97 protein-coding genes (2 of these 97 running past the window's edge) are annotated in these 115,343 nt (G+C 66.7%); 37 read left to right on the forward strand and 60 right to left on the reverse strand.

Annotated features, from left to right (window positions below; all coding sequences use genetic code 11):
• From DBY63_RS09495 to DBY63_RS09535, 9 genes are all read right to left on the reverse strand, one after another.
• Positions 1–28, reverse strand: partial view of an IucA/IucC family protein gene (locus DBY63_RS09495; RefSeq protein WP_108581759.1) — the beginning only. 1,814 nt of this gene lie to the left of the window's left edge; 28 of the gene's 1,842 nt are visible here — the first part of the coding sequence; it begins with the start codon at positions 26–28; its stop codon lies beyond the left edge, outside the window.
• Positions 25–1,431 carry a DHA2 family efflux MFS transporter permease subunit gene (locus DBY63_RS09500; protein WP_108581760.1) on the reverse strand — a complete coding sequence of 469 codons (1,407 nt, stop codon included), beginning with the start codon at positions 1,429–1,431 and terminating at the stop codon, positions 25–27. Before DBY63_RS09500 ends, DBY63_RS09495 begins: the two co-directional genes overlap by 4 nt.
• Positions 1,428–2,636: a type III PLP-dependent enzyme gene (locus DBY63_RS09505; RefSeq protein WP_108581761.1), complete on the reverse strand. Its 1,209-nt coding sequence runs from the start codon at positions 2,634–2,636 to the stop codon at positions 1,428–1,430. Before DBY63_RS09505 ends, DBY63_RS09500 begins: the two co-directional genes overlap by 4 nt.
• Positions 2,629–4,401, reverse strand: a complete 1,773-nt coding sequence (locus tag DBY63_RS09510) for an IucA/IucC family protein (protein ID WP_108581762.1) — start codon at positions 4,399–4,401, stop codon at positions 2,629–2,631. Before DBY63_RS09510 ends, DBY63_RS09505 begins: the two co-directional genes overlap by 8 nt.
• 70 nt (positions 4,402–4,471) lie before the next feature.
• The gene (locus DBY63_RS09515) at positions 4,472–5,845 is read right to left on the reverse strand and encodes a diaminobutyrate--2-oxoglutarate transaminase (protein WP_108581763.1); all 1,374 of its coding nucleotides are present in this window, start codon (positions 5,843–5,845) and stop codon (positions 4,472–4,474) included.
• A 329-nt stretch (positions 5,846–6,174) separates the two neighbouring features.
• Positions 6,175–8,571: a TonB-dependent receptor gene (locus DBY63_RS09520; RefSeq protein WP_108581764.1), complete on the reverse strand. Its 2,397-nt coding sequence runs from the start codon at positions 8,569–8,571 to the stop codon at positions 6,175–6,177.
• Between the two features lie 71 nt (positions 8,572–8,642).
• Positions 8,643–9,587, reverse strand: coding sequence for a FecR domain-containing protein (locus DBY63_RS09525; protein WP_042134220.1), 945 nt, complete (start codon positions 9,585–9,587; stop codon positions 8,643–8,645).
• A complete protein-coding gene (locus tag DBY63_RS09530) occupies positions 9,581–10,093 on the reverse strand; it encodes a sigma-70 family RNA polymerase sigma factor (RefSeq protein WP_074583662.1) in 513 nt (170 codons plus the stop codon). The genes DBY63_RS09525 and DBY63_RS09530 overlap by 7 nt, the downstream gene beginning before the upstream one ends.
• 130 nt (positions 10,094–10,223) lie before the next feature.
• Positions 10,224–11,153 (reverse strand): LysR family transcriptional regulator, encoded by a 930-nt coding sequence (locus tag DBY63_RS09535; protein ID WP_042134222.1) that lies wholly within the window; start codon positions 11,151–11,153, stop codon positions 10,224–10,226.
• A 394-nt stretch (positions 11,154–11,547) separates the two neighbouring features.
• On the opposite strand from DBY63_RS09535, the gene DBY63_RS09540 reads away from it, so the two are divergent.
• The 11 genes from DBY63_RS09540 to DBY63_RS09590 all read left to right on the forward strand — a co-directional run bounded on the left by DBY63_RS09540 (position 11,548) and on the right by DBY63_RS09590 (position 23,220).
• A complete protein-coding gene (locus DBY63_RS09540; protein WP_108581873.1) occupies positions 11,548–13,068 on the forward strand; it encodes an amino acid ABC transporter permease/ATP-binding protein in 1,521 nt (506 codons plus the stop codon).
• A gap of 29 nt (positions 13,069–13,097) precedes the next feature.
• On the forward strand, positions 13,098–13,970 hold the full coding sequence (locus DBY63_RS09545) for a phytanoyl-CoA dioxygenase family protein (RefSeq protein ID WP_108581765.1): 873 nt from the start codon (positions 13,098–13,100) through the stop codon (positions 13,968–13,970).
• Between the two features lie 28 nt (positions 13,971–13,998).
• The gene (locus tag DBY63_RS09550; protein ID WP_108581766.1) at positions 13,999–14,838 is read left to right on the forward strand and encodes an ABC transporter substrate-binding protein; all 840 of its coding nucleotides are present in this window, start codon (positions 13,999–14,001) and stop codon (positions 14,836–14,838) included.
• 19 nt (positions 14,839–14,857) lie between these two features.
• On the forward strand, positions 14,858–15,589 hold the full coding sequence (locus DBY63_RS09555; RefSeq protein WP_108581767.1) for a class II aldolase and adducin N-terminal domain-containing protein: 732 nt from the start codon (positions 14,858–14,860) through the stop codon (positions 15,587–15,589).
• 80 nt (positions 15,590–15,669) lie between these two features.
• Positions 15,670–16,962 carry an NAD(P)/FAD-dependent oxidoreductase gene (locus DBY63_RS09560; RefSeq protein ID WP_044341837.1) on the forward strand — a complete coding sequence of 431 codons (1,293 nt, stop codon included), beginning with the start codon at positions 15,670–15,672 and terminating at the stop codon, positions 16,960–16,962.
• Positions 16,963–16,992: 30 nt separating this feature from the next.
• Positions 16,993–17,409: a RidA family protein gene (locus DBY63_RS09565; protein ID WP_027599302.1), complete on the forward strand. Its 417-nt coding sequence runs from the start codon at positions 16,993–16,995 to the stop codon at positions 17,407–17,409.
• 9 nt (positions 17,410–17,418) lie between these two features.
• A complete protein-coding gene (locus DBY63_RS09570; RefSeq protein WP_077172851.1) occupies positions 17,419–18,096 on the forward strand; it encodes a DUF1028 domain-containing protein in 678 nt (225 codons plus the stop codon).
• Positions 18,093–19,244: an acetylornithine deacetylase gene (argE, locus tag DBY63_RS09575; protein ID WP_108581768.1), complete on the forward strand. Its 1,152-nt coding sequence runs from the start codon at positions 18,093–18,095 to the stop codon at positions 19,242–19,244. The genes DBY63_RS09570 and argE (DBY63_RS09575) overlap by 4 nt, the downstream gene beginning before the upstream one ends.
• 316 nt (positions 19,245–19,560) lie before the next feature.
• The gene (locus DBY63_RS09580) at positions 19,561–20,172 is read left to right on the forward strand and encodes a glutathione S-transferase (RefSeq protein WP_108581769.1); all 612 of its coding nucleotides are present in this window, start codon (positions 19,561–19,563) and stop codon (positions 20,170–20,172) included.
• A gap of 44 nt (positions 20,173–20,216) precedes the next feature.
• Entirely contained in the window at positions 20,217–22,268 is a 2,052-nt protein-coding gene (locus DBY63_RS09585; RefSeq protein WP_108581770.1) for a pyridoxamine 5'-phosphate oxidase family protein, read from the forward strand.
• Positions 22,269–22,329: 61 nt separating this feature from the next.
• Positions 22,330–23,220, forward strand: coding sequence for a LysR family transcriptional regulator (locus DBY63_RS09590; protein ID WP_027599297.1), 891 nt, complete (start codon positions 22,330–22,332; stop codon positions 23,218–23,220).
• Between the two features lie 5 nt (positions 23,221–23,225).
• Here DBY63_RS09590 and DBY63_RS09595 read toward each other — a convergent pair whose 3' ends face one another.
• The 3 genes from DBY63_RS09595 to DBY63_RS09605 form a co-directional block, all read right to left on the reverse strand.
• Positions 23,226–24,608 (reverse strand): aldehyde dehydrogenase family protein, encoded by a 1,383-nt coding sequence (locus tag DBY63_RS09595; protein WP_256594379.1) that lies wholly within the window; start codon positions 24,606–24,608, stop codon positions 23,226–23,228.
• Positions 24,609–24,712: 104 nt separating this feature from the next.
• Positions 24,713–25,102, reverse strand: a complete 390-nt coding sequence (locus DBY63_RS09600; protein WP_077172856.1) for a RidA family protein — start codon at positions 25,100–25,102, stop codon at positions 24,713–24,715.
• Positions 25,092–26,228: a DSD1 family PLP-dependent enzyme gene (locus tag DBY63_RS09605; RefSeq protein ID WP_108581772.1), complete on the reverse strand. Its 1,137-nt coding sequence runs from the start codon at positions 26,226–26,228 to the stop codon at positions 25,092–25,094. Before DBY63_RS09605 ends, DBY63_RS09600 begins: the two co-directional genes overlap by 11 nt.
• 95 nt (positions 26,229–26,323) lie before the next feature.
• Between DBY63_RS09605 and DBY63_RS09610 the strand changes: the two genes are divergently transcribed.
• The 5 genes from DBY63_RS09610 (at position 26,324) to DBY63_RS09630 (ending at position 31,538) form a co-directional block, all read left to right on the forward strand.
• A complete protein-coding gene (locus DBY63_RS09610) occupies positions 26,324–27,232 on the forward strand; it encodes a LysR family transcriptional regulator (protein ID WP_108581773.1) in 909 nt (302 codons plus the stop codon).
• Positions 27,233–27,375: 143 nt separating this feature from the next.
• Positions 27,376–28,839, forward strand: coding sequence for an NAD-dependent succinate-semialdehyde dehydrogenase (locus tag DBY63_RS09615; protein ID WP_108581774.1), 1,464 nt, complete (start codon positions 27,376–27,378; stop codon positions 28,837–28,839).
• A gap of 143 nt (positions 28,840–28,982) precedes the next feature.
• A complete protein-coding gene (gabT, locus tag DBY63_RS09620) occupies positions 28,983–30,272 on the forward strand; it encodes a 4-aminobutyrate--2-oxoglutarate transaminase (protein ID WP_108581775.1) in 1,290 nt (429 codons plus the stop codon).
• Positions 30,273–30,327: 55 nt separating this feature from the next.
• Positions 30,328–31,017, forward strand: coding sequence for a haloacid dehalogenase (locus tag DBY63_RS09625; protein WP_027599290.1), 690 nt, complete (start codon positions 30,328–30,330; stop codon positions 31,015–31,017).
• A 29-nt stretch (positions 31,018–31,046) separates the two neighbouring features.
• The gene (locus DBY63_RS09630) at positions 31,047–31,538 is read left to right on the forward strand and encodes a winged helix-turn-helix transcriptional regulator (RefSeq protein WP_007161776.1); all 492 of its coding nucleotides are present in this window, start codon (positions 31,047–31,049) and stop codon (positions 31,536–31,538) included.
• Between the two features lie 52 nt (positions 31,539–31,590).
• Here the strand turns inward: DBY63_RS09630 and DBY63_RS09635 are convergent, their stop codons facing one another.
• Positions 31,591–32,304 carry a cupin domain-containing protein gene (locus DBY63_RS09635; RefSeq protein ID WP_042134255.1) on the reverse strand — a complete coding sequence of 238 codons (714 nt, stop codon included), beginning with the start codon at positions 32,302–32,304 and terminating at the stop codon, positions 31,591–31,593.
• Between the two features lie 231 nt (positions 32,305–32,535).
• On the opposite strand from DBY63_RS09635, the gene DBY63_RS09640 reads away from it, so the two are divergent.
• A complete protein-coding gene (locus tag DBY63_RS09640) occupies positions 32,536–33,462 on the forward strand; it encodes a glyoxylate/hydroxypyruvate reductase A (protein WP_108581776.1) in 927 nt (308 codons plus the stop codon).
• Between the two features lie 15 nt (positions 33,463–33,477).
• On the opposite strand, the gene argE (DBY63_RS09645) is transcribed toward DBY63_RS09640, so the two are convergent.
• The 11 genes from argE (DBY63_RS09645) to DBY63_RS09695 all read right to left on the reverse strand — a co-directional run bounded on the left by argE (DBY63_RS09645) (position 33,478) and on the right by DBY63_RS09695 (position 47,106).
• Positions 33,478–34,629: an acetylornithine deacetylase gene (argE, locus tag DBY63_RS09645; protein WP_108581777.1), complete on the reverse strand. Its 1,152-nt coding sequence runs from the start codon at positions 34,627–34,629 to the stop codon at positions 33,478–33,480.
• Positions 34,626–35,783, reverse strand: a complete 1,158-nt coding sequence (locus DBY63_RS09650) for an FAD-binding oxidoreductase (protein ID WP_108581778.1) — start codon at positions 35,781–35,783, stop codon at positions 34,626–34,628. Before DBY63_RS09650 ends, argE (DBY63_RS09645) begins: the two co-directional genes overlap by 4 nt.
• Positions 35,780–37,195, reverse strand: coding sequence for an FAD/NAD(P)-binding oxidoreductase (locus tag DBY63_RS09655; RefSeq protein WP_108581779.1), 1,416 nt, complete (start codon positions 37,193–37,195; stop codon positions 35,780–35,782). Before DBY63_RS09655 ends, DBY63_RS09650 begins: the two co-directional genes overlap by 4 nt.
• Positions 37,180–37,485 (reverse strand): (2Fe-2S)-binding protein, encoded by a 306-nt coding sequence (locus tag DBY63_RS09660; RefSeq protein ID WP_027599284.1) that lies wholly within the window; start codon positions 37,483–37,485, stop codon positions 37,180–37,182. Before DBY63_RS09660 ends, DBY63_RS09655 begins: the two co-directional genes overlap by 16 nt.
• The gene (locus tag DBY63_RS09665) at positions 37,482–39,326 is read right to left on the reverse strand and encodes an ABC transporter ATP-binding protein (RefSeq protein ID WP_108581780.1); all 1,845 of its coding nucleotides are present in this window, start codon (positions 39,324–39,326) and stop codon (positions 37,482–37,484) included. The genes DBY63_RS09660 and DBY63_RS09665 overlap by 4 nt, the downstream gene beginning before the upstream one ends.
• A gap of 1 nt (position 39,327) precedes the next feature.
• Positions 39,328–40,230, reverse strand: a complete 903-nt coding sequence (locus tag DBY63_RS09670; protein WP_027602370.1) for an ABC transporter permease — start codon at positions 40,228–40,230, stop codon at positions 39,328–39,330.
• Positions 40,227–41,183, reverse strand: coding sequence for an ABC transporter permease (locus DBY63_RS09675; protein WP_027602371.1), 957 nt, complete (start codon positions 41,181–41,183; stop codon positions 40,227–40,229). Before DBY63_RS09675 ends, DBY63_RS09670 begins: the two co-directional genes overlap by 4 nt.
• A 71-nt stretch (positions 41,184–41,254) precedes the next feature.
• Complete coding sequence (locus tag DBY63_RS09680) at positions 41,255–42,892, reverse strand: ABC transporter substrate-binding protein (RefSeq protein WP_108581781.1); 1,638 nt, start codon at positions 42,890–42,892, stop codon at positions 41,255–41,257.
• A 438-nt stretch (positions 42,893–43,330) separates the two neighbouring features.
• Positions 43,331–44,623 (reverse strand): FAD-binding oxidoreductase, encoded by a 1,293-nt coding sequence (locus tag DBY63_RS09685; RefSeq protein ID WP_108581782.1) that lies wholly within the window; start codon positions 44,621–44,623, stop codon positions 43,331–43,333.
• Positions 44,624–44,650: 27 nt separating this feature from the next.
• Positions 44,651–45,322, reverse strand: a complete 672-nt coding sequence (locus DBY63_RS09690; protein ID WP_027599278.1) for a haloacid dehalogenase type II — start codon at positions 45,320–45,322, stop codon at positions 44,651–44,653.
• Positions 45,323–45,630: 308 nt separating this feature from the next.
• Positions 45,631–47,106, reverse strand: coding sequence for an aldehyde dehydrogenase family protein (locus DBY63_RS09695; RefSeq protein WP_027602373.1), 1,476 nt, complete (start codon positions 47,104–47,106; stop codon positions 45,631–45,633).
• Positions 47,107–47,289: 183 nt separating this feature from the next.
• Here DBY63_RS09695 and DBY63_RS09700 point away from each other — a divergent pair, with 183 nt between their 5' ends.
• Entirely contained in the window at positions 47,290–48,132 is an 843-nt protein-coding gene (locus tag DBY63_RS09700; protein ID WP_027602374.1) for a GNAT family N-acetyltransferase, read from the forward strand.
• A 201-nt stretch (positions 48,133–48,333) separates the two neighbouring features.
• Here DBY63_RS09700 and DBY63_RS09705 read toward each other — a convergent pair whose 3' ends face one another.
• The 7 genes from DBY63_RS09705 to DBY63_RS09735 all read right to left on the reverse strand — a co-directional run bounded on the left by DBY63_RS09705 (position 48,334) and on the right by DBY63_RS09735 (position 55,155).
• Complete coding sequence (locus DBY63_RS09705; protein ID WP_044341813.1) at positions 48,334–48,849, reverse strand: Lrp/AsnC family transcriptional regulator; 516 nt, start codon at positions 48,847–48,849, stop codon at positions 48,334–48,336.
• Between the two features lie 23 nt (positions 48,850–48,872).
• Complete coding sequence (locus DBY63_RS09710; protein WP_044341812.1) at positions 48,873–50,228, reverse strand: aspartate aminotransferase family protein; 1,356 nt, start codon at positions 50,226–50,228, stop codon at positions 48,873–48,875.
• Complete coding sequence (locus tag DBY63_RS09715; RefSeq protein ID WP_108581783.1) at positions 50,212–51,324, reverse strand: phosphotransferase; 1,113 nt, start codon at positions 51,322–51,324, stop codon at positions 50,212–50,214. Before DBY63_RS09715 ends, DBY63_RS09710 begins: the two co-directional genes overlap by 17 nt.
• Positions 51,321–52,022, reverse strand: coding sequence for a haloacid dehalogenase type II (locus DBY63_RS09720; RefSeq protein WP_108581784.1), 702 nt, complete (start codon positions 52,020–52,022; stop codon positions 51,321–51,323). Before DBY63_RS09720 ends, DBY63_RS09715 begins: the two co-directional genes overlap by 4 nt.
• A gap of 157 nt (positions 52,023–52,179) precedes the next feature.
• The gene (locus tag DBY63_RS09725) at positions 52,180–52,581 is read right to left on the reverse strand and encodes a hypothetical protein (protein WP_027599272.1); all 402 of its coding nucleotides are present in this window, start codon (positions 52,579–52,581) and stop codon (positions 52,180–52,182) included.
• A gap of 69 nt (positions 52,582–52,650) precedes the next feature.
• Positions 52,651–53,985, reverse strand: coding sequence for a dicarboxylate/amino acid:cation symporter (locus DBY63_RS09730; protein ID WP_027599271.1), 1,335 nt, complete (start codon positions 53,983–53,985; stop codon positions 52,651–52,653).
• 111 nt (positions 53,986–54,096) lie between these two features.
• Positions 54,097–55,155 (reverse strand): tartrate dehydrogenase, encoded by a 1,059-nt coding sequence (locus DBY63_RS09735; RefSeq protein ID WP_042134281.1) that lies wholly within the window; start codon positions 55,153–55,155, stop codon positions 54,097–54,099.
• A 124-nt stretch (positions 55,156–55,279) separates the two neighbouring features.
• Here DBY63_RS09735 and DBY63_RS09740 point away from each other — a divergent pair, with 124 nt between their 5' ends.
• The gene (locus DBY63_RS09740; protein ID WP_027599269.1) at positions 55,280–56,203 is read left to right on the forward strand and encodes a LysR family transcriptional regulator; all 924 of its coding nucleotides are present in this window, start codon (positions 55,280–55,282) and stop codon (positions 56,201–56,203) included.
• Between the two features lie 6 nt (positions 56,204–56,209).
• Here the strand turns inward: DBY63_RS09740 and DBY63_RS09745 are convergent, their stop codons facing one another.
• The 6 genes from DBY63_RS09745 to hmgA form a co-directional block, all read right to left on the reverse strand.
• On the reverse strand, positions 56,210–57,346 hold the full coding sequence (locus DBY63_RS09745; RefSeq protein ID WP_108581785.1) for a glycerate kinase: 1,137 nt from the start codon (positions 57,344–57,346) through the stop codon (positions 56,210–56,212).
• 82 nt (positions 57,347–57,428) lie between these two features.
• Complete coding sequence (locus DBY63_RS09750; RefSeq protein ID WP_074583637.1) at positions 57,429–58,523, reverse strand: sugar diacid recognition domain-containing protein; 1,095 nt, start codon at positions 58,521–58,523, stop codon at positions 57,429–57,431.
• 93 nt (positions 58,524–58,616) lie between these two features.
• Complete coding sequence (gene hppD, locus DBY63_RS09755; protein ID WP_108581786.1) at positions 58,617–59,696, reverse strand: 4-hydroxyphenylpyruvate dioxygenase; 1,080 nt, start codon at positions 59,694–59,696, stop codon at positions 58,617–58,619.
• Between the two features lie 137 nt (positions 59,697–59,833).
• A complete protein-coding gene (gene maiA / locus DBY63_RS09760; RefSeq protein ID WP_108581787.1) occupies positions 59,834–60,472 on the reverse strand; it encodes a maleylacetoacetate isomerase in 639 nt (212 codons plus the stop codon).
• Positions 60,473–60,593: 121 nt separating this feature from the next.
• Complete coding sequence (gene fahA / locus DBY63_RS09765) at positions 60,594–61,892, reverse strand: fumarylacetoacetase (protein WP_108581788.1); 1,299 nt, start codon at positions 61,890–61,892, stop codon at positions 60,594–60,596.
• Positions 61,889–63,181 carry a homogentisate 1,2-dioxygenase gene (gene hmgA / locus DBY63_RS09770; RefSeq protein WP_177411440.1) on the reverse strand — a complete coding sequence of 431 codons (1,293 nt, stop codon included), beginning with the start codon at positions 63,179–63,181 and terminating at the stop codon, positions 61,889–61,891. Before hmgA ends, fahA begins: the two co-directional genes overlap by 4 nt.
• A gap of 128 nt (positions 63,182–63,309) precedes the next feature.
• Between hmgA and DBY63_RS09775 the strand changes: the two genes are divergently transcribed.
• Entirely contained in the window at positions 63,310–64,089 is a 780-nt protein-coding gene (locus DBY63_RS09775; protein WP_108581790.1) for an IclR family transcriptional regulator, read from the forward strand.
• Between the two features lie 168 nt (positions 64,090–64,257).
• Positions 64,258–65,289, forward strand: a complete 1,032-nt coding sequence (locus DBY63_RS09780) for a GGDEF domain-containing protein (protein ID WP_108581791.1) — start codon at positions 64,258–64,260, stop codon at positions 65,287–65,289.
• Positions 65,290–65,302: 13 nt separating this feature from the next.
• On the opposite strand, the gene DBY63_RS09785 is transcribed toward DBY63_RS09780, so the two are convergent.
• On the reverse strand, positions 65,303–66,973 hold the full coding sequence (locus tag DBY63_RS09785; RefSeq protein WP_044341802.1) for a methyl-accepting chemotaxis protein: 1,671 nt from the start codon (positions 66,971–66,973) through the stop codon (positions 65,303–65,305).
• A gap of 161 nt (positions 66,974–67,134) precedes the next feature.
• Here DBY63_RS09785 and DBY63_RS09790 point away from each other — a divergent pair, with 161 nt between their 5' ends.
• On the forward strand, positions 67,135–68,325 hold the full coding sequence (locus DBY63_RS09790) for an MFS transporter (protein ID WP_074583633.1): 1,191 nt from the start codon (positions 67,135–67,137) through the stop codon (positions 68,323–68,325).
• On the opposite strand, the gene DBY63_RS09795 is transcribed toward DBY63_RS09790, so the two are convergent.
• Positions 68,322–68,585 (reverse strand): hypothetical protein, encoded by a 264-nt coding sequence (locus tag DBY63_RS09795; protein ID WP_027599258.1) that lies wholly within the window; start codon positions 68,583–68,585, stop codon positions 68,322–68,324. The two genes, DBY63_RS09790 and DBY63_RS09795, sit on opposite strands and share 4 nt — an antisense overlap.
• 50 nt (positions 68,586–68,635) lie before the next feature.
• Positions 68,636–69,088: a MarR family transcriptional regulator gene (locus DBY63_RS09800; RefSeq protein ID WP_007161805.1), complete on the reverse strand. Its 453-nt coding sequence runs from the start codon at positions 69,086–69,088 to the stop codon at positions 68,636–68,638.
• Between the two features lie 248 nt (positions 69,089–69,336).
• Between DBY63_RS09800 and DBY63_RS09805 the strand changes: the two genes are divergently transcribed.
• Positions 69,337–70,497: an MFS transporter gene (locus tag DBY63_RS09805; protein WP_177411443.1), complete on the forward strand. Its 1,161-nt coding sequence runs from the start codon at positions 69,337–69,339 to the stop codon at positions 70,495–70,497.
• Between the two features lie 89 nt (positions 70,498–70,586).
• The gene (locus tag DBY63_RS09810) at positions 70,587–71,243 is read left to right on the forward strand and encodes an ion channel (protein WP_027602391.1); all 657 of its coding nucleotides are present in this window, start codon (positions 70,587–70,589) and stop codon (positions 71,241–71,243) included.
• Here the strand turns inward: DBY63_RS09810 and solA are convergent.
• The 9 genes from solA to DBY63_RS09855 all read right to left on the reverse strand — a co-directional run bounded on the left by solA (position 71,240) and on the right by DBY63_RS09855 (position 81,232).
• On the reverse strand, positions 71,240–72,409 hold the full coding sequence (gene solA / locus DBY63_RS09815; protein WP_108581793.1) for an N-methyl-L-tryptophan oxidase: 1,170 nt from the start codon (positions 72,407–72,409) through the stop codon (positions 71,240–71,242). The genes DBY63_RS09810 and solA overlap by 4 nt on opposite strands.
• A 290-nt stretch (positions 72,410–72,699) precedes the next feature.
• Positions 72,700–73,983: a TRAP transporter large permease gene (locus DBY63_RS09820; protein WP_108581794.1), complete on the reverse strand. Its 1,284-nt coding sequence runs from the start codon at positions 73,981–73,983 to the stop codon at positions 72,700–72,702.
• Entirely contained in the window at positions 73,980–74,621 is a 642-nt protein-coding gene (locus DBY63_RS09825) for a TRAP transporter small permease (RefSeq protein ID WP_027599253.1), read from the reverse strand. Before DBY63_RS09825 ends, DBY63_RS09820 begins: the two co-directional genes overlap by 4 nt.
• A 55-nt stretch (positions 74,622–74,676) precedes the next feature.
• Positions 74,677–75,678, reverse strand: coding sequence for a TRAP transporter substrate-binding protein (locus DBY63_RS09830; protein WP_027602393.1), 1,002 nt, complete (start codon positions 75,676–75,678; stop codon positions 74,677–74,679).
• A 69-nt stretch (positions 75,679–75,747) separates the two neighbouring features.
• The gene (locus DBY63_RS09835) at positions 75,748–76,632 is read right to left on the reverse strand and encodes a CoA ester lyase (protein ID WP_108581795.1); all 885 of its coding nucleotides are present in this window, start codon (positions 76,630–76,632) and stop codon (positions 75,748–75,750) included.
• Positions 76,629–77,828, reverse strand: a complete 1,200-nt coding sequence (locus DBY63_RS09840) for a CaiB/BaiF CoA-transferase family protein (RefSeq protein WP_108581796.1) — start codon at positions 77,826–77,828, stop codon at positions 76,629–76,631. The genes DBY63_RS09835 and DBY63_RS09840 overlap by 4 nt, the downstream gene beginning before the upstream one ends.
• A 16-nt stretch (positions 77,829–77,844) precedes the next feature.
• Positions 77,845–79,194 carry an MmgE/PrpD family protein gene (locus DBY63_RS09845; RefSeq protein WP_108581797.1) on the reverse strand — a complete coding sequence of 450 codons (1,350 nt, stop codon included), beginning with the start codon at positions 79,192–79,194 and terminating at the stop codon, positions 77,845–77,847.
• A gap of 10 nt (positions 79,195–79,204) precedes the next feature.
• Positions 79,205–80,365 (reverse strand): acyl-CoA dehydrogenase family protein, encoded by a 1,161-nt coding sequence (locus DBY63_RS09850; RefSeq protein ID WP_177411444.1) that lies wholly within the window; start codon positions 80,363–80,365, stop codon positions 79,205–79,207.
• A 39-nt stretch (positions 80,366–80,404) separates the two neighbouring features.
• Positions 80,405–81,232: a MaoC family dehydratase N-terminal domain-containing protein gene (locus tag DBY63_RS09855; protein ID WP_108581799.1), complete on the reverse strand. Its 828-nt coding sequence runs from the start codon at positions 81,230–81,232 to the stop codon at positions 80,405–80,407.
• A gap of 124 nt (positions 81,233–81,356) precedes the next feature.
• Here DBY63_RS09855 and DBY63_RS09860 point away from each other — a divergent pair, with 124 nt between their 5' ends.
• Complete coding sequence (locus DBY63_RS09860; protein ID WP_027599247.1) at positions 81,357–82,271, forward strand: LysR substrate-binding domain-containing protein; 915 nt, start codon at positions 81,357–81,359, stop codon at positions 82,269–82,271.
• A gap of 183 nt (positions 82,272–82,454) precedes the next feature.
• Here the strand turns inward: DBY63_RS09860 and DBY63_RS09865 are convergent, their stop codons facing one another.
• Complete coding sequence (locus DBY63_RS09865) at positions 82,455–83,453, reverse strand: fatty acid desaturase (RefSeq protein WP_108581874.1); 999 nt, start codon at positions 83,451–83,453, stop codon at positions 82,455–82,457.
• A gap of 633 nt (positions 83,454–84,086) precedes the next feature.
• Here DBY63_RS09865 and DBY63_RS09870 point away from each other — a divergent pair.
• Both DBY63_RS09870 and DBY63_RS25190 read left to right on the forward strand, forming a co-directional pair.
• Positions 84,087–85,310, forward strand: a complete 1,224-nt coding sequence (locus DBY63_RS09870) for an acyl-CoA dehydrogenase family protein (RefSeq protein WP_108581800.1) — start codon at positions 84,087–84,089, stop codon at positions 85,308–85,310.
• Between the two features lie 104 nt (positions 85,311–85,414).
• A complete protein-coding gene (locus DBY63_RS25190) occupies positions 85,415–85,549 on the forward strand; it encodes a hypothetical protein (protein WP_256594372.1) in 135 nt (44 codons plus the stop codon).
• 43 nt (positions 85,550–85,592) lie between these two features.
• Here the strand turns inward: DBY63_RS25190 and tauD are convergent, their stop codons facing one another.
• From tauD to DBY63_RS09895, 5 genes are all read right to left on the reverse strand, one after another.
• The gene (gene tauD / locus DBY63_RS09875) at positions 85,593–86,444 is read right to left on the reverse strand and encodes a taurine dioxygenase (protein WP_108581801.1); all 852 of its coding nucleotides are present in this window, start codon (positions 86,442–86,444) and stop codon (positions 85,593–85,595) included.
• Positions 86,445–86,454: 10 nt separating this feature from the next.
• Positions 86,455–87,270: a taurine ABC transporter permease TauC gene (gene tauC, locus DBY63_RS09880; protein WP_108581802.1), complete on the reverse strand. Its 816-nt coding sequence runs from the start codon at positions 87,268–87,270 to the stop codon at positions 86,455–86,457.
• On the reverse strand, positions 87,260–88,048 hold the full coding sequence (locus DBY63_RS09885) for an ATP-binding cassette domain-containing protein (protein WP_108581803.1): 789 nt from the start codon (positions 88,046–88,048) through the stop codon (positions 87,260–87,262). Before DBY63_RS09885 ends, tauC begins: the two co-directional genes overlap by 11 nt.
• A gap of 68 nt (positions 88,049–88,116) precedes the next feature.
• The gene (tauA, locus tag DBY63_RS09890) at positions 88,117–89,103 is read right to left on the reverse strand and encodes a taurine ABC transporter substrate-binding protein (RefSeq protein ID WP_108581804.1); all 987 of its coding nucleotides are present in this window, start codon (positions 89,101–89,103) and stop codon (positions 88,117–88,119) included.
• A 205-nt stretch (positions 89,104–89,308) separates the two neighbouring features.
• Positions 89,309–89,680, reverse strand: coding sequence for a response regulator (locus tag DBY63_RS09895; RefSeq protein WP_108581805.1), 372 nt, complete (start codon positions 89,678–89,680; stop codon positions 89,309–89,311).
• A gap of 336 nt (positions 89,681–90,016) precedes the next feature.
• On the opposite strand from DBY63_RS09895, the gene DBY63_RS09900 reads away from it, so the two are divergent.
• The 10 genes from DBY63_RS09900 (at position 90,017) to DBY63_RS09945 (ending at position 105,890) form a co-directional block, all read left to right on the forward strand.
• Positions 90,017–91,138, forward strand: coding sequence for a mechanosensitive ion channel domain-containing protein (locus DBY63_RS09900; protein ID WP_108581806.1), 1,122 nt, complete (start codon positions 90,017–90,019; stop codon positions 91,136–91,138).
• 348 nt (positions 91,139–91,486) lie between these two features.
• Positions 91,487–93,070 carry a glycogen synthase GlgA gene (gene glgA, locus DBY63_RS09905; RefSeq protein ID WP_256594373.1) on the forward strand — a complete coding sequence of 528 codons (1,584 nt, stop codon included), beginning with the start codon at positions 91,487–91,489 and terminating at the stop codon, positions 93,068–93,070.
• 159 nt (positions 93,071–93,229) lie between these two features.
• Positions 93,230–95,035 (forward strand): malto-oligosyltrehalose trehalohydrolase, encoded by a 1,806-nt coding sequence (treZ, locus tag DBY63_RS09910; protein WP_108581807.1) that lies wholly within the window; start codon positions 93,230–93,232, stop codon positions 95,033–95,035.
• Positions 95,032–97,098: a 4-alpha-glucanotransferase gene (gene malQ, locus DBY63_RS09915; RefSeq protein ID WP_108581808.1), complete on the forward strand. Its 2,067-nt coding sequence runs from the start codon at positions 95,032–95,034 to the stop codon at positions 97,096–97,098. Before treZ ends, malQ begins: the two co-directional genes overlap by 4 nt.
• Positions 97,095–99,902: a malto-oligosyltrehalose synthase gene (gene treY, locus DBY63_RS09920; RefSeq protein WP_108581809.1), complete on the forward strand. Its 2,808-nt coding sequence runs from the start codon at positions 97,095–97,097 to the stop codon at positions 99,900–99,902. Before malQ ends, treY begins: the two co-directional genes overlap by 4 nt.
• Positions 99,899–100,405 carry a DUF2934 domain-containing protein gene (locus tag DBY63_RS25195; RefSeq protein ID WP_027599235.1) on the forward strand — a complete coding sequence of 169 codons (507 nt, stop codon included), beginning with the start codon at positions 99,899–99,901 and terminating at the stop codon, positions 100,403–100,405. Before treY ends, DBY63_RS25195 begins: the two co-directional genes overlap by 4 nt.
• Before the next feature lie 250 nt (positions 100,406–100,655).
• On the forward strand, positions 100,656–102,845 hold the full coding sequence (glgX, locus tag DBY63_RS09930) for a glycogen debranching protein GlgX (protein WP_244898821.1): 2,190 nt from the start codon (positions 100,656–100,658) through the stop codon (positions 102,843–102,845).
• On the forward strand, positions 102,842–103,603 hold the full coding sequence (locus tag DBY63_RS09935; protein WP_007161821.1) for an endonuclease/exonuclease/phosphatase family protein: 762 nt from the start codon (positions 102,842–102,844) through the stop codon (positions 103,601–103,603). Before glgX ends, DBY63_RS09935 begins: the two co-directional genes overlap by 4 nt.
• Positions 103,600–104,847 (forward strand): cardiolipin synthase ClsB, encoded by a 1,248-nt coding sequence (gene clsB / locus DBY63_RS09940; RefSeq protein WP_042134338.1) that lies wholly within the window; start codon positions 103,600–103,602, stop codon positions 104,845–104,847. The genes DBY63_RS09935 and clsB overlap by 4 nt, the downstream gene beginning before the upstream one ends.
• Positions 104,844–105,890: a YbhN family protein gene (locus DBY63_RS09945; RefSeq protein ID WP_037007058.1), complete on the forward strand. Its 1,047-nt coding sequence runs from the start codon at positions 104,844–104,846 to the stop codon at positions 105,888–105,890. The genes clsB and DBY63_RS09945 overlap by 4 nt, the downstream gene beginning before the upstream one ends.
• Positions 105,891–105,898: 8 nt before the next feature.
• On the opposite strand, the gene DBY63_RS09950 is transcribed toward DBY63_RS09945, so the two are convergent.
• From DBY63_RS09950 to nadE, 5 genes are all read right to left on the reverse strand, one after another.
• Entirely contained in the window at positions 105,899–106,624 is a 726-nt protein-coding gene (locus tag DBY63_RS09950; RefSeq protein ID WP_027599231.1) for a polysaccharide lyase family 7 protein, read from the reverse strand.
• A gap of 89 nt (positions 106,625–106,713) precedes the next feature.
• Positions 106,714–108,933 carry a 1,4-alpha-glucan branching protein GlgB gene (gene glgB / locus DBY63_RS09955; RefSeq protein WP_042134341.1) on the reverse strand — a complete coding sequence of 740 codons (2,220 nt, stop codon included), beginning with the start codon at positions 108,931–108,933 and terminating at the stop codon, positions 106,714–106,716.
• Positions 108,930–112,259 (reverse strand): maltose alpha-D-glucosyltransferase, encoded by a 3,330-nt coding sequence (treS, locus tag DBY63_RS09960; RefSeq protein ID WP_007161826.1) that lies wholly within the window; start codon positions 112,257–112,259, stop codon positions 108,930–108,932. Before treS ends, glgB begins: the two co-directional genes overlap by 4 nt.
• A gap of 133 nt (positions 112,260–112,392) precedes the next feature.
• The gene (locus tag DBY63_RS09965) at positions 112,393–114,396 is read right to left on the reverse strand and encodes an alpha-1,4-glucan--maltose-1-phosphate maltosyltransferase (protein ID WP_108581810.1); all 2,004 of its coding nucleotides are present in this window, start codon (positions 114,394–114,396) and stop codon (positions 112,393–112,395) included.
• 456 nt (positions 114,397–114,852) lie between these two features.
• Positions 114,853–115,343, reverse strand: the 3' portion of a protein-coding gene (nadE, locus tag DBY63_RS09970) for an ammonia-dependent NAD(+) synthetase (RefSeq protein ID WP_108581811.1). The gene runs 340 nt beyond the window's last position; 491 of the gene's 831 nt are visible here — the last part of the coding sequence; the start codon falls outside the window, past its right edge; it ends in the stop codon at positions 114,853–114,855.

Here is a 115,343-nt window from a genome sequence, read left to right on the forward strand (position 1 = left end):
GCGCGGCAAGTGAAAGCTGAGCGGTCATGAGTACCTCCGAACGGAAAGGGGTTGAGCGGCGGGAAAGCGCCAGGCCCAGGGCAGTGCCAGCAGGATGAACAGGCCGGTGGCGATGAAGGCGTCCTGGATGGCGACGCCGGTGGCGGCCTGGCGCGGGCCCCAGCCGGCCGCGCCGCCCAGGCGCAGTTCCAGCCACAGGGAGGCGGCCACCACGGCCACCGAGGACACCAGCCGCCGGGCGATGTTGTTCATGGCCGCGCCCTGGGTGACCTGGGCATCCGGCAGGCTGTTGAGGCCGGCGGTGGTGGCCGGCATGTAGGACAGCCCCAGGCCGACGCCGCGCAGGACCATGAGCGCGCAGATCCAGGCCAGCCCGGCATGGCTGCCGACCACACCGAGGGCCAGGGTGGCCAGGCCGCTGAGCGCCAGGCCGGTGGCGATCACCCCGCGGGGTCCGCGGCGGTCGAGCAGGCGACCGCCGATCTGGCCGAATAGCGCCGCCGCCAGGGCGGTGCAGAGCAGCGCCAGGCCGGTCCAGAGGGCGCTATGGCCCAGCACCAGCTGGACCAGCAGCGGCAGCAGCACCAGGCATTCGAACATGCCCACCGCCTGGACCACGGCGATGATGACGCTGGCCCGATAGCCGCGCAGGGCGAACAGGCGCAGCGGCAGCAGCGGCTGGCTGCGTCGCAGTTGCAACCGGACGAAGACCAGCAGGCACAGGACGCCGGCGGCCAGCGCGAGCAGATTGAGGGGGTCGGCCAGCGCCGCCAGCTCGCGCAGCCGGCCGAGGGTTACCAGCAGCAGCCCCAGGCCACTGGCGATCAGCAGGTAGCCGGCCAGGTCGAAGGGCTTGCGTTCGCGGGGGCCATCCGCGGGCAGCACCACCTGCCCCATGGCCAGGGCCAGCAGGCCCACCGGGACGTTGAGCAGGAACAGGGCGCGCCAGTCGAACACCTCCAGCAGCAGACTGCCGCACAGCGGCCCCACCGCCGGCGCCAGCATCACCGCCCCACCCCACCAGCCGGTCACCCGGCCACGCTCCTCCTTGGGATAGACGGAAAAGATGATGCCCAGTGCCAGGGGAATCATCAGGCCGCTGGCCACCCCCTGGACCATGCGCGCCAGCAGTACGCCGGCGATGGAATCGGCCAGGGCGCCCAGCGCCGAGCCGGCGATGAAGGCCAGCAGCCCGAGGCGATAGAGTCGCCGCCGCCCGATGCGCCCGGCGAGAAAGCCGGTCAGCGGCATGGTGATGCCCATGGCCACCATGAAGCCGGCGACGATCCAGCTGGCCAGCAGCGGCCCCAGGTCGAAGGCGGCGATGAAGGCCGGCAGCGCCGGATTGAGCGCGGTATTGGCCAGGCTGACGGTGACCGTGCCCAGCAGCACGTTCACCGCCACCCAGACCCGCGGGATCGCAACGCTCACGCCGGGACACTCCCGTTGCCGGCGAGGAACAGCTGCCGCGGGCGCGGATGGCAGAGGAAATCCGCGTGGGAGATGTTGTAGCCATAGGCGCCGGCCAGGGGCAGCACCAGCAGGTCGCCGACCCGTACCTCACCCAGCGGCTGGCCGCGGCTGAGGATGTCCTTGGGGGTACAGAGCTGACCCACCACTGTCCAGGCCTTGCCTCCAGTCGCGGTCGCCCGCCCCTCGCGGGGCAGGTGCAGCACCGGATGATCGTGCCCCTGGGCCACCGGCAGGCGGAACTGGTGGGTCCCGCCGCGACAGACCAGGAAGTGCAGGCCGTGGCTGGTCTTGGTATCCAGCACCTCCATGGCGTAGTAGCCGCAGAAGGCCGCGAGGAAACGTCCCGGTTCGAAGCGGATCAGCGGCGGCTGCGCCTGTTCGGCCAAGCGGGCGCGCAGGTGCCCGCACAGCCGCGCCCAGTCGAATCGCCGGCCTTCACGGTAATCCACGCCAATGCCGCCACCGACGTTGAGCCGCACCACGCTTTCCGGGCGCCGGGCCAGGCCGCGCCAGTGCGGCCAGCGCTGCAGATAGAAGTCCAGCAGTTGCAGATGGCGCTCCACCGAGTGCTGGTGCGACAGGGCATGCACATGGAAGCCCTGCAGCTGCAGGTGGCTGGCCGCCTCTACCGCCGCCACCGCGGCGTGCAGATCGGCTTCGTCGAAGCCGAAGGGCGTCGCCGTGCCGGCCATGGCCAGGGTGCTAGTCAGCCCGGCCGGCAATTGCGGATTGATGCGGATGTACACCGGCTGCAGCCGTCCCAGGGAAAGCGCCAGGCGTTGCAGGCGCTGGATCTCGCCGAGGCTCTCCAGGTGTATGGCTTCGACGCCCGCGCTCAGGGCGGCGCGCAGATCGGAATCCAGCTTGCCCGGACCGGAGAAGATGAACGGCTTGCGCTGCGGGCAGGCGGCGAGGCGATCGATCTCGCCACCGGAGGAGATCTCGAAGCCATGCACCAGCGGCGCCAGGGCCGCCAGGACCGGTGCCTCGCTGTTGGCCTTGATGGCGTAGTACAGCTCCACGCCCGGGGGCAATTCGGCCATCACCGCGGCGACGTGCCGCCGCAGGGCGTCGAGGTCGTAGACGAAGGCCGCCAGGGGATCGCCGGACTGCGCCTGGGCTTCCACCAGGGCGGCGCGGACCGCGGCAGGTAGCTCAGCCATGACGCACCTCCGCCCCCCAGGGGCAAGGCAACTGCACGTAGCCGGCGTGGCGATCGGCCTGGGCGGCGAGGCGCACCTTAAGATTGGTCTTGCATGGAATCGGCTGGCCGGCGATCAGCGCATCCAGCTCGGGCGCGGCGCGTTGCAGGTCCCGGCGGATGGCGATCAGCTCGGCTTCCACCTGCCGCCACAGGCGCGGCGCCAGGTGCGGACGCTCCCAGCTCAGCGCCAGCACCGCCTCGGCGAGGTTGTTGACGAACAGGCAATAGGCGATGCGCCGCCAGCCCTGGTCGCGACTGTAGAGCAACGACTGGCGCACCCGGGGCTGGACGTGGGCGTCCAGGGCCTCGGCGCCGAGGGTATCGGTCAGCTTGATGCCTTCGAAGTCGCGCAGCAGCAGTCGGACGGGCCGACCGTTGTCATGCACCACCACGCAATTCTGCAGGTGCGGCTCCAGCACCACGCCGTGCTCGAAGAACAGCCGCAGCACCGGCCCCAGCAGCAGCCGCTGGTAGTCCTGGAACCAGGCCAGCCGGGTTTCGTCGCTGACCGGCTGGCCACCGCAGCGGCTGAGGAAGTCCTGCAGCAACGGCTGCAGGCGGGTGTCGCGGGCGAACAGGGTGCCGGCCAGCAGGCAGCAGTCGGCGCCATGCTCCAGGCAGAAATTCTCGCGCAGGATGGCGCCGGTCTGCTCGCGGAACCAGCGCTCGTCCTCGGCACTGGCGGCCGGCGGCGCCCAGCTCAGGGCACCCGGCTCGCGCACCATGTCCAGCCCCGCCACCCGCCCCTGCAGGCGCTGCATGAGGCGGTCGACGATCAGGGTGCTCTGCAGTTCGTACCAGGCGTTCTTGCGCACGCAATTGGTGATGCGCACGTTGAGCGAGCCCTTGATGAAGAAGGCATGGCCTGGGCGGTACCAGGTGCGCATGGAAGCGGTGGGACTGGCCAGGGCGCCGCTGGCGCCGAGGTCGCGGATCACCCCCTGGCTGACCAGCGCCCGGACCCGGGGATCGCCGAGGAACAGCTGCGCCTGGACCGGGTGCAGCACGATGCGCGCCCGCTCAGGGGCGGCCTGCGCCTGGTCCACGAAGCCCTGCAGCACCTGGGCGTCGCTCAGGCCGTTGCCGGCCACCTGCAACCCGGCGCGGGGCACCTCCAGCACGTGCATGGCGGTGCTGATGTGCAGCTCCGGGGCATAGGCCTCGGCCGGCAGGGGCTCCGGCCAGCGCCGTGCCTTGGGTGCCGGGTGATTGGGATGGCCGAACCACAGGCTCTGCTCGCTGGCCAGGTAGTCGCTGAGCGGCGCGGGATGGCGCGAGACCTGCACGTGGTCGACGATGGCCGCGGTCAGGTGCTGGCTCTGCAGGACCTGCTGCAGCAATTCGCCATTGTGGGCGCCGGCGAGTTCTTCGCAGGCCTCCAGCAGAAAATCGATGAATGCGGCGAAGTCCGGGCAATGCCAGGCCTGGTTCCCGCGCCGGACATAGATATCGGAGAGATAACGCTGGCTGCCGAGTTCATCCTGCCGATCGACGACGAGGAAGAACTGGCGGTCGCCAGGAAAGGCGATCAGCAGGGGCACGCCGCCGTCTTGCAACCAGCCGAGATAGTTGGCCGGAGCGATACCGCGCCGGTCTTCCGGCCAGGCATAAGACAGGCACCGTTCCGGCAGGGCGAATTCCTTGATGAGGCAATTCATCAGCGCGTGGGAAGACGCCAGCTCGCTGACGATGCGGGATAGCAGCGTGGATTCTAGAGAAGTCATGGCAGTGTCCAAGAGGTTGCGCGTCCCTGCGGGCGATCCGGTGTCACGGCACTTGGGTGGTGCCTTGTGCTCAGCCACGGGGCTCGGCCAGGGCCGCCACGAGGGCCGCCTCCAGGCGTTCGAGCAGCACCAGGCAATGGCTTTCCTGGAGGATCAGCGGCGGCAGCAGCCGCACCACGTTGCCGTCCCGGCCGCCGCGTTCGAGCAGCAGTCCCTGGGCGAAACAGTGGCGCTGGATGGCCGCGGCCAGGGCGGGATCGGCCGGCAGGCTGCCGAGCGCATCCGCCGCGCCACCCGCCTCGACGATTTCCAGGCCCAGCATCAGCCCCAGCCCGCGGACATTGCCGATGGCGGGGAAACGCTCGCGTAGCCGCTCCAGATGGCGCCTGAGCCAGCCCCCGAGCTGGGCCGCATGGCTGACCAGGCCGTCGCGCTCGATGACCTCCAGGGTGGCGAGCCCGGTGGCCATGGCCAGCTGGTTGCCGCGGAAGGTGCCGGTATGGCCACCGGGCTCCCAGGCGTCGAACTCCCGCCGAATCGCCAGCAGGGCCAGCGGCAGGCCACCGCCCACGGCCTTGGACAGCACCAGGATGTCCGGCTCGATGCCGGCATGCTGGCAGGCGAACAGCGCGCCGGTGCGGCCGAAACCGGTCTGGACCTCGTCGACGATGAGCAGGATGCCGTGCTCCCGGGTGACCTGCCGCAGGGTCCGCAGCCAGGCCACCGGTGCGGGATTGACGCCGCCCTCCCCCTGCACCGCCTCGACGATCACCGCCGCCGGCCGGCAGACGCCGCTTTCCACGTCGCCGAAGAATCTTTCCAGATAGCGCGCCAGGGCCGCGACGCCCTGCTCGCCGCCCAGCCCCAGCGGGCAGCGGTACTCGTGGGGATAGGGCAAAAATTGCACCCCGGGCATCAGCCCGGCCACCCCCTGCTTGGGCGAGAGATTGCCGGTCACCGCCAGGGCACCGTGGGTCATGCCGTGGTAGCCCCCGGAAAAGGCGACCACGTTGCTGCGTCCGGTGACCTTCTTGGCCAGCTTCAGCGCCGCCTCCACCGCATCGGCACCGGACGGACCGCAGAATTGCAGGCAGTAGTCTTCCGCGCGGCCCGGCAGCAGGCCCAGCAGGCGCTCGCTGAAGGCGTCCTTGAGCGGCGTGGTGAGATCCAGGCTGTGCATGGGCAGGCCGCTGCCGAGAAAGTCGGTGATGGCCTCAGTGACGGCCGGATGGTTGTGCCCCAGGGCCAGGGTGCCGGCTCCGGCCAGGCAATCCAGGTAGGTCTTGCCTTCGACGTCGGTCACCCAGACCCCGGCGGCCTTGGCGATGGCCAGCGGCAGCTTGCGCGGGTAGCTGCGGACCCTGGATTCGAAGCGTGCCTGGCGAGCGAGAAAGAAGGCGTTGTCGGCTGTTGCGGTATCGCGACTGAGGGATGGTTGAAGCATGGCGTCAGACCTCTGGACGTTTATCTTCGTAAACGATAATCAGTTTCATTCTCATCCTTCAACCGCCATTCCCGAAAAAGATCGAGTCTTTGAAGTCGCGCCACTTTCACCAAAGTGCGGGCGACAAAGGGCGCGAACGCCCGGCGGGTCCGCCCTTGAAATCACGTGTCAACACGCCTGATAGGCAGCTGTTCCCGCTCTGTACGCCGCTCACTCCTGTCGATGAATGACGCCTGAGGGGCCACCGTTCTGCCCCTCGTTGGCGATGCGCGGAAGTCGCCCCTGCGCCGGGCGGCGACACGCCTAGCGCAGGGACGGATAACGCCTGCTCAGAACGCCAGGGTGGTGGAAAAGACCAGGGTCCGCGGCGTGGAGATGGTCAGGCCCGGTTCGCTGTCGTCCGAGGCGCCGGCGGAGGCCCAGTAGCGCTCGTTCATCACGTTTTCCACCGAGGCACGCAAGGTCACGCGGGTGGCGTCGACCTTGAAGGCGTAGCGCGCGCCCACGTCGAAGCGATGCCAGGCGTCGATTTCCTTGCTGTTGGCCTGGTCCAGGTACTGGGAGCTGGTGTAGATCCCCCGTCCGGTCAGGGTCAGGCCCGGCACCGCCGGGATGTCCAGTTCGGCGCCGAGGTTGGCATTGAGCCTGGGCGTGGCCGGGGCGCGGTTGCCATCGAAGGAGCCGCCGACGGTGTCCTTGAGTTCGCTGTCGATGTACATCAGGCCGCCGAGCACGCGGAAGCCGGCCAGCGGCTCGCCGAACACGCTTAGCTCCACCCCGTCGTTGACGCGCTTGCCGTTGGGACCGAAGACGCGGCTGGTGGCATTGGTCTCGTAGGCCGGTTGCTTGATGCGGAAGGCGCTGGCGGTCACGGCCACCGCGCCGAAGTCGTACTTGGCCCCCACTTCCGCCTGGCGGCTGATGAAGGGCGGGAAGATCTCGTCCTCGTTCAGCGCGGTGGACGGCGCGATCTTGCCCTGGCTGAGGCCTTCCATGTAGTTGGCATAGAGCGACAGCCGCTCGGTGGCCTTGAACAGCACGCCCGCCGAGGGCGAGACCTTTTCCTCGTCGTAGGCGGTGGGTTGCTTCACGCCGTCGGACCAGTCGTCCACCTTGACCCGCTGCCAGCGGGCGCCCAGGGTGACCAGCAGGCGGTCGTCGAAGAAGCCCAGGGTGTCGGCCAGGGCCACGCCACTGAAGCGGTTCTCGGTGTAGTCCTTGCCGTCGGAGCGGGTCTGGACACCTGGCGCGGGCAGGTTACTGGGGTTGTACAGGTTGCTCGGCCCACTGGCGTAGCGACCGCCGCCGTTCTCGAAGTCCATGTAGAAGTAGTCGGCGCTGACGTTGAGTTCGTGGCTGATTGGTCCGGTCTGCAGCCATTTGCGCGCGCCCAGGTTGGCGGTGCGCACGTTCTCGTCACGGGTGAAGTCGCGCGGCTGGACGCTGAAATCGCCGGCGTTGTTGGTAATGGAAACGTTGTGGCGGAGGAAGTCGTGATCGCTGCGGCGCGCGCCCACGGCGCCATAGACCATCAGCGAGTCGTCGACGTCGAATTCGCCGCGCAGGGCGCCGAAGGTGTCCTTGGTCTGGGCGCGGGTCCAGCGCTGGGCATAGTTGTGGCGCACGTCGTCGGCATCGGGGACCCGGGCGTTGGCCCCCACCAGCACCCGCTCCTGGGGCGCATCGGTGTCGCGTTCGGTGTGGCCGAGATCGACACCCAGGCGCAGGCGCTCCACGCGATAGTCCAGGCCGAGCACGCCCATCTGGCGATCGACGTGCTGGTGATCCCAGGTGGTGTCGCCCGCTTGCTTGACACCGTTGAAGCGCATACCGAAGCGATTGCCCTCGCCGAAGCGACGACCGATGTCCACGGCCCCGCCCACCTGGCTGTCGGACGCATAGCTGCCGGTGATTTCGGTGATGGGCTGGTCGGTGGCGCGCTTGGGCACCACGTTGATGCCGCCGCCGACGCTGCCGCGGGGCGAGATGCCGTTGAGCAGCTGGCTCGGCCCCTTGAGGATGTCGACCCGCTCGGCCATCTCCATGTCGATGGAATAGGTCGGCAGCACGCCATAGAGACCGTTGTAGGCCACATCGCTGTTGAACAGGCTGAAACCGCGGATGGTGAATTGCTCGAAGCGCCCACCCGACGGATTGGTGGAGCGCACCGAGGGATCGCTGGCGATCAGGTCGGTCAGGGTGCGGGCCTGGAGATTCTGCACGGTCTGGGCGGTGTAGGACGTCTGGCTGAAGGGCGTATCCATGAAGTCGCGATTGCCCAGCAACCCCTGGGAACCTTGCCGCGCGACCTGGCCACCGGCGTAGGGGGCGTCGTCCGCCTGCAGGCTGGAGGCGACGATGGAGGTACTGGCCAGCTCCTGGACGCCACTGTCCTGGGGGGCCGGCGCCAGGGTGAAGTCACGCTCACCCAGCGGCTGCAGCCGCAGCCCCGAGCCGGCCAGCAGCCGGCTGAAGCCCTCCTCCACCCCATAGTCGCCGTTGAGCCCAGCGCTGGCGCGCTTGCCCACCAGTCCCGGATCCACCGCCAGGTTGACGCCGGACTCCGCGGCGAAGCGCGTCAGTGCCTGGGCGAGACTGCCCGCGGGAATCTCGTAATGCCGGCGGGCCGCCTCCTGGGCCAGGGCCGAAGCGGCCCACCAGGGAGTACCGCTCAACGCCACCAGCAAGCCCGTGCGCAGCAACGGACGCAATACCAACGTCACCATCGAATCCCCCTCCTTTTGGTTGTCCTATGCCGTTAATGACCGACAGGTACGAAAAAGGGGACAGACTTTTTTCAGACGGTGACCGAACGGGGTATCAGGGTCACCCAGAAGCGGGTACGCCACTGCAGTTCCACCGGCAGCGTCGCGGCCAGCAGCGTCAGTACCCGGTCGGTATCGGCCAGCTGAAAGCTGCCGGTGACCCTGAGATTGGCCACCGCGGGATCCCACCGCAGCAGGCCAGGACGATAGCGACTGAATTGCTGCAGGAATTCGCCCAGGGGCTGGTCCTGGGCGATCAGCACGCCCTGGCGCCAGCTCAGCAGGGTCGGCGAAAACGGCTCGATGGCGCCGATGCCCAGGGTACTCAGGCGCAACTGCTGGCCCTTGCCCAACGCCAGCCCGAGGCCCATCAGCGGCCGCACCTCGACGCTGCCGCTGACCACGCGCACGTCGCAGCCTTCATCGTCCTGCTGCACGCAGACCTCGGCCTGTTCCACCGTCAGGGTGCCGAAGCGGGTATCCAGCGTCAGCGCCTGGGTACCGGGTACGCGCAGCGAGAGCTCGCCGCGCACCAGGGTCAGGCGCCGCCGGGTCTGATCCAGGTCCACGGCGGTCGCGGTATTGAGTTGCAGCAGGCTGCCATCCGCCAGGGTCAGGCTGCGGCGTTCGCCCGTGGCGGTACTGAGATCGGCGGTCCAGGCGTCTAGCGGCAATTCCCGGCTCAGCCACCAGCCGGTCGGTACCACCACCGCCAGGCCCAGCAACTGGCGCAGGGCGGTACGCCGAGTGCGCTCGGCCGGCTGCAGACTGGCCATGGCCAGCCGCGACGGCACCGCGGCGAAGCGCTGTTGCAGCTGCAGGGCCGCCTGCCAGGCGCGCTCGTGCTCGGGATGGGCCTGGCGCCACGCCTGCAGCTGCTGCCGCTCGCGCTCGCCGGCTGCGCCGGACTCCAGCAGCGCCAGCCATTCCGCGGCCTCGCGGATCGCCCTCCGCCGCCGGTCCTGGCCGCTCAGCACAACTCCGCCAGCAGGCAATGCTCGTAGGCCTGCGCCATGTATCTCTTGATGGTGCGCTCGGAGACGTGCAGGCGTTCGGCGATTTCGCGGTAGGTGAGGTCCTCGAGCTGGCTGAGCAGGAAGGCCCGCCGCACCGCGGCGGGCAGGCCATCGAGCAGCTCGTCCAGCGCCTGCAGGGTTTCCAGCAGCAGCCAACGCTGCTCGGGCGACGGCACGCAGGCTTCGGGCAATGCCATCAGGGCATCGAGGTAGGCCTGCTCGAGGCTCTTGCGCCGCTGGAAATTGATCAGCAGGCGTTTGCCGATGGTCACCAGATAGGCCCGCGGCTCCTGCAGTTCACCGAGCACTTCAGGATGGCGCAACAGCCGCAGAAAGGCTTCCTGGCTGAGATCGGCCGCATCCCATTCGCTGCCCAGCCGCCGGCGCAACCAGGCCTGCAGCCACCCGCTGTGGTCGAGATAGAGCCGATGAAGGTGACGCGTGGACGCGAGAGCCATATCACTCATGACGGGTGCTACCTGCTCGTCGATGCTTAGATGATATTGATTCTACTTTACGTGGGTTATCCAGGACCAGTCCGGAGCCGTCTATTCCCTGCGCTTTCGCCCGAAAGCTGGGCAGTGGCCAGCATGGGCGTCAGCCCACCAGGGTTTCCGCGGGCGCAGGCGAGAGATCGACGCTCCGGCAGTAGTCCATGAACAGCCGCGTCGCCTTGGTCGGTTCGTTGTTGCGCAGGTAGGCCATGATGAAGGTGGAGGCCGGCATGTCGTCGTGGATGTTGACCTGGGCCAGGCGCTTGCCGTCGTAGGTCAGGTCGGTGGTCGGCCGGGTCACCAGCACGGAAAAGCCCAGGCCCTGCCCCACCATGCAGCGCACCATCTCGATGGAGGGCGAGCTGTAGGCCACGTTGGGGTGGTAGCCCTTCTCCCTGAAGATGTCGATGAAGTAGTTACGGCTGGGCACCACGTCCAGCAGGATCATGGGCTCGCGACTCAGCTCCTTGAGGGTCACCGCCTTCTTGCCGGCCAGGGGATGGGCGATGGGCAACAGCGCATAGGGCTTGTGCGGTGCATTGAGCTTTTCCTTGGTGATGGAATCGCCCAGCTCCAGGTCGTAGAGAAACACCAGGTCGAAGCGTCCGCGGTGCACCCCGTGCATCAATTCGTGCTGCTCGCCATCGTGCAGCTGGATGGTGATCTCGGGATAGAGCCGCTTGAAACCTGCGACCAGCTTGGGCAGATAGAGCGGCGCCGCGGATTCGAAGCAGCCGATGGCCACGGTGCCCGAAACCAGCTCGTTTTCCGCCTTGGCGTTCTGTTCCAGTTCCTGGGACAGCCGCAACAGTTCCTTGGCCTTTTCATACAGCCGACGGCCACTGGCGGTGAGCGAAACGCCCTGGGCGTGATGGCGAATAAACAACTTCTGCTCGAAACTTTCCTCGAGGTTCTTGATGGCGACGGAGATCGACGGCTGGGATATATGCAGTTGTCGCGCGGCCTCGACGATGCTGTCTTCCTCGACCACCGCGACGAAATAGCGAAGTTGCCTCAGGGTAAAACGCGTCATGGCTCATCCATAGGATAAAACTTTGCAGAACGCATATCTGCATAGCGCAATCTGCTGAAGCGAAAGCCATGCCATCCGCCTGAATGTCACCGCGCGGCCTGTGCTTAGCGGTACTGCACGCGCGGTGGCGTGCCGACGAAAGTCCCTGCCGCACGGGTTAAAACGCACCAAAAGACTGCACTTCGAGTGCTTATGATTGCATCTTGCCCTGCCTTGGGGCGTATAGCGCGCAGAACAAGATGCCGCCTTACACTACTTAGGAAAAGGCTATGCAACGACCTGTAATTTGTTAATTGACGATGAGTCTGGCGGACGCCAATTCTGTTTCTGGCAACAGTGCGAACGCTTTAGGAAAGTTCGCACTTTCTTTGAAATGGCGACGGGTTGGCTCACCATGACTTTCGACTGGAACTACATGTTCAGCCTCATTGGCGACACTCAATTCTGGCTGGCAACCTGGACGGTCATCAAACTCAGCACCCTCACCTGGATCATCAGCATCGCCCTGGGCTTCTTCATCGCCCTGGCGAAACAGTCACGATATCCGGCGCTCAGCCTGCCCGCTCGCGGTTACATCTGGTTCTTTCGCAGCGTGCCGCTGCTGGTGCTGCTGATCTTCATCTACAACCTGCCCCAGGCGCTGCCGGCGACCTCGGTGGTGCTCGCGGATCCCTTCTGGGCCGGCCTGATCGGCCTGGTCATCAGCGAAACGGCCTATGTCGCCGAGATCCACCGCGGCGGCCTGCTGTCGATTCCCAAGGGCCAGGGCGAGGCGGCCCGGGCGCTGGGCCTGCGCTTTCTCGGCACCCAGTGGCGCATCGTCATTCCCCAGGCCCTGCGCGTGGCCCTGCCGTCGCTGGCCAACGAATACATCTCCATCGTCAAGCTCAGCTCGCTGGTGTCGGTGATCTCCCTCACCGAGATCCTGATGGTCGGCCAGCGCCTCTATTCGCAGAACTTCCTGGTCATGGAGACCATGGTGGCGGTGGCCTTCTACTACGTGCTGATCGTCACCCTGTTCGACTTCCTGCTCAAACGCCTAGAGCGCTTTCTCGACGTCACCCAGCGCAAGGTGGTGCGGACCCCCGATGCCCAGGTGCTGGCCCTGGCCAACCAGGCCTCGACCGCCAGCGCCAGGCCGCAGTGGGACGCCGCCACCCCGGCGCTGCAGGCGGCGCGGCTGCACAAGGCCTACAACGACGTCGAGGTGCTGGGTTCGGTCAACCTGCGCATCCAGCCCGGCGAGGTGGTCTCGGTGATCGGCCCATCGGGCTCGGGCAAGACCACCCTGATCCGCCTGCTCAACGGCCTGGAGCAACTGGACAACGGCGAGATCCGCATCAACGGCCAGCCCTTCATCCACCTGCACAAGGACGGCGCCCAGAAGCCCCGCTTCGTCGAGCACAGCGAGCATCGCCTGGACATCGGCATGGTGTTCCAGAGCTTCAACCTCTTTCCCCACCTCACGGTGCTGGACAACCTGCTGCTCGCGCCGCGCTATCACCGCCTGGATGCTCCCGCGGCGCTCAAGCAGCAGGCCTATGCCCTGCTGCACAAGGTCGGGATGCTCGACCACGCCTGGAAGTACCCGCACCAGCTCTCCGGCGGCCAGCAGCAGCGCGTGGCCATCGCCCGGGCGCTGATGATGCGACCGCAGATCATGCTGTTCGACGAGCCCACCTCGGCGCTGGATCCGGAAAAGGTCAACGAGGTGCTGCACGTGATCGAGGCCCTGGCCCAGGAGGGCATCACCATGGTGATCGTCACCCACGAGATGAACTTCGCCTTCAAGGTCTCGGACCGCATCGTGTTCATGGAAAAGGGCCGCGTGGTCTGCGACGACGCGCCCGCGGTACTGCGTAACGGCCAACATCCGCGCGTTGAGGCCTTCCTCAAGGACGTGTCCCTGGCTTGACCCCCACCCTTGGCTTCTGGAGAACAGAGATGATCGAGCAAGCGCAAATAGACAGCTTCCACCGAGACGGCTACCTGGTGGTCGAGAACCTGCTGACCGCCGACGAGATCGCCACCCTGCAGGCCGATTTCGACGGCTGGGTGGCAGAGAGCCGCAGCCACGCCGAAGCCTGGGGCGAGACCCAGGACGGCCGCGCCCGCTTCGACGTGGAGCTGGACCACCGTCCCGACCACCCCTCCCTGCGCCGGGTCAGCTCGCCGACCGAGATCTCCGCGGCCTATCGCCAGGTCGCCTTCACCTCGCGGATGGCCCAGGTCGCGGCTCAGCTGATCGGTGGCAGCGGCACAAGATTCCACCACAGCAAGATCAATTCGAAGCTGCCGCACACCGCCACCCAGGTGAAGTGGCACCAGGATTTCCTGTTCACGCCCCACAGCAATGATGACGTGGTCACCGCGCTGCTGATGGTGAGCGAGGTGACCCCGGAGAACGGTCCCCTCACCGTCATCCCCGGCAGCCACCGGGGTCCGCTCTGGTCGCACTGGCAGGACGGTCGTTTCACCGGCGCGGTCGACGACAACGTGGTGGCCGAGCATTGCGGCGAGCCCGTGGCCTGCTTTGGCCCGGCCGGCTCGGTGTGCTTCATGCACACCCGCCTGCTGCACGCCTCCAGCCCCAACCAGACCGAGATGCCGCGCACCCTGTTCATCAGCGTCTACGCCGCCGAGGACGCCTTGCCCTTTGGCGAGAATCCGCTGCCCAGCGAGCACGCCGGGGTGCTGGTGGCCGGCCAGGAAAGCGGGCTGGTGCGCAGCGTGGCCAACAGCGTACGGCTGCCGCAGAAACCGCGCGGCGCGTCCTTCTTCGTCCAGCAGGCCGGGCTCGACCAGGCTGCCGTTTGATCTTTCCTACCGCTCAAGGAGTTTCGCCATGCAAAGATTCAGCAGCGCCTCGCTTCGCATCCTCTCCACCGCCGTACTGGGCGCCAGCCTGGCGCTGGTCTCCAGCCTGGCCTCGGCCGACTTCCTGCAGCCGGGCAAGCTGGTCGCCGGTTCCGACCTGACCTTCTTCCCCTACGAATACGTGCAGGACAACAAGCCGGCCGGCTTCGACATCGAATTCGTCGACGGCCTGGCGAAGTTCATGGGCCGCTCCGTGGAGACGATCGACACCCGCTTCCCCAACCTCATCACCGGGCTGCAGGGTGGCCGCTTCGACATCACCAATTCCTCGATGTACATCACCGCGGACCGCCTCAAGGTGATCGACATGATCCCCTACCTGAAGAGCGGCGAGTCGATCATCGCGCTCAAGGGCAGCAGCTATCAGCCCAAGAAGCCGGAAGACTTCTGCGGCCACAAGATCGGCTCCATGGGCGCCACCTCCTGGCTGCAGCAGCTGCACAAGCTGTCCGACGAGTACTGCGTGAAGAACGGCCTCAAGCCCATCGCCGTGAGCGAATACGGCACCGATCCCCAGACCACCCAGGCACTGCTGTCCAAGGCCGTGGAGGCGCAGATCACCGACGCCGCCGTGGCCCGTGGCCTGGTGGAAAAGCTCGGCAATCGCGTGGTGATCTCCTCGGACACCCTGATCTATCCGGTGCTCAACGGCTTTGGCGTGAAGAAGGGCAACGACGCGGTCAAGACCGCCCTGGTGGATGCGCTCAAGCAATACAGCGCCACTCCGGAGTACGCCGCGCTGCTGAAGAAATACAACTTCCAGGCGCCCACCGAGGCGGACATCGCCGCCCTGATGCCCAAGCCCTGAGTCTTACGGAGTCACGACCATGGCACTTTCTCACGAGGAACGGCTGCGCATCGATCTGGCGGCGACCTTTCGCGTCATCGCCCACCTCGGCATGCACGAAGCCGTCGCCAACCACTTCAGCGCCGCCGTCTCCGCCGACGGCAAGCGCTTCCTGATCAATCCGAAGTGGAAGCACTTCTCGCGCATCCGCGCCAGCGACCTGCTGCTGCTCGATGCGGAGGATCCGCAGGGCGCCGAGCGGCCGGACGTGGATCGGACGGCCTGGTCGATCCACGGGCAGATCCATCGCCTGCTGCCGGAGGCCCGGGTGGTGCTGCACCTGCACCCGGTCTACACCACGGCGGTGGCCTGCCTGGCCAGGCCCGAGGTGCCGCCCATCGACCAGAACACCGCGCGCTACTTCAACCGTATCGCGGTGGACGAACTCTACGGCGGCATGGCCGACACCGAGGCCGAGGGCGCGCGCCTGGCCGGGCTGCTCGACGGCAAGCAACGGCTGCTGATGGGCAATCACGGCGTCATGGTGATCGCCCCCACCATCGGCCAGGCCTTCGACGACATCTGGACCCTGGAGCGGGCCTGCCAGATCCTGGTCACCGCCTGGTCCACCGGCCAGCCGCTCAAGGTGCTGTCCGCCGAGGTCGCCGAAAAGACCGCCCGCGCCTGGGAAGGCATCACCGACTTCTCCGAGCAGCACTTCGCCGAGATGAAAGAACTGATGATCCAGCAGGACTCCTCCGTGCTGGATTGATCGCCGCGGAGCCTCTGCGCTCCGCCTTCCTACTGCTTAGATGACGGCCGCGCCCTGCGGAGCGGCCGAAGGGTACCCTCATGTCCACATTACCGACCACGATCGACACCCTGGTGATAGGCGCTGGCCAAGCCGGCGTCGCCATGAGCGAGCACCTGGGGCGCCTCGGCATCGAGCACCTGGTGCTGGAAAAGAACCGCATCGCCGAAGCCTGGCGCACCGGTCGCTGGGATTCCCTGGTGGCCAACGGTCCGGCCTGGCATGACCGCTTCCCCGGGCTGGAATTCCAGACGCCGCCGGATGGCTTTCCCGGCAAGGACGAGATCGCCGCCTACTTCGAGACCTATGCCCGGCAGATCGGCGCACCCATCCGCACCGGCGTCGCCGTCACCCGGGTGACCCGCCAGGCCGGCCAAGCGGGCTTTCTGGTGGAAACCTCGGCGGGCAGCTTGAATGCCCAGCGGGTGGTGGTGGCCACCGGCCCCTTCCAGAAGCCGGTGATCCCGGCCATCGCACCAACGGACGAGCGGCTCTACCAGATCCACTCCGCCCATTACTTCAATCCCCAGCAACTGCCCGACGGCGCAGTGCTGGTGGTGGGCGCCGGCTCCTCGGGGGTGCAGATCGCCGAGGAATTGCTGCGCGCCGGCAAGCGCGTCTATCTCTCCGTCGGCCCCCACGACCGGCCGCCGCGGGCCTATCGCGGTCGCGACTTCTGCTGGTGGCTGGGCGTGCTCGGCCTGTGGGATACCGAGACCATGCAGCCGGGTCGCGAACACGTGACCATCGCCGTGAGTGGCGCCCGCGGCGGCCATACCGTGGATTTCCGCCGCCTGGCCCAGGCCGGCATGACCCTGGTGGGCCTCACCGACACCTTCACCGACGGTGTCGTGCGCTTCCGCCCGGACCTCAAGCAGAACCTCGACGCCGGCGACGCCAACTACCTGTCCCTGCTCGACGCCGCGGACGCCTATGCCGCCCGCCATGGCCTGGACCTGCCCGAAGAGCCCTCAGCCCGCGAACGGGTGGCGGACGCCGCCTGCATCCGCGAACCGCTCAGGGAACTGGACCTCCAGGCCGCGGGCGTGACCTCGGTGATCTGGGCCACCGGCTACGCCACCGATTTCAGCTGGCTGCAGGTGGATACCTTTGGCGACAACGGCAAGCCCAAACATCAACGCGGGGTTGGCGCCGAGCCGGGCATCTACTTCGTCGGTCTGCCCTGGCTCAGCCGCCGCGGCTCGGCCTTCATCTGGGGCTGCTGGCACGACGCCCGCCATGTGGCCGACCAGATCGCCATCCAGCGTCGCTACCAGGACTACCGCCCGAGCGTCGAGACGACCGTCCAACCCCAGCAGTCGCGCAGCGCCTGACGCCCTTATCGAGATCCGGAGACTCCCCGCATGGCCACCCCGACCCATACCCGCATCCGCATGTTCAACACCAAGGACACCTACCCCAATCAGAGCCTGGACAACGACCTCTGCCAGGCCGTGCGTGCCGGCAACACCGTCTATGTGCGCGGTCAGGTGGGCACCGATTTCGACGGCAAGCTGGTCGGGCTGGGCGATCCCCGGGCCCAGGCCGAGCAGGCGATGAAGAACGTCAAGCAACTGCTGGAAGAAGCCGGCAGCGACCTCAGCCATATCGTCAAGACCACTACCTACCTGACCGATCCGCGCTACCGCGAGCCGGTGTACCAGGAGGTCGGCAAGTGGCTCAAGGGCGTCTTCCCCATCTCCACCGGCCTGGTGGTATCCGCACTGGGGCAGCCCCAGTGGCTGATGGAGATCGACGTCATCGCCGTGATCCCTGACTGAGGCGCCGCCATGACCTTTTCCCTTACCGCCCGCTGCGCCGCCACCGGTCAATTCGGCATCGCCATCAGTTCGTCGAGCATCGCCGTGGGCGCCCGCTGCCCCTGGCTGCAGCCCGGTGTCGGCGCGGTCAGCTCGCAGAACATCACCCTGCCCGCCCTGGGACCGCGCACCCTGGAGCGCTTGGCGCAAGGTCTGACACCCGCCGCGGCCCTGGCCGAGAGCCTGGCCGGCGATGGCTACGCCGAATATCGCCAGGTGACCGTCATCGACGCCCAGGGCCGCAGTGCCCATCACAGCGGTGCCCATACCCTGGGCGTGCACCAGGCCTTGAGCGGCCTGAACTGCGTGGGCGCCGGCAACATGCTGGCCAGCCCCGCGGTGGTGGAGGCGCTGGTGGCAAGCTTCGAAACCAGCCAGGGCGCCCTCGCCGAGCGCCTGCTGCTGGCCATGCAGGCGGCGATGGCCGCCGGTGGCGAGGCCGGTCCGGTGCACTCGGCGGCGCTGCTGGTGGTGGGCGAGCCCAGCTGGCCCATCGTCAATCTGCGCGTCGACTGGGCCGAGACCGACCCCATTGGCGAGCTGGCGGCCCTGTGGCGCGCCTATGAACCCCAGTTGCAGGACTATCTCGACCGCGCGGTGCGTCCGGATCTCGCCCCCGGCTACGGCGTGCCGGGAGACGACCGATGAGCGCCAGCCAGGAGTTGCTGGCGCAGCTGGTGGCCTTCGACACCACCAGTCGCGAATCCAGCCTGGCGCTGATCGACTTCGTCGCCGGCTACCTGGATGGCTTCGGCGTACCCTACGAACTGATCCACAACGCCGAGGGCACCAAGGCCAATCTCTTCGCCACCCTGGGGCCGGCGGACGTACCGGGCATCGTGCTCTCGGGGCATACCGACGTGGTGCCGGTGGACGGCCAGGCCTGGACCCGTCCCGCCTTCGCCCTCAGCGAAAGCGCCGGCCGGCTCTATGGCCGCGGCACCGCCGACATGAAGGGCTTTCTGGCCTGCCTGCTGGCGCTGGTGCCCGCGGCCAGTCGCGCGGCCCTGCGCCGCCCGCTGCACCTGGCGCTGTCCTATGACGAGGAAGTTGGCTGCCTGGGCGTACGCAGCCTGCTGGACCAGCTGGCGCAGCGCCCGGTCAAGCCGCTGCTGTGCCTGATCGGCGAACCCACCGAGCTCAAGCCCGTGCTCGGCCACAAGGGCAAGGTGGCCATGCGCTGCCAGGTACACGGCGCGGCCTGTCATTCGGCCTATGCGCCCGAGGGCGTCAACGCTGTCGAATACGCCGCGCGCCTGGTCGTCGAACTGGGCCGGCTTGGCGAGGCGCTCAAGGCCCCGCAAGACCAGGATCCACGCTTCGACCCGCCCTTCTCCACGGTGCAGACCGGGCTGATCGCGGGCGGCCAGGCCCTGAACATCGTGCCCCAGGACTGCACCTTCGATTTCGAGATCCGCGCCCTGCCCGCCCAGGATCCCTATCAGGTGATCCACCAGCTCCAGGCCCTTGCCGAAGTGATCCTGCTACCGGCCATGCGCGCCATCAGCGGTCAGAGCGCCATCCGCTTTACCGAGCTGTCGAGCTATCCCGGCCTGGATACCGCCCTCGAAAGCGAGGCAGCCGAGTGGGTCGCGCAGTTCTGTGGCTCCCGCGACTTCGGCACGGTGGCCTTCGGCACCGAAGGCGGCCTGTTCGCCGCGGCCGGCATCCCGACCGTCGTCTGCGGCCCCGGCAGCATGGCCCAGGGGCACAAGCCCGACGAATTCGTCACCCAGGCGCAACTGGACGGCTGCGATGCCATGTTGGGGCGGGTGCTGGCCTTCGCCTGCCGCTAGGTCCTGTACGAAATGTGCCTGCGCTCGGTAATGCTTCGTTGAAAAAGGCCTGGATCGCCAGCCCGGTCGCAATGCTCATTTACCGGTCGTAAACTCGAGCGCGAGCCCGGTCCGCTTCCTCAGCCTTTTTCGTGGGGCCGCCTAGGCCTCGCCTGACCTTCGCTCGGCGACTTTTCGTACAGAACCTAATCCGATCATTCCATTTTGCGGAATGCTGAACTGACGAGAAGGCCGATTCCCACGAAAGCGCTCTGACCCCAAGCTGGTAGCACGAATCGGGACCACCCTCGGCCCGATGCCTGCCAGGAGTTGGATCATGAAGCTCTACCACCTGCCGTTATCCGGTCATGCCCATCGCGCCGTGCTGTTCGCCTCGTTGCTGGGCCTCGCGCCCGAACTGGTCGAGGTCGACCTCGCGGCCGGCGAGCACCGCACCCCGGCGTTCCTCGCCCTCAACCCCTTCGGCCAGGTGCCGGTGCTTGAGGATGATGGCGTGATCGTCGCCGACTCCAACGCCATCCTCGTCTACCTGGCGAAGAAGCTGGGCCGCACCGACTGGCTGCCGGAAGACCCGGCCGGGGCCGCCGCCGTCCAGCGCTGGTTGTCGGTGGCCGCGGGCGAACTGGCCTATGGCCCGGCAGCGGCGCGGCTGATCACGGTGTTCGGTGCCCGCTTGAATCCCGAGGAAGTCATCGCCCGCGCCCACGTCCTTCTGGAGCGGCTGGAGGCTCAGCTGGCGAACCGCGACTGGCTGGCCGCCGATCACCCGACCATCGCCGACGTCGCCCTCTACAGCTATCTGGCCGGAGCGCCGGAAGGTAACGTGGACCTGGCGCCCTATACCGCTGTGCGAGCCTTTCTGCAGCGGGTGGAAGCCCTGCCGGGCTTCGTGCCCTTTCCGCAGACGGCTGCCGGTCTGCGCGCCTGAAGCAGCGGGATCACCCGCCTTCCCCACCGCGAGGAGCCACCTCGATGAGCACGCCCCTGAACGCTCTGCCCACCTGGCACCCCGGCGAAATCGCCCTGCAGGAGCGCGTCGGCGTCCGCCAGCGGATGGCCGAGGTCGGCCCGCGGGTGATCCGCAGCTTCATGCCCGACCAGCACCGCGCCTTCTACCAGCAACTGCCCTTCCTGGTGCTGGGTAGCGTGGACGCGACCGGCGCGGCCTGGGCGACGATCCTGGAAGGCGCGCCGGGCTTCGTCAGCGCTCCGACGCCAACGCGGCTGGACATCGCGGCCAGCCTAGCGGCAGGGGATCCGGCCGGCACCGGCCTGGCGGATGGCGCCGCCGTGGGATTGCTGGGTATCGAGCTGCACACCCGGCGCCGTAACCGCGTCAACGGCGAGGTCGAGCTGACGCCCCAGGGCCTACGGCTGACCGTGGACCAGAGCTTCGGCAACTGCCCGCGCTACATCCAGCTGCGCGACCTGCAACCCAACCAACCACCGGATAAGACGCCCGCTCCGGCCGTCGAACCCCTCGAGACGCTGGATGAGGCGGCACGCCAGCTGATCGAAGGGACCGATACCTTCTTCGTCGCCTCCTATGCCGAGCAGGAGGGACGGCGCCGGGTGGACGTCTCCCACCGTGGCGGCAAGCCGGGCTTCGTCCGGGTGGATGCCGAGGGCGTGCTGACCATTCCCGACTTCAACGGCAACCTGTTCTTCAACACCCTGGGCAACATCGCCGTCAACGGCCAGGCCGGACTGCTGTTCGTCGACGACGAGCGCGGCGACCTGCTGCAGCTGAGCGGCACCGCCGAGGTGCTGTTCGACTCGCCGGAGATCGCCGCCTTCGAGGGCGCCGAACGCCTCTGGACCTTTCGCCCGCAACGTATCGTCCGGCGCCGCGCCGCCCTGACCCTGCGCTGGCGGGCGCGGGCCGGGGGCGAGTCGGACAGCAGCCAGCTGACCGGCAGCTGGGCGCAGGCGCGCGAGCGCCTGCTGAGCCGGGAACTCGGCAACCGCTGGCGACCCTTGCGCGTCATCCGCATCGTCGAGGAGAGCGCCACCATCCGCTCCTTCCATCTCGCCGCGGCGGACGGTACCGCCTTGCCGCCCGCCCAGGCCGGCCAGTTCCTGCCGGTACGCCTCACTCCGGTCGCCGGCCAGGCCCCGGCGCTGCGTAGCTATAGCCTCTCCAGTGCGCCGGCCGACGGGCACTACCGCATCAGCGTCAAGCGCGAGGGGCTGGTGTCCACCTGGCTGCACGACCGGCTGCGCGAGGGCGATCTGCTCGACACGCGCCCGCCGACGGGGGACTTCACCCTGACCGCCGCCGACCAGTCCCTGGTTCTGCTGGCGGCCGGCATCGGCATCACCCCGCTGCTGGCGATGCTCAGGCACCTGGTCCACGAAGGACGCCGGACCCAGCGCCAGCGCCCGATCACCCTCTTCTACGGAGCCCGGTCGAAGGCCGAGCGCGCCTTCGATGCGGAACTGGCCGAGTTAGTGGCCGCCGCCGGAGGCTCGCTGCGCCTGGTGCGGGCGCTGAGCGATACCCGCGGGGCCGTGGCGGATACCGACTACGAGGTGGCCGGACGGATCGACCTGGGTGTGCTGGGCCGCTTCCTGCCCTTCGGCGATCACACCTTCTACCTCTGCGGCCCGGCGGCCTTCACCCAGGCACTGTACGACGGCCTGCGCGGTTACGGCGTCGAGGACACGCGTATCCATGCCGAAGCCTTCGGTCCGGCGGCGCTGCGCCGCAGTCAGCCCCTGGAAGCGGCGGCTCCCGTGCGTCCAGCCGCGGCCACGGACAGTGTGCCGGTGGTCTTCACCGCCTCGCTCAAGGAAGCGCGCTGGACACCCGCGGCAGGCTCGCTGCTGGAGCTGGCCGAAGCCCGAGGCCTCGACCCCGCCTTCAGCTGCCGCGAAGGTCATTGCGGCAGCTGCCGGACACGGCTGCTCGGCGGCGCCGTCACCTATGCGCGGGAGCCGGTGGCGCGGGTCGCCGACGGCGAGGCGTTGCTGTGCTGCGCGGTGCCGGCGGCTGGCACCGACCGCCTGGAGCTCGATCTATGATCCGCGCCGCCTGAAGTTGACTACCATGGAGCCTGGTCGACAAGACAGGACGGCGAGGCAGATGGATCGTTGGCAGGCGATGCGCGTGTTCGTGAAGGTGGCGGAAACCGAGAGTTTCGCCCGTACCGCCCGGGAGCTGCACCTGAGCGCACCGGCGGTGACCCGCCTGGTGGCGGCGCTGGAGGAGCTGGTCGGCGCGCGCCTGCTGGTGCGCACCACCCGTTCGGTCAGGCCCACCGAAGCCGGCGCCCGCTACCTGCAGGATTGCCGACGCATCCTCGCCGACATCGCCGAGGCGGAGCTGGCCGCGGCCGGCCACTACGCCAAGCCGGTCGGCACCCTGACCATCACCGCCCCGCTGCTGTTCGGGCAGCTGCACGTGCTGCCGCTGCTGCTGGACTATCTCGAACGCTATCCGCAGATGCGCGCCCGCACCTTCTTCGTCGACCGGCCGGTGAACATCGTCGAGGAAGGCATGGACGTCGCCCTGCGCATCGGTCACCTGCCCGATTCGGGCTTCACCGCCATCCAGGTCGGGCGCGTGCGCCGGGTGGTCTGCGCCGCCCCCGACTATCTGCAGGCCCAGGGCGTGCCCGCTACCCCTGCCGCGCTGCGTGAGCACCGCATCCTGGTGTCCCACAGCGCCTGGTCATCACCGGAATGGCGCTTTGCCGGTGGGCAACGGGTGAGCGTCGATCCGCTGCTGCACTGCAACACCAACGAGGCCGCCATCAGCGCGGCCAAGGCCGGTCGCGGCCTCACCCGGGTCCTGCACTACCAGATCGCGCCGGCCCTGGCCGAAGGCGCGCTGCAGATCGTCCTCGCCGAGCACGAGGAAGCGCCGCTGCCGATCCACCTCATCTACCCCGAAGGCCGCCAGGCACCGGCCAAGGTACGGGCCTTCATCGACCTGGCGGTGGCGGCGCTCAGGGACAATCCGCTGTTCGCCTGAACCGCTCAGTGGCCGAGGATCGCCTTGGTCTCCAGGTACTCCTCCAGGCCGTGGACGCCATATTCGCGCCCGTTGCCGGAACGCTTGTAGCCGCCGAAGGGTGCCCAGGGGTTCCAGGCCGGATAGTTGAGATGGACCTGCCCGGCGCGCAGACGGGCCGCTACCGCGGCGACCTGGTGGGGGTCCCGACCCTGGACGTGGGCGCTGAGGCCATAGCGGCTGTCGTTGGCGATGGCGATGGCCTGGTCGAGCGAGCTGTAGGGCAGCAGGCAGAGCACCGGCCCGAAGATTTCCTCCTGGGCGATGCGCATCCCCGAGGTGACCGCCGAAAACACCGTGGGGCGCGCATAGAAGCCGGTGGTGCAGCCATCCGGGCGACCCGGTCCGCCGCAGACCAGCCTGGCGCCCTCTGCCAGACCGCTCTCGATCAGCGCCTGCACCCGGGCGAACTGGGCGCCATTGGCCAGCGGGCCGAGGGTCGTCGCGGGCGCCTGGGGGTCACCGACCACGAGACCCGCCACGGTGGCTGCCGCCAGGCGCTCCACCTCGGTCAGCTGGGCCTGAGGCACCAGCATCCGCGTCGGCGCGCTGCAGGATTGGCCGCTGTTGCGTAAGGCCGCCAGCACGCCCTTGGCCACCGCCTCCGGCAGATCGGTATCGGGCAGCAGCAGGTTGGGCGACTTGCCGCCCAGTTCCTGGGTCACGCGCTTGACCGTAAGGGCGGCGGCCTGGGCCACCAGGACCCCGGCGCGATTGGAGCCGGTGATGGAAATCATGTCGACATCGGGATGCTCGGCCAGCGCCGCGCCGACGGTGGGGCCGTCGCCGTTGACCAGGTTGAACACCCCCGCCGGGATCCCCGCGTCATGAACCGCCTGGGCGAACAGCAGGGCGCTCAGTGGGGCCAGTTCACTGGGCTTGAGCACCACCGTGCAGCCGGCGGCCAGCGCCGGCGCGACCTTGGCGGTGATCTGGTAGAGCGGCCAGTTCCAGGGCGTGATGAGCGCGCAGACGCCGATGGGCTCACGCCTGAGACGCAAGGCACCGTCGGCGCGCTCGAAGGCGTAGTCGCTCACCACCTCGCGTGCCACGCGCAGGTGTTCCAGGGCCAGGGGCACCTGCAGGGCCCGGGCCGCGGCGAGGGGCGCACCCATCTCCCGTGAAATCACCTGGGCGAAGGTGTCGGCACGCTGTGCCAGCAGGGTCTGCAGGCGCTCCAGCCGTTGGGCGCGAGCGGCCGGCGTCTGCCCGGACCAGGCGTCGAAGGCGCCGCGGGCGGCCTGCACCGCCTGGTCGACTTCCGCGGCGCCGCCAAGGGCCACCTCGGCGAGCGCGCGTTCGGTCGCGGGATCCGTCACCGTGGCCCGGGCGGCGCCAGGCACCGGCACCCAGCGGCCGGCGAGATAACAGCAGCGGGTCACTTGGGGATCGATCAACGTTTGCAACGAAGGGTCCAGCAGCATGAGGGGAGCTCCCAGATGGCGACGGGCGATCAGTCGGCGCGCGCCAGCGCCTCGATCTCGACGAGATAACCATGGTGCAACTGCGGCACCGGCACCACCGCCCGCGCCGGCCGGTGTTCGCCCAGGAATCCGGCATAGAGGCGGTCGAAGGTAGGCCAGTGCTCGATGCCGACAACATAGACGGTCACCTTGAGCAGATCCTGCGGCCCCCGCCCTGCCGCGGCCAGGATGGCGCAGAGGTTGTCCAGGGCGATCTGGGCCTGCTCAGCGAAACTCGCCGCGACCGCATGGCTGCCGTCGGGTCGTACCGGCAGTTGCCCGGATACATGGAGCAGCCCCTGGTAGGCCACCGCCTGGGAATAGTGGCCGCCCGGTAGCGCCGCGGCCGCGGTCTGGATGAAACGCGTATCAGCGGCCATGCAGGCGACTCCAGGGGGTGACCGCGCCGCTGGCGTCCACGGCGTGATAGCGCTCGAACTGGCCGCCGGTGGCGCAGGCATGGTTGGGCAGGATGCGCAGGCGGCTGCCCACCGGGAAGCGCTGCTCCAGATCATCTGGGCAGCCTCCGGCGAAGCTGACGATGCCATGCTCCTGGTTGGCACCGGTCAGCAGGGCCCCTTCGAGCCAGCGGCCGTCCAGGGTGCAGACCTGGCCATAGCCGAAGTCACGCCGCTGCCGCTGGGTGCCCCGGTCGCGACTGAGGGCCATCCAACCGGCGTCCACCAGCACCCAGCCTTTCTCCACCTGATGGCCGATCACCGTGGTCAGGACGCTCAGCGCCAGATCCTCGGCCTGGCAGATGCCGACGTTATGCATCACCAGGTCCTGGAAGACGTAGACCCCGGCGCGGACCTCGGTAACCCCGATCAGATCCAGGGCCGACAGCGCCGTGGGCGTCGAGCCGATACTGACCTGCGGACAGGCCAGGCCCTGGGCACGCAGCCGCTCGGCCGCCGCCACGCAACAGGCGCGCTCCTGCTCGGCCAGGGCCTGCAGCGCCTGGGGGCCGTCCAGCGCGTAGCTGGAGCCGGCATGGGTGAGCACCCCCGCCAGGCGCATGCCGCCCGCGCTCAGCAGCTCGGCGATCTGCACCAGCCGGGGATCGTCCGGTTGCAGGCCCGCGCGATGGCCATCGCAGTCGATCTCCAGCCAGACCTCGAAGACTTCGTCGTAGCGCTGGCCGGCCGCGACGATGGCCTGGGCCCCGGCCAGGCTGTCGGTCAGGATGCCTAGCCGACAACCCTGCCGCCGCAGCGTGCTGACCTGTTCCAGCCGCGCCGGAGCGATGGTCACGGCGTAGAGCACGTCGGTGATGCCCAGGGCGAAACAGGCTTCGGCCTCTTGGAGAGTGGAGACGGTCACGCCCTGGGCGCCTGCCGCCAGTTGCCGGCGGATGACCGCCTCGCTCTTGCTGGTCTTCACATGGGGCCGCAGGCGGACGCCGAGGGCGTCCATGCGCGCCTGCATGAGGTGGATGTTGTGCATCATCCGGGCTTCGTCGATGAGCGCGGCAGGGGTATCGAGGGTAAGCAGGGAAAGGGTCATGGCAAGGACTCGACCGGTGGGCGATGGGCGAACTGTAGCCGCCCTTCGTTAACCTGTGGTTCAATCCTGCTGATGCATTCCTTTAGTCCAGATTAATGATCGCCATTGAAGACCTGCGCCTGGTGGTACTCCTGGCCCGCTGTGATTCCCTCAGCGCGGCGGCGCGCGCCCTCAACGTCTCGCCGCCCGCGCTCTCTACCCGCCTGCGCAAGCTGGAGGCACGGCTGGGGGTGGCCCTGGCCAATCGCGATGCCCGGCGGCTGAGTCTGACCCCCGACGGCGAGCGCTTCGCCCAGCAATGCAGCGAACTGCTCGAACGTCTGGAGGCCTTGCCCGACACCTTCGCCCGCCAGGATCGGCAGCTGGTGGGCACCCTGCGCCTCGCCGCGCCCTTCGGCTACGGCCGCCAGCGCATCGCCCCGCTGCTGGCGCGCTTCGCCGTGTTGCATCCGCAGCTACGCCTGCAACTGGACCTGCGCGAGACCCCCTGGCCCGACCGGCACGACAGCGATGCGGTCATTCATATCGGCGCCATCGACGACAGCTCCTGGATCGCCAAGACCCTGGCCCACAACGAACGCTGGCTGTGCGCCAGTCCGACCTACCTGGAGCAGCACGGCCTGCCGCAGGGGCCCAGGGCGCTGCTGCAGCACCGCTGCATCTGCATCCGAGAGAACGACGAGGACGTGACCCTCTGGCAACTGCGCAACGACCAGGAGCGCCAGACGCTGCGCATCGAACCGGCGCTGCTCACCAACGATGGCAGCGTGGCCCGCCGCTGGGCCGAACAGGGTCTGGGCATCGTGCTGCGTTCCCAGTGGGACGTCGCCGATGCCATCGCACGCGGCGCCCTGGTCCGGCTGCTGCCGGCGTGGCGCTTCGACAGCGCACCCATCACCCTCCTGGTCCCCGCCCGCAAACAGCGCAGTGCCCGCCTCCAGGCGCTGGCCAACTTCCTCGACCTGGCGGTGAAGGGGATGGACGCGGGCGCGGACCCTCACTAGCGGCCGGCCAGGAAGCCACCGCACAAAGTGCGGCAACGTCGCCGCGAACGCGTTCGGCACCGGTTCACAGCGGTCGATTTCGGCATTCGCCACCGCCACCCCTCCCTAGACTCAGGGCCTGACCTGCCACTGGGAGCGCCACCATGCCGCTGCACCTCGATCTGCGGGATCCCCGCCTGTTCAAAGCTTCCGCCTATGTCGACGGCCACTGGATCGCCGCCGACAACGGCGCCACCTTTGCCGTGGACAACCCCGCCACCGGCGAGACCCTCGCCGAGGTGGCCGCCCTGGAGGCGGTGGAAACCGCCCGCGCCATCGCCGCGGCGGAGGCCGCCTGGCCGGCCTGGCGCGAGCGTCCGGCCGCCGAGCGCGCGGCCCTGCTGGAGCGCTGGCACGCGCTGATGCTGGAGCACCAGGACGACCTTGCCCTGCTGATGACCCTGGAACAGGGCAAGCCACTGGCCGAGGCCCGTGGCGAGATCGCCTATGGCGCTAGCTTCGTCAAATGGTTCGCCGAGGAAGCCCGACGCAGCTTTGGCGATATCCTGCCCGCACCGGCCCGGGATCGCCGGGTGCTGGTGCTGCGGCAACCGGTGGGGGTCGCTGCCGCCATCACCCCGTGGAATTTCCCCAACGCCATGATCACCCGCAAGGCCGCCCCGGCGCTCGCCGCCGGCTGCCCGGTGGTGATCAAGCCCTCGGATCTCACCCCGCTGTCGGCCCTGGCGCTAGCCGAGCTGGCCGATCGCGCCGGCTTTCCGCCCGGCGTATTCAACGTGGTCACCGGGATGCCCGCCGGCATCGGCGGTGAACTGACCGGCAATCCGGCGGTGCGCAAGCTGTCCTTTACCGGCTCCACGCGCATCGGCCAGCTGCTGCTGGCGCAGTGTGCGGCCACGGTGAAGCGCACCAGCATGGAACTGGGCGGCAATGCGCCCTTCATCGTCTTCGATGACGCCGACCTGGACCTCGCCATCGCCGGGGTACTGCAGAGCAAATTCCGCAACGCCGGCCAGACCTGCGTCTGCGCCAACCGCATCCTGGTGCAGGACGGCATCCACGACCGTTTCGCCGAGCGGCTCGCTGCCGAGGTGGCCAAGTTCAAGGTGGGCAACGGCCTGGAGGCCGGCGTGACCCTGGGCCCGCTGATCAATCGCCTGGCGGTGGACAAGGTCGCGCGTCATGTCGACGACGCCCTGACCCTGGGCGCCAAGGCCCTGTTCGGCGGCTTGCCCAGCGGTCGCGACCAGTTCGTCGCCCCCACGGTGCTCACCGGCGCCACGGCGGACATGTTGCTGGCCCGCGAGGAGACCTTCGGCCCGGTGGCGCCGCTGTTCCGCTTCCGCGACGAAGCCGAGGCGCTGGCGCTGGCCAATGCCACGCCCTATGGCCTGGGCGCCTACTACTACACCCAGGACCTGCGCCGCGCCTGGCGCGTCGGTGAACAGCTGGAATTCGGCATGGTGGCGCTCAACACCGGCACCCTGTCGATGGAGGTCGCGCCCTTCGGCGGCGTGAAGCAATCCGGCCTGGGCCGCGAAGGCTCGCACCTGGGGCTGGACGAGTACCTGGAAGTGAAGGCCTGGCACCTTGGCGGCCTCGACTGAAAGCCACCGGCGGCAGGCAACCGAAAATGCCGCCGCTCCCAAGCAAAACAGCCGATCACGATGCCGGGGCCGGCAACTTCAGCGTTACCGACCCTGCGGCCTGCGTAGGCTGGAACTCTCGCCCCTGCCTGGAGTATCGCTGCATGAATTCCGCTGCCAAAGCCACCGACCGCCTGCTGGGTCTTCGCGAACAAGGCGTTCCCCGCGGCATCATCACCGCCCATCCCGTCGTGGTGGCCCGCGCCCAGGGCAGCGAAGTCTGGGACGTGGACGGTCTCCGCTACCTCGATTTCGTCGGCGGCATCGGCGTGCTCAATGTCGGTCACAACCACCCACGGGTGGTGGAGGCCGTGCGCCGTCAGGTCGGGGAGATCTCCCACGCCAGCTTCCAGGTAATGGCCTACGAGCCCTACCTGGAGCTGGCCAATCGTCTCAACACCCTCATCGGCAACGGCGAAGCCTACAAGACGCTGCTGCTGACCTCCGGCGCCGAAGCCGTGGAAAATGCCATCAAGATCGCCCGCGCCCACACCAAAAGGCCCGGGGTGATCGCCTTCCGCGGCGGCTTCCACGGTCGCACCCTGCTCGGCGTGACCCTCACCGGCTTCGCCCAGCCCTACAAGCAGAACTTCGGCCCCTTCCCCGGTGACATCTACCACGCGCCCTATCCCGATGCCTTCCGCGGAGTGGATAGCCAGCAGGCCCTGGCCGGCTTGCGCGAGGTCTTCGCCACCCAGGTCGCGCCCGACCAGGTGGCCGCGATTCTGATCGAACCGGTGCAGGGCGACGGCGGCTTCCGCCCGGCGCCGGTGGAATTCCTCCAGGCGCTGCGTGCCCTCTGCGACCAGCACGGCATCGTGCTCATCGCCGACGAGATCCAGACCGGCTTCGGTCGCACCGGCAGCCTGTTCGCCTTCCAGCAGACCGGCGTCCAGCCCGATCTGGTGACGGTGGCCAAGAGCCTGGCCGGGGGCCTGCCGCTCTCCGGAGTGGTCGGGCGCGCCGCCATCATGGACGCGCCCCTGCCCGGCGGTCTCGGCGGCACCTATGGCGGCAACGCCCTGGCCTGCGCCGCGGCCCTGGCGGTGCTGGACGTGTTCGAGGAAGAGGACCTGGTCGCCCGTGGCGTCGCCCTCGGCGAGCAGCTGCGCAGCGGTCTGCTCGCGCTGCAGCAGCGGCATCCACGTATCGGCGAGGTGCGCGGCCGCGGCTTCATGCTGGCGGTGGAGATGGTCGGCGCCGATGGCCACAGCCCGGACGCTGCCCTCGCCCAGCAGGTCATCGACGGCGCCCGCCACGCGGGCCTGCTGGTGATCAAGTGCGGTGTCGAACGCAACGTCATCCGCTTCCTGGCACCGCTGGTGACCACCGAGGCACAACTGGCCGAAGCCTTGCACATGTTCGGCCAAGCCCTCGCCCAGGCCGGTGCCTGAGGTCGAACGTAACGCCGCCCGGCCTGATGGGCGCGGCGCCAAGGGGAAACCGACCATGAGAATCACGCGTTACCAGGCCATAGGCTTTTCCTGCTACGGCACCCTCGTCGACCGCGAAGGGGGCATCCTCGAAGCCCTGCGCCCCCTTGTGGCGCAGGCGGGCCTCAGCACCCATCCCGACTGGCTGCTCGGCAGCTATCACCGCCTCGCCCGCGAGTTGCGCCAGGCCACGCCCAACGCCAGCCAGACCAGCCTGCACCTGCGTATCCACCAGCGTCTGGCGCAAGAGTTGCAGCAGGAAGCCGACCTGGATGCCAGCGTGGCCTTTGGAAACGCCACGTCGTGCTGGCCGGTGTTCGAGGATGCGCCGGGCGCGCTGCAGTACCTGAGCAAGTTCTATCGATTGGTGTTGCTGGCCTCGCCCGATGACGGCGACGCCGCAGCGGTCACGGCGCGGCTGCCCGAGGTGTTCGCCGCCGTGATCCCCAACCGCGGCGGTGATCTGCGCCTGGCGCTGGACAACACCCTGGAGGAGCTTGGCCTGGCGCGCGGGGATCTGCTGCCGGTAAGAGGCAGCGAACCGGACGACCCCTGGAACCCCTTGGTGGATTTTCCGCTGTGTACCTTGCGCCGTGATCGCTCGCGGCCCTGGAACCTTTCACGGCAGGCCCTGGATGGCACGCGGTGCGAGTACGCGAGTCTCGCCGATCTGGTGCATGCGCATCAGACCGCCCTGCGTGCCTAGCCTGACGTTCACGACTGCGAGGAACGACGATGGACGCCGCAACAAAACTGGACCGCATCGACATCAACATCCTGGTGCAACTGCAGAAGGATGGCCGGATGACCAATGTCAGTCTCGCCGAAGCCGTGGGCCTCTCCCCCAGCCCTTGCCTGCAGCGCGTCAAGCGCCTGGAGGCAGCCGGCTACATCAGCGGCTACGAAGCCCACGTCAACCTCGCCAAGATCGCCAACTCGGTGACGGTCTTCACCGAGGTCACCCTTTCCGACCACAAGCGCGCCGACTTCGTGAAGTTCGAGTCCTTCATCCGCGGGGTCGACGAGATCCTCGAATGCCACCTCATCAGCGGCGGTTACGACTACCTGCTGCGCTTCATGTGCAGCAGCATCGGCCACTACCAGGAGCTGATGGAATCCATCCTCGACCGCAACGTCGGTATCGAGAAGTACTTCAGCTACATCGTCATCAAGTCGCCGGTGGTCAAGAACGCCCTGCCACTCCGCAGCCTGATCAAGGCCGGCTGACCCCCCTCGCCGCGACGCTCCGCCAGCATCCCGCTGCCGGAGCGCCCTCTTCTCAGCGCAGGATGCAATAAAGCTTGCGCACCCGCTCCCGACTGTCCCAGGCCATCGGCGTATTAGCCGGTACCAGCACCGCCTCGCCCGCGTTGACCGTGCAGGTCGCTTCGCCCTCGACCGCGAGGGTCACGGCGCCGGCATAGAGCAGCATCAGCTCGCAGTGGGGATTGCTCACCGCCTTGCGCGTATAGGCCGTGCACTCCCACATCCCGACCCGCAGGGCCCCGCCACCGCTTTCGAACAGGTCGCAGCCGGTGGCCGTGGGCTCGGGACTCAGCAGCACGCTGGCCGCTGGCGGCGGCGAGGGTTCGCGCGGCGCCGAGGGATCCAGCAGCACGGGTGCCTGAGGCATGGGGCCTTCGCTGGCCCGGCCGGGAAAGGCCATGAACAGACGCCGCAATTCGCCGCCGTGACGCCAGCGGCAGCTCAGGCCACGCGGCAGGATGAAGGCATCGCCGGCCTTGAGGTGCAGGGCATTCCCCTCCCATTCCAGCTGCAACTCCCCGGCCTCGATGAGGCTGACTTCCACCCAGGGGTAGTCGTCCAGCCGGCAATCGGCGGAATGGGCGACGGCGCTGCCCATCACATAGCCCAGGTGGCCATCGTGCAGGTGCAATTCGCGGCCGGCGGCCAGGGGATCATCGTGCAGCGGCTGGAGCGCCCGGGGCAGCTGGCGGTCACCGGGCGGCTGGCAATAGTGCAGCAAAGGCATGGCGGATCCTCACGTCGAGAGGCGCGGCAGGGGCGCCGCGGACCCGGCCAGTATCGACTCGCAGGGCACCGGGGTTATGGCGTTTGCGCCCTGGGCCGGCACAGAAGCTGCCGTTTTTCCCAGATGCGGCGCAGTTTCCACCGCACCACCGATCATGGCGGCGGCAGCGGAGAATTCGGGACAAACTACCGCACGCTTGCGCCATCCTTGAGCTTTGCCGGAGACCTCCCCATGACGCTGCTCTACAAGGCCGATCCCGAACGTGGCCAGGCCTGGCGACGCCTGTTCCAGGAACGCGCGCCCGATATCGCCTTCCGCCAGTGGCCGGACGTGGGCAATCCCGAAGAAGTCCGCTACCTGGCCTGCTGGCAACCGCCGGAAGACCTGGCCAACCGCTTTCCCAACCTGGAGGTGCTGTTCGCCACCTCGGCCGGCATCGACCAGTTCGACCTGAATCTGTTGCCGCCAGCGCTGCCCGTGGTGCGGATGCTGGATCCTGGCATCGTCGCCGGCATGGTGGAGTACGCCACCCTCATGGTGCTGGCGCTGCATCGCCAGTTGCCCCTCTATCTCGACCAGCAGGCCGCGGGACGCTGGCAGGAACATGCCCTGGTAACGGCGAACAACAGACGCGTCGGCGTGCTAGGTCTGGGCCAGATCGGCCAGGCGGTGCTGGAGCGGCTCGCCACCTTTGGCTTCCAGCTCTCGGGCTGGTCGTGCTCGCCCCATGAGCTGCCGGGGGTGCGCTGCCATGCCGGCGCCGAGCAGCTGCCGGCGTTCCTGGCCGATTGCGAGATCCTCATCTGCCTGCTGCCGCTGACCGGGGAGACCCGCGGCATCCTCGACGCCCGCCTGTTCGCCGCCCTGCCCCGCGGCGCCAGCCTGATCAACCTCGGCCGTGGCGCCCAGCTGGTGGAAGCCGACCTGCTGGCGGCGCTGGACAGCGGTCAGCTGAGCCAGGCGGTGCTGGACGTGGTGGAGCCGGAACCGCCCGCAGCCGACCATCCCTTCTGGCAGCATCCGCGGATCTGGCTGACGCCTCACGTGGGCGCCATGACGGTGCCGGAAACGGCATTCACCGTGCTGCTTAACAATATCCGCCGCCATCAGCGCGGTGAGCCCATGCAGGGTCTGGTGGATCGCCAGCGGGGCTACTGAAGAGACCGGGTGGCCTCAAGCCAGGGCCACCCGCAACCGCCCAAGCAAGGCGTCACAGGCGGCGAGCTGGCTCAGCTCGACATACTCGTCCGGCTTGTGCGCCTGCTCGATGCTGCCGGGGCCGCAGACCACCACCGGGGTGTCCAGCCGGCTGGCGAAAAGGCCGCCCTCGGTGCCGAAAGCCACCTTGAGCTGGGTGGTGCCCGGTTCGACCAGGGTCTGCAGGAAGCGCACGGCTTCGACGCTGGGATGGGTATCCAGGCCCGGATAGGCGTTGACCGTCTCGATCTCGATAGCGGCCTTGGCCGAGGTTTGCCGTGCCTCCCGGGCCAGGCTGTCCGCCGTTTCCTGCAGCGCGGCGACCAGGGTGGCGGGATCGTCCGCCGGCAGGTGACGGATCTCGAAGTCCAGGGTGCAGAGGTTGGGCACGATGTTCAGCGCCTTGCCACCGTCGATCCGCCCGACATGCAGGGTGGTGTAGGGAATGTCGTAGGCCGCGTCGTGGGCGCCCTCTTCCGCCAGGCGCCGCTGGCTGGCACGCAGGGCGCCGATCAGGTCGCTGGCCAGGTGAATGGCGTTGACGTGCAGCGGCGCCAGGGAGGAATGGCCCTCCTGGCCATGGCAGTGGGCGCGCAGCGCAGCCTTGCCCTTGTGGCCGAGGGCGACCTGCAGGTCCGTGGGCTCGCCGACGATGCAGAGGAAGGGGCGCACCGGCGCCAGTTCCAGCACATCCAGCAGGCGGCGCACCCCGACGCAGCCGATCTCTTCGTCGTGGGACAGGGCCAGTTGCAGCGGTCGCTTCAGGGGCTCACCCCGGGCGGCGGCCAGCAGGGCCACCACGGCGCAGGCGACGAAGCCCTTCATGTCGCAGGCCCCGCGCCCATAGATCCGACCGTCCTTCAGGGTTCCCTCGAACGGTGGCAGGGTCCAGGCCTGGCCGGCCACGGGCACCACGTCGGTATGCCCGGAGAGCAGCACGCCGGGCACGTCGCTCGGGCCGACGCTGGCGAAGAGATTGGCCTTGCGCCCGCTCTCGTCGAGCACCAGGCGGCAGGCGATGCCGGCGGCCTCCAGCAGACCCTGCACATGCTGGATCAGCGCCAGGTTGGAGTCGGCGGAAACGGTGGGAAAGCCGATCAGGGTGCGCAGCAGGTCCTGGCTGTTCATCCGGCGAGACTCTCGCTGCGGGGTTGCGCGAAGCGGCCGATGTCGAAGGCCGCCAGCGGCGTCTCGGTACGGCCGGTGGCGATCAGTTCGGCCATGGTGTCGCCCACCCCCGGGCCGAGCTGGAAGCCGGCGCCGCAGAAGCCGAAGGCGTAATAGAGACCCTCCACCTGGCTGCTCGGGCCCATGATCGGCAGGTCGTCGGCGATATAGCCTTCCACCCCGCTCCAGGTGCGGATCACGTTGACCCTGGCCAGGGCCGGCGCCAGGCGGCGCAGCTGGGTGAGCTGATTGAGCAGGCCGTGGGGCTCGGCGCGGGCCAGACGGGTGTCCAGATCCGGGCGGGAGCGGAAGCAGCCGCCGAAGATCACGTTGCCGCGCGGGATCTGGCGGAAGTAGATGGTCTCGCTCACCAGCGGTGAAGAGACGCCCACCGCTTCCTTGAAGGCATAGGGCAAGGGCTCGGTGACGCCCATCTGGGGGCCATGGGTCTCGATGGGCACCGGCTCGCCGAACTGGCTCGACAGCCGACTGCCCCAGGCTCCGGCGGTGATCAGCAGCCGCGGCGCCCGATAACGGCGGCCGTCGGCGGCCTGCACCAGGAAATCGCCATCCGGCTTGGTGACCTGGGTGATCTCCACCCCTTCCTGCAGATTGACGCCCTCGCGCACCGCGGCGCGGGCAAAGGCCGGCGCGGCCAGGCGCGGATTGGCATGGCCATCGTGGGGCGCATAGGAGCCGGCCACCACCTCGGGGCCCAGGTAGGGAAACTTCTCGTGCAGGGCCGCGCCTTCGAGCACCTGCAGATCGAGGGCGGCGGTCTCCGGCGCCCGGGCATACTCGTGCAGCATGGCGATGCGACCGGGATCGTAGACCACCCGCAGATGGCCGCCGGGGATGAATTCCAGGTCATCGCCGATCAGCTCGGGCAGGCGACCCCAGATACCGCGGGAACGGTTGGACAGCGCCACCTGGGTCAGGTAGCGGCCCTGCCGGCGGACGTTGCCGAAATTGGTGCCGCTGGCGAAGCGCCCGACCTGGTCGCGCTCCAGCAGGAGCACCGACAGGCCCCGGCGGCGCAGGAAGAAGGCGCTGGCGCTGCCCATGATGCCGGCGCCGACGACGATGACGTCCGCGCGGTTGGCGGTCTGGTTCATGACGAAAGCTCCTCTTCGCTGGTGACGATGCCCAGCGGCAATGGCCGGACCGGTGCCTGGCCGCGCAGGCGGCCAACGGTTTCCACCGGCACCCCGGATTCGGCGGCGATGATCTCGGCGCCGGCCTGGGCGCAATAGCGACCCTGGCAGCGACCCATGCCGACGCGACTGAAGGCCTTGGCCCGATTGGCTTCCTGGGCACCCTTCTCGCGCACCACGGCGCGCAACTCTCCGGCGGTGATGCTCTCGCAGCGGCAGACCACCGCGGTATCCGGCAGGCTGGCCATCTGTTTCGCGGGCCAGGGAAAGGCCTCGGCCAGGCCCAGGCGAAAGCGCTCCTGCACCGTCAGCGCCTCGCGGCAGCGCTCGGCGAGGCCAGCGGGCGGGGTGCGACCGAAATCGGTCAGGACCGCGCAGGCGGCCAGTTGCCCGGCCAGCTCCGCCCCGTCGGCGCCCCGTACCCGGGCGCCATCGCCGGCGGCATAGACCCCCGGCGTGGAGGTGCGGCCGTCGGCATCCAGTTGCAGCACCCATTGGCCAGTGGCGAGCTCGAATTCGAAGGCGCAGCGGGCGAGATCGCCCAACTGGGTTTCCGGGCGCAGGTGATAACCCAGGCCCACGGCGTCGCCCGCCACCTCCTGGCGCAGGCCACGCGCATCGGCGAACGCTACGCCGCGCACGCCCTGTTCGGCATCGCCGAGGATTTCCAGCGGGGTGACGCCAAAGTGCAGCGGCACCCCGGCGCGCTTGAGCGAGGCCATGAGTTGCACGCCCTTCCAGGCCACGCCCGGGCGGGCCAGCAGTTTGGGCGTGGCCTGGGCGCGCAGGCGCAGCGGCGCGGTGTCGAGGACCGCGGCCACCGTGGCGCCGGCCTGCTGGTATTGGGCGGCGACCAGGTAGAGCAAGGGGCCGCTGCCCAGAAAGATCACCCGCCGGCCAATGGATACCGCCTGGGCCTTGAGGGCGATCTGGGCGCCACCGAGGGTATAGGTACCGGCCAGGTTCCAGCCCGGCACCGGCAGCAGGCGGTCACCGGCCCCGGTGCAGAGCACCAGGGCATCGAAGTCCAGGGTGCGCTGGCGATTGCCCTGCACCGTGTAGAGGGTGCGCTCGTGCAGATGCCAGGCCAGGGTGTCGGGGCGGTAGTCGAGGCGTCCGCGCAAGGCGTCGAAGGTGCGGTGCAGGCTTTCGGCCTTGCCCGCCTCGCTGCCGTAGAGAGTGGCATAGGGACGCTGGAAGCCCTCGGGCTGGCGCCGATAGATCTGGCCGCCGTCGCGGCGATTCTCGTCGATCACCACCGGGGTAATGCCGGCAGCCAGCAGGGTTTCCGCGCAGCGCACGCCGGCCGGACCGGCCCCGACGATGACCACCCGCGGCGGGTTGCCGCCCCCTTTCGTTAGGCCCGATTCCATACCGCCTCCGGTTGCGTGGTGAGGATCTGCAGGCCTTCGCGGACCTCGGTGCCGCAGGCGCGCAGGCGCTCGCCGTCGGCGGTCCAGACCCAGCAATCCTGGCAGGCGCCCATCAGGCAGAAACCGGCGCGGCGCTCGTCGCCGAATTCCGACCGGCGCAGTGCCGGACCATTGGCCAGCAAGGCGACCATCAGGGTGTCGCCGGCCAGCGCCGTGACCGGCAGGCCATCGACGCTGAGGCTGACCTGGGGCCGGCCGGTCTCGCCGAGTCGCTGAAAGCGGGAAGTCATGCGCGAACTCCTTGGGTGTGCAGCAGGGCGCCACCCTGCAGGCGCTGCAGGGTCTCGCCATCATGATGACAGAGGATGCGGTTGCCCCCGGCGAGGGTCTGGGGCCGGGGCGGCACCCGGTCGCAACGGCCTTCGAGCCGTACCGGGCAGCGCTGCAGGAAGCTGCAGAGCCGACCACTGGCGGGCGGCGACGAAACCAGGGGAACCGCGGTACGGATGGGTTGCTCTTCCAGCCAGCCCTGGCGCAGCGCCGGTACCGAGGCGGTGAGTAATTCGGTGTAGGGATGCAGCGGCGGATGTTGCAGCGTGGTCGGGGTGCCCAGCTCCACCGGCTGGCCGGCATAGAGCACCAGCACCTCGTCGCAGAGACTGCGCACCGTGGAGATGTCATGGCTGATGAACAGATAGGCCAGCCCCAGCTCACGGCGCAGTTCGGCGAGTAGATCGAGAATGGCGGCGCCGACCACGGTATCCAGCGCCGAGGTGACCTCGTCGCAGAGGATCACTTCGGGTTCGGCGGCCAGCGCCCGAGCCAGGTTGACCCGCTGCTTCTGGCCACCGGACAGCTCACCCGGACGCCGGCTGGCGAGACTGGCCGGGAGTTGCACCCGGTCGAGCAACTCGCGGACCTTGCGCTGGCGGGTGGCCTTGTCGAAGGCGTGATAGGTCTCCAGCGGACGCATGAGGATGCGCTCCACGCTGTGGGCCGGATTGAGCGCCGTGTCGGCATTCTGGTAGACCAGCTGCACCCGGCGGAACTGCTCGCGGGTGCGGCCGTCCAGACCGGGCGGCAGCAATTCGCCACCCAGGCGCACGCTGCCCTGGGCCGGCGGCAGCAGGCCGGCGATCACCCGCGCCAGGGTCGACTTGCCCGAACCGGATTCGCCGATCACGCCCAGAGCCTGGCCAGCGCCGATGCGCAGGTCGATGCCCTCCAGCACCCGGTAGCGCGGCAGGCCATCGGCGCCGATGGGGCCGTAGCCGGCCACCAGGTCCTTGACCTCCAGCACCGGGGCGGCGGTCTCCACGGTGGGCAGGCCACGTTCCGCCAGGGGTTCCGGCCGGGCCGCGGCCAGCAGGCTGCGGGTATAGGGATGGCGGGCGCTGGCCAGCAGGCGTTCGGTACGGCGATTCTCATAGACCTCGCCGCCGTTGAGCACCAGGATGCGATCGGCCATCTGGGCCACCACGGCCAGGTCGTGGGAGACGTAGATGGCGGTCACGCCCCGCTCGCGCACCACCTGCTTGAAGACGCGCAGCACCTCGATCTGGGTGGTGACGTCCAGCGCCGTGGTGGGTTCGTCGAGGATCACCAGGGTCGGATCGGTGATCAGTGCCATGGCCGCCATCAGCCGCTGCAACTGCCCGCCCGAGACCTGGTGCGGATAGCGCTGGCCGATGTGCTCGGGATCCGGCAGCGCCAGCTCCTTGAACAGCTGCAGCGCCCGCGCCTCGGCTTCCCGACGCGTCAGCACGCCATGGATCAGCGCGCTTTCGATGATCTGCTCCATCAGCCGCCGCGACGGATTGAAGGCCGCCGCCGCGCTCTGGGCGATGTAGGCCACGGTGCGGCCACGCAGCCGGCGCAGGCCCGCGGCGTCCAGCTCCAGCACCTGGGTGTCGCCGACGCGGATAGAGCCGCCGGCCAATCGGCAGCCGGCGCGGGCATAGCCGAGCAGCGACAGGGCGATGGTGGTCTTGCCCGAGCCGGATTCACCGATCAGCGCCAGCACCTCGCCCTTGGCCAGGTTGAAGCCGACGTCCTTGACGATGGTGGTTTCGCTGCCGTCTTCGCCCTGGGCGACCACGCGCAGGTCTTTGACCTCTACCAGCAATTCCATCTCAGCGCCCTCCCCGGCGCCGCGCGCCGAACCGGTCGATGAGCAGGTTGACGCCCACGGTCAGGGTGCCGATGGCCAGCGCCGGCATCAGCACCGCCGGAGCGCCGTCGGCCAGACCGCCGATGTTTTCCCGCACCAGGGAGCCGAGGTCGGCGTTCGGCGGTTGCACGCCGAGGCCGAGAAAGCTCATGCCGCTGAGCAGCAGCACGATGTAGACGAATCTCAGGCCCAGGTCGGTCAGCAGCGGCAGGCGCATGTTGGGCAGCATCTCGCGCAGGGCGATGTACAGCCGGCCTTCGCCACGGGTGCGGGCAACCTGGACGTACTCCAGCTCGGTGAGATTCATCGCCAGGCTGCGGGCGATGCGATAGCAGCCGGGGGCATAGCCCACCACCGCCATGACGATCAGCAGTGGCACCGAGGAGCCGAAGGCCGAGACCATCACCAGCGCCAGCATCTTGCTCGGCAGCGAGATCAGCGCATCGATCAGCCGCGACAGCGGCTCGTCCACCCAGCGTCCGGACAGCGCCGCCAGCAGACCGAGGCCGGTACCCAGGACGCAGGCCAACACCGCCGCCACCAGCGCCAGCCCCACGGTGAAGCGGGCGCCGTCGAGGATGCGACTGAGCACGTCGCGGCCCAGGTAGTCGGTGCCCAGCAGGTGCGCAGGGCTATAGCTGGCCAGCACCGCGCTGTCGCCCAGGGCGCCCGGGTCATAAGGTGCCAGCCAGACGCCGAACAGCGCGATGAACAGCCAGAAGACCACCAGGACGCCGCCGATGATGCCGGTCAGGGACCAGCGGCTGCGCCGACGGGTCCGCGGCGGTGACAGCTGGGCGTCGAGCGTCTTGCCGTCCACCGGCACGACGGACGCGGCACGTACGGGAATCACGGGTCGGGTCATAGCGTTCTCAGCCTCGGATTGGACAGGATGGCGCAGAGGTCCGCCAGGGTCATGAGCACCAGGTAGGCGCAGCAGAACAGCATGGCGCAGGCCTGGATCAGCGGCAGGTCGCGACTGGCGACGCCGTCCACCATCAGCTGGGCGATGCCCGGGTAGTTGAAGATGGTCTCGACGATCACCACCCCGCCCATCAGGTAGGAAAGACTCAGGGCGATGGAATTGGCGATGGGCCCCACGGCATTGGGCAAGGCATGGCGCAGGACGGCGCGCACCGGACCGACGCCCTTGAGCCGGGCCATCTCCACATAGGGACTCTGCAGTTGCTCCACCAGGGCGGCGCGGGTCATCCGCGCCATCTGCGCGACGATCACGCAGCACAGGGTGCCCACCGGCAGCGCATAGGCGCGCAGGAAGTCCAGGGGGCCGTCGATGTCATGGGCGAAGGTCAGCGCCGAGGTCCACTGCAGGTGCACGGCGAAGACCAGCACCGCCAGGGTCGCCACCAGGAATTCCGGCACCGCGACGATGCCCAGGGTAAAGACGTTGAGGGCGCGGTCCAGGCGACCGCCGGCGTTCATCGCCGAGACGATGCCCAGGCCCAGCGCCAGGGGTACCGACACCAGGGCGGTGACCCCGGCCAGCATCAGGGAGCCGCCCAGTCGATCGCCGATCATGGTTGAGATGGGCATCTGGCTGGCCAGCGACTGGCCGAGATCACCGTGCAGGAGGCCGCTCAGCCAGTGGACGTAGCGCAGCAGCGCCGGCTGGTCGAGGCCCATCTGGGCCCGCAGCGCGGCGACCTGCTCGGGCAGCGCGAACTGGCCCAGCGCCTGCTGCGCGGCATCGCCCGGCAACAGCGCGGAGACGAAGAACACCAGCAACGAGACGATGAGCAGGGTCAGCAACCCGCCCCCGAGGCGTCTGGCGATGAGGGAAAAGACGGAAAGGTCCAAAGCCACCTCCTGCTTGAGCGTGGAGCGGCGAGCCGGTCGCTGCGGAGCGACTCGCCGTGAGGCAACGAGCGTCAGGCCTCCAGCCAGACGTGCTCGGCGAACATGTAACCCATGAAGCCACCGATGGGGATGATTCCGTAGCCACCGAGCTTGGGCGAATGGGCATCGATGGAGCTGGTGAAGATCGGCAGGCCGATGCCGCTGTGCTGGTGGATCAGCAGCTGCATGTCGGCGTACATCTGCTTGCGCTTGGCGACGTCCGTCTCGCCGCGGGAGGCCACCAGCAACTGGTCGAACTGTTCGTTCTTCCAGCCGGATTCGTTCCAGGGCGCATCGGACTTGAAGAATTGCGACAGCAGGATGTTGGCGGTGGGCCGGGCGTTGATGTTGCCAAAGCCCAGCGGGTCCTTCATCCAGTGGTTGTCCCAGTAGCCGTCGGCGCTGACCCGATTAACCATCAGGTTGAGGCCGGCCTGGCGCGCCGACTGCTGCAGCAGCAGGGCCATCTCGTTGGCGTTGTCGGCGGCGGTCGAGGTCACCAGCGGCATCCGTGCGCCGGCGATGCCGGCCTTCTGGAAGAGGAACTTGGCCTTGTCCGGATCGTAGGGCCGCTGGGGCAGATCCGCCGCGTAATAGGGTGTGCCCGGCATGATCGGCTGGTCGTTGCCGATGGTGCCGTAGCCGAGGAACACCGACTTGAGGATCTGCTCGCGGTCGAACAGCAGCTTCATGCCCTCGACCACGTTGGGATCGTTGAACGGCCGGTTGGGAATGCGCATGATCAGGTCGGTGTAGCCACCCGAGGTGTTGGCCACCACCTTGAGCTTGCCGCTCTGCTTGAGACGTTCGGCGGAGCGCGGATCCACCGACACGGTGAGCTGGACGTCGCCGGCCAGCAGGGCGTTGACCCGCGAGGGCTCGTCGCCGATGCCGATCAGCTCGATCTCGTCCAGATAGGGCTTGCCGGACTTCCAGTAGTTTTCGTTGCGCACGCCCACGGTGCGCACGCCCGGCTTGAATTCCTTGACCTTGAAGGGTCCGGTGCCGTTAGCGGTGGAAAAATCCTTGGTGCCGTCGGCGATGATCAGGAACGGCGAGATGGCCAGCACCGCGGGCAGCTCGGAGTTCGGCGACACCAGGCGGATGCGCACCTCGTCGGGGGCCACCGCGGTGACCTCGGCAAACTGGTCGGCCAGGGCCTTGACCTTGGAACCCACCGCCGGGTCCTTGTGGCGCAACAGCGAGTAGACGACGTCGGCGCTGTCGAAGGTCTTGCCGTTGTGGAATTGCACACCCTGGCGCAGCTTGATCGTCCAGGTCAGGGCGTCCTGGGTATCGAAACTGGTGGCCAGCGCCATCTGGGGTTCGAGGTGGCTGTCGAAGACGGTCAGGCCGTTGTAGAAGAAGTATTGCCGGGCATAGTCGCCCGAGAAAGCGCCGCGGGCCGGATCGAGCGTATCGGCGGTGGACGACCCGGCCGCTGCGGCGCGCACCCGACCGCCACGGCGCGGGGTGCCGGTGACCGCATCTTCTGCGGCGAACGCCTGGCCGTCACGGCCGAGCAGACCACCCACCCCGGTCGCCAGCAACCCGGCGGCGCCCAGCAGGCGCAGCGCATCGCGCCGCGACAGCCCCCGATGCAGGGCCTCGAAGGCCCGAACGCTTTCAGCAGCTCCTATCAGGGGACTTCCAGTCTTTTTCTCGGTCATGTCGGCTCGCTCGTTGGGGGCTCGGTCACCAGTCCGTACACCCCTCCCCGGGCGCACGGCGCTGTCCTCTTGGCCGCCTTGTCATGCGGCCTGGTTCATTACAGCACCGGCACCTCGCCGATTACCGTCGAATTGCCCCTGCGGCGAGACAGAAAAGACCGTTTTGACCAAGCCGCTCAGCATTGTTTGCGGTGTGCGTCGCGACGGCGCATCAGGGCCCGCCATGCCCGTCTTTGGCGCGCTGGCGCGGCGTTTCGCTTGGGGTGGCGGAGCGCGGTGCGGACCGCGACGGGAGACTGGATGGCTGCGAAAAACCTGCGGTGGCAGCAGGTTCTGCGCAGCGCCGCCGGTCAGCGCCCGACGGGCTGCGGAAACGCAAAACGCCCGCGCAGGCACTGCGCGTGGCAGGGCCTGGGCGGGCGGTTGCGGGAGCGACGGCTAGTGCAGGCGATCCTGGACCCGGTAATACAGCCCTACCAGCGGCAGGAACCACGGCTTGCCGAAATGCCCGGGAATGGCCGGCCAGTCCAGTACCCGCCAGGGATTGGCCTGGCTGCGGCCCTCCAGCACCTCGGCCATCACCCGGCCCATGTGCACCGACATCTGCACCCCGTGGCCGCTGTAGCCCATGGCGTAGAACAGGCCATCCTGCTCGCCGGCGCGGGGCAGACGGTCGGCGGTCATGTCCACCAGGCCGCCCCAGCAATAGTCGATGGGCGTCTGGGCCAGGCTGGGAAACAGCTGGCCCAGGGCGTTGCGCAGCACGGCGCCGCTCTTGGCGTCCTGGCGCGGATCGGACAGGGCGAAACGCGCCCGCCCGCCAAAGATCAGCCGGTGATCCGGCGTGGTGCGGAAATAGTTGCCGATGATGCGGCTGGTGACATAGGTGCGCCGATTGGGCAGCAGTTCGTCCAGCTGCGCCTTGGGCAGCGGCGCCGTGGCGATGATGAAGCTGCCCACCGAGGCGATGCGGCGGCGAAACCACTGGAAGGGGCCGACGCTGGCGTTGCCCGTGGCCACCAGCACCTGGCGGGCGCGCAACTCGCCCTTGGCGCTGATCACCCGAAAGCTGCCATCGGGCAGGCGCTGCAGATCGCTCACCGCCGCGCCCTCGTAGACCTGGGCGCCCCGTCGCACCGCCGCATCGGCCAGCCCTACGCCGAAGCGCCCCATGTGCATCTGGGCACCGTTGTGCTGCAGCAGCCCCCCATGGAAATCATCTGACGCCACCTCGACCCGCACCTGGGCCGCGCTGAGCAATTCGACCTGCGGATCCACCTCCTGGCGGATCAGTTCGCAGGTACGCGCCAGGTTGTCGTAGTGCTGCGGCTTGGCCGCCAGCTTGAGTTTGCCAGCCTTGTGGAAATCACAGGCGATGCCTTCTTCGGCGATCACCGCCTCCACGCTGGCCACCGCATCGGCATAGGCCTGGTAGAAGGCCCGGGCTTTTTCGGCGCCCAGGCTGGCGTGCAGGGCCGCGTAGTCCTGGGCGACGCCGGTGTTGCAGTGGCCGCCGTTGCGCCCGGAGGCTTCGCCGATCACCCGACCGGCCTCCAGCACCGCCACGCTGGCACCGCGCCGGCGCAGGGCGACGGCCGCGGAGAGCCCGGTGAAGCCGCCGCCGATGATGGCGACATCCACCTCGCCCGCCATCGGCCCCGGGGTGGCCCCGGTAAAGCCCGGCGCGGTCGCGAGCCAGTAGGAATCGGACGATGCTGGGCCAAGACTCATGGGCGGGCGCTCCGGCAGCTCAGGGGGTTATTCGAGACCGACGACCGCGGCCAGGCCGCCGATGTCCTTGATCTCGGTGTTGCGGTAGAACGGCGTGCTCGGCTCATGGCCGCGATTCACGAAGACCTTGTTCTTGATGTTCATGTAGTCGGCCGGAATGAGGTCGTAGCGAAAGCTCGACGACACGTGCAGCACGTCTTCCGGGCCGCAGCCGAGGTTGTCCAGCATGTATTCGAAGGCCTGCAGGCGCGGCTTGTAGGCCTGGCCCTGCTCGGCGGTGAAGACCCGGTGGAAGGGCACGCCCAGCTTGTCTACGTTGGACATGATCTGCTCGTCGGCGGCGTTGGAATAGATCACCAGCGGGATCTTGTCGGCGATCTTGGCCAGGCCCGCGGTCACGTCCGGATGCGGCCCCCAGCTCGGCACCGCCTCGTAGTAGGCATTGGCCTCGGCGTCGGTGAAGGAGATGCCCCAGCGCTTGCAGGTACGCTCCACCGCCGAGTACAGCACCTCCGAATAGGGTTTCCAGGCGCCCAGCACCTCGTCGAAGCGATAGCCGTTGAAGTCCTTGCAGAACTGGTCCATCGCCTCGGCCGGAATGCGGTCGGCGAACATCTCGCGGGCCATGTCAGACATGCGGAAACGGGTCAGGGTGCCGTAGCAGTCGAAGGTGATGTACTTGGGCCGAAAGGCGGTCATGGCAAGAGTCCTTTGACAGGGGTCGTGAGTGAGAGGCCGGGGCGCCAGTGGCGTCCCTGGCAAGCATTACAGCACCGGCGGGCCTGACAGTTGTCCGCTTTCAGGCGCCGCGGGAGACAGAAAAAACCGTTTTAGCGGTAGGGCCCAGCATTGTTTGCGGCGACCTCAGGCTTTGGCCGAAAAGTGCCTGCGCTCGGCCATGCTGCGTTAAAAATCATCTCGGAATGCTCATTTACCATTCGTAAACTCCGCTTCCTCGCTGATTTTTGCCTTGCCTGACCATCGCTCAGCGACTTTTGGGCCAAGCCTCAGGAGTGCTCCAGATCGATCAGTACGCTCTTGCTGCGCAGGGTCGCCTCATAGGCGGCGCGGCCCAGGTCCTTGCCGATGCCGGAGCGCTTGTAGCCGCCGGTGGGAATGATCCAGTCGTGGCTGCGGCCATAGCGATTGACCCAGACGGTACCGGCTTCCAGCGCCCGCGTCAGGCGCAACGCCCGGCCGAGATCGGCGGTGTGCACCCCGGCGGCCAGGCCGTAGGTGGGGTGGTCGGCCAGCGCCAGGGCCTCAGCTTCGTCGTCGAACACCTGCACGGTCAGCACCGGGCCAAAGATCTCTTCGCGCACCGCGGGATTGTCGGCCTCGACCCCGGTGATCAGCGTCGGCTGATAGTAGGCGCCGCCCATGCCCTCCTCCAGGGCACCACCAACCAGGATCTCCGCGCCGGCCGCCCGACTGCGCGAGACGATGTCCTGGATGCGCTGGCCCTGGCGGTGGGAAATGATAGGCGCCAGGGTGGCCTCCGCCGACCAGGTCGGCCCCGGGCGCAAGGCGGCGAAGGCCGCCTGGATGCCCTCCAGCATCGGCTCCAGGGCGGCCCGTTGCACCAGCAGCCGCGACCCCGAAACGCACACCTGGCCGGCGTTGCCGGTGATGGCGGCGGCCACGCTGCGGGCGGTACGGGCCAGATCCGGGGCATCGGCGAACACCAGTTGCGGACTCTTGCCGCCCAGCTCCAGGGTCACCGGCTTGGGCCCGCTCTCGGCGCAGGCGGTCATGATGGCGGTACCGGTTCCGGTGGAGCCGGTAAAGGTGACCTTGCCGATGCGCGGATGGCGGCACAGGGCGTCGCCGGTGGTCCGGCCATCGCCCTGGACCACGCTGAGGATGCCGGCCGGCAGACCTGCCAGGACGGCCAATTCGGCCAGGCGCAAAATGGAGAACGGCGTCAGCTCCGACGGCTTGATCACCACGGCATTGCCGGCCGCGAGCGCCGGCGCCATCTTCCAGCCGGCCATGCTCAGGGGGAAATTCCAGGGCGCGACGGCGCCCACCACGCCATAGGGTTCCGTGATCTGCAGCCCCAGGTGACTGGTGGCGGTGGCCGCCACCTCGCCGCCGTGCTTGTCGGCGAATTCGGCGAAGAAGCGAATGCCCTCGGCCACATAGGGGATGTCCCAGGCCAGCACCTCGCGCAGCGGACGGGTCGAACCCACCGCTTCCAGCGGGCCGAGGATCTCGCCGTCGGCTTCGACCAGATCGGCCCAGCGGCGCATCACCCGCGCCCGCTCGCGCGGCGGCCGGCTGGCCCAGTCGCTGGCCTTCCAGGCGCGCCAGGTGCCCTCCACCACCTCGTCCACCAGGTCGGCCGAGGCACACGGCAGGCCGCTCTGGAAACCGCCATCGGAAGGCCGGAACACCTCCAGTTCGGCGCGGGCGTCGCGGATGCGTCCCCCGCTGAAATGGGCACAACGAACCGCTATTGCTCTGGGGTCGAACGAGGCCATGGCGCGCTCCGCTAGGGCTGTGGGCTTGGCCCCATGCTAGGCGCGCGGATCGCCATCTTTTGCCGAACTGGCAGGGGCCTTCGGCGCCGCGCAGTGGCGCGTCCACCCCTCGGCAACCGAATCTGCCGTCGCCGCTTGCTAGGCTGACGCCTGAATCAGCCAGACCCGAATCGGAGCCCTGCCGTGTCCCACGCCACCCTAAGACCCCTGCGCGAAACCGACCTCGCCACCGCCCACCAGTTGTCCCAGGCGCTGCACTGGCCCCATCGCCCGGAAGACTGGCAGTGCCTGTTCCACACCGGCGAAGGCCTGGTGCTGGAAGACGACCAGGGCGTGTTCGGCACCGGGTTCTGCGTGCCCCAGGGCGACTTTGCCACCATCGGCCTGGTGATCGTCGCCGACAGCCACCAGGGCCAGGGCCATGGCCGCCGCCTCATGGACGGCCTGCTGCAACTGGCCGGTAACCGCACGCCCCTGCTGGTCGCCACCCTGCGCGGCGCCCCGCTCTACCGCAGCCAGGGCTTCGATTCCTATGAGCGCATCTATCAGCACCAGGTGGCGAGTCTGCCGGCCATGGCTGAACGTCAGCCACTGGAAGACCAGGTCCGCGAGCTGAGTCCGGCAGCGGCGCCGCAGCTGGAGACCCTGGCCCAGGCGGCTACCGGCCTGGACCGCAGCGCCCTGCTGCAGGAATTGCTGCCCCAGGCCGAGCGCATCGTCGGCTTTGAGCAGGAGGGCCAGTTGCGCGGCTTCGCCCTGCTGCGCCCCTACGGCCGCGGCCTGTCGGTCGGCCCGGTGATCGCCGAATCCACCGAACAGGCCAAGGCGCTGATCCTCGCCCTGCTGCGCCACGCCGAAGGGCGCTACGTGAGATTCGACGTGACGGCCCGCAGCGGTCTCAATCCCTGGCTGAGCGAAATCGGCGTTCCCCAGGTCGATGAGGTCGAGCAGATGGCCCGGGGCAAGGCGCCGCTGTCCCGCGATGGCCTGGATCAATTCGCGCTGCTGACTCAGGCGCTGGGCTGAGTGACCGCGGCCTCGCGCGAGCGGTATCCCCGCGGCAGGAACGCAGGCCGATCAGCAGCACCCGCACCCGCCGGCCAGCGCCGGCGGTCGCCTGACCGCTCTGCTGGGCGAAATCGGCGATCATCCCCTTACCCGCCCAGCCCCGCAGGCGCCATCACGACACAGCCGTCCGCACCGTCAGGCCAGGGTTCCAGACGCTGGCTAGCGTCCTTCATCCGCCCAGCTGGGTCGCTCATTGACGAGGGTTTCCAGTGGATAGCCGCCTTGGCGAAGGGGCTGGCGCAGGACGATGCGACTGGCAAATTTCTCGATACCGATATTGTCCTCCAGCAGTCGATCCATCAGGGCCTGCAACCAGTTGATGCTCGGCACCACGATCTTGAGCAGATAGTCGTAGCCGCCACTCACGTTGTGGCACTCGACGATCTCCTGATACCGGGTGATTCCGTCTTCAAAGGTGCGAAAGTCGGCAGGTCGATGGCTGCTGAGGGTGACCTCGGAAAAGACGATGACATGACTGCCCACCTTCTCCAGGGCGATATCGGCGTGATAGCCGCGGATCACCCCGGCATCCTGCAGTCGCTTGGTGCGAAGCAGGCAGGGACTCTCGCTCAGCGATATCGCGGAAGAAAGCTCGACATTCGAACAGCGTCCCTCGCGTTGCAGATACACGAGAATCTTGATATCGAACGCATCGAGGGACGCCGGAGGGTGCATGGGTCTGCCTTGAACGGTGAGCGCTAGACGCGGGGAACTGCAGAGTGCGCTTCGGTCAGCGCCGCGTCGAGCGTCTCTATCACCAGGCCGGCCTGTTCCGCGGTGAGCACCAGGGGGGGGCGAATCTTCAGCACGTTGTGGCCCATGGCGCAGCCGCTGAGCAAGACACCCTTGTCGCGCATCAGATTGACCACCCGGGTCGTCAAGGCTCGATCCGGCTCTCGGGTCAGCCGATCGGACACGAGCTCCACGCCGACGAACATGCCTACCCCCCGCACATCGCCGATGGCCGCGTGTCGGTGGGCGAGCGCCGCGATACCCTCTCGCAGGAGCGTGCCCACCTCGGCGGCATGCTGCACCAGGCGTTCCTTCTCGATCGTGTCGAGCACCGCCAAGGCGGCGGCGCAGGACACGTTATTGCCCCCGAAGGTATTGAAATATCGGGAGTTCCTACCAAACTCGGCGAGGACGTCAGCGGTGGCCAGCAGCCCGGCGACCGGTTGTCCGTTACCCATCGGCTTGCCCAGGGTGACGATATCCGGGATCACACCGTGGCGCTGGAAGCCCCACAGGTGCTCGCCGGTCCTGCCAAAGCCCGGCTGGACTTCGTCGGCGATGAAGATACCACCGGCCCGCTTGATCGCCTCGACCGCGCCCTTCAGCAGACCCGCCGGCTCGGGCAGGATGCCATCGCTGGTAAAGATCGAGTCCACGATCAGCGCCGCCGGCTTGATGCCGTGCCGTTGCAGGTCGCGGATCGCCGCTTCGACGTCGCGGGTGAAGCGCTCAGCGACATCCACCGCGCCGGCATGGTAGGCGCGCGGCGCCGGTACCAGCCGCACATGGGCGCCGAGGTCCACCGTGACGCCCAGCGACGGCGAGAATTTCGCGACCGCATCGGTGAAGCCGTGATAGGCGGTCTCGGTGACGATCACGCCCGTGCCCCCCGTGCGCACCTGGGCGATCCGATAGGCGACGTCGTTTGCCTCGCTCCCGGTGCAGGTCAGCATGAGGTGCGCCAGCTCGGTCTCGGGCACGGTGGCGAGCAGGCGCTCGGCCAGTTCGAGAATGGTGTCGTGCAGATAACGGGTATTGGTGGCGAGGGTCTGCACCTGCCGACAGATCGCCTCGGTCACCGCGGGGTGGCAATGGCCGAGCGAGGCGACATTGTTGTAGGCGTCCAGATAGCGGCGGCCCTCCGGATCGATCAGCCAGGCGCCCTCGCCCCGCACGATATGCAGGGGATGCTCGTACATCAGCCGATAGGCCGGCCCGAGCAGGGCGTCGCGGCGTTCGATCAGGGCCGCCGTTGCGGCGTTCAGTTTGACGCGGCCCGGTATGTAGGCGTTGACCATGTTGAGGTCAGGGGTGCTGTTCATGGCGTGGTCCTGTGCATACGTCGGTAAGTAACAGCTCGCGTGCCTGATCTCGAGACAGATCGGCCAGCAAGGTCAGTGCCTCCCACGAGGCCGCGTTGTGGCGCATGATGTAGTCGTAGTTTTCCGGGTAGCGCCTGGCCCGCCACTCCGAGATCAGCACGGTGATCAGGTGACGCGTCGCCATGAGGTCGGCAACGATCTCCTGCTCGCTTTCGTCGAGCGGCAGCGTGGCGTGATAGGCGCCGAGGAATTGCGCGGGGCCCAGGAGTGGATCGGCAGGGCCGCTCATGGCAGGGCCACTCCCGGCAGGACCGCTCATGTGGAAGGCCGCGGCGGTGGCGACCTCGCCCACCAGGGGCGCATGCAGCATGTCGCCGAAGTCTATGACTCCGACGATGCGGTCGTGGTCCTGGGGCGCGGCCAGCACGTTGTAGAGGTGGTAGTCGTTGTGGATGACCTGGGCCCTCAGGTGCGGCAACAGTGGCAGCACGTGCCGGTTGAAACGCGCCATGAACGTCCTGACCAGGGCGCGGCGCGGGCCTTCTTCGATGCTATCGACCTTGGCCGCCAGGCGATGGGCTGTGGCAACGTTCCACAGCAGATCGTGGGTCGCGGACGGGTGCTCGAAGTCGCGCAAGGCGAGGTTCAATTCGGCCAGGAAGGTGCCCATCGCTCGGCGCTGGGTAGCGGTACGGCGGGTATCGCGGACCTGCACACCGTCGAGATAGGTCAGCATCCGCACAGAGGTCGCCGATCCGTCCGGGAGCACCAGGGTAGCGTGCGTCTGCCCTCCCAGCGTCCGCACCACCCGAGGTACCGGAAGGCTGGGCGCCACGCAGCAGATATGGTCGAGCGCGGCGATCTGAAAATCCACCACCGCCAGGGATTCGGACGGATTGCTGATCTTGACCACGTAGCGCTCGCCCGCCGCCGTCTCCACACGGCAATTCTGATCCCGCTCACCCAACAGCAGGTCGACCCGGCCATCGATACCGTAGAGACGCCGAACGAGCTGCTGCACCTCGTCCGGCGCGAGGGTCGGTGGCGGCGTCTCCATGGTCGCCGAGACGCCTGGCTGTGCGGTGGCGATCATCATCCCTGCCTCAGCAAGGCGGTCTCGACGAGGCCTGGCAGACCGAGCAGCCCCGGAAGTTGGCGGATATCGGTCAGGCGCTCGACGCCATAGCCGTCGCAGGCCGGCTCATGCCCGCGGTCGATGAAGGCCCTGGCCATGAAGCCCAGATCCGCAGCCGTCATCAGGTCGTAACGGAAGCTCGAAGAGACATGCATCATGTCCTGCGGCCCGCAGCCCAGTTGCTCGAACATGTACTCGAATACCTGCGCCCTCGGCTTGTAGGCGCGTGCCTCTTCCGCCGTGTAGACCGCGTGAAAATCCGCCTGCAGGTGGGCGACGCTGGCGGGAATCAGATCGACCATGGAGTTCGACAGGATCACCAGCGGTACCTGCGGGGCGATGGCCTTGAGCGTCTCGACGACATGCGGATGCGGCTGCCAGGTGGGCACGGCCTGGTACAGGGCCAGCGCATCGGACGCGCGATAGTCCACGCCGTGCTTGGCGCAGGCGCGCTGAATGGCGTTTTCCACTACCTCGAAAAAGGGCTTCCAATCGCCCAGGACTTCATCGAGGCGATAGAAACGGAAACTGTCGAGGAAGGCTGGCATCCGCTCGCTCGGCACACGATCCGCGAACAGCCGCTTCGCGGTGGGTCCCATTTCGAAGTTGATGAGCGTGCCATAGCAGTCGAAGCTGATGAATTTCGGCTTGTACGTCATGTGTCGCGAACTCCAGCGCCTGGGTGAGGGGTGATGCCTCAAGCTTAGGGAGTTCGCGCCCGCTGGGATGCTCTAGAACAGGGACGCTCAGGCAGATTCCTGCGCAAATCGGCGCCTGCTGGCAGGATCTGCGGGGGGCTTTCCGACGACTCGCCGGTCAACGCCATTCGCATCCCGCTACGCGATTGCAACTGGTACGGGCGCGGTCGCCCTGGGACGTGGAGAAGCGACTGATGACGTTCCAGCCCAGCTGCCGGGTGCGGCCCAGCCAGAGATTGCCGTCGCTGGTCAGGCCGCTGAAGAACTGCAGTCGTCCCAGGCGGGTGCTGGTCTGCGCCCATGACAGACCCGAAACCGGATCGTAGCCCCGCATCAGGGTGTCGTTGCCCTGGACCGCCACCCCGTACCACCCCCCCTGCCCGTCCTGGCAACGCAACACGAAGGCGCTGCGCACGCAGGTGTTGGCCGGTTTGAGACTGGGAATGGCCGCCTGGACGGCAGGTACCAGCAGCAGAGCCGCGGCCAGCAGGCCGGTACGCAGGAGCGCAGACGAGGTCATGGCGGTAATCGGTCGGGAGCGGGACGCCCAGCATGAGCTAAATCCCGCAGCCCGACCAGCACTGGCGTGCTAGAGCGCCTTACGACCCAGACTGGACAGGGCCGGCTCGGCCATCGCCACGCCTTCCTGAGCCTCCGGCTCCGAAGCGGGAATTGCCTGGCCATCCAGCGCGGCGTTGAGCCGTCCCATGTCCAACGCTCCCACCCAGCGCGCGATAACCAGCGTGGCTACGCCATTGCCAATGGTATTGGTGATCGCTCGAGCCTCGGACATGAAGCGGTCTACACCCAGTAGCAGCACCATGCCGGCCACCGGGATGGTGCCAAGACTGGCGAGGGTCGCCGCCAGGGTGATGAAACCGGAACCGGTGACGCCGGCCGAACCCTTGGACGTGAGCATCAACACAGCCATGATGATGAGCTGGTCGGTCAGGCTCAGTGGCGTGTTGGTGGCCTGGGCGATGAAGGTCGCGGCGGCGGTGTAGTAGATGGCCTGGCCGTCCGGGTTGAAGGTCAGGCCGGAGGGGATGACCATGCCGGCCACCGGCTTCGAACAGCCGGCGTTTTCCATCTTGCGGATCATCTGCGGCAGCACCGACTCCGACGAACTGGTGCCCAGCACGGTGAACAGCTCTTCCTTGAGGTACCTGAGCAGCTTCCACAGGCTGAAGCCGGCGACGCGGCAGATCGGGCCCAGCACCAGGGCGACGAACAGGATGCAAGTAATGTAAAAGCAGGCCATCAGCTTGCCCAGGGAGAACAGCGAGCCGAAGCCGTACTTACCGATGGTGAAGGCGATGGCGCCAAAGGCCCCCAGCGGCGCCAGGCGCATCACGATGTTGACGATGCCGAACATGCCGTGCATCAGGCTATCGAGCGTGCGGATGATCGGCTTGCCCTTGTCGCCACAGCGCGCCAGGGCTACGCCGAGCAGGATGGAGAACAACAGGATCTGCAGGATGTTGCCCTTGGCGAAGGCATCCCCGAGGGTGTTGGGGATGATCTGCATCATGAAGGCGATGAAGGATTCATGCTTGGCGGCCTCGGTGTAGCTGGCGATGGCGGAACTGTCGAGGGTGGCTGGATCGATGTTCATGCCAGCGCCGGGCTTGAAGGTATCGACCACTACCAGCCCTACGATCAGTGCCAGGGTCGAGACCACCTCGAAGTAGATGAAGGCGCGGATGCCCACCCGGCCCAGCTCCTTCATGTCGTTCATCTTGGCGATACCGGTGACCACGGTAAGGAAGATCACCGGCGCGAGCAGCATCTTGATCAGCTTGATGAAGGCATCGCCGATGGGTTTGAGCGAGGTGGCGAAGTCCGGGTAAAAGACGCCGAGCAAGGCGCCGGCAATGACCGCGATGACGACCTGGACGTAGAGTTTTCCGAGTAGGCGCTTCATGGGATATCCATTGTTGTTCTTGTAATGGAAGCGACCGCGCCGGCGGGCGGTCGCCCGTGAAAGTGCTGAGGCGTTCCCACCCGCTGGCTCGCCGCGGGTGGGAACGCCGAGCTAGCGGGCGATCAGCTCCAGCACGGCGTCGGTGACCTGCCGCGTGGTGGCCGTACCGCCCAGGTCTGGCGTGTGCAGGCCGCTGGCGGTGACCTCCTCGATGGCCCGCATCAGGTGGGCACTGGCCTCGCGCTCGCCTAGGTGGTCGAGCATCAGCGCCGCGGTCCAGAAGGTAGCGATAGGGTTGGCGACGCCCTTGCCGGTGATGTCGAAGGCTGAGCCGTGGATGGGCTCGAACATCGAGGGAAAGCTCCGGTCGGGGTTGAGATTGGCGGTAGGCGCGATACCCAGGCTGCCGGAGAGCGCTGCGGCCAGGTCCGAGAGGATGTCGGCGTGGAGGTTGGTGGCGACAATCACGTCCAGGTTGCCGGGCTTGAGCACCATGGTGGTGGTCACCGCATCCACAAGCTCGCGGGTGGTACGCACGTCCGGATAATCCTTGGCCACCTCGGCGAACACCTCGTCCCACAACACCATGCCGTGGCGTTGGGCGTTGGACTTGGTGACCAGCGTCAGGTGCTTGGCCGGGCGGCTGCGGGCCAATTCGAAGGCGAATCTATGGATACGCTCGACGCCAACGCGGGTGAAGGTGGAGACCTCGGTGGCTACCTCGATGGGCAACCCCTGGTGGACCCGACCACCGCTGCCGGAGTATTCGCCCTCGGAATTCTCCCGCACGATCACCCAGTCAATGGCCTGCCCGTTGGTCAGCGGACTTTTAACCCCGGGTAACACCCGCGCCGGCCGCACGTTGGCGTATTGGTCGAAGCCCTGGCAGATCGGCAGCCGCAGGCCCCAGAGGGAAATATGATCCGGCACCTTCTGGCTTCCTACCGCGCCGAAAAAGATGGCATCGGCCTGCTTGATCTCGTCCAGCCCCCCTTCCGGGATGTAGTGACCATGCTGCAGGTAGTACTCCGAATCCCAGGGGTAGTGGCTGACATCAAAGGCGAAACTGCCCAGGCGCCTGGCCAGGCCTTCGAGGACCTCGAGGCCGGCGGCAATGACTTCGACCCCGATACCGTCTCCGGGAATGGCTGCGATCTTGTAGTTCTTCATGGCTGGGCCCTGTGCTCTGGTTCGTTGGATGAGACGCCGACTGGCAGCGCTGGGCCGAGTATAGGTAGTGAAACCTGAGCTAAGATTCACCTGAACTCATCACTTACGTGAACTGAGGTTGATAATGAGTCGTCCCCAGGATTTGACCTTTTTTCACCAACTGGCCCAGCAGGGCAACCTGGCCGCCACGGCTCGCGAGCTGGGCATCACGCCCTCTGCAATCAGTAAACGACTGACCGCACTGGAAAAACGGCTAGGCGTTCGGCTCGTCAACCGGACCACTCGCTCCCTGGGTCTCACGCCCGAGGGTGAACTTTATTTCCGCCATGCCGGACGCATTCTCGGTGACATCGAAGCAGTGGAAGACATGGTCGCCAGTCGCCGGAGCCAGCCCAAAGGCCTGCTGAGGATCAACGCTTCCCTGGGCTTTGGCAGACGCTACATAGGCCCGGCGCTGGCAGCCTTCATCGACCGCTACCCGGAGGTGGAGACCCAACTGCTGCTCAGCGACCATCCCATGGAACTGGCTGCCCATGGTCTGGACCTGGGCATCCGCTTCGGCGTGGCCCCGGATGCGGGCTATCACGCCCGACGCATCGCCAGCAATCGCCGATTGCTCTGCGCCTCACCGCTTTATCTGGAGCGCTACGGTGCACCGCAACGGTTGCAGGATCTGGCAACGCACAACTGCATCTTCCTGCGACAGAACGACAGCATCCACGGCGTCTGGGAGTTTCTCGAAGGGTCGCGCACCCGCAGCATCAAGGTCCGCAGCAACCTGAGCTGCAACGATGGTGAGGTGGCGCTGAACTGGGCACTCGAGGGCCGCGGCATCCTGCTTCGGGCGGAATGGGACATCGCCCGCTACGTGCGTAGCGGGCGGCTACGTCGGGTTCTGGAGGACGCCAGACCGCCTTCGGCAGATGTTTATGCGGTCTATTCCGAACACCATCACCTATCGGCCAAGGTGCGCCACTTCATCGACTTCCTGGTGGAACGCTTTCAGCGTATCGACCACCTCGAAGACCCGGCCAGCGAAGTCGACTGATCGCTCTCAGCTCTGCGCCGCCTGCCACAGCCGACCGATATCGCGAGCGGTGCGTTCCAGCAGCCCTTCGGCCTGGGCTAGGGCCTCTTCCAGGCTGAGCGGGCCCGGTACCAGACTGAAGGCAGCGGCGAGGCCCTGTTGATAGAGGGCGTCGTAGCCTTCGCCCAGCGAGCCGGCCACGGCCACCACCGGCACGCCGTGGCGCTGGGCCAGGCGCAGGACGCCCGCCGGGGTCTTGCCCCTCAGGGTCTGGCCGTCCAGCCGCCCTTCCCCGGTCACTGCCAGATCGGCGCCCTGCAGGGCTTCTTCCAGACCTACCAGCTCCGCGACCACCTCGATGCCGGGGCGAAAGGTGGCCTGGAGAAAGGCCAGGGCGGCAAAGCCGACCCCACCGGCGGCGCCGGCACCCGGCTGCTCGCTGACATCACGGCCCAGGGTCGCGGCGGTGACCGTGGCGAAATGCGCCAGGGCCGCGTCCAGCTCCCGCACCTGCTCGGGGGAGGCGCCCTTCTGCGGCCCGAAGATCTGGCTGGCCCCCTGGGGACCACAGAGCGGATTGTCGACGTCGGCGGCGATGACCACCTCCACCGCCGCTAGGCGCGGATGCAGGTCCGTCAGGTCCAGGCTGGCCAGGGAGGCCAGCGCCGCACCACCTGGTGCCAGCGCCTGGCCCTGCCCGTCCAGCAGCCGGACGCCCAGGGCCTGGAGTACGCCCGCGCCGCCGTCGTTGGTGGCGCTGCCACCGATGGCCAGCACCAGGCGCTCGGCGCCGGCATCCAGGGCGGCGCGCAGGAGCTCGCCGGTCCCGTGGGAGGTGGCGACCCGCACGTCGCGGCGGGCCTTGGGCACCAGTTCCAGACCGCTGGCGCTGGCCATCTCGACGAAGGCGGTGCGCTGCTCGGCCAGCCAGCCCCAGCGGGCAGTCACCGGCTCGCCCAGGGGACCGGTCACCCGCGCCTCGCGCACCTCGCCGCCGGTCGCGGCGAGTACGGCATCCAGGGTGCCTTCGCCGCCGTCGCCCAGAGGGCATTCGCGGATTTCCGCCGTTGGCAGCGCCTGGCGCAGGCCACGGGCCAGGGCGCTGGCGACACCGGCGGCGGACAGGCTTTCCTTGAAGGAATCGGGAGCGATGACGATTTTCATGGGGCGGTTCTCCGTTGTTATGCGCCGAGTGTTTCCTGGATCGGGCACGGCAGCAACGGGACAGACGCCCAGTCTCGACAGGTCAGGACTGTGAATTCGCCCAACCCTGATCCCATAGCAGCAAGGCGCAATATAGTTCGGCGGCGTCGGCGAAACGGCGTGGATCCCGCCCGGTCAGCGCCTGGATCCGCTCCAGTCGATGCCGCAGTCCATTGCGATGCAGTCCCAGCGCCTCGGCACAGGCCTGGGGGCTGGCGTCCTCGGCGAACCAGCTGCGCAGCGTCGCCAGTAGCTGGCCGTCACGATCGGCGCGGCGCAGTCTTGCCAGCGGTTCCAGCAGCCAGGCGCCGCGAGCGCACTCGGCCTGGCCCTGCAGCCAGGTCGGCAGGGCCAGGTCGTCCAGCGTCACCCGGATGAGGTCGGGCCGCAGGCGCCGGGTTACTGCCAGCAGGTCCAGCGCCCGCCGGGTCGTCTCGGCCAGCCCCGTCCAGGGTCGCGGCTCGGGGATCCAGGCGCTGCGCTGCAACGACCAGCCCTGCCCCGGCAGTTCCTCCAGCAGCGCCTCGGGCGCCTGCGCGCCGGGTCGATACCAGAGCCACTGCCGCTCTTCATGGGGCAGGCACCAGCTATGGACGCTGCGCTGCTGCGCCCAGTCGCCAAAACCCGGCGCCGGCACGGCGAACTCCAGCAGCAGCACGTCCCGCGGCAGGACCGGCTTCAGCCCGAGCAGCGTGGCATGGCGCCCCAGTTCAGGTGCGGCGCCGGGCGCGAGCAGCTGCCGCAGCAGCGGCGTGGTCATGCGCGCGGTCGCGGGCGGCTGCCCTGCCGCCTGTTCGATGAGCATTTCCGCGGTCAGGCGCAGGAGTTCGGCAGGTAGGCGCAACTGCTCGGCGTCCTCCCCGGACACGCCAAGCACGCCCACCAGTTCGCCCTGGTGATACAGCGGCAGATTGATACCGGCCTGGGCCCCCGCCAACCCCGCGGCAGCGCTGGCATCCAATGCCACCGCGCGGCCTTCGGCGATGACCTGCCGCGCCCCGGCATGGTGGCTGAACAGCCGCGCCGGATCGCCCGAGCCGATGATCAACCCGGACGCATCCATGACATTGACGTTGCCGGGCAGGATGCGCATGGCGCGTTCGACGATTTCCTGCGCCAGGGTCTGGCTTAGCTCCATGGCCACCTCGGAGGTTGAAGGACGCCGGCATGGCGCGCCGTCACCTTAGAGGCGCCTCCACCGCTGGGCAAGCCGGTGGAGCTACGGGAGGGGCTACTCCGAGGTGCTCAGCACGCCACGGCGCACCTGGTCGCGCTCGATGGATTCGAACAGGGCCTTGAAGTTGCCCTCGCCAAAGCCGGTATCGCCCTTGCGCTGGATGAATTCGAAGAATACCGGCCCCAGCAGGGTCTGGGAGAAGATCTGCAGCAGCAGGCGACGCTCCCCACCTTCGGAGGTACCGTCGAGCAGGATGCCGCGGGCTTTCAGCTCTTCCACCGGTTCGCCATGGTTGGGCACCCGGCCTTCGAGCATCTCGTAGTAGGTCTCCGGCGGCGCGGTCATGAAGCGGGTACCAGAGGCCTTGAGCCGATCCCAGGTGGCCACCAGGTCATCGGTGAGAAAGGCCACGTGCTGGATGCCCTCGCCGTTGAACTGCATGAGGAATTCCTCGATCTGCCCGGCCCCCTTGGAGGATTCCTCATTGAGCGGGATACGCACCAGGCCGTCCGGCGCGGTCATGGCCTTGGAGGTCAGACCGGTGTACTCGCCCTTGATGTCGAAGTAGCGCAACTCGCGGAAGTTGAACAGCCGCTCGTAGAAGTCTGCCCAGTAGGCCATGCGCCCGCGATAGACGTTGTGGGTCAGGTGGTCGATGACCTTGAGGCCGGCCCCCACCGGCTTGCGCTCGACTCCCTCCAGGAACACGAAGTCGATGTCGTAGATGGAGCTGCCCTCCTCGTAGCGATCGATGAGGTACAGCGGCGCGCCGCCGATACCCTTGATCGCCGGCAGGCGCAATTCCATCGGCCCGGTGGGCATGTCCACCGCCTGGGCGCCCAGCTCCAGCGCCTTGGCATAGGCGTGGTGGGAGTCGCGGCAGCGAAAGGCCATGCCGCAGACCGAGGGGCCGTGTTCGGCGGCGAAATAGGCGGCGTGGCCGGTCTTTTCGCGATTGACGATGGCGTTGATGTCGCCCTGGCGAAACAGCACCACGTCCTTGGATCTGTGGTTGGCGACGTGAGTGAAGCCGAGGCTTTCCAGCACGGGTTCGATGACGTTGGGCGTGGGCGAGGCGAATTCGATGAACTCGAAACCCATGAGGCCCATGGGATTTTCAAACAGATCGGCCATGATTGGCTCCTTGACGGGTGACGTGACGGACGTTGCCGATAACGCGGGCTAGCAACCCGTCAAGGGCGGCGCGCAGGAAATGCCACGCACGCTGCGCGCCAGGAAATCACCCAGGATGAGCTGACAGCCGAGCAGCTTCATGAGGCCACCCGCACCGGGGCATCGGGCTGCGCCTCGGGGTGTGCCTGCTGGAAGGCCGGATGCGCGCCAGCCAGGGCCTCTACCCGCTGGACGCGTGGATAGGACGCCAGGTCCACCTGGAAACGCCGCGCCGCATAGAGTTGGGGCAGCAGATAGACATCCGCCAGCCCCACCTCACCGAAACAGAAGCCACTGGAGCCGATCTGCGCCTCCACTGCCGCCAGGCCCTCGCCGATCCAGTGCGAGATCCAGTCGAGCACGGCCGGCTCTTCCAGGCCCAGGCCGCGCAGGCGGTTGAGCACCGAGACGTTGTGCAGCGGATGGACATCGCAGGCGATCAGGGCGGCAACACCCCGATGGCGGGCGCGCAGCAGCGGATCGGTCGGCAGCAAGGGCACGGCCGGATAGCGCTCTTCCAGGTATTCGAGGATGGCGGGCGACTGGATCAGCACCTCGCCGCTGTCGAGGCGCAGGCTGGGCAGCCGCCCCTGGGCATTGAGCGCCCGGTAGGCCGGCTGGTGCTGCTCGCCGGACAGCAGATTGACCGGTACGGCTCGGTAGTCCAACCCCTTCAGCGCCAGGGCCAGGCGGACCCGATAGGACGAGGTGGAACGGTAATAGGTGAAGAGGTCCATCGAAACTGCCCCGCGCTTGCCTGTCGGCTTCTTATTATGCGTAAGCTGATTACGTTACGTGGAATCTGCGCCGGCCCGGACGGCTTGTCAATGCCGCCCGGGCCGGCCTATACCCGCTCGCCTAGTCGGCCGCCACTACCCGACCGCGACATTCGCCGAAGCCGATCGTGGGCAGTCCGGGCCGCTGGCAGCGGGCCCGGAGGATGACCTCATCACCGTCTTCCAGAAAGGTACGGGTCTCGCCGCCTGGCAGCTGCAGCGGCTGCTTGCCGCCCTGGGTGAGCTCCAGCAGGCTGCCGCAGCTGTCGGCGTCCGGCCCGGACAGGGTGCCCGAACCAAAGAAGTCGCCGGGCTGCAGGGCGCAGCCATTGACGGTGTGATGGGCCACCATCTGCGCCACCGTCCAGTACATGTTCAGGGTGTTGCTCAGGGCGATCCGCTGGGCGGGGTGCCCCTGCTCCGCCATGCGCGGCGTGCGCAGCAGCACTTCCAGCTCGATGTCCAGGGCCCCCTGGGCCTGGTCATGCTCGTCGTACAGATAGGGCAAGGGCTGGGGATCCCCGGCGGGTCGTGCCGGCTGCGCCTGGCGATAAGGGGCCAGGGCTTCCGCGGTGACGACCCACGGCGACAGGGTGCTGGCGAAACTCTTCGACAGGAAGGGCCCCAGGGGCTGGTATTCCCAGGCCTGGATATCCCGCGCCGACCAGTCGTTGAGCAGGCAGAAGCCGGCGATATGCTCGGCGGCGTCACCGATGGCGATGGACTCGCCCTGGGCGTTGCCCGGACCGATCCAGATGCCCAGCTCCAGTTCGTAGTCCAGCCGCCGACAGGGGCCGAAGACCGGGGCGTCCTGTCCGGGCGGCAGCGTCTGGCCCTTGGGTCGCCGGAACGCCTCGCCGGATACCCCAAGGGTCGAGGCGCGGCCGTGGTAGGCGATGGGCACGTGCTTGTAGTTGGGCAGCAGCGGATTGTCCGGACGGAACAGCCGGCCGATCTGGGTGGCGTGGTGGATGCCGACATAGAAGTCGGTGTAGTCGCCGACCCGCGCGGGCAGGTGCATCCGGCAGGCGCTCTGGGGCACCAGCAGGTGTTCGCCCAGCTCTTCGAGGTTCTCGCGTTGCGGATGGTCGGCGCGCAGCAGCGCCTGCACGGCCTGGCGCAAGGCGACCCGCGCCGGCCGGCCGGCGGCGAAGAAGGCATTGAGCGTCTCCCGGGCGGCCAGTTCGGCGGCCCGCTGGGCCTCGCCCCGGAACAGCCCGGCTTCGAGGGCGAAGCCCAGGTCGAGGATGAAGTCACCCACCGCCACGCCGCCGCGGGGCGTCTCCTCGCCGCGACTGAAGACACCCAGTGGCAGGTTGTGCAGGGAAAAATCCGCATGGCCGTTGGCCGAGGCCACCCAGCTGGACATTTCGTGGGTCATGCCGATTCTCCCGCGCCGGGCGCGACAAAGGTCTTGGTGAGGCCTGCCCAGCAGGCGTCGTAGTCGGGCTGCAGCAGCGGCGAGGCCAGGGCGTGACGGGTCGGCCGCAGGACACGGCCGGTTTCGAACATGAAGGCCATGGTGTTCTCGATCCTGTGCGGTCGGAGGTCGGCGGCGATGGCATTCCGGGTGGACACCTCGTCCGGGCCATGGGCGCTCATGCAGCTGTGCAGGGAGGCGCCGCCCGGCGCGAAGCCATCGGCCTTGGCGTCGTAGGCGCCCTGGATCAGGCCCATGAATTCGTTCATCAGGTTGCGATGGAACCAGGGCGGCCTGAAGGTGTTTTCCGCGACCATCCAGCGTGGCGGAAAGATCACGAAGTCGATATTGGCCACCCCTTCGCTGGCGCCCGGCGCCGTCAGCACGGTGAAGATCGAAGGATCGGGATGATCGAAACTCACCGTACCCAGGGTATTGAAGTGGCGCAGGTCGTATTTGTAGGGCACGTTGTTGCCATGCCAGGCGACCACGTCCAGCGGCGAGTGATCCAGCTCGGTCTCCCAGAGTTCGCCGAGGAATTTCTGCACCAGGCGAGTGGATCTCTCCAGATCCTCGAAGCGGGCCACGGGTGCCTGGAAATCCCGCGGATTGGCCAGACCGTTGCTGCCGATCGGGCCCAGCTCGGGCAGCCGCAGGGATCGCCCGTGGTTTTCGCAGACATAACCCCGTATCGGTTCGCCCGCCGGTACCTCGACCCGGAATTTCAGGCCGCGTGGAATCACCGCGATCTCCAGCGGTTCGAGGCGCAGCAGGCCCAACTCGGTCACCAGCTCCAGGCGTCCCTGCTCCGGCACGATCAGCAATTCCCCGTCGGCGTCGTAGAAGACGCCGGTCATGCTGGCATTGGCGGCATAGCGATAGAGGCTGACGCCTTCGGCCTGATCGGCTGCGGCGGTGGCGACGATCCGCTCCAGGCCGGCGAGAAAATCGGTGGCGACTGCCGGGATCGGCAAGGGATTCCAGCGCAGGCGATTGGGCGTGGGGGCGCCCAGTTCCGCGCCGGTCAGCTGGACGGTGCAGCGCTGAAAGCGGCCGTGGGCGGCCGACGGCCGGAGCCGATACAGCCAGGAGCGTCGGGCCTCGTGGCGCGGCACGGTAAAGGCCGTGCCGGAGAGTTGCTCGGCATAGAGGCCGAAGGGCGCGCGTTGCGGCGAGTTCTGCCCGATGGGCAGGGCACCCGGCAGCGCTTCGGAGCTGAAGTGATTGCCAAAGCCGGACTGGTAGCTCACTGGCGGTGCTACTTGTTCTTGTTGGTTCAACGGGGCCACCCATTATGCGTAACAGGTTTACGCGAAAAGTAAATTGAACCCGGCGGAGCGTCAAGCTATAACGCTGCCTTTCCACGGCGATCGAATCGATGACAGACATTCCCGAAGCAGCACCCCCACGGCGGCAGAAGGTGCAGGCGGCCGAGGTCGGCACCGATATCCTCAAGGCCCTCGCCGAGCTGGCACCCTCCACGTCCCTGTCGCGCCTGGCCAGCCACCTGGACATGCCCGCCAGCAAGGTGCATCGCTACCTGCAGGCGCTGATCGCCAGCGGTTTCGCCGAGCAGGATCCACGAACCAATCACTACGGACTCGGCCAGGCCGCCCTCTTCGTCGGTCTGGCCGCCCTGGGTCGACTGGATGTGGTGAAGCTGGCGGCGCCGGTGCTGGCCGACCTGCGCGACGAGGTCGGCGAGACCTGCTTTCTAGCGGTCTGGGGCAACAAGGGCCCGACGGTGGTGCTGGTGGAACAGGCGGTGCGCGCCGTCACCCTGGTGACCCAGGTCGGTTCGGTGCTGCCGCTGCTGGGCTCGTCCACGGGCCTGGTGTTCAACACCTTCCTGCCGGATGCCGAGACCGCGGCGTTGCGTGCGGAAGAGTTGCGCCAACCGGCTGCGCCCAGCGCCGCGACCCTGGCGGAGGCCGCGCGCCAGCTAAGGGAAACCCATATCCAGCCGGTGCACGGCCTGCTGATGGCGGGGGTCAATGCCCTCTCCGCGCCACTGCTAGGAGCCGGCGGCCGGCTGGCCGGCGTCCTGACCGTGGTCGGTGCCGCGCCAGGCTTCCAGGCCGAGGTCGAAAGCGCCGCCGCGCTGCATCTGCGGACAGCCGCCCAGGCCATCAGCGGGCGGCTGGGTGGAAAGCTCTGACGATTGGCGTCGCAGTGCAGCTTTCACGAGCGCCGATGGTCGCGGCGGCGCTCCGCTTGATCCTTTCTACCCTCCATTCGGCTAAAGGATCCCCCAGACTGGCCGTTTGCCATTAAGCTTACTGTTAGCGCGTTTATCATTGGCGCACTGCTTTATGGTGATCCCTTCATGACTGCTCTTTCCTATCGTGATCGCAACCAGGCTCTCAACGACTCCCTGGGCAAATTCTGGCAGGTCGCCAAACCCGTGGTTCAGACGGCCATGGCCATTCATGTGGCGCTGCTGGTCGTTTTCATCCTGCTCGACCAGATCCTGATGGCCTGGGCCAACGTGCTCAGCATCGCCGCCTACGTGGGCTGCCTGACCGCCCTGCGCCAGCGGCGCTATCGCATCGCCAGCCTGACCATGAGTTGCGAGATCGTCGCCCACGCCTGGATCGCCACCTGGCAACTCGGCTGGGACAGCAACTTCCACTACTACGTGCTGTGCATCCTGCCGATCGTCATCTACAACTACCGCACCGCGCCGATCCGCCATCTGCTGCTGGTCTCCGGCATCCTGGTGACCCTGGCGGGCGGCTATCTGCTGCACCCACCCGCAACCCTCGCGCCCCTGGCGATGAAGCTGTTCGGCACCATCAACATCATCAGCGCCCTGGGGCTGCTGCTCTACGGCACCGGCGCCTCCTTCCACCACAGCACCAAGATGCAGCTGGACCTGCTGCACTCCGCCAGCCACGACAGCCTCACCAACCTCTACAACCGGCGGCGGATTCTCGACCAGGCGGAAAAGCACAGTGGCGTGAGTGGCAGCCTCATCCTCTTCGACGTCGATCACTTCAAGCACATCAACGACCGCTTCGGCCACGACTGCGGCGATCTGGTGCTGCAGGGGATCGCCGACGTCATCCGCCGCGAGGTGCGCCATTCCGATCTGGCGGCGCGCTGGGGTGGCGAGGAATTCCTGGTGCTGCTGCCCCAGGCGCGAACCGAGGTGGCCTGGGGGGTGGCGGAACGCATCCGCCAGCGCCTGACCGAGGTCACCGAATCACTCGAACGCGGTCCCGCGCGGGTCACGGCCACCCTGGCGGTCTGCGAGATTCGCGACTGCGAAGCCTTCGCCAGCGCCCTGGAGCGCGCCGACCAGGCGCTCTACCGGGGCAAACAGGAAGGCCGCGACCGGGTGATGCTGGCGGCCTGAGCCACCGTTTGCCCTAGACCACGAAGCGCTGCAGGGCACCGTGCAGATCGGCGGCCAGGGCGGACAGCTGCTGGCTGCTGGCACTGGTCTGCTGGGCGCCGGCGGCGGTCTGGTTCGCCGCGTCGCGGATCAGCGTCAGATTGCGATCGACCGCCGCCGTGGTAGCCGTCTGCTCTTCGGTGGCCGCGGCGATGGCGTCATTGCGCTGGCCGATGGCGGTGATGGCCTGGGTGATGCCTTCCAGCACCTGCCAGGTGGCCTGGGCCTGGTCGCGGGTATGGCTGGCCTGGAGGCGACTCTGATCCAGGGCGATCACGGTCTTCTCGCTGACCTGCTGCATGCCGCCGATCAGGCCTTCGATCTCGCGGGTGGAGTCGCCCGTACGGCTGGCCAGCCCACGCACCTCGTCGGCCACCACGGCAAAGCCGCGCCCGGCTTCCCCGGCACGGGCCGCCTCGATGGCGGCGTTGAGCGCCAGCAGGTTGGTCTGCTCGGCGACGTTGCGGATGACGTCGAGCATCTTGCTGATGCCCTTGGACTGCGCGGCCAGCTGGTCCGCCTGGTTGGCCGCATCGTCCACATTGCCCACCAGCTGGGTGATGGCGGCCAGCGTCTGCTTGACCTGCGCCTGTCCCTGCTTGGCCTGATCGACGCAGCGCTGCGATTCGGCAGAGGTGGAGGTCGCGTGCTCGCACACCGCCTGGACCGCCTGATTGAGCTGGGTGACGGCATTGGCCGCATGCTGGATATCGGTCGTCTGCTGCTCCAGGTTGCGGCAGCTGTCATCCATCACGGCGCTCACCTGGGTCGAGGCCGAGGCCAACTGCTCGGAGGCATTGCCGGTGTGGGCCAGCACCTCGCGCAGATTGCCCTGCATGCGCTCCAGCGCCAGCAGCAGCATGGCCGCCTCGTCGCGTCCCTCGGGCTGGATGTTCTGCCGCAGGTCACCCGCGGCGATGCCGCCGGAGATGTCCAGGGCCTGGCGCAGCGGCTGCACCACGCTGCGGGTCAGGCGCCAGGCCAGCAGCAGCAGGAGCAGAATGGCACCACCTATGACCGACCAGACGATGGCGCGGGCCTGGACGAACTGGGCGTTGGCCACCTCCTTGGCCTGGGCGGCGCCCTGCTTGTTCAATTCGCGCAGGAGTTGCACCTGCATGTCCATCAGATCGCCCTTGAGGCCGACCACGGTATCCAGCTGTACCCGCGCGGCCGGGATCTGCTGCTGCTCGATCAGCCGCACCTCCTCGCGCAGCCCTTCCACGAAGGGCTGGTAGGCGTCGTGCAGCGCCTTGATCGAGTCGCCCTCGGTCGCGTCGGTGACGACCGGCGCATAATCCCGGAACAGCTGGTCGGTCTCGTTGACCAGTTGCTCCAGGGTGACGCGGCTCATGGCCACGGCGCCCGGATCCTCGGCATTGAGCAGCACCACCGAGGCCTGGTTGCGCAACTTGCCGAGGTTGATCGCCAGGGAATCGGCAATGGCGATACTGGGCAGCCAGTCCTGCTCCATGCTCAGGGCCTGTCGGCGCAGCTGCTGCATTTCCCACAGCGAAAAGCTGCCCAGCCCGGCGAGCAGCACGGCGGCAAAGGTAAAGGAACACAGCATCCGCGGGCCGGTCTTGAGCGTTCGCAACCAGGAGCGGCGGGACAGACGGCGAAAGGGGGCAAGGATACGAAGCATGGGGGCGTCACTGCATGAAGACGGTCAAGCACAGGAGCCTAGGCAAGCAAGATGTCGGACTGATTACAAAATGCCTTCATCCAGATAAATCTGACGATTGCGACAAAAGATAACTGGGGCTAAGGTCCGCCCCTCTGTCCGCCAACCTGCCCGCCGCTGTCATGACTACCCCTACCGCCAAGGCTTCGTCCTTCCAGATCCTGTTGCTCGGCATCGCCCAGATCCTCGTCTGGGGTGGCTCCTTTTTCATTCTGGCGGTGCTCGCCGATCCGGTGGTCCGGGAAACCGGCTGGTCCCGGCAGTGGGTCTATGGCGGACTTTCCCTCGGGGTGCTGGTGTCCGGCCTGCTGGCACCGGCGTGCGGCCGCCTGATCGCCCGCCAGGGGGGCCGCACCTTGCTGTCGCTGAGCGGCCTGGGGGTGGCGGCCGGGCTGGTGCTGATGGCCAGCGCCCAGCAGTTGCCGGTGTTTCTGCTCGCCTGGGTGGTGATGGGCATCGGCATGGCCGCGGGTCTGTACGATGCGCTGTTCGCCACCCTGGGCACCTGCTACGGCACCCAGGCCCGTTCGGCCATCAGCGGTATCACCCTGGTATCGGGCTTCTGCACCGCCATCACCTGGCCCGTTGCCGCCTTCCTGGTCAGTCACCTCGGCTGGCGCGGTGCCTGCCTGGCCTATGCGGCCGTCCTGTTGCTGACGATCTGGCCGCTCTATCGCCGCGCCCTGCCCGCGCCGGTCCTCGTCACCCAGGCACCCCGGACCGGCCAGGCGGCATCGGCCGTGCCGGTCAACCGGGCGCTCTACACCGTGCTCACGGCACTCTTCACCCTGGGCGCGATGCTGATGACGGCAATTTCCGTCCAGCTGATCACCCTCCTGCAGGGGCTCGGCTACAGCCTGGCGAGTGCGGTGGCGCTGAGCACCTGCCTGGGGCCGAGCCAGGTGGCCTCGCGGATCATCGACCTGCTCAACCGCAATGGTCACCCGTTGTGGACGGCCCTGGCCTCGGTGGTCTGCACGGCCGCCGGCCTGCTGTTGGTGACCCTGGGGCCTGGCCTGGTCTGGGTGACGGTCGTGGGTCTGGTGATCTTCGGTGCGGGCAATGGCCTGCGGGCGATCATTCGGGGCGCCCTGCCGCTGGCGCTCTGGAATCCGGCGGAATACGCCACCGTCCTGGGCCGCATGGCGCGCCCGGCGTTACTCGGCCAGGCGGCCACGCCCCTGCTCTGCGGCTATGTGCTGGAACATCACGGCCCCCAGGCGGTGCTGGCCCTGCTCTGCCTGCTGGCGCTGATCAACGTGGCTCTGGTCGCCTGGCTGTTCAGAGCGCTGTTCGGCCGTGCCCCGGCCTAGTCGCAGGCGATTTCCAGAGGGACCAGGCGCAGCTTGATACCGGTGCGGCGCAGGGTAAGGATATCGCCCTCGCGCTGTCCGACCTCGTCGCCCAGGGTACTGCGCAGCGTCTCGCCGAGCAGCCGGGCATAGGTCCGCGGGTCCTCGCCTTGACAGCTCTCGGCGATATGCAGCTCGCCCTGGAGCAACTTGCCGGCCGTGCGCCCGCTGGTGAGATCCACAAGCAGGTAATCCTGGTCGGGCTGATAGTTGAAGGTCATACGAATTCCCCGGCGACTGTAGCCATGGGAACCGATCAGGGCGGGTTGGTTCAGGACGTCGGGTTGCCTTCCTCGTCCAGGCGGTTGCGCAACATGACCAGGGTCTCGCGCAGATCGTCCAGCCCGGCATCGCCCAGCGCGCAGACCTGCCGCACCCGGCTGTTGACGCCGTTGGCCTGGTCACGCAGCGAGCGACCCGCTGGCGTCAGTTCGATCGACAGGTTGCGCTCGTCCTCGGCGCTGCGCCGGCGCGTGACCAGCCCGGCCGCTTCCAGGCGCTTGACCACGGGGGTCAGGGCACCGGAATCCTGCCGCAGTCGATTGGACAGTTCCTTGAGCGTGAGGCCGTCATGCTCCCAGAGCACCAGCATGATCAGGTACTGCGGGAAGGTCAGGCCCATGCTCTCCAGCAGGGGTTTGTAGAGTTGCGTCATCGCCAGCGAAGCCGAATACAGGGAAAAGCACAGTTGCTGGTCAAGGAGCAGTGGATCTTTGGCTGTCATGGGATCTGCCATTACAAAACGTGAAAAGAGTGGAAGGTGCAAGCGCCCCAACGCGAGCCGAAAGGCCGCCTGGCGTGAGTTCGGTTGCCGGAAACATCCGGTAACTGGCACTGGATTCCGATACCACAGGATGCCACAGTGAGCGGCTGGACATAAATAATAAGGGTAATACCTGCATGGCCGTTTCCTCTGCCACGCCAGCCGTTCCTGGCGAAACCCCCACCGCCGCCCTGCCCGGCGCCTCGCCGATGGTGGCGGGCATTCTGGCCTCCTGTGCTCTGGCCCACCTGATCAACGACCTGATCCAGTCCGTCCTGCCCTCGATCTATCCCATGCTCAAGGATAGTTATGGTCTGACGTTTACCCAGATCGGTCTGATCACCCTGGCCTTCCAGATCACCGCCTCGCTGCTGCAACCCTGGATCGGCTTCCATACCGACCGCCATCCTAAACCCTATCTGCTGCCCGCCGGCATGGTCTGTACCCTGATTGGTGTACTGCTGCTCGCCTTTGTCGGCAGCTTTCCCGCGATCCTGGCCGCCTCGGCGCTGATCGGCGTCGGCTCCTCGACCTTCCATCCGGAAACCTCGCGGGTAGCGCGCCTGGCGTCGGGCGGTCGCTTCGGCCTGGCGCAATCCACCTTCCAGGTCGGCGGCAACGCCGGCACCGCCATCGGCCCCCTGCTGGCCGCCGCAATCGTCATTCCCTATGGGCAGACGCATGTCGCCTGGTTCGCGCTCTTCGCGCTGTTCGCCATCGGCGTGCAGTACGGACTGTCGCGCTGGTATCGCAATCACCTGCGCAGCGCCAAGGGGCGCAAGGCCGCCGCTGTCGGCCATGGCCTGTCCCCCGGTCGGGTGACCTTCGCGCTGATCGTGCTGGCGCTGCTGGTGTTCTCCAAGTACATCTACATGGCCAGCATCACCAGCTATTTCACCTTCTATCTCATCGAGCGCTTCGGCCTCTCGGTCGCCAGCTCCCAACTGCACCTCTTCCTCTTCCTGGGTGCGGTCGCGGCCGGTACCTTCTTCGGCGGCCCCATCGGCGATCGCATCGGCCGCAAGGCGGTCATCTGGTTCTCGATTCTGGGCGCGGCGCCCTTCACCCTCGCCCTGCCCTACGTCGATCTGTTCTGGACCAGCGTGCTCAGCGTCATCATCGGCTTCATCCTGGCTTCGGCCTTTTCGGCGATCGTGGTGTACGCCCAGGAACTGGTCCCGGGCAACGTGGGCATGATCGCCGGCATCTTCTTCGGCCTGATGTTCGGCGTCAGTGCCATCGCCGCCGCGGGCCTGGGCAACCTCGCGGACCACCACGGCATCGAATACGTCTACCAGCTGTGCTCCTACATGCCGCTGCTCGGGATCCTCACCCTCCTGCTGCCCTCCACCCGCCGCAAGGCGGCCTGAGGTGCAGGCCACGGGAGCGCGAGGCTCCCGTGGCGAAGCGCTGCGCCACCCGCTACGCTGGCCGCCCCTGAGCCTTTCGCCGAGTCGCGATGAAGAGTCCCCTGCACTACCTGGTCCGTTATCCTTCCGCCAACCTGCTGTTCATCCAGCTCCTCGGCCTGCTGCTCTACCCGCTGGTGGAACAGGAAGAGCATGGCCGCGCCATCATCGGCGCCTTCGGCATCATCGTCCTGGCCACCGCCCTGCGCATGGTGCGACGCAGTCCGACCATCCAGTGGCTGGGGTTCATCCTCGCCGGCTGCATCCTGGTGCTCACGGTGCTGGTGGAATGGCACGGCAATCCCCACCTGGTGGTATCCCTGGCCATTCTTGACTCGGTCTTCTACTTCTATGCGGCAGGCAGTCTCATCGCCTACATGATGGAAGACCAGCGCGCGACCACCGATGAACTCTTTGCCGTGGGTGCGACCTTCACCCTGCTGGCCTGGGCCTTCGCCCACGCCTACTCGGCCTGTCAGATCCTGCAGCCCAACAGCTTCACCGCGGCCAACGACCCCCTGGCTGCGCGGACCTGGACCGAGCTGCTCTATGTCAGCTTCGCCATCCTCTCCGGCGTCGGCCTGAGCGATATCTATCCGATCAAGCCGATGGCGCGCTCGCTGGTGATGCTCGGCCAATTCTCCGGCGTCATGTACATCGCCCTGGTGGTGACGCGACTGGTCACCCTGACGGTGCGCAGCCGCTAGCCGAATCGCGCGAGGCTGAAGCTGTCGAGATCGATGTCGCTGCGCCCGGTGGTCACCCGCTGGGCGAGCGCCTCGCCCAGCGCCGCCGAATGCTTGAAACCATGCCCCGAGCAGGCGCTGACCACGGTCACGCCCGGCAGCGCCGGATGTTCGTCGACGATGAATCCGAAGTCGGGTGTCACGGTGTAGGCGCAGACCGCGCTGCGCACCGCCCGGTCTGCAAGACCGCCAACCCACCTCCCGACTTGATTACCGAACAACTTGCTCGATTCTTCCGGGTGAATCGACCGATCAATGCCTATAGGGGTGGTATTATTATGGTACTGCTCCGTGGCGACCTTGACGGCGTTTTCGCCTGGCAAGGGCGGAAAGCCGTAGAAGAGATCGCTGTCGCCACTGCCATGGGCAAGGATGAAGCTGGGTGAATCCGCCGGAAACAGTCCCGGCCCGGCGACTTCGAACCAGTGCAGCGTCTGCCGACAGACGCGCAGCAGCCGGTCGAAAGGTGCGCCCAGCAATTCAGCACTCCACATGCCGGCGGCGACGATGACCCGCTTCGCCCGCCAGCGGCCTTGCGCCGAATGCAGCAATACGCCCTGCTCGTCCGCTTCCAGGCGCTCGATGACGGTATCGGTATGGATCTGGGCGCCCCGCTCGCGCGCCCCATCCAGCTGCGCCTGGATACAGGCTTCCGGATAGAGATAACCGCCGCCTGGTTCGAAATAGCCCAGGGCATCGTCTGCCACGCGAAATTGCGGAAAGCGCTGGCGAATGGCGACGCCGTCCCAGGCTTCATGAGGGATCCCGTACTGGCGCGCCAGCTCCAGGGTGGCCCGGGTGAAATCCGGGCGGCCATGATGGGAGGTCGCCGTCGCGGTGGCGGTCATGATCAGCACCCCGCATTGCTCGAACAGCCGGGCGCCCCGCTCCGCCTCCAGCTCGCGCCAGAGGTGCTGCGAACGGATCGCCAGCGGTACATAGGCCGCGCCCTCGCCCACGGCCTGGCGGGTGATGCGGGTGGCGCCGTGGCTGGAGCCCAGGTCATGGGGTGGCGCATAGCGATCGATACCCGCGACCCGGACCCCACGCTTCGCCAGTTGGTAGAGCGTGGCCGCCCCCATGGCGCCCAGGCCCAGGACAATGACGTCATGAATCGCGCTGGTCATCTTATCCCCTGCTCTTTTTCGCTTATCGAGCGGCGAACGCTAGCAGGGCGAGCTGTCCGGGACCAAGGGCGGAATCAGCAATGGGCGGTCATCGTCCCCATCAGGTGTTCGCGCGAAGGAGTCGAACGGTAGAAGTTCACCCCGTATAGGGGTGGTATTACGTGATGAACGATGCAGGGCCGTGTAGCGACGAGGACGGTTCCGGCCCATCGTGCTATGCGTGGTGCCGCCTCAACCACCAGGTGAGGAGTCCGGTTGCCGGACTCTTCACCTGGTCACCCTCCCCGACCTCAGGTCATGCCCAACCAGTTCGGCAAGGCCAGGGACAGATAAGGTACATAGGTCACCAGGATGAGGAAGGCCAGCATCACCAGCAGCCAGGGGGAAACGGCCCGGATGGTCGTGGTGAGCGGCATGCCGGTCACCGCTGAGGTGACGAACAGATTGAGGCCCGTCGGCGGCGTGATCAGCCCGATCTCCATGTTGACCACCATGATGATCCCCAGATGGATCGGATCGATCCCGAGCTGCACGGCGATCGGGAACAGGATGGGGGCCAGGATCAGGATGATCGCCGACGGCTCCATGAAGGTGCCCGCGATCAGCAGCACGATGTTCACCACGATCAGGAATTCCATCGGCGAAAAGCCCTGGTCCACCACCCAGCGGGTGATCGACTGGGGAATCTGCTCGGTGGTCAGGACATGGGCGAAGAGCATGGCGTTGGCGATGATGAACATCAGCACCACGGACAGCTTGGCCGCGTCGATCAGCACCCGATGGCACTGCCGCAGCTGCATGTCCTTGTGCACGAAGACTGCGACGATGGCCGCGTAGATCGCCGAGACCGCCGCCGCTTCCGTGGGCGTGAACATGCCGGAATAGATGCCGCCGAGGATGATCACGATCAGCATCAAGCCCCAGATGGCGCGCCGTCCGGTCCGCATCACCTCCTTGAAGGAAGCTCGCGGTAGCGCCGGAATGTTCTTGATGCGGGCGATGATGTAGATGGTCACCATCAGCACCAGGCCCAGCAGCAACCCCGGCACCACCCCCGCCATGAACAGCTTGCCCACCGAGGATTCGGTGGCCGTCGCATAGACCACCATGACGATGGAGGGCGGGATGAGGATCCCCAGGGTGCCGGCATTGCAGACGATGCCGGCGGCGAATTCGCGCTTGTAGCCCGAACGGACCATGCCGGCGATGACGATGGAGCCCACCGCGGCCACGGTGGCTGGCGACGATCCGCAGAGGGCGGCGAACAGCATGCAGGCCAGGATCGCGGCGATGGCCAAGCCGCCCCGGATATGGCCGACGCAGGCGTTGGCGAACTCGATCAGCCGATGAGCCACCCCGCCCGTGGTCATGAAGGCTCCGGCCAGGAGAAAGAACGGGATCGCCATCAGGGTGTAGTGCTCGCTGGTCTCGAACAGCTTGATGGCCAACGAGCGCACCGAGTCGTTGCTGAACAGCAGGATGGTGAGGGCACCGGAAAGCCCCAGGGAAACGGCCACAGGAATGCCGATGAACATGAGGGCGAACAGCGCCAGGAACAGGAAGGTAATGGTCATGGCTGGCGCTCCGTGCCGTGCTGGCCGTCGACGAGCCGGAGGGCATCCTCGGCTTCGCTATGACCCCCGAAGCCGCTCTGCTCGTTGCGCAGAATGCGCAGGAACACCTCGACGAAGCGGATGAGCATCAGGGCGAAGCCGATCGGCACGATCATGACGATGTGCCACTGACGCAGACCGAAGCGGTCGAGATCCTCGGCGCCGATGTTGGCGTTCATCAGCGCCGCTACCCATTGTTGGCTGGAATAGGTCATCAGTCCGCAATAGAAGATACAGATGCCGACCGCCAGCAAGGCCACCGCCTTGCGCAAGGCGGGCGGAAAGGTCTTGACCAGCAGATCGACCCCCAGGTGAGCGCCGATGCGCACGCCCCAGGCCAGACCGATAAAGATCAGCCAGCCGAACACCGCCTTGGTCAGGGCGATGCTCCAGGTCATTTCCTGGGAGACGAAGAGCAGGCCGTCCCCCATGGCCAACAGGGGTTCTTCCAGGAAGGCGCTGCGATCGGCCAGATAATAGAAAACGGCGTATACGTTGTTGACCACCACGTAGACGAAGGTGATCAGGGTCATGACCGCCAGCAGGAAGGCGACGAGCGCTTCCTCCAGCCGGCACCAGAGACGGGTCACGGCAGACATACGAACCTCCAACAGGCACTGACAGGGGGCGAAAGAAGGACGCGCTCGCGGGTCTTCAGCTGGCCTTGTTGGCGTTGACGGCTGCCTCGATCACCTCGCTGCCGATCTCTCCTTCGAACTTCTTCCAGACCGGCTGCATGGCCTTGCGCCACTCCTCGCGTTGCGCGGGAGTCAGTTCGATGATCTCGCTGGTGCCGGCTTTGGCGATGGCGCCGCGAGCCTCGTCATTGAGTGCCTTGGCCTGACGGTTCACCTCCAGGGTGACCTCGCCCATCACCTTATTGAGCTCGGTGCGCACGTCCTCGGGCAAGCCCTGCCAGAACGTGGTGTTGGTGATCACCATGTAGTCGATCAGGCCGTGGTTGGACTCGGTGAAATAGGGCTGGACCTCATGGATCTTCTGGCTGAAGTAGTTGGACCAGGTGTTTTCCGTGCCATTGACGACCCCGGTCTGCAGGCCCTGGTACACCTCGGCGAAACTCATCTTGCGCGGCGCGGCGCGCAAGGCCTTGAATTGCTCGTCGAGGACGGCGGAGGCCTGGACCCGGAACTTCAGACCGCGGGCATCCCTGGGTTCACGCAGCGGCTTGTTGGCCGAGAGGACCTTGAGGCCGTTGTGCCAATAGGCCAGACCGGTGATGCCCTTGCCCTCCATGCTGGTCAGCAGCGCCTTGCCCTGGGGCCCGGCCTGGAAGCGGTCGACCGCCGCCATGTCATCGAACAGGAAGGGCAGATCGAAGACCTGCACCGCCTTGGCGTAATGCTCGAATTTGGCCAGCGAGGGGGCGAGCATCTGGACGTCGCCCAGCAGCAGGGCCTCCATCTCCTTGCCGTCACCGAACAGCGAGGAGTTGGGGTAGACCTCCACCTTCACCCGGCCGGGCAGGCGCTCTTCCGCCAGCTTCTTGAACAGCACGGCGCCCTGCCCCTTGGGCGTGTGCTCGGCGACCACATGGGCGAACTTGATGGTGATGGGCGCTTCATCCGCCGCGTACAGCGAACCGGCGAAGGAAAACACGGCGGCACAGAACAGCGTTTTGAACGGAAACGTGGGCATGGCGACACCTCATCTTGTTTTTGTAATCAGGTCGGGGTTATTAAACGCGCCCCCTCCGCGGGGCGGAATTCAGCATTGCCCAACAGGGCCTTCAGCTCCGCCTAACACGGGAGCCGCCTTTTCCAGGCGTCCGAGCAGACGGCGCGCGCGCCCTATCACGGGCGCATCGATCATCTTTCCGTCGACGACGAATACCCCCTGCTCATCCTGACTCGCTGCGATCACCCGCTGCGCCCAGTCGATTTCCGTGGCCGTCGGCGCCAGGGCGCCATGCACCACGGCGACCTGGCGGGGATGAATGCACAACAGCCCGGCGAAACCCTGGTCGCGGGCGCTGGCGGTGGCCGCCGCCAGCCCGGTCAGGTCATCGATGGCCGGAAAGACGCTGTCCAGGGGTGCGGGCAGTCCAGCCAGTCGGCCTTCCAGCAGGAGTCGAAAGCGTGCCTGGTCCAGCAGCCGTTCCGCTGCCGCGGTACCGCTTTCCCAGCCGAGATCCAGGCCCAGATCCAGACCGCCGAGCACCAGGCGCTCCACCCCGGCAGCCCCGGCGATCTCCTTGAGTCGATCCAGACCCCGGGCGCTCTCGATGATCGGCCAGACGGGCTTGCCCGTCTCGGCATGGACGCGGTCGACCTGGGCGGCGCTTTCCGCCTTGGGCAGGACGATTCCGCGCACCTGCCCCAGGGGTTGGCACAGCGCCAGGTCGTCGCCATGCGCCGGGTGGGCGGCGGCATTGATGCGGATCCAGACCCGGAAGTCAGGCGCGGCAAGCAGTGCCTGTTCGAGGGCGTCACGTGCAGCTGTCTTGGCGGCTTCGGCGACCGCATCTTCCAGGTCCACGATCACCACATCGGCACCACTCGCCAGGGCCTTGCCGATTCGCTCCGGGCGCGTCGCCGGGACGAACAGGGCGGAGCGAGGATCGGCGGGAAGCGTGTCGGCGCCGGGGATCATGGGGCACCTCGCTGGGGCGCCGCGGCCAGGGCTACGGGGTCATACCCCAGCTCCTGCAACACCGCTTCGGTGTGCTCGCCCAGCGCGGGAATCGGATCCATCCGCGGCTCGAAGGCACTGTTGCTCGCCGGTGGCAACAGGGCGGGCAAGGGACCGGCCGGGCTGCCCACCTCACGCCAGCGATCGCGCTCGCGCAGCTGGGGATGCGCCCAGACCGCCGCCATGTCATTCACCTGGGCATTGGCGATCTGCGCCCGCTCCAGACGGGCGATGACCTCTGAGGTCTCGAGCTGGGCGAACGCCTCGACGATCAGGTCGCGCAGCGCGCCGCGATTCGCCGAGCGTTTGAAGTTGGCGGAAAATCGCGGATCCGTGGCCAGCTCCGGTTGCAACAGCACCTGCTCGCAGAAGAGCTGCCACTCCCGCTCGTTCTGCAGGCCCAGCATCACCGTGCCGCCATCGCCCGCGGGAAAGGGCCCGTAGGGGTAGATGGTGGAATGGGCGGCACCGGCGCGTGCGGGCGGCGGCATGCCGGCATAGGCGTAATACAGCGGATAGCCCATCCACTCCACCAGGCTCTCCAGCATGCTGACCTCGACGCGACTGCCCTCCCCCGTCCGCTCCCGCAACAGCAGCGCCGACAGGATGCCACTGTAGGCATACATGCCGGCCGCGATGTCGGCGATGGAGCAGCCAGCCTTGGCTAGCTGGTCATCGTCAGGTCCCCCCGTCACCGAGAGAAAACCTGCCTCGCTCTGAATCAGCAGGTCGTAGGCTTTCTTGCGTTCATAGCTGCCACCGCCGCCATAGCCGGACACGTCGCAGACGATCAGCCGAGGAAAGCGCGCGTGCAGGACGTCGAAATCCAGCCCCAGCCGACTGGCCGCGCCCGGCGCCAGGTTCTGCAAGAGGACGTCCGCCTTGGCGAGCAGCCCGTCCAGCACGGCGAGGGCGTCGTCCTGTTTGAGATCCAGGGCCACGCTCTCCTTGGAGCGATTGGTCCAGACGAAGTGGGAGGCGAGTCCGGCGACACGCTCGTCGTAGCCGCGGGCGAAATCGCCACTGCCCGGCCGCTCGATCTTGATGACGCGGGCGCCCAGGTCGGCCAGTTGCCGGGAGCAGAACGGCGCCGCGATCGCATGTTCGAGACTCACGACCGTGATGCCATCCAGAGGACGAGGTTTTTCGACAGCCATCTTGGTTCACTCCAGGTCAGGTGAAGCAGTAGAGATCCACGCACTCGTGCAGCCGCCAGGCCCGGGCGATCAGGGCCTCGGCATCGGCGGGCGTGCGCTTGCCGGCGAAGGCGACCAGCCGGCGGAATTTGTCTTCCAGTTCAGCCCTGTCGAGGGTATTGCCGGGATCGCCCTTGGGCTCGTCGGTCCGTCCCTGCAGAACAGCGCCCTGGCGGGTCGTCACCTCGACCCTGCCCAGCCAACGCTGGGGATAGGCGGCGTCGACCTCGGGGTCCAGGCGCATGCCGACGCGTGCGCGGAAGGCCGCGACCGCGGGATCGTTCAGCGCGGCAGTCGCGAAATCACCCAGTTGCGCCTGGCCGTGGACGGCGATCAACCCCAGTACCGTGCCCATGGAAAACTTCGCCTGGTGCACGGTACGCGGCACCTCGACGCGACCGAGTACGTCCAGGGCGCCCTGGTGAACCCGCGCCGTCACCTGGGCGATGTCGTCGGGCGCCAGGCGTTCGCGCTGCATCAGGTCCAGCAGGGCATCGGCCGCAGGGTGGGTATGGCGGCAGGACGCATGGAACTTGAAGGAGGTTTCCAGCAAGGCCCAGCGCTGTCCCAGGCGATCGCTCAGCCGGCGGGCGTCGGCGTCAGTGGAGAGACCGGCGGCCAGGCCCTGCTCGCCCTCCAGGATGTTGCGCGCACCGGTCAACCCCTGCGCTGTGAGATAAGCCGCCAGCAGCCCATCCGCCGCCGCCTTGGCGGTATGCAGCTGCTTGGAATCCGCCGCGTCGCGCAGGAACTCCCAGAGCCCTGCCGCCTGGGTGCCCGCGTTGCCGAGCACCTGGATGAACTGCTCCCGGTCGAAGTCCAGCAGCTTGCCCACCGCCACCGCCGCGGCCAGGGTGCCCACGGTGGCCGTGGTATGGAAGATCCGATAGTGCGAGCGCCCGAGGAATTCTCCGATGCGGATACCCGCCTCATAGCCGGCAACCGCGGCGAGGATCAGCTCCTGTCCACTTTTTCCCAGGTCCTGGGCCGCGGCCAGTGCGGCGGAAAAGACCACCGTGGCCGGATGCAGCACCGAGCTGTTGTGCAGATCATCCTGCTCCACCAGATGAGAGGCGGCGCCATTGACCAGCGCGGCGAAGTAGGCTGAGGTGCCGTAGGGCGCGACCAGTACCCGGGCACGCCCCTCGGTGGGGCCCATGCTCTGGGCATAGGCATGGAACAGCGGTATGGGATGGCTGCCATCGCTGGCCAGCGCCGAGCCCAGCCAGTCGAGAAACAGCTCTTCGGTCCGCGTCACGACGCTGGCCGGCAGATCCGCATAGGCCAGCTCGCCGAGAAAGGCCGCCAGACGTTCGGTATGGGTCATGGCGGTCACCCTAGAAGGAGCGCGGCAGTTCGAGCAGATGCTCGGCCACGTAGGAAAGAATGAGGTTGGTGGAGATCGGGGCAACCTGATACAGGCGCGTCTCGCGAAACTTGCGCTCGACGTCGTACTCGGTGGCGAAGCCGAAGCCTCCATGCGTCTGCAGACAGGCGTTGGCCGCCTCCCAGCTGGCCTTGGCCGCCAGGTACTTGGCCATGTTGGCCACCGCGCCGGCGTTTTCGCCGCGGTCGTACAGGTCGCAGGCGTGCCAGCGCATCAGATCCGCGGCTTCGATTTCGATATGGGCCTCGGCGATGGGAAACTGCACGCCCTGGTTCTGCCCGATGGGGCGACCGAACACCACCCGGTCGCGGGCATAGTGACGGGCCTTGTCGACGAACCACCGGCCATCGCCGATGCATTCCGCGGCGATCAGGGTGCGTTCGGCATTGAGACCGTCGAGGATGTAGCGAAACCCCTTGCCCTCCTCCCCGATGAGGTTGCTGGCGGGAATTTCCAGCTCGTCGAAGAACAGCTCGTTGGTCTCGTGATTGACCATGTTGGGGATGGGCCGAACGGTCAGCCCCTTGCCGATGGCCTCGCGCAGATCCACCAGAAAGATCGACATCCCCTCGGACTTGCGCTGGACGGCTTCCAGCGGCGTGGTCCGCGCCAGCAGGATCATCAGATCGGAATGCTGCACCCGGGAGATCCACACCTTCTGCCCATTGATCACATAGCGATCGCCCCTGCGCACCGCCGTGGTCTTGATCTTGGTGGTATCGGTGCCGGTGGTGGGCTCGGTGACGCCCATGGACTGAAGGCGCAGCTCACCGCTGGCCAGCCGTGGCAGATAGGCGCTCTTCTGCTCGTCGCTGCCGTTTCGCAGCAGGGTGAACATGTTGTACATCTGCCCATGGATGGTCCCGGAATTGCCGCCGCAGCGATTCACCTCCTCCAGAATGATGGAGGCCTCGGCCAGGCCCAGCCCCGAGCCGCCATAGGCTTCCGGAATCATGGCGGACAGCCAGCCCGCCTCGGTCATCGCCTGGACGAAGTCCTGGGGAAAGCCCTTCTGCTCATCAATGTGGCGCCAGTACTCGGCCGGGAAGCCGGCGCAAAGGCCACGGACGCCGTCGCGAATGGCGGCGAATTCTTCTTGTCGTTCGTCCAGCATGGGAGTTTCTCTCTTGTCGTTATAGGGGCACCGCTGTCACTCGAATCGCAGCCGAGCCACCTGGGCTGCACCGTCGCCATTTCCAGCCCACAGCTCCGCCTCGCCGGGCGCGATGACCTGACCACTGAGCGTGAAGGGAGCGGGCGCGATCAGCGGACGAACGCCGCGATAGCTGAACTGCCGTATCCGCGCGGTCGGATGAGCGCGACGGAAGCTGCGCAGCGACAGGGTCGCGATGAGCGGGCCATGGACGACCAGACCGGCATAGCCCTCCTGCTGGGTCGCGTAGGGCCAGTCGTAGTGGATGCGATGACCGTTGAAGGTCACCGCCGAATAGCGGAAGAGCAACGTCGGCTCGGGTACCACCGACTCCGCCCAGCTGCCGAGCGCGATGGCTTCGCCGCTGCCGGCCTTGGGCGCACCGGGCTCGCGATAGACCAGGTCCTGCTCTTCGCGCAGCACCAGTTCGTCCTGTTGGAAATAACGGTGCTCCACGGTCACGAACAGCAGGCTGCCGCTACGACCCGTCTTCTCCTCGACGCGCAGCAGCGTCGAGACGCAGCGCGCCCGCTCGCCAACGTGCAGCGCGCCGAGAAAGTCCAGGCGCCCGCCTGCCCACATGCGATTACGCCCTTCCGCCGGCGGCAGGAAGGTACCGCGCGCCGCATGCCCATCGGGCCCGAGCTGGGCCCCTGCCACCGGGTTGTCGAAGAAGGCCCAGTGCCAGAGCGGCGGCAGCGCCTCGCCCGCCGCCAATGGCGGTTCATCGAAGGTGTGGGCGATGCGCGCTACCTGGCGTTGTCCCAGAAAATCCTCTGTTTCGAGGGTTCGTCCCACCCAGGCTGCGGCTGGCGTCGCGTTCATGCTTGACTCCCATCGATAGGCTCGACGCCAGCTTGCGGGGAGTTGTTTCGTTCTGTGAATTTACATTTGCGTAAGCCGGCATTCGGCTAGGCTGAACGCCAAAAAACGCACGGAGCACGCGAGCATGCATTTCGACCTGGCTGACCTGCGGCTTTTCATCCATATCGCCGAGTCGCCCAGCCTGACGCAGGGCGCACGCCGCGCGGCCCTGTCGCCGGCCGCCGCCAGCGCGCGAGTGAAGGCCCTCGAAAGCCAGTTCGGCATTCGCCTGCTCTACCGTGACAGTCGTGGCGTCGAGCTCACGCCAGCGGGCCAGCGCCTGCTGCAGCATGCCCGTCTCATCATGCGCCAGGTCGACTTTCTCAAAGGCGAATTCACCGAGTACCGCAGTGATGCCACCGGCCATATCCGCATCTTCGCCAACACGACCGCGGTCACCGAGTTCCTCCCCGGATTGCTCGCCGTCTATCTCGCGGATCGCCCGGGCGTGACGGTGGATCTGCAGGAGCGCCTCAATCGTGACATCGTCAGGGGGGTGATCGACGGGGCAGCGGATCTGGGCATCACCGCCGGACTGATCGAAGCGAGCAATCTGCAGATCCTGCCCTACAGCATGGATCGCCTGACGCTGGTCGTGCCCACCGGGCATCCCCTGGCCAGCCAGCCCCAGGTCACCTTGCGGGAGACCCTGGACTACCAGCACATCTGTCTGCGCGAGGGCACCAGCCTGCTGAATTTCCTGCGGGATCAGGTGGAACGTCTCGGTGCCACCCTGAATCTGCGTATCCAGCTCTCCAGTTTCGAGGCCGTGTGCCGCATGGTCGAAGCCAAGGTGGGCATCGGCATCCTGCCCGAATCCGCCGCCCGGCATCATGGCCGAAGCATGGCGATCCGGACGGTGAGGATCGAGGAACCCTGGGCGGTTCGCGAGCGAAACATTCTGGTCAGGGATCTGGAGGCACTACCGGAAAGCGTCCGCGCCCTGGTCAGGCTCCTGCAGGATTCCGCGGGGAGTTCCGACGCCCCACGACCTCTGTAAGCGCGCTCCTTCCCCAGGCGCCAACAGGTTTCCCAGGCAGCGGCTGGCGCCCGAACTGGCGGCGCTGCTCCATCGGCCCTTCTGAACGGCCCGGCATCGCAACGATCTGGCTTGGTCTCGCCTTGATTACCCAGGCAGGGAGAATCAATCCCAAAGCGATCCAAAACGAAGGGGTGGTATTATCTAGCGGCAGGCAGATATCAATGAAGGCTGACCGGCCGGGAGATGGCTGGGAGGCCTTGCGTCAGCGCCGGGATGCCTGGGTGCATCCACGGCTCGCCAGGCGAAACGTCGACCCAGCTCGCGATAGCCGGAAAACACGAAGCCTCCGCTGCGCGCCTGATAGGCACTGCGCCTGGCGCGGTAGACCCGCGGAATCAGATACCAGGGCAAGCCCGGCAGATCGTGGTGGACCAGGTGCAGGGTATTGTTGAGAAACAGCCAGCGCAGCGCCCCGCCGCTCTCGTTGAGCACGCACCTTTGCGCCGGATCCAGCGCCGGGCGGTGTTCGTAAAAGGATCTGATCAGCGCCAGGGCCAGCGCCGGCCAGGCCACTCCCAGCACATAGATCGCCAGGGGCATGCCAGACAGCCCGTGGATCGCCAGGAGCAGCCCTGCACAGAGTGTCAGGTGGATCAGCCAGACACCCAGCATGCCCCGCTCGCCACGCCGGCAGCGGCGTACTTCGAACTCCAGCATGCCGTGCAGCGATAGCACCGGTCCCACCAGGACACGCCCGAGCAAGGTCTTGTCCAGCCAGAGCAACGCCCGTCCGGCCTGCCCTCTTCGCTCCCAGACCTCGCCATCCACATAGCGGCTCTCGGGATCGAGGTCCGGGTCGGTGAGGTTCTCGCGCCGATGGTGCGCCAGATGGCTGTCCCTATAGAGCGGAAAGGGAAACCAGAGGCCGAGGGGTGGATAGGCCAGCAGGGCATTAACCCGGGGCCAGCGCGTGGGATGACCGTGGATCAACTCGTGCTGCAGCGACTGGTGCAGCACGACGACCAGAATCAGCGGTGGCAGGGTCCAGTAGCCAAGCAGCGGCCAGGCCAGGACGAGCAGCAGCCAGCTTGCGTAGACCCCTGCAATCAGCCCCCAGGTCGGCCATTCGCTGCGGGCGGTGAACGTATGCAGGAGCAATTTGACCAGGCGGCGATGCCGCGTATCGAGATAGACAGTCACCACAGGGCCCTGATAGCCAGAAATCAAAGCCGACCTTAGAAAAAGAGCATCCAGAAGTGAAATATCGTTAAGGCATTACTTCATGAACAAGTGATTGTTCGCTGCCTTCAGCCATGCAATGGCTCGATATTCAACGTCTTGCCGCGATAATTCCGCAGCCCATCTAACGATCATTCAAGCAACCAATAAAAACATAAGCTTATAAAAAATCATCCACACCAAGACCCAACTGTTGCGGGAACAACACTTCTGGCAAGGAATATTTCGAGACATATCCTTAGCACTTTTGACAACTGGTCAATGGCTCGAAGTGCCTTCTAGACTTGAGCCAACTCTGCACTTGTCAAAGTCCGCCATGTTTTTATCCAACAAGATGCTCCGTACGGGTGAACCTGCACCCACTTCCCCGATAAGGACTCATGCAAGGCCGGCGGGCAGGCAGCAAGACGAATGGGCTCCGTCCACCCGATACCGTCCCGCAGCGCCGGAAGCGGTCCTGAAAACCTTGGGCCGCCGTCTGCTGGCGGCGATCGCCCTGATCGGCCACACCCGCGCCGCCCAGGCCGAGATGGCCCGTCTCGGTCTCGCCCGTCCCGAATCTCTCCCGACAGCATTAGAAGGATCTCCATTCCCATGAGCATCATTTCCGCAGGCTGGGGCGCCGGCCCTTCCGCGCGCCATGCCGACCTCTCCGCGCGCTTTCAGCCGCTGTTCCAGCGCGTCCGCGCGGGCGCCATCCAACGCGAGGTGCAGCGGCGGCTGCCGGTCGAAGAGCTGGACTGGCTGAAGGCAGCGGGCTTCACCGCCCTGCGGCTGCCGGTCGAGCACGGCGGCGCAGGCGTCACCCTGCCGGAACTGTTCGCCCTGCTCATCGAACTGGGCGAGGCGGATTCCAATCTGGTCCAAGCCCTGCGCGGCCACATGGGCTTTGTCGAGGGCCTGCTCAACAGCGACGACCCGGCGCGCCGCAGCCGCTGGTTCGCGCGCATCGCTGCCGGCGAGACAATAGGTCCGGCGTCCAGCGAAGTCGGCGATGCCCGGCGCGCCGAGTTCAGCACACGCGTACGCCGCGAGGGCGACGCCCTGCTGCTCTCCGGCACCAAGTTCTATACCACCGGTTCGCTCTATGCCGACTGGATCGACGTGGGCGCCACCGACGAGGCCGGCAATCGCGTCATGGTCACCGTCCGCCGCGATGCCCCCGGCGTCGAGGTGGTGGATGACTGGAATGGCTTCGGCCAGACCCTGACCGCCAGCGGCACGGCGACCTTCACCAATGTGCGCGTAGAGCCTGCGGACGTGGTGGCGGTGGGCGAGCGCTTCCGCTATTCACCCGGCTTCTTCCAGGTCTTTCACCTCGCCAATCTGGCGGGCCTGGGACGGGCCATGAGCAGCGAGGTAGCGGCCGCGGTCGCCGCTCGCACCCGCACCTTCACCATCGGCAACGCCGACCGTGTCAGCCAGGATCCCCAGGTGCTGGCCGTGGTAGGCCAGGTACGCAGCGCGGCCTACTGCGCCGGGGTGATTGCCCTGAAGAACGCCGAGGCCTTGCAGCGGGTGCATGCCCTCAGGCAGACGGACGACCAGGCCGCCGAGGATCGCGCGGTGGCGCTGGCCGAACTGGAAGTCTGCCAATCGCTCAATGTGGTGACGGACCTGATCATCGAGGCCTCCGGACGCCTGTTCGACGCCCTGGGCGCCTCGGCCACGCTGAGACCCCAGGGTCTGGATCGCTTCTGGCGCAATGCCCGCACCCTCGCCTCCCACAATCCGCGCATCTACAAGGATCGAATCGTCGGCGACTTCGCGGTCAACGGCACCCCCCCGCCGCCGCAGTGGAAGATCGGCGTCGCCTAGGCCGCCGAACCGGCCGGAAACCCCGACGAGAGCCGCCCTGCCCGGCTGGCCGCCGCCCCCGGCGATGCTTTAAGCTCGCCGGCCTTACCCCCTGGAGCGGTGTCATGGAAACGTCTCGCAGCAATCGTCAGGCCATGTGGAAGGCCATCAAGGATCCGCGCTTCATCCCGGTCGCGGTGGCGGCCGTGTGCATCGTGCTGTTCTTCGTATTCGGGCTGATCGACGTCCTGGGCAACTGATCTTCCGCCGGGACGCCGGCCTATCCCTGCTGCGGACAGGCCATCATCCCTGGTCGCCCGGCCCGCGGGGACGGTCGCCCAGGATGGTCGCCCGGTGCATCACGCGCCGCTGCGGACGATAGTCGTCACAGGCGTAGTGCTGGGTGATGCGGTTGTCCCAGAAGGCCAGATCGCCCGCCTGCCACTGCCAGCGCACCTGGAATTCAGGTCGGGCGGCATGGGCGAACAGCAATTGCAGCAGCGCCTCGCTCTCGGCTTCTTCCAGCTCGACGATCCGGGTGGTGAAGCCGGCGCTGACGAACAGCCCCTTGACCCCGGTCTCCGGGTGCACCCTCACCACCGGATGACGCACCGGCGGGTTGGACGCGCGTGCCGCATTGAAACGCTGCAAGCCTTCCGGCGTCTGGCCGAAGCGCTCCAGCGGAAAGGATTTGCTCAGGTCGTGCCAGGCACTGAGACCGTCGAGCAGCCCGCGAAGCGGTGCGGACAGCGCCGCATAGGCCGCGGAATTGCTCGCCCAGAGGGTATCGCCGCCATAGGCAGGCACCTGGCGGGCGCTGAGCAGCGACCCCAGCGGCGGCGTCTGGATGAAGGTCACATCCGTATGCCAGAGCGCGTTGTCCCTCAGATCGTTCAACTCGGTATCCAGCACCAGGATTTCCGGCTGCTCGGGATGCTTGGGATAGATCGGGTGGATGTGCAGATCGCCGAAATGGGCCGCCACGTCCCGTTGCTGGCGTGGCGTCAGCAACTGGTCACGCAGAAACAGCACCTGATGCTCCCGCAGCCCCTGGTGGAGTGCCGTGTGGCTGGCGGCGTCCAGGGGCTCGCGCAGATCCAGGCCATGGACGCGTGCCCCGAGGGCGGGGCTCAGACGTTCGAAGGTAAGGGGCATGGACGTCTCCCTACTGCCAGCCGGCATAGCGCCGCTGCAGGGCGCGCAGGCCCAGTTCGATGGACAGGGCGATGCTGGCGATCAGCAGGATGCCCACCACCACCACGTCGGTGGCCATGAACTGGGCGGCCGATTGCACCATGAAGCCCAGGCCCCGATTGGCCGCGATCAACTCAGCGGCCACCAGGGTCGACCAGCCCACCCCCAGGGCGATCCGCAGGCCGGTGAGGATGTCGGGCAAGGCACTGGGCAGGATGACGTGCCGCACCACCTGCCCTCGCGAGGCGCCCAGGCAGCGCACTGCCTGGCGTCGCGCCGGATCGACCCGGCGCACCCCACCCACGGTGGCGATCAGCAAGGGCGCGAACAACGCCAGATAGATCAGCAGCACCTTGGACAGCTCGCCGATGCCGAACCAGATCACCATCAGCGGCAGGTAGGCCAGCGGTGGAATCGGCCGATAGAACTCCACCAGGGGGTCCAGCGCGGCGTTCAGGGTCGGGTTGAGGCCCATGGCGATGCCCAGGGGTACCGCGGTCAGCACGGCCGCCAGTAGCGCCGCCAGCACCCGCAGCAGGCTGGTGCCCAGGTGCTGCCAGAGGCTGGCATCCAGATAGCCGTCGGCGAGCAGTCCCTGCAGAGCGACCAGCAGTTGTTCGGGCGACGGCAGGAACAGGGTATCCACCCAACCCAGATGGGTCGCGCTCCACCAGAGCGTCGCCACGCCTGCCAGGGTGCCCAGCGCTGCCACTCGGCGGCGGTCCAAGTGCAGTCGACGGCGTTCCCGGTTATCGCGCAGGGAGGTTGTCAGGGTGTCAGAGGACATGATCGGGAGACTCCTGCAGAAAGAGGTCGAGCAACTCCTGGCGCAGCTCGGCGAAAAGGGGATCGGCCTTGATCGCGCGAACGGGCTCCCCCGCCAGATAGCGGCGGGCGAAAGGCACCTCCAGGCGGCGGACGATGCGCGCGGGCGGTCCGTCCAGCACCAGCAGCTCGGTCGCCAGAAACAGCGCCTCGTCGACGCTGTGGGTGATGAGGAACAGGCCCTTGCCGGTGCGTTTCCATACGTCCAGCAACAGCACCTGCATGCGTTCCCGGGTCAGGGCGTCGAGAGCGCCGAAGGGTTCGTCCAGCAGTAGGAAATCCGGATCCACCGCCAGGGCGCGGGCCAGACCCAGGCGTTGACGCTGGCCACCCGAGAGTTCGCCGATGGCGTGCTCGGCGTGCTGCGGCAGCCCCACCAGCTCGAGCATCTCGCGAGCCCTGGCCTCGCGCTCGGCACGTCCCAGCCCGCGCAGGCGCAGTCCCAGGGCGACGTTGTCGAGCGCATTGAGCCAGGGCATCAGGGCGTCGTCCTGGAACACCACGCCGCGTTCGCCACCCGGCCCCCCCAGGGTCCGGCCATCGAGCTGCACGCGCCCTTCATCCAGGGATTGAAAACCGGCGAGCACGTTGAGCAGGCTGGACTTACCGCAGCCGGACGGGCCCAGGACGACCAGGCAGGCGCCCTTCTCCACTGCGAGGTCGAGACGCTGCAGAATGGGTTGACGACGGCCACGGCGGACGAATCCGAGGCTGGCCTGTTCCAGGGTGAGTCGACTCATGACCGGCTCCTGTCGGCTGGGAAAAAAAGCCCCTCCGGAGAGGGGCGAATCGTGGCGTGAGAGGATCGCTATTGAGCCTTGCGGACGTATTCGGCGCTGACATAGGGCGAGTAGTCGTCGAGCACCGTGGGAATGCGCTTCTGTTCCTTGAGAAATTCGGCGGTGTGGGCGATGGCCTTGGCCGTGCCGCCACCGAGCAGATCGGGCCCGAGTTGCGCCTGGGCATCCGGATAACGTGAGCCGGCCAGTAATTCGGGGATGTCCGCGGCGTCCGCGCCGGTCAGGCGAGCGATCTTTCTGGCCTGCTCGGACTGCGCATCCCATGCCTTGCCATGGGCCTGGTAGTCGGCGAAGGCCTGCAAGGTGACCTTGGCGTACTGGGCGATGACTTCGGGATGCTTTTCGGCGAAGTCCTTGCGCGCCACCCAGACCTCGAAGGTTGGCGCACCCCAGCTGCCCACCTGGGCGGCATCGGCGAGCACCTTCCCGTTCTTCTTGATCTCGCCCAGCGCGGGTGACCAGACGAAGGCGCCATCGATATCACCGCGGCGCCAGGCAGCGGCGATCTCGGTGGGATTGAGGTTGACGATCTTGACCTTGGCCGGATCCACGCCCCAGTGTTTGAGGGCTCCCAGCAGGCTGTAGTGGGAGGTGGAGACGAAGGGCGTGGCGATGGTCTTGCCGACCAGTTGCTCGGGTCTGTCGATCCCGCTGCCATCGCGTACGACCAGGGCTTCGGCGGAATCGATTTGCGCGGAGACGAGGAAGGTCACCAGCGGCAGCTTGCGCGAGGTGGCCGCCGCCAGCGGGCTGGAGCCGAGATTGCCAATCTGGACATCACCCGATGCCAGCGCGGCGACGACCTCGGGACCGCTGTTGAAACGGCGCCAGTCGATCTTCTGGCCAATCGCCTGATCGTAGCGGCCATCGGCCTGGGCGACCTTTGAGGGATCGACACCGGTCTGGTAGCCGACCACCAGATCGGCAGCGGTCGCCTGCACCGCGAGCGTTGCCAGGCCTGCAGCCAGCGCCAGAGACTTGAGCAGTGAATTCATGAAGGCCTCCTTGTCGGCAGGCACGCCGGAGCGCGCCCTCGGCATCGACTCGATGCCTGTCGGAGGCCAAGCTAAACGATCTAAGTATCGTCAGATAAATAACGAAAAGGAATCAGCTTAGGCAGGGTGCTGGACGGTTGCGGACAGCGCCCGCTTCCACCACAAAGGAGAGTACGGCCTGGAACCAGGCCGCAGAAGGCAGCAATCAGCCCTTGCGCTGATTGAGGAAGCGGAAGCAGCCGGCCAGCAGGTCGTCGAAGCGCCAGGGCTTTGGCAGGTAGTAGATGTCCGGGGCGCGCTCGGGCTGCAGCTCTTCGAAATAGCCCGAAGAGACGATGATGGGCAGACCCGGCAGCTGCTGCTTGACGCGGCGCGCCAGCTCCAGGCCGTCGATGACACCCGGCATGCGGACGTCGGTGATCAGCAGATCAGGCGTCGGACGCGCACTCGACAGGTATTCCCAGGCTTGATCCGCGGTGCCGAAGGTGTGCACCTGAAAGCCTTCGCCTTCGAGCACCTCTTCCATCAGCCCGAGCAACATGTTCTCGTCTTCGACGACCACTACCACTGGTTTCATAAATCCGTCTCGATCTCCGCAGGTCCGCCATCTGACTGGACGTATCTCGTTGGGGCGCGAATTCTACTCCTATCCGGCGTCCGCTGCGCACTCTCCTCTGAGCTTAGACGCGAGGTGCGACATCCTGCCCCACTGATCGACAGAAAAAGCCAGCACTGCGCAACAGGCATCGCACCTATTGGGGTGGTATTACCACCCTGGGACCGTTTGCCGGACATTCGGGGAACCGTGGCGAAGCCCCTCAGTCGGAAAACAGGTGTCTCGAAAGGCTCCCCGCGGTTCCGGCGCGTCAGCTTTTCTGGATCACGGGGAGCCGTCTGCCTGAGGAAATTGCGCATGACGGCCATCGACTGGACGGGTTGGCTCAACGCCCCCTGGATCACCACGCTGATCGCGGCGGGGGTCGCCCTGCTGATCAGCAGCGTCGCCCTGACCCTGGCGTTCGCGGCCATCCGCCGCCTGGCCAATCCCTTCCTGCTGGCGCGCAACCTGGTCAAGTACGCCGAGAAACCCGCGCGCCTGGCCGTGCCGTTGGTGGTGTTGCAAGGTGTCTGGAATTCCGCACCCGATGCCCTGCCGCTGTTGCGTGCCGTACAGCATCTCACCGGTCTGCTGAGCATCGCCGCCTTTACCTGGCTGGGCCTCCGGGCGGTCAAGGCCGTCGGCGCGACCATCGCCCTGCGCAATCCCGTAGATGTGGCGGACAACCTGCGGGCCAGGCGGATCCAGACGCAGAATCGGGTGCTGGTGCGCAGCCTCAGCTTCATCGTCCTGCTGGTGGGCATCGCCCTGATGCTGATGACCTTCCCGGCGGTTCGCCAGGTGGGTGCGAGCCTGCTCGCCTCGGCCGGGGTCGCGGGCCTGGTCGCGGGTATCGCTGCGCGACCGGTCCTGGGCAATCTCATCGCCGGCCTGCAGATCGCCGTGACCCAGCCGATCCGGCTGGACGATGTGGTCATCGTCGAAGGCGAATGGGGCCGGGTGGAAGAGATCACCGGCACCTACGTGGTGGTCCGTATCTGGGACGATCGCCGCCTGGTGGTCCCGCTGCAATACTTCATCGAGACGCCCTTCCAGAACTGGACGCGCTCGTCTTCCAGCCTGATCGGGTCAGTCTTCATATGGGTTGACTATTCCCTACCCCTGGCACCCATCCGCACCGAATTGGAACGCGCCTGTGCCGAGGTGCCCCATTTGTGGGATGGCCGTGTCTGCGTGCTGCAGGTGACCGATGCGTCCCACGATTCCATCCAGCTGCGCGTGCTGGTGAGTTCGGGCGATTCCTCCAAGAACTGGGACCTGCGCTGCTTCGTGCGCGAGCGGCTGATCACCCACATCAATCGCGAATTCCCCCTCTGCCTGCCCAAGCTGCGGACCGAACTGGGACGCCGTGACGTGCACCCCGCGCCACTATCCGACGAAAGGCAAGAGCCGGTCGTTCGTCAGCCAGAAGTCTGATTTTTCGGCCAATTGTCGCGATCAGGTGACCATCAAGCGGTTCACCTGGCGTTTATTCAGAGGTACCGGCCCGAACCGCGACGGCTTTCGGGCATGCATCTGGCAATACGAAGCAAGACCGCAACATTCGAGCGGGAAACTTGTGACGTTGTCCGTGAGTCAGTGCGAGAGCAATCTGGAAATCCGCGAAGCAGTTCTCGCCCAGATCCAGACATCTCAAGAAGAGGTGACCGGCAAAAAGGCTGTAGCAGCTCGGCTGTAGGCGTTTTTGAACCAGGAGCATCGAGCTTCAGGAAAGAAGCAATCAGGTAAACCTCAGTCTCGAACTTGCTGCATTGGGAGCGCACCATGGCAAATGCCGTCGTGGGGAAATTTGGGGCTCTGGAGCCCGTTGAAACTGCCACTCGCACCACCAGATCCAGCTCGCTCCGCAAGCGCACGGACGAGCCTCAGCTGACGCTGAGCTCCGTCGTCGAAAGTCGTAAACGCATTCTTTTCGTGACTCCGGAAATTTCCGACTTCGTCAAGGCCGGTGGCCTGGGCGAGGTATCAGGCGCCCTGCCGCGCGCCCTCGCCGCCTCCCACGACGTCCGGGTATTGATCCCCGGCTATCGTCAGGTGATGGCCGCGATCAAGGATCGCGTGCAGATGGTCGGCCGCATCGCCGCCCGCGCCGCCATGCCGGCCTGCGAGATCGGTCGCGTCAATCTGGAAGACGGCCTGGTCGTCTATGTGCTGATCTGCCCCGAACTCTATGAGCGCCCGGGCAACCCCTATGGCGACCTGAACGGTGCCGACTGGGCCGACAACCACATCCGCTTCGGTCGCCTGGCCAGCGCTGCCGCCGACTTCGCCCTGGGCGACGCCTCCATTCGCTGGGTGCCGGACCTGCTGCACCTCAACGACTGGCAGACCGGCCTCGCCGCTGGCTACCTGCGCTGGAAGGGTGCCAGCACCCCGTGCCTGACCACCATCCACAACCTGGCGTACCAGGGCCTGTTCCCGGCTTCGGTCATGGCCGATCTCGACATTCCCGCCCACGCCTTCCAGATGGAGGGCCTGGAGTTCTGGGGCAAGGTGTCCTTTCTCAAGGCCGGTCTGGTCTATGCCGACCACATCACCACGGTCAGCCACACCTACGCCCAGGAAATCACCACCGCGGAATTCGGTTGCGGCCTCGAAGGCCTGCTGCAGGTCAAGGCCCGTGACGGCAAGCTGACCGGCCTGCTCAACGGCATCGACGATGGCTGGAGCGCCTGCAGCGACCCGCACCTGTGCCAGCAATTCACCGAATCGGACTGGGACGGCAAGGCGGTCAACGCCGCGCGCATTCGCGAGGAATTCGGCCTGGAGCCCTCCAACGGCCCGTTGTTCGCCGTGGTCTCCCGACTGGTCCAGCAGAAAGGCATCGACCTGACCATCGAGGCGGCCGATCACATCGTCGCCCGCGGTGGCCAGCTGATGATCATCGGTTGCGGCGAGCCGCACATCGAGCGCCAGGTACGGGCCCTGGCCCTGCGCCATCCCGGTCGGGTCAGTGCCCACATCGGCTTCTGCGAGACCGAGGCACGGCGCATGTATGCCGGGAGCGACTTCCTGCTGATGCCCTCGCGCTTCGAGCCGTGCGGCCTGAGCCAGATGTACGCCCAGCGCTTCGCCTCCCTACCGATCGCCACCCGCACCGGTGGCCTGGCCGACAGCATCGAGGACGGCACCACCGGCTTCCTGTTCGCCCCGCTGTCGCTGGAAAACTACATCAGCGCCATCGACCGCGCCCTGGGTGTGTTCGAACGTCAGGACCTCTTGCTGGCCATGCGTCATCGCGCCATGCAGGGCCCGTTCTTCTGGTCCGAATGCGCCAAGCCCTATGCCTCGCTGTACCTCGATCTGCTCCAGACCACCGCTCACCAGGAGCGTCAGGTCGGCGCCTGAGGCGCAACCTGACTACCAAGCGCTTTTCCCTCGGCAAAAGGCCGACGAAAAGCGCTTTCCCCGCCTAACTTTGCGCAACTCTCACCGGTCATAACAGCAACTGCGGCCAACTGGGCCGCAGCGTCTTTTCTGCCGTCCGGTTTCGGGAGTTCTCTATCCATGACTGATATTTCGCGCGACGCAGCCGCGGTGACCGGGGGCTATGCCTGGCAGACCCGTGCCGGTGCCACTCTGGTGAACAAGGAACGCACCCTCTTCCACTTCTGGGCGCCCAGCGCTGACGCCGTGTCGGTGGTCCTGGAAGGTGGCATGACCCTTCCCATGGAAGCCGAGCAAGACGGCTGGTTCGCGGTGGAGGCCCAATGCGGTGCCGGCACCCGTTATCGCTACCAGATCAAGGACCTGCTGGTCCCCGACCCGGCCTCCCGCGCCCAGGCCGGCGATGTGCACGAGCCGAGCATCGTCATCGACCCCACCACCTATCACTGGCAGACCGTCGAGTGGCAGGGCCGTCCTTGGCACGAGAGCGTCATCTATGAATTGCACGTCGGCACCCTGGGTGGCTTCGCGGGCGTCGAGAAGCTGGTGCCGCGCCTGGCGGCACTGGGTGTCACCGCCATCGAGCTGATGCCGCTGTCGGAATTTCCTGGCGATCGCAACTGGGGCTATGACGGCGTGCTGCCGTACGCGGTGGAAGCCTCCTATGGCACCCCGGACGACCTCAAGTCGCTGATCGACACCGCCCACGGCCATGGCGTCATGGTCTACCTGGACGTGGTCTACAACCACTTCGGACCGGACGGCAACTACCTGCACGCCTATGCCGAGCGCTTCTTCCGCGAAGACATCCATACGCCCTGGGGTGCGGCCATCGATTTCCGCCAGGACGCGGTACGCCGCTACTTCATCGACAACGCCCTGATGTGGCTGATGGAGTATCGCTTCGACGGCCTCAGATTCGATGCCGTCCACGCCATCAACGACAAGGGCTTCCTCGAAGAGATGGCCGAGGAGATCCGCAGCACCGTCGAGCCGAGTCGCCACATCCACCTGATGCTGGAGAACGAGGACAACACGGCCACGCTGCTGGGTGGCAAGCACTACAACGCGCAGTGGGCGGACGATTGGCACAACGTCATCCACCCCATGCTGACCGACGAGAACGAAGGCTACTACCAGGACTTCACCGAGGACGCCACGGCCAAGCTGGTGCGCTGCCTGGGCGAGGGCTTCATCTACCAGGGCGAGCAGACCCGCCATGGCAAGGCCCGTGGTGAACCCAGCAAGGACCTGCCGGCCTCGGCGTTCGTCATCTTCCTGCAGAACCACGATCAGGTCGGCAACCGCGCCTTCGGTGAACGCCTGACCCGTCTGGCGCCCGAGCCGGCGCTAAAGGCCGCCACTGCCCTGCTGCTGCTCAGCCCGATGATTCCGCTGCTGTTCATCGGTGAGGAATGGGGCAGCCGCCAACCCTTCCTGTTCTTCACCAGCCACAACGACGAGCTGGCCGAGCTGGTCCGCGACGGCCGTCGCAACGAATTCAAGGACTTCGATTTCTTCACCAGCGAAGAGCATCGCCAGCAGATCCCCGACCCGAACGCCGCCAAGACCTTCGAAGATTCCAAGCCCAATTTCGGCGAGGCCGATCAGCCCGATCACGCCGCCTGGCTGGGGCTGTATCGCGAGCTGCTGGAAATCCGCCGCCGCGAACTCTTCCCGCGCCTGGAAGGTGCTCGCCCCATAGGCGCCGAAGCCCTGGCCGAGCGCGCCGTACGGGCGCGCTGGAGTCTCGCCGACGGCAGCCGCCTGACCATCGAACTCAACCTGAGCGACAAGGCCGTACCGGTGGACGAGGCTCCCCAGGGCGAGCTGTTGCACAGCAGTGACGCCAGCGCAACGCCGACCCGCCAGGACGGCACCCTGGCCGCTCACTCGGCACTGGTCTGGCTGGAGAAAAAGGCATGAGTGGAGATCGTTTGGAACAACTGGCGGAGGCCGCGGGCATCGCCATCGAATGGACCGCCTACGACGGCAAGCGCCAACGGGTGAGCCCCGAGGCGCTGCGCAATCTGCTCAAGGCTATCGAGTTGCCGGCGGACAGTGACGCCGAGATCGACACCAGCTTGCGCAAGCTGGCCGAGGTGGGCGACAAGCACCATCTGCCGCCGCTCATCACGGCGGTGGTCGGCAAGCCGGTCGGGGCGCCGGACCAGTTCAAGCGTGGCGTCCGCTACCAGGTGCAGCTGGAAGACGGCGAGCGTCTGGACGGTCAGGTCGACGACCGCGGACAGCTGGCGCCGATCAGCGCCGCCGGTTATCACCAGGCCGAGGTCGATGGCGAAGCCCTGACCCTGGCCGTCGCGCCGGAACGCTGCTTCACCATCGCCGACGCCACCGGCGACGAGCAGGCCCGTCTCTGGGGGCTGGCCGTGCAGCTCTACAGCCTAAGGCGCGAAGGGGGCAGCGGCGCCGGCGATCTGCTGGGCTTGGTGCACTTCGCCAAGGCCGCAGGCAGCAAGGGCGCCGACGCCCTGGCCATAAGCCCGCTGCACGCCATGTTCAGCGCCGACGGCAGTCGCTACAGCCCCTACTCCCCGTCGAGTCGGGTGTTCTTCAACGTGCTCTATGCCGCGCCGGAGCTGGTCCTGGGCGCCGAGCCCGTACGCCAGGCCATGCAGCGCGCCGGCCTGCAGGCGGAAGCCGAGCGCCTGGAGCAGCTGGAACTGATCGACTGGCCGGCCCTGGCCAGGCTGCGGCTGCGCCTGCTGCGTACCCTGCACCTGGACTTCCGCACCGCTGGCGGTGAGCTGCGCGAGCGCTTCGAGGCCTTCCGCCGCGACGGTGGCGACGCCCTGGAAAACCATTGCCGCTTCGAAGCCCTGCATGCCTCCTTCACCCAGGGCGATGCCTCGCCCAGCTGGCAGCATTGGCCCCAGCAGTATCGCGATCCCAAGAATCCGGCCGTGGCCGAATTCGCCGAACGCCATGCCCAGGACGTGGAGTTCTATGCCTTCACCCAGTGGCTGGCCAGCGAAGGACTGTCCGCGGCCCAGGCGCAGTGCCGCGAAGCAGGCATGAAGATCGGCCTGATCGCCGACATCGCCGTAGGCGCTGACGGTGGCGGCAGCCAGGCCTGGAGTCGCCAGGAAGAGCTGCTGGCCTCGGTCACCGTGGGTTGTCCGCCGGATCTGCTCAACCAGAAGGGCCAGGGCTGGGGCATTTCCGCCTTCTCCCCCACGGGCATGGTCAAGCATGGCTTCCGCGCCTTCATCGAGATGCTCAGGGCCAACTTCGCCCATGCCGGCGGCGTGCGCATCGACCATGTGATGGGGCTGCAGCGCCTCTGGCTGGTGCCCGAGGGTGCCTCCCCGGCCGACGGTGCCTATCTCTCCTATCCCATCGACGACCTGCTGCGGCTGGTGGCGCTGGAATCCTGGCGCTATCGCTGCGTGGTCATGGGTGAAGACCTGGGCACCGTACCCGAGGGCTTTCGCGAGCGGCTGGCCGAGCGCGCCATCATGGGCATGCAGGTGCTGTTGTTTGAGCGCGATGGCGACGCCTTCAAGCCGGCCGCGCAGTGGTCGGACACGGCCATGGGCATGCCCACCACCCACGACCTGCCGACCCTCACCGGCTGGTGGCAGGGTCGCGACGCCGATTGGCAGGAAGAACTCGGACTGCTGCCCGACGGCACCTCGCGCCAGGACCGTCTCGACGAGCGTGCCAAGGATCGTCAGCAGCTGGCCAAGGTGCTGGAACTGGACGACACCCGGGAAAGCAATGTCGAGTCCGCCGTCGATGCCGCCATCGACTTCATCGGCCGCACCCCGGCGCCGCTGATCATCCTGCCGGTAGAAGATGCCCTGGGTCAGCTGGAACAGGCCAACCTGCCCGGAACCACCAACGAACACCCCAACTGGCTGCGCCGCTGGGACGACCCCGCCGAGCGCCTGCTGGATGCCGCTACCCCTGAACGACGCCTACGCGTGCTGAGCATTGCTCGTAACAATCCGGAGAACACTCGATGAGTCGCTTGCGCGCTACCGTACGCCTGCAGTTCCACAAGGATTTCACCTTCGACGACGCCCTGCCCCTGGTGGAGTACTACGCCAAGCTGGGCATCAGTCATTTCTATGCCTCGCCCATCACCACCGCGCGCGCCGGTTCCGTGCACGGCTATGACGTGGTCGATCCGACCCGGGTCAACCCGGAACTGGGCGGCGAAGAGGCGCTGCGGCGCCTGGTCGCCCGCCTGCGCGAACACGGCATGGGCCTGATCGCCGACTTCGTGCCCAACCACACCAACGTGGGCGGCTCGGAGAACGCCTGGTGGCTGGACATCCTCGAATGGGGTCGCCAGAGCCGCTACGCGGGCTTCTACGACATCAACTGGTACGGGCCCGACCCGGATCTGCAAGGCCAGGTGCTGCTGCCCTTCCTCGGTGACGCCTATGGCAACGTGTTGCAGGCCGGCGAACTCAAGCTGGTGTTCGACGGCGAGCAAGGCGCCTTCCGCGTCGAGTACTACGCCCACCACTTCCCGATCAACCCGGGTACCTACGGTCAGATCCTGCGCGAGAGCGACCTGCCCCAGCTGAGTCTGTTCGCCGATGCCTTCTCGGCACGGGCCAAGGACCTGGAAGAAGCCCGCGGCGCCCAGCGCCAGTTGGCCGATGCCGCCAAGGACCCCGCCGTCGCCGCTGCCATCGACAAGGCGGTAGCCGCCTTCGACGGTAGCCAGCCGGCCAACCAGGAGCGGCTGCACGCCCTGCTGGAGAGTCAGCACTATCGCCTGGCCAGCTGGCGCACCGCCTCGGACGACATCAACTGGCGGCGCTTCTTCGACATCACCGAACTGGGCGGCCTGCGCATGGAGCGCCATGAGGTGTTCGAGGAAACCCATTCGCTGATCTTCCGCCTGATCAGCGAAGGCCTGCTCGACGGCCTGCGCCTGGATCACATCGACGGCCTGGCCAATCCGCGCGCCTATTGCCGCAAGCTGCGCCGCCGCGTCGACGACCTCTGCGCCAGCCGCAGCGGCGGCGCGCCGGAGGACGGCTTCCCCATCTACATCGAGAAGATCCTCGCCGAAGGCGAGCAGCTGCGCGAAGGCTGGGGCATCGACGGCACCACCGGCTACGAATTCATGAACGAGGTGTCGGCGGTGCAACATGCCGCCAGTGGCGAAGCCCCTTTGCGCCAGTTCTGGGCCGAGCGGACCGGTCGCACCGAGGACTTCCTCGAAGAGGTGCGGGAAGCGCGGCGCCTGGTGCTCACCACCGCGCTGAACAGCGAATTCGAATCGGCCGTGCATACCCTGCACCTGCTGGCGCAGCAGGATTGGCGCACCCGCGACACCAGTCAGGGCGCCATCCGCCGGGTGTTGCTGGAGCTGATCGTGCAGTTCAAGGTCTATCGCACCTACGCCGGCGCGGCGGGCTTCGTCGGCAACGACGCCCAGTGGTTCGATACCGCACTGGAAGCTGCCCGCCCCCACGTCAGCGAGGCGGAGCAACCGCTGCTGGAACAGCTGCGCGCCTGGCTGGGTGGCGACGCCCCGCGTCACAAGCCCGTGGGCAGCGTGGCCCGCCGCGAGCAGCGTCGTGCCATCACCAAGTTCCAGCAACTCACCTCGCCGATCGCCGCCAAGGCGGTGGAAGACACGGCCTGCTATCGCTCCGCGCCGCTGCTGTCGCGCAATGACGTGGGCTTTGATCCACAGCATTTCGCCCAGCCGGTCAGTGCCTTCCACCAGGCCAGCGGTTGGCGCGCCGAGCACTTCCCGCGCAACATGCTGACCACCGCGACCCACGACCACAAGCGTGGCGAAGACACCCGCGCGCGCCTGGCAGTGGTCTCGGAACGCCCGGACGCCTACATCGCCCAGGCCACCCGCTGGATGGAACAGGCCGCACCGTTGCGCGGCCAGTGGAACGACGCCCCGGCGCCGACGCCGGGCGATGAACTGATGCTTTACCAGACCCTGCTCGCCAGCTGGCCGCTGCAGCTCCAGGCCGACGACCAGAAGGGTCTGGAGGCCTATCTGGAGCGGCTGCTTCAGTGGCAGGAAAAGGCCCTGCGCGAAGAGAAGCTGGAGTCCGATTGGTGGGCGCCGAATGGCGACTACGAGGCGGCCTGCAAGGCCTTCCTGGAAGGTCTGCTCACCGACGCCAAGTACCGCGCCCTGCGCGGCGAGATCGTCACCGCGGTCCGCGAACTGGCTCCGGCCGGTGCGTTGAACGGCCTGGTGCAGATGCTGCTGCGCAATACCGCGCCCGGCGTGCCCGACCTCTACCAGGGTGGTGAATTCTGGGACTTCAGCCTGGTGGAGCCCGACAACCGCCGTGCCGTGGACTACGCCCCACGGCAGCAGGCGCTGGCCAAGCACGCTTCCGTCGAGGCTGCCCTGGATGCCTGGCAGAACGGCGAGATCAAGCAACAGGTACTGGCTGCCGTCCTGCAGCTGCGCAAGCAGCAGCCGCAGCTGTTCACCGGAGGTCGCTACCTGCCCCTGACCGTAGTGGGTGCCCATGCCGATCAGGTGCTGGCGTTCGCCCGGACCTGGGAGCAACAGGCGGTGATCGTCATCGTGCCGGTGCATGCCTCCGACCTCCTGCAGAACGATGGAAATCTCCGCTTTTCCGCAGAGGCCTGGCAGGACACCCGGATAAAACTTCCGGAAACCTTGTCCATGTACCGTTTTGGGGAAACTTTTGCCCCGGCATCTGTCCATGACCAGAAGAAAGAGCTTTCTGTCGGCGAGGTTCTGGCACGTTTTCCGCTTGGATTGCTCAGCACACAAGACATCACTCAAGGAGCCGCACCGCAATGACCCAAAAAGACGAACGCATCCAGCAGCTCGCCTATCAGATCTGGGAGTCCGAAGGACGGCCGGCCCACGAACACGATCGCCACTGGGAGATGGCGACTCGACTGTACGAAGCCGAACAGGAAGGCGTGGCCAAGAAGACCGCGGCCAAGAAGCCTCGCGCGACCAAGGCTGCGGCAGCGAGCGCGGACAAGCCCGTCGCCAGCAAGCCCCGCACCACCGGCAAGACCAAGAGTGGCAGCGAGAAGGCCGCTACCGAAGCCGCAGCGGCCGGTGAGTCGGTAACCGAGAAGGTGGAATCGGCGGCCAAGAAGGTTGCCTCCAAGGTCAAGCAGGCGGTCAAGCCCAGTGCAGGCAAGACCGGCGCGAGCAAGACCACTGCTAGCAAGGCCAAGGCCGATGCCAACGTCGAGGCAACCGGCGTAGGCGTGGCTCCGGCCACGCCGAAGAAGCCGCGCGCGTCCCGCGCCAAGGCGGCCACGACCAAGCCCGCCGCCACCGAGTGATGTGATGTTTCGGCCTGGCCGTCCGGCCAGGCCTTCCCCCCGCCGCCTCGCTGCGGTGTCTGCGTTATCACTGTTTTTCTGATTTTTTCCTGAAAAAACAACGCTTTGTCGGTTCGCCATCAGGGCTCGGAACTGCGCTGCGTCGGGCCTTTCATATGCAGGTAGCCGGATCTGTATCGATTCAGCCACCGGCAGGTATTGAGAGCCGAGTCAGAGCTACTTCCTTCCTAGCTATCCCGAGAGCGTCGAAATGACTTCAACCGAGTCCAACAAGCCGTTAACCGAAGCGACCACTTTCATCAGCAAGTCCAAGTCTCGTGTTCGTGAAGGGCTGCCCTACCCCCTGGGCGCCACCTGGGACGGCTCCGGCGTGAACTTCGCCATCTTTTCCGCCAACGCCACCAAGGTGGAACTCTGTCTCTTCGACGACGAAGGCAAGGAAGAAATCGAGCGTATCGAACTGCCGGAATTCACCAACGAGATCTGGCACGGCTATCTGCCCGACGCCCGTCCCGGCACCCTCTACGGCTATCGCGTGCATGGCCCGTACGAGCCGCAGAATGGCCATCGTTTCAACCACAACAAGCTGCTGATCGATCCTTATGCCAAGCAGATCGTGGGCGAGCTGGAGTGGAACGATGCCCTGTTCGGCTACACCATCGGCCACCCCGATGGCGACCTGTCCTTCGACGAGCGTGACAGCGCGCCCTTCATGCCGCGCTGCCGCGTCATCGACCCCGCCTTCACCTGGGGCAACACCACCCACCCGCGCGTGCCGCGTGATCGCACCGTGTTCTACGAGACCCACGTCCGTGGCTACACCATGCAGCACCCGGCCGTCCCGGAAAGCGCCCGCGGCACCTTTTCCGGTCTGCAGGAGAGCGAGGTCATCGACTACATCAAGTCGCTCGGCATCACCTCCGTCGAACTGATGCCGATCCACTACTTCCTCGATGACAACCACCTGCTGGAAAAGGGCCTGAGAAACTTCTGGGGTTACAACACCCTGGCCTTCTTCGCCCCGCACTCGCGCTACATGGCCAGCCAGTCCATCGGCGAATTCAAGGTGATGGTCGCGCGCATGCACAACGCCGGCCTCGAGGTCATCCTCGACGTGGTCTACAACCACACCGCCGAAGGCAACGAGATGGGCCCGACCCTCTCGCTCAAGGGCATCGACAACGCCAACTACTACCGCCTGATGCCCGATGATGCGCGCTACTACATCAACGACACCGGCACCGGCAACACCCTGAACATGAGCCACCCCTGCGTGCTGCAGATGGTGACCGACTCGCTGCGCTACTGGGCTACCGAGATGGGCGTGGACGGCTTCCGCTTCGACCTGGCCACCATCCTGGGTCGCGAGCCGGACGGCTTCGACGAGGGCGGCGGCTTCCTGCACGCCTGCCGTCAGGACCCGATCCTGGCCGAGACCAAGCTCATCGCTGAACCCTGGGACTGCGGCCCTGGCGGCTATCAGGTGGGCAACTTCCCGCCCGGCTGGATGGAGTGGAACGACACCTTCCGCGACACCGCCCGTGCCTTCTGGAAGGGTGACGAGGACAAGATCGGCGACTTCGCGAAGATCTTCCTGGGCTCCGGCGACAAGTTCAATCGTCGCGGTCGTAAGCCCTATTCGTCCGTGAACTTCGTGACCGCTCACGATGGCTTCACCCTGGCCGATACCGTGTCGTACAACGACAAGCACAACGAGGCCAACGGCGAAGACAACAACGACGGTCACTCCCACAACCTGTCGTGGAACTGTGGAGCCGAAGGCGAGACGGACGATCCGGAAATCATCGAGCTGCGCTATCGCCAGATGCGCAACCTGTTGGCCACCCTCTTCCTCTCCCAGGGCACGCCGATGCTGCTGGCCGGCGACGAATTCGCCCGGACCCAGGGCGGCAACAACAACGCCTACTGCCAGGACAGCGAGATCGGCTGGGTCAACTGGGAGATCAGCGAGAAGAGCGCCGAACTGCAGGAATACGTGCGCAACCTGATCGACCTGCGTCGTCGCTATCCGCTGCTGCGTCGTAGCCGCTTCTTCACCGGCGCCTACAACGAGGAATTGGGCGTCAAGGACGTCACCTGGCTGCAGCCCGGTGGCAGCGAGATGGGCGATGAGCAATGGCAGGACGGCAGCAACAAGTGCATGGGCATCCTCCTGGATGGTCGCGCTCAGCCGACCGGCATTCGTCGCAAGGGCGCGGATACCTCGCTGCTGATTCTGGTCAATGCTCATTATGACGTGGTGGATTTCACCCTGCCGGAAGTCCCCATGGGCGAGCATTGGTCCCTGCAGCTGGACACCAATCAGCCCGATCTGGATGCCGGCGACGTCTTCAATTTCGGAGATACCTATCAGGTCACCGGACGCTCGGTATTGCTGTTCGAGCTGACCCAGACCAAGCGGAGGAAGCGCCAGGCATGACGGACGCGCAACAGGGTTTTTCGTTCAAGGTCCTGACCATCAACACGCACAAGGGCTTCACGTCCTTCAACCGCAAGTTCATCTTGCCGGAATTGCGCGAGGCGGTGCGGACGGTGTCAGCGGACATTGTCTTCTTGCAGGAGGTGTTGGGTACCCACGAAAAGCACCCGTTGCGCTTCGAGAACTGGCCGGCGGCGCCGCAGTACGAGTTCCTGGCCGATTCCATGTGGACCGATTTCGCCTACGGGCGAAATGCGGTCTACCCGGATGGCCATCACGGTAATGCGGTGCTGTCGAAGTTTCCCATCGTCAGTTACGACAACTTCGACATTTCCATCGCCGGACCGGAAAAGCGCGGGATGCTGCATTGCGTCCTGCGTGTTCCGGATCAGGGTGTGGATCTGCACGTGATCTGCGTGCACCTGGGATTGCGGGAAAAGCACCGCCAGATGCAGATGAAGCTGATCTGCGAACACATCAATTCCCTGCCCAGCGACGCTCCCGTCGTGGTGGCGGGGGATTTCAACGACTGGCGCCAGAAGGCCAACGACATCCTTGGCCAGGGCGCGGGCCTCGAAGAGGTGTTCATGAAGACCGCGGGGCGCCTGCCCAAGACCTTCCCGGCGAAGCGTCCCCTGCTCTGCCTGGATCGCATCTATACCCGTAACGTCAGTGTCGGGCGCCCACAGGTGCTGGGCAATCAGCCGTGGTCGCACCTCTCCGACCACGCTCCCCTGGCTGCGGACTTCCACCTATGAACTTCGAATGGCGGGACGGAAACCGCATCGCCTTGCTGGAAAACGGCGAGGACTTCTTTCCACGGGTCTTCGAGGCGATTCGCGAAGCCGAGCGCGAGGTGATCATCGAGACCTTCATCCTCTTTTACGACAAGGTCGGCAAGGCCTTGCAGGAGGAATTGGTCGCGGCGGCCAAGCGCGGTGTCCAGGTGGACATCACCGTGGATGCCTACGGCTCGCCGGACCTGCCGCAGGCCTTCATCGACGAGATGGTCCATGCCGGGGTGCGCTTTCGCTACTACGATCCGCGCCCCCTGGTTATGGGCATGAGGACCAACCTCTTTCGCCGCCTGCATCGCAAGATCGTGGTGGTGGACGCCCGCCTGGGTTTCATCGGCGGCATCAACTATTCCGCCGAGCACCTGGGCGACTTCGGGCCCGAGGCCAAGCAGGATTATGCCGTCGAGGTCGAAGGCCCCATCGTCGATGACATCCATCGCTTCGCCCGCGACGCCATCAACTCCCCGGAAGAGACCCACCGCTGGTGGGGCAAGCGCTCGCAGAAACCGGCCGACAATCGCAATCCCGGCAATGCCCAGGCGCTGCTGGTGTTCCGCGACAACGACGAGCACCGCGCCGATATCGAAAAGCACTACCTGGAGATGCTGCGCAACGCCAAGCGCGAGGTGGTGATCGCCAATGCCTATTTCTTCCCCGGCTATCGACTGCTCAGGGAGATGCGCAATGCGGCGCAACGCGGCGTCCGCGTGGTGCTGATCGTCCAGGGCGAACCGGACATGGCCATCGTCAAGGTCGGCGCCCAGATGCTCTACAACTACCTGGTCAAGGCCGGGGTGGAGATCTACGAATATTGCCTGCGCCCCCTGCACGGCAAGGTGGCGACCATGGACGAGCACTGGTCCACCGTGGGTTCGAGCAATCTCGACCCCCTGAGTCTTTCGCTCAATCTCGAATGCAACCTGATCTTCCACGACCATGCCTTCAACCGTGAATTGCGCGGTCGCCTGGAAACCCTGATCCAGAATCACTGCGAGCACGTCGACAGCAGCAAGGTGCCCAAGCGCACCTACTGGCACCTGGCCAAGACGATGCTGGTCTTCCACTTCCTGCGCCACTTTCCCGCCTGGGTCGGCTGGCTGCCCGGTCATACCCCCAAGATCGAACTGGTGAGTCCGCCGGTGCAGCCCGAGCTCGAAACCCAGGACCGGGTCGATTCCTCGATCTCAAGGTATCCGCAACGATGAGCAGCCACAGCGACACCCTGGACCACGCCGACGACGAGGCGGACCAGCAGGCCGCCGACAAACCGCAGAATAAGCACTGGGTCCTGGCCAAGAAGATTCTCACCTGGGTGTTCCTGATCGCGGTGGTGGTGCTGCTGGTGATCTATGCCCGCAAGGTCGACTGGGGCGAAGTCTGGAAGGTCTTCACCGGCTACAAGTGGACCACCCTGGCCATGGCCGGTGGCCTGGTGGTGCTGTCCTACATCATGTATGGCTGCTACGACCTGATCGGGCGCGCCTATTGCGGCCACAAGCTGGTCAAGCGCCAGGTGTTCCTGGTGTCCTTCATCTGCTATGCCTTCACCCTGACCCTGAGCACCTGGGTCGGCGGCATCGGCATGAGGTATCGCCTCTACTCGCGGCTGGGCCTGTCCAGCGGCACCATCACCCGGATCTTTTCCCTGAGCATCGCCACCAACTGGCTGGGGTATGTCCTGCTCGCCGGCGGCATCTTCGTCAGCGGCGTAGTGGACATGCCGCCCAACTGGTTCGTCGGTGATACCACGCTGCGACTGATCGGCTTTGGTCTGCTGGCCTTCATCGTTTTCTACCTGGGCGTCTGCGCCTTCGCCAAGCAGCGCGAATGGACGGTGCGCAAGCAGCGCCTCGCCTTGCCCTCGCTGCGCATGGCCTGTCTGCAGCTGCTGGTGTCCTCAATCAACTGGATGGCCATGGCCGCCATTGTCTATCTCTTTCTCGGCCGTCAGGTGGACTATCTGCATGTACTCGGCGTCCTGCTGCTGTCCAGCATCGCCATGGTCATCGTGCATATCCCGGCCGGGGTCGGGGTGCTGGAGACGGTGTTCATCGCCCTGCTGGCCAACGACGGTCTTTCCCAAGGCAAGATCATCGCCGCCCTGCTCGGCTACCGGACGCTGTACTTCATCGTCCCGCTGCTGATCGCCGCCGTGCTCTACTTCGCCCTGGAGAGCCGCGCCAAGAAGCTCAAGGTCAGCAACGACCGCCGCGAAGAGCGCAAGCAGCAGGAAAAGCACGCCACCTAGGGCGTGCTCTATCTGTTATTGGGCTGGTGCATGGAAATCAGCCGGTAGAACAGCACACGCCCGCCCTCGGTGGCGGGCCCTTCCCCATCGCGCAAGCGGGCGCCCGCCTTGAAATACAGGTGATGGCTGCTCCAAGCGCTGTCCAGTTGCAGACCCAGGTCTCCGTTGCGGGAACCGGCGCCATGGGCACGTACCGTGAGCACCCCGGTACGCGCCAGCTTGATGTCATAGCTGAAGCGACTGTTGAGCGGTAGATGCTCCAGCAGGATGACGTCCTTGGGACTGTCGGTGGGGCTTTCCCGCAACCGGGCGATGAGTTGGCCCTGCTCGACCTGTCCCTTGGCAGTGGCCGCGCTTTCCACGCGGTAGACCAGTTGCAACAGTGCCTGGGACGCTTCAGGCGCGGCGGTCTGGTCCTCGATCTGGCTGATGATGACCTCGGGGCGTGAGGGCACCTGCTGCACCGCCGCTTCGGCCTGCAGCAGGGCATCGGCCTCGCGATACTTCCAGGCATAGGCGCTGCCGTCCGGACGCGTTTCGCGCAACTCGGTGGCGGGATAGCTGTTGAAGGGTTGCGGGGTACCGGTCACGGGGACCCAGAACAGCAGCGACCCTCCCTCACCACGCATGAGATAGGGGCTGCGAAAGGCGCTGCTGTTGAGTTCGGCGGTCTGTACCTGGGCCACGGGCATGGGTACGGGAACCGTCAGATTCCATTCGGCGAGATCGATCATGGTGCTCTCGGTTGCCAGATGCCTGACAAGCATCGCCCAGAACGGGGATGCCTGTCAGCGCAGCGCGTCCCTTGCGGGACGCTCCCGGATCAGCCCTGCGGCTTGAACACCAGCACACCGAGGGGTGGCAACTGCAGATTCAGCGAGGCCGGCTGACCATGGGCGCCGATCTCCTCGGCGTTCACCCCGCCGCCGTTGCCCAGGTTGGAACCACCGTAGCGCTCGGCGTCGCTGTTGAAGATCTCCTGCCAATGGCCCAGCGACGGCACGCCCACCCGGTAGTCATGCCGCGGTACCGGCGTGAAGTTGGCGATCACCAGCAAGGGCCGCTGCTGGGCATCCTTGCGCAGCCAGGCGAAGACGCTGTTGCCATTGTCGTCGCCGACCACCCAGTCAAAACCCTCGGGCAGGTGGTCGCGCTCGTGCAGTGCCGGCTCATGGCGATAGAGCTGGTTGAGGTCGGCCAGCAATTGCTGCACACCGCGGTGGGTGCCGTGTTCCAGGAGGAACCAGTCCAGCTCGCGGTCATGACTCCACTCGCGCCACTGGCCGAACTCGCAGCCCATGAACAGCAGCTTCTTGCCCGGGTGGGTCCACATGAAGCTCAGATAGGTGCGCAGATTGGCGAACTTCTGCCAGACGTCCCCCGGCATCTTTTCGATCATCGAGCCCTTGCCGTGCACCACCTCGTCGTGGGAGATGGGCAGCATGAAGCGCTCGGACCAGGCGTACACCAGGCCAAAGGTCATCTGATGGTGATGGTACTGGCGATAGACCGGATCCTCTTCCACATAGTGGAGGGTGTCGTTCATCCAGCCCATGTTCCACTTGAAGTCGAAGCCCAGGCCGCCTTCACTGACCGGTGCGCTCACACCCGGCCAGGACGTGGATTCCTCGGCGATCACCAGCGCACCCGGCGCCTCTTCGTGGACCACCTCGTTGAGGTGACGCAGGAAGGCGATGGTTTCCAGGTTCTCGCGACCGCCATGGATGTTGGGGATCCACTCGCCGTGCTTGCGCGAATAGTCGCGGTAGAGCATGGAAGCCACGGCATCCACCCGCAGGCCGTCGATGTGGAAGTGCTTGAGCCAGTGCATGGCCGAGGCCAGCATGAAGCCGTGCACCTCATGGCGCCCCAGGTTGTAGATGTAGGTGTTCCAGTCCTGGTGGAAGCCTTCGAAGGGATGCTCGTATTCGTACAGGGCGGTGCCGTCGAAGCGAGCCAGGCCGTGTTCGTCGGTGGGGAAATGCGCCGGCACCCAGTCGAGGATGACACCGATGTCGGCCTGGTGGCAGGCGTCGACGAAGGCGGCGAAATCCGCCGGGGTACCGAAGCGCGAGGTGGGCGCGAACTGGCCGAGCGGCTGGTAGCCCCAGGAACCGCTGAAGGGGTGTTCCATGATCGGCAACAGCTCGATATGGGTGAAGCCCATCTCGCGGACATAGGGAATCAGGCGCTCGGCCAGTTCCCGCCAGTTGTACTGGCGCCCCTCGTCACCGCCTTCGCGGCGCCAGGACCCGGCATGCAGTTCATAGACCGAGATCGGCGCTTCCACACCCTGCAGTTCGCGGCGGCGGGCCATCCAGTCCTGGTCGTGCCAGGTGAAGGGCTTGTTGTCGGCCACCACCGAGGCAGTGCGCGGCGGCAATTCCGCGGCCAGGGCGATGGGATCGGCCTTGAGCGGCAGTACGCCGTGCTGGCCGAGGATCTCGTACTTGTAGGAAGTACCGACCGGCAGGCGCGGCACGAACAGCTCCCAGACGCCGCTGTTGGCGCGCAGGCGCATGGGCAGCCGGCGGCCGTCCCAGCTGTTGAAGTCGCCGACCACCGAGACGCGGCGGGCATTGGGGGCCCAGACCGCGAAGCGCACGCCCTCCACGCCGTCGACTTGGCAGCGCTGGGCGCCAAAGGTCTCGCCGAGGTTGCGGTGGCGGCCTTCGTTGAACAGATACAGGTCGGTCTCCCCCAGCAGCAGACCGAAGGAATAGGGATCCTCGGTTTCCTGCACGCCGCTGGGCCAGCGGATGACCAGCTTGTAGGGCGCGGCGTATTCCAGCCGCGCGACGAACAGCCCGGGCACCCGCCCCGGCTGCATCTGGGCCAGGGGCCGACCGCTGACGCGATCGACCAGTTCCACGCCCAGGGCGTTGGGCAGGAAGGCGCGGACGATCACGCCCTCGCCATCGGGATGGGGACCGAGCACGGCGAAGGGATTGCCGTGCTCGCCGCGGGCCAGCGACTCGGCTTCGGCAGCCGAAAGCCGGGCGTCGTCCAGGGGAGCGACGGGAGCGGTGTTGTGATCGGTCATGCGCGGGCTCCGGACAAGAGGGTCTCGACGATGGCAGCGACGCCACGTAGCGGGATGTTGATCCAGGTGGGTCGGTTGGCAGCCTCGTAGCCTATCTCATACACCGCCTTCTCCAGGCTGTAGAGATCCAGCGCCGCCTGCTCGCCGCGCTCGCCCCACTGGTGACCGATACCGGCCGCCGCAGCGCGATAGCCTTCCAGGAAGGCCGCGTAGGAGGCATTGCGATAGGTCTCCGCCGCCTTGGCACGCAGCTGCAGATGCTCTTCCGAGGTATCGGCGCCGGCGTTGCTCGACTGGGTGACCATGGCCGCCGCGTAGTCGAAGGAGCGCAGCACCCCGGCGACATCCTTGTGCGGACCGTACTTGCCGCGCCGCTCTTCCAGCGACCGCGCCGGCTCGCCTTCGAAGTCGATGAGGATGGCGTCGTCCTGGGCCACCAGCACCTGACCCAGGTGCAGATCGCCATGGACGCGGATGCGCAGACCGCCTTCGACATCCGCGGCCAGGGCCTCGATGCGCTTGGCCAGGGCTTCGCGCTTGCCGACCAGACCCTGCAGCAGCTCCTTGCCGGTGGCATCGAGCTTGTCGCTCATGCCCTGCAGGGTGTCCAGAGCACCGTCCACCTGGACGCGAACGCGGTGCGCCAGCTCCTTGGCCGCCTGGGCATCCACGGTTTCCGGCGCGAAGGCCGCGTCTTCGGTGGGCTGCGCCAGCACCAGGTGCATCTCGCCCAGGCGCTTGCCCAGCACGCCGGCGAAGGCCGCCAGATCGCCCATGGCGGTGAACTCGTTCTCCACGTCGGAGATGCCGCCGCTGAGCAGATCGCGGGTGACGCGATCCAGACCGTCCAGACTCCAGGTCCAGGCATCGCCCTGGTTGTGGATGTGCTGCTGCACCAGCATCAGCACGTGCGGGGTGCCATCCGGCGCGATGCGCTGGGCTACGGCATGGGTCGCGGCGATGTTGGCGAAGCCGGCCTGGGCCAGGTAGCGCCCCATCTCCACTTCCGGATGGATGCCCGGCGCCACCTTGCGGATCAGCTTGAGCATCAGGTGGTCGCCGACGATCAGCGAGCTGTTGGACTGCTCGACACCCAGGTGCTTGATCTCGATGTCCGGATCCAGCGCGAAGTCCTCGGGCTGGTCATAGACCTCGAAGCTCAGCTCGCCGGACGGCGAAGCGATCTTGGCGCCCTTGCGGAAGGCGTCAAACACGCCATGGACGAAGCTGGTCAGGGCGAAGGCATCGGTCACCAGGCCCACGCGCCGCACGTGGCGGATGCGCGACAGGGCCAGCTGGGTGGCCAGCGGACTGCAGTGCTGGTCCTCTTCGGCGAGGAAGCCCAGGGGCAGCGCATAGCGCTCTTCGCCCTTGGCATTGGTCACCACCACCTCGCTGAACATCACCGGCAGCTTGGGCGTGTTGATCTGGGCCGCATAGTCCAGGCGCACGCTGGTGATGGCTTCGTCCTTGGAACCGAACCAGCGCCGCTTGGGCAGATAGACCGGCAGCACCTCTTCGAAGATGCGGCGCGGCTCGCCCTCCAGCAATTCCTGCAGGTGCCGCTTGATGACCACCGTCTGGTAGTCGGGCATCGGCGCCGGCGGCTCGGTGTGCCAGGCAGGCATCTGCTCGTTGCCGGCCAGGTAGAACCAGTAGAAGCCATAGGGCGGCAGGGTCAGCATGTAGGGCAGCTGGCCGATGGGCGGGAAGGCGCTGCCGCCGATCATTTCCACCGGCACCTGACCGGCGAAGCTGGACAGGTCCAGTTCCACCGCCTGGGCGGCGCGGGAGACGTTGGCTACGCAGAGAATGGTCTCGTGTTCGCCCTGGGCGTTGGTGAAGTCGCGCAGGTAGGCCAGGATGCGTCTGTTTGTGGGCGACAGCATCTTCAGGGTGCCGCGACCGAAGGCCTTCTGCTGCTTGCGCACGGCCAGCATGCGCCGCGTCCAGTTGAGCAGCGAATGGGGATCGCGGGACTGGGCCTCGACGTTGATCGCCTGGTAGCCATAGAGCGGATCCATGATCGATGGCAGCACCAGGCTGGCTGGGTCGGCGCGGGAGAAACCGCCGTTGCGGTCGACCGACCACTGCATCGGGGTACGCACGCCGTCGCGGTCGCCCAGGTGGATGTTGTCACCCATGCCGATTTCGTCGCCGTAGTACATCGTCGGGGTGCCGGGCATCGACAGCAGCAGGCTGTTGAGCAGCTCGATACGCCGACGGTCGCGCTCCAGCAGGGGCGCCAGACGGCGCCGGATGCCGAGGTTGATGCGCGCGCGGCGATCGGAGGCGTAGTAGTTCCACAGATAGTCCCGCTCGCGGTCGGTCACCATCTCCAGGGTCAGTTCGTCGTGGTTGCGCAGAAAGATCGACCACTGGCAGTTGGCCGGGATCTCCGGGGTCTGGCGCAGGATGTCGGTGATGGGGAAGCGGTCTTCCTGGGCGATGGCCATGTACATCCGCGGCATCAGCGGGAAGTGGAAGGCCATGTGGCATTCGTCGCCATCGCCGAAGTACAGCTGGGTGTCTTCCGGCCACTGATTGGCCTCGGCCAGCAGCATGCGATCGGGATAGTTGGCGTCGATCTCGGCGCGGATTTCCTTGAGTACCGCGTGGGTCTCGGGCAGGTTCTCGTTGTTGGTGCCGTCGCGTTCCACCAGGTAGGGGATGGCGTCCAGACGCAGGCCGTCGACACCCATGTCCAGCCAGTACCTCATGATGGAGATCACCGCCTTCATCACCTGGGGATTGTCGAAGTTCAGGTCGGGCTGGTGCGAATAGAAGCGGTGCCAGAAGTACTGGCCGGCGACCGGGTCCCAGGTCCAGTTGGACTTCTCGGTGTCGAGGAAGATGATGCGGGTGCCGTCGTACTTCTGGTCGTCATCGGACCAGACGTAGAAGTTGCGTGCCGCCGAACCCTTCTTGGCGCGGCGGGCGCGCTGGAACCAGGGGTGCTGGTCGGAGGTGTGGTTGATGACCAGTTCGGTGATCACCCGCAGGCCACGGGCATGGGCCTCGGCGATGAACCTCTTGGCATCGGCCATGGTGCCGTAGTCGGGGTGGATGCCGCGGTATTCGGCGATGTCGTAGCCGTCGTCGCGCCGCGGCGAGGGATAGAACGGCAGCAGCCAGATGGTGTTGACGCCCAGGCTGGCGATGTAGTCGAGCTTCTCGATCAGGCCGGGAAAGTCGCCGATGCCATCGTTGTTGGAGTCGAAGAAGGACTTCACGTGCACTTGATAGATGACCGCGTCCTTGTACCAGAGCGGATCGTCGATGAAGGCAGCGGGTTTGCGGGAACGAGCTTTATTGGGTTTTGCCATGTCGTCAGGTCCTTAACAGGGCGTCTGAATCGAATGCGTGTACCGGTCGTCCTTGCCGCCCGGCAGTGATGACGGCCGGGCCAGGCGGTGCGGATCTGTCCGCACCGCCAGGCCCGTGCCGCCCGAGGTAGCGCTAGTGGCCCGCCTGGATGCGCCAGATGCCGAAGGGCATCGACGGCTCCAGGCGCGTCCACTGGGTCTTGCCGTGCCAGGCCCAGCGGTGCCCGGTCATGAGGTCCTCGCCATAGGTGGTGGCGTGGTCGTCGAGACCCAGCTCCCACAGCGGCAGTTCGAAGTGGCCTTCCTGGGCGTTGAAGGGATCCAGGTTGATGGCGATCAGGATGAAGTTGCCCAGGTCGTCGGTGCGCTTGCCGAAATAAAGGATCTGGTCGTTCCAGCAGTTGTAGATCTTCAGCCCCAGGTGGGTCTGCAACGCCGGGTTCTGCCGGCGGATGCGGTTGAGCTGGGCGATCTCGCCCATGATGTTGCCGTGGGCGTAGAAGTCGCGCGGGCGCAGCTCGTATTTCTCCGAATCCAGGTACTCCTCCTTGCCCGGCGTGAGCGGCGCGCCCTCGCAGAGTTCGAAGCCGGCGTACATGCCCCACAGGCCGGAGCCCATGGTGGCCAGGGCGGCGCGGATCAGGAAGCCGGGCCGGCCGCTGGTCTGCAGGAAGCCCGGGTTGATGTCCGGCGTGTTGACGAAGAAGTTCGGCCGGTAGCAGTCACGCAGCGGGGCTTCGTTGAGCTGGGTGAAGTATTCAGTCAGCTCGGCCTTGGTGTTGCGCCAGGTGAAGTAGGTGTAGCTCTGGCTATAACCGACCTTGCCCAGGCGCGCCATCATGGCCGGCTTGGTAAAGGCCTCGGCGAGAAACATGACATCGGCGTCACGACCGCGGATATCGGCGATCAGCCATTCCCAGAAGGGCAGCGGCTTGGTGTGGGGGTTGTCGACGCGGAAGATCTTCACGCCCTGCTCCACCCAGTGCCAGACCACGTCGCGCAGCGCCAGCCAGAGATCCGGCACGGCATCCTTGGCATAGAAATCGACGTTGACGATGTCCTGGTACTTCTTCGGCGGATTCTCCGCATAGCGCATCGAGCCGTCCGGCCGCCAGGAGAACCAGCCCGGATGCTCCTTGAGCCAGGGGTGATCCGGCGAACACTGAATGGCGAAGTCCAGGGCGATCTCCAGGCCATGGTCGGCAGCGGCCGCCACCAGGGCGCGGAAGTCGTCCAGGGTACCCAGCTCGGGATGCACGGCGTCATGGCCGCCATCCGGGCTGCCGATGGCATAGGGACTACCCGGCTGGTCCGCGCCCGCCCCCAGGGTGTTGTTCTTGCCCTTGCGGTGAGCCAGGCCGATCGGATGGATCGGCGGGAAATACAGCACATCGAAGCCCATGTCGCGCACGCGCGGCAACTCGCCGATCACGTTGCGGAAGGTGCCGTGACGCTGGGGGTCGTCGGTGATGGAGCGCGGAAAGAGCTCGTACCAGCTGGCGAATTCGGCGCGCAGGCGCTCAATGTCCAGCGGGTATTCGATGCTGTGGGTCAGGTGGACATAGGCATCCACCGACGCCATGGCCTGGCTGGCCTCGCCGGCCAGGAGCACGGCGACCTTGTCGCCCTCGCTGCCGGCCTGGTCCAGCCGCTGCAGCAGCGCCTCCAGGGGACCGCGCTGCTCGCCTTCGGCGCGGGACAGGGCTTGCTCCACATGGATGCGGCCCTCCTGCAGTTCCAGGTTCAGCCCGACACCCGCGGCGTACTTCTTCTCGATTTCGTAGCGATAGGTGCCCCAGACATCCCACCAGGCCTGGACCACGAATTCGTAGCGACCCACCGCGGGCGGAGTGAAGCGGCCGCGCCAGAGATCGTTGGTTTCCAGGGTCAAGGGAGCCTGTTGCCAGTTCTCCTCGCCCTCCCGACGCCAGAGCACGCTGGCCGCCAGCTTGTCGTGGCCATCGGCGAAGATCTTGGCGGTCACCTCGACGACGCGCCCGGCGATGCCCTTGGCGGCGAACTGGCCATTGTCTACGGCCGGCGTGACCGACTCTATGGCGATGCGCGGGGTTTGGGCGGCGGTAGCGGGATCGAGGGAAAGCGTGGAAAAAGAACCGGGGAGATCGGTGTTCGACATCGAGCCTGACTCCATCTTGGGACGCGTGAAAGGTCGCAACGCGCAAGCGCTGCGACCTTGGTCATGAACCCGCTACTGCTTGGCTTGCCGCCAAAGAGGCCCGGCTGGCCGAACCCCTCAAGGGAGTCGGTAACCCGTAGTGACACCCCTAGGGATGCCACTCCAGACAGCCGCGGCTCTACTGCAACCGGAAGCACTCACGCGGGTGTGTCTGAAAGAGTCTGAGCGCCGACGACGCGCAAAAGTTCAGCCAAACCGCAATGAACGACAGGCACGTAAAACCAGCTAAAGCCCATAAATATCAGTTACTTAAAGTCAATAAATGAATTTATTTCTAACTTAGCGACCAGTGCTACGGTGCTTGTTGAAGAGCACCGAAGCGCAAGCCGGATTAAGGATCGCCCTCAAGCCAATATTCGATAAACCACTTGAGCTACGATCTATAACCCCATGATTTCACCGAAAAGGCGTATAGGGGAGATCGCGCTTGTGGGCGCTACGCCGGTAGGTATTGAGAATGATCTCCAGCGTGGCCGGGCTCACCGCCTTGCCTTCCAGAAAATCGTCGATCTCGGCGTAGGTGATGCCAAAGGCATCTTCATCGGCCTTGCCGGGCGACAGGGATTCCAGATCGGCGGTCGGCACCTTGTGCACCAGTTCGTTCGGGGCGCCCAGCCATTCGGCCACCGCCCGCACCCGCCGCTTGTTGAGACCATGCAGAGGCGTGAGATCGCAGGCGCCATCGCCGAATTTGGTATAGAAGCCCATCAGGGCTTCCGCCGCGTGGTCGGTGCCTATCACCAGACTCCGGCGCGCGCCGGCCACCGCGTACTGGGCGATCATGCGCTGGCGCGCCTTGATGTTGCCCAGCGTGAAATCCTCGTGCAGTTCGTCATCGAAGGCCACGCGGGCTTCGCGCACCGAGGCGAGCATGGCGTCGCTGGCTG

Source organism: Pseudomonas sp. RIT411 (assembly GCF_003057735.2).
Lineage (GTDB): Bacteria > Pseudomonadota > Gammaproteobacteria > Pseudomonadales > Pseudomonadaceae > Chryseomonas > Chryseomonas oryzihabitans.

Bases quoted from the DNA above. Each gene is read 5' to 3' on its own strand.
- DBY63_RS09840 (WP_108581796.1), bottom strand. From the start codon at position 77,828: ATGGCTGTCGAAAAACCTCGTCCTCTGGATGGCATCACGGTCGTGAGT.
- DBY63_RS09610 (WP_108581773.1), top strand. From the start codon at position 26,324: ATGATCGCCATTGAAGACCTGCGCCTGGTGGTACTCCTGGCCCGCTGT.
- DBY63_RS09820 (WP_108581794.1), bottom strand. From the start codon at position 73,983: ATGACCATTACCTTCCTGTTCCTGGCGCTGTTCGCCCTCATGTTCATC.
- glgX (WP_244898821.1), top strand. From the start codon at position 100,656: ATGACTTCAACCGAGTCCAACAAGCCGTTAACCGAAGCGACCACTTTC.
- tauC (WP_108581802.1), bottom strand. From the start codon at position 87,270: ATGTCCTCTGACACCCTGACAACCTCCCTGCGCGATAACCGGGAACGC.
- DBY63_RS09670 (WP_027602370.1), bottom strand. From the start codon at position 40,230: ATGACCCGACCCGTGATTCCCGTACGTGCCGCGTCCGTCGTGCCGGTG.
- argE (WP_108581777.1), bottom strand. From the start codon at position 34,629: ATGAACAGCCAGGACCTGCTGCGCACCCTGATCGGCTTTCCCACCGTT.
- DBY63_RS09570 (WP_077172851.1), top strand. From the start codon at position 17,419: ATGACCTTTTCCCTTACCGCCCGCTGCGCCGCCACCGGTCAATTCGGC.
- DBY63_RS09545 (WP_108581765.1), top strand. From the start codon at position 13,098: ATGATCGAGCAAGCGCAAATAGACAGCTTCCACCGAGACGGCTACCTG.
- DBY63_RS09590 (WP_027599297.1), top strand. From the start codon at position 22,330: ATGGATCGTTGGCAGGCGATGCGCGTGTTCGTGAAGGTGGCGGAAACC.
- DBY63_RS09635 (WP_042134255.1), bottom strand. From the start codon at position 32,304: ATGCCTTTGCTGCACTATTGCCAGCCGCCCGGTGACCGCCAGCTGCCC.
- DBY63_RS09580 (WP_108581769.1), top strand. From the start codon at position 19,561: ATGAAGCTCTACCACCTGCCGTTATCCGGTCATGCCCATCGCGCCGTG.
- DBY63_RS09860 (WP_027599247.1), top strand. From the start codon at position 81,357: ATGCATTTCGACCTGGCTGACCTGCGGCTTTTCATCCATATCGCCGAG.
- gabT (WP_108581775.1), top strand. From the start codon at position 28,983: ATGAATTCCGCTGCCAAAGCCACCGACCGCCTGCTGGGTCTTCGCGAA.
- DBY63_RS09530 (WP_074583662.1), bottom strand. From the start codon at position 10,093: ATGAGTGATATGGCTCTCGCGTCCACGCGTCACCTTCATCGGCTCTAT.
- DBY63_RS09515 (WP_108581763.1), bottom strand. From the start codon at position 5,845: ATGCTTCAACCATCCCTCAGTCGCGATACCGCAACAGCCGACAACGCC.
- DBY63_RS09550 (WP_108581766.1), top strand. From the start codon at position 13,999: ATGCAAAGATTCAGCAGCGCCTCGCTTCGCATCCTCTCCACCGCCGTA.
- DBY63_RS09825 (WP_027599253.1), bottom strand. From the start codon at position 74,621: ATGTCTGCCGTGACCCGTCTCTGGTGCCGGCTGGAGGAAGCGCTCGTC.
- DBY63_RS09735 (WP_042134281.1), bottom strand. From the start codon at position 55,155: ATGAAGAACTACAAGATCGCAGCCATTCCCGGAGACGGTATCGGGGTC.
- DBY63_RS09625 (WP_027599290.1), top strand. From the start codon at position 30,328: ATGAGAATCACGCGTTACCAGGCCATAGGCTTTTCCTGCTACGGCACC.
- DBY63_RS09560 (WP_044341837.1), top strand. From the start codon at position 15,670: ATGTCCACATTACCGACCACGATCGACACCCTGGTGATAGGCGCTGGC.
- DBY63_RS09785 (WP_044341802.1), bottom strand. From the start codon at position 66,973: ATGCTTCGTATCCTTGCCCCCTTTCGCCGTCTGTCCCGCCGCTCCTGG.
- DBY63_RS09945 (WP_037007058.1), top strand. From the start codon at position 104,844: ATGAGCAGCCACAGCGACACCCTGGACCACGCCGACGACGAGGCGGAC.
- DBY63_RS09600 (WP_077172856.1), bottom strand. From the start codon at position 25,102: ATGGCCGCTGATACGCGTTTCATCCAGACCGCGGCCGCGGCGCTACCG.
- DBY63_RS09745 (WP_108581785.1), bottom strand. From the start codon at position 57,346: ATGAAAATCGTCATCGCTCCCGATTCCTTCAAGGAAAGCCTGTCCGCC.
- DBY63_RS09695 (WP_027602373.1), bottom strand. From the start codon at position 47,106: ATGGCCTCGTTCGACCCCAGAGCAATAGCGGTTCGTTGTGCCCATTTC.
- DBY63_RS09565 (WP_027599302.1), top strand. From the start codon at position 16,993: ATGGCCACCCCGACCCATACCCGCATCCGCATGTTCAACACCAAGGAC.
- DBY63_RS09690 (WP_027599278.1), bottom strand. From the start codon at position 45,322: ATGACCGCCTTTCGGCCCAAGTACATCACCTTCGACTGCTACGGCACC.
- treY (WP_108581809.1), top strand. From the start codon at position 97,095: ATGAGTCGCTTGCGCGCTACCGTACGCCTGCAGTTCCACAAGGATTTC.
- hppD (WP_108581786.1), bottom strand. From the start codon at position 59,696: ATGGCCGATCTGTTTGAAAATCCCATGGGCCTCATGGGTTTCGAGTTC.
- DBY63_RS09650 (WP_108581778.1), bottom strand. From the start codon at position 35,783: ATGAACCAGACCGCCAACCGCGCGGACGTCATCGTCGTCGGCGCCGGC.
- DBY63_RS09655 (WP_108581779.1), bottom strand. From the start codon at position 37,195: ATGGAATCGGGCCTAACGAAAGGGGGCGGCAACCCGCCGCGGGTGGTC.
- DBY63_RS25195 (WP_027599235.1), top strand. From the start codon at position 99,899: ATGACCCAAAAAGACGAACGCATCCAGCAGCTCGCCTATCAGATCTGG.
- treS (WP_007161826.1), bottom strand. From the start codon at position 112,259: ATGGCAAAACCCAATAAAGCTCGTTCCCGCAAACCCGCTGCCTTCATC.
- DBY63_RS09665 (WP_108581780.1), bottom strand. From the start codon at position 39,326: ATGGAATTGCTGGTAGAGGTCAAAGACCTGCGCGTGGTCGCCCAGGGC.
- DBY63_RS09605 (WP_108581772.1), bottom strand. From the start codon at position 26,228: ATGACCCTTTCCCTGCTTACCCTCGATACCCCTGCCGCGCTCATCGAC.
- DBY63_RS09510 (WP_108581762.1), bottom strand. From the start codon at position 4,401: ATGACTTCTCTAGAATCCACGCTGCTATCCCGCATCGTCAGCGAGCTG.
- clsB (WP_042134338.1), top strand. From the start codon at position 103,600: ATGAACTTCGAATGGCGGGACGGAAACCGCATCGCCTTGCTGGAAAAC.
- DBY63_RS09750 (WP_074583637.1), bottom strand. From the start codon at position 58,523: ATGGAGCTAAGCCAGACCCTGGCGCAGGAAATCGTCGAACGCGCCATG.
- DBY63_RS09520 (WP_108581764.1), bottom strand. From the start codon at position 8,571: ATGGTGACGTTGGTATTGCGTCCGTTGCTGCGCACGGGCTTGCTGGTG.
- DBY63_RS09775 (WP_108581790.1), top strand. From the start codon at position 63,310: ATGACAGACATTCCCGAAGCAGCACCCCCACGGCGGCAGAAGGTGCAG.
- DBY63_RS09845 (WP_108581797.1), bottom strand. From the start codon at position 79,194: ATGACCCATACCGAACGTCTGGCGGCCTTTCTCGGCGAGCTGGCCTAT.
- DBY63_RS09630 (WP_007161776.1), top strand. From the start codon at position 31,047: ATGGACGCCGCAACAAAACTGGACCGCATCGACATCAACATCCTGGTG.
- DBY63_RS09640 (WP_108581776.1), top strand. From the start codon at position 32,536: ATGACGCTGCTCTACAAGGCCGATCCCGAACGTGGCCAGGCCTGGCGA.
- DBY63_RS09900 (WP_108581806.1), top strand. From the start codon at position 90,017: ATGACGGCCATCGACTGGACGGGTTGGCTCAACGCCCCCTGGATCACC.
- DBY63_RS09870 (WP_108581800.1), top strand. From the start codon at position 84,087: ATGAGCATCATTTCCGCAGGCTGGGGCGCCGGCCCTTCCGCGCGCCAT.
- DBY63_RS25190 (WP_256594372.1), top strand. From the start codon at position 85,415: ATGGAAACGTCTCGCAGCAATCGTCAGGCCATGTGGAAGGCCATCAAG.
- DBY63_RS09935 (WP_007161821.1), top strand. From the start codon at position 102,842: ATGACGGACGCGCAACAGGGTTTTTCGTTCAAGGTCCTGACCATCAAC.
- DBY63_RS09685 (WP_108581782.1), bottom strand. From the start codon at position 44,623: ATGAGTCTTGGCCCAGCATCGTCCGATTCCTACTGGCTCGCGACCGCG.
- DBY63_RS09790 (WP_074583633.1), top strand. From the start codon at position 67,135: ATGACTACCCCTACCGCCAAGGCTTCGTCCTTCCAGATCCTGTTGCTC.
- DBY63_RS09715 (WP_108581783.1), bottom strand. From the start codon at position 51,324: ATGATGATCGCCACCGCACAGCCAGGCGTCTCGGCGACCATGGAGACG.
- maiA (WP_108581787.1), bottom strand. From the start codon at position 60,472: ATGGACCTCTTCACCTATTACCGTTCCACCTCGTCCTATCGGGTCCGC.
- DBY63_RS09780 (WP_108581791.1), top strand. From the start codon at position 64,258: ATGACTGCTCTTTCCTATCGTGATCGCAACCAGGCTCTCAACGACTCC.
- DBY63_RS09660 (WP_027599284.1), bottom strand. From the start codon at position 37,485: ATGACTTCCCGCTTTCAGCGACTCGGCGAGACCGGCCGGCCCCAGGTC.
- DBY63_RS09835 (WP_108581795.1), bottom strand. From the start codon at position 76,632: ATGATCCCCGGCGCCGACACGCTTCCCGCCGATCCTCGCTCCGCCCTG.
- tauD (WP_108581801.1), bottom strand. From the start codon at position 86,444: ATGCCCCTTACCTTCGAACGTCTGAGCCCCGCCCTCGGGGCACGCGTC.
- glgB (WP_042134341.1), bottom strand. From the start codon at position 108,933: ATGACCGATCACAACACCGCTCCCGTCGCTCCCCTGGACGACGCCCGG.
- tauA (WP_108581804.1), bottom strand. From the start codon at position 89,103: ATGAATTCACTGCTCAAGTCTCTGGCGCTGGCTGCAGGCCTGGCAACG.
- DBY63_RS09740 (WP_027599269.1), top strand. From the start codon at position 55,280: ATGAGTCGTCCCCAGGATTTGACCTTTTTTCACCAACTGGCCCAGCAG.
- DBY63_RS09505 (WP_108581761.1), bottom strand. From the start codon at position 2,636: ATGGCTGAGCTACCTGCCGCGGTCCGCGCCGCCCTGGTGGAAGCCCAG.
- DBY63_RS09725 (WP_027599272.1), bottom strand. From the start codon at position 52,581: ATGACCTCGTCTGCGCTCCTGCGTACCGGCCTGCTGGCCGCGGCTCTG.
- DBY63_RS09855 (WP_108581799.1), bottom strand. From the start codon at position 81,232: ATGAACGCGACGCCAGCCGCAGCCTGGGTGGGACGAACCCTCGAAACA.
- argE (WP_108581768.1), top strand. From the start codon at position 18,093: ATGAGCGCCAGCCAGGAGTTGCTGGCGCAGCTGGTGGCCTTCGACACC.
- DBY63_RS09555 (WP_108581767.1), top strand. From the start codon at position 14,858: ATGGCACTTTCTCACGAGGAACGGCTGCGCATCGATCTGGCGGCGACC.
- DBY63_RS09805 (WP_177411443.1), top strand. From the start codon at position 69,337: ATGGTGGCGGGCATTCTGGCCTCCTGTGCTCTGGCCCACCTGATCAAC.
- DBY63_RS09730 (WP_027599271.1), bottom strand. From the start codon at position 53,985: ATGAAGCGCCTACTCGGAAAACTCTACGTCCAGGTCGTCATCGCGGTC.
- DBY63_RS09950 (WP_027599231.1), bottom strand. From the start codon at position 106,624: ATGATCGATCTCGCCGAATGGAATCTGACGGTTCCCGTACCCATGCCC.
- DBY63_RS09615 (WP_108581774.1), top strand. From the start codon at position 27,376: ATGCCGCTGCACCTCGATCTGCGGGATCCCCGCCTGTTCAAAGCTTCC.
- DBY63_RS09965 (WP_108581810.1), bottom strand. From the start codon at position 114,396: ATGTCGAACACCGATCTCCCCGGTTCTTTTTCCACGCTTTCCCTCGAT.
- DBY63_RS09585 (WP_108581770.1), top strand. From the start codon at position 20,217: ATGAGCACGCCCCTGAACGCTCTGCCCACCTGGCACCCCGGCGAAATC.
- solA (WP_108581793.1), bottom strand. From the start codon at position 72,409: ATGACCAGCGCGATTCATGACGTCATTGTCCTGGGCCTGGGCGCCATG.
- DBY63_RS09680 (WP_108581781.1), bottom strand. From the start codon at position 42,892: ATGACCGAGAAAAAGACTGGAAGTCCCCTGATAGGAGCTGCTGAAAGC.
- DBY63_RS09535 (WP_042134222.1), bottom strand. From the start codon at position 11,153: ATGACGCGTTTTACCCTGAGGCAACTTCGCTATTTCGTCGCGGTGGTC.
- malQ (WP_108581808.1), top strand. From the start codon at position 95,032: ATGAGTGGAGATCGTTTGGAACAACTGGCGGAGGCCGCGGGCATCGCC.
- DBY63_RS09795 (WP_027599258.1), bottom strand. From the start codon at position 68,585: ATGACCTTCAACTATCAGCCCGACCAGGATTACCTGCTTGTGGATCTC.
- DBY63_RS09705 (WP_044341813.1), bottom strand. From the start codon at position 48,849: ATGCACCCTCCGGCGTCCCTCGATGCGTTCGATATCAAGATTCTCGTG.
- DBY63_RS09720 (WP_108581784.1), bottom strand. From the start codon at position 52,022: ATGACGTACAAGCCGAAATTCATCAGCTTCGACTGCTATGGCACGCTC.
- DBY63_RS09540 (WP_108581873.1), top strand. From the start codon at position 11,548: ATGACTTTCGACTGGAACTACATGTTCAGCCTCATTGGCGACACTCAA.
- DBY63_RS09810 (WP_027602391.1), top strand. From the start codon at position 70,587: ATGAAGAGTCCCCTGCACTACCTGGTCCGTTATCCTTCCGCCAACCTG.
- treZ (WP_108581807.1), top strand. From the start codon at position 93,230: ATGACTGATATTTCGCGCGACGCAGCCGCGGTGACCGGGGGCTATGCC.
- DBY63_RS09800 (WP_007161805.1), bottom strand. From the start codon at position 69,088: ATGACAGCCAAAGATCCACTGCTCCTTGACCAGCAACTGTGCTTTTCC.
- DBY63_RS09895 (WP_108581805.1), bottom strand. From the start codon at position 89,680: ATGAAACCAGTGGTAGTGGTCGTCGAAGACGAGAACATGTTGCTCGGG.
- fahA (WP_108581788.1), bottom strand. From the start codon at position 61,892: ATGACCCACGAAATGTCCAGCTGGGTGGCCTCGGCCAACGGCCATGCG.
- DBY63_RS09885 (WP_108581803.1), bottom strand. From the start codon at position 88,048: ATGAGTCGACTCACCCTGGAACAGGCCAGCCTCGGATTCGTCCGCCGT.
- DBY63_RS09710 (WP_044341812.1), bottom strand. From the start codon at position 50,228: ATGAACAGCACCCCTGACCTCAACATGGTCAACGCCTACATACCGGGC.
- glgA (WP_256594373.1), top strand. From the start codon at position 91,487: ATGGCAAATGCCGTCGTGGGGAAATTTGGGGCTCTGGAGCCCGTTGAA.
- DBY63_RS09830 (WP_027602393.1), bottom strand. From the start codon at position 75,678: ATGCCCACGTTTCCGTTCAAAACGCTGTTCTGTGCCGCCGTGTTTTCC.